The sequence below is a fragment of the Vagococcus zengguangii genome (genome assembly GCF_005145005.1).
Classification (GTDB): Bacteria; Bacillota; Bacilli; order Lactobacillales; family Vagococcaceae; genus Vagococcus_A; species Vagococcus_A zengguangii.
Window position 1 is genome coordinate 2,012,672 of the sequence record NZ_CP039712.1, and the last position, 115,343, is coordinate 2,128,014.

At 37.0% G+C, this 115,343-nt stretch carries 103 protein-coding genes, 1 tRNA gene, 4 pseudogenes, 1 CRISPR repeat array, 1 riboswitch and 1 other annotated feature (2 of these 111 running past the window's edge); of the genes and pseudogenes, 18 read left to right on the forward strand and 90 right to left on the reverse strand.

The features are described 5' to 3' along the window. The 7 genes from adhE to FA707_RS09575 form a co-directional block, all read right to left on the reverse strand. Positions 1–554: the 5' end (the start) of a bifunctional acetaldehyde-CoA/alcohol dehydrogenase gene (adhE, locus tag FA707_RS09545; RefSeq protein WP_136953980.1), read on the reverse strand. Its footprint begins 2,044 nt before the window's first position; the window shows 554 of its 2,598 coding nt (coding positions 1–554); the start codon lies at positions 552–554; its stop codon lies off the left edge, out of view. 264 nt (positions 555–818) lie between these two features. After that, complete coding sequence (yajC, locus tag FA707_RS09550; RefSeq protein WP_154299904.1) at positions 819–1,211, reverse strand: preprotein translocase subunit YajC; 393 nt, start codon at positions 1,209–1,211, stop codon at positions 819–821. 79 nt (positions 1,212–1,290) lie between these two features. Continuing rightward, positions 1,291–2,436 (reverse strand): tRNA guanosine(34) transglycosylase Tgt, encoded by a 1,146-nt coding sequence (gene tgt / locus FA707_RS09555; protein ID WP_136953982.1) that lies wholly within the window; start codon positions 2,434–2,436, stop codon positions 1,291–1,293. 562 nt (positions 2,437–2,998) lie between these two features. Continuing rightward, positions 2,999–4,033 (reverse strand): tRNA preQ1(34) S-adenosylmethionine ribosyltransferase-isomerase QueA, encoded by a 1,035-nt coding sequence (gene queA / locus FA707_RS09560; RefSeq protein ID WP_136953983.1) that lies wholly within the window; start codon positions 4,031–4,033, stop codon positions 2,999–3,001. 71 nt (positions 4,034–4,104) lie between these two features. Further along, positions 4,105–5,109: a Holliday junction branch migration DNA helicase RuvB gene (gene ruvB / locus FA707_RS09565; RefSeq protein WP_136953984.1), complete on the reverse strand. Its 1,005-nt coding sequence runs from the start codon at positions 5,107–5,109 to the stop codon at positions 4,105–4,107. 12 nt (positions 5,110–5,121) lie between these two features. Next, positions 5,122–5,739: a Holliday junction branch migration protein RuvA gene (gene ruvA, locus FA707_RS09570; RefSeq protein WP_136953985.1), complete on the reverse strand. Its 618-nt coding sequence runs from the start codon at positions 5,737–5,739 to the stop codon at positions 5,122–5,124. Between the two features lie 169 nt (positions 5,740–5,908). After that, entirely contained in the window at positions 5,909–7,261 is a 1,353-nt protein-coding gene (locus FA707_RS09575) for a glycoside hydrolase family 18 protein (RefSeq protein ID WP_168177394.1), read from the reverse strand. 193 nt (positions 7,262–7,454) lie between these two features. Here FA707_RS09575 and FA707_RS09580 point away from each other — a divergent pair, with 193 nt between their 5' ends. Together FA707_RS09580 and FA707_RS09585 are read left to right on the forward strand one after the other, a co-directional pair. Then, positions 7,455–8,279, forward strand: a complete 825-nt coding sequence (locus tag FA707_RS09580) for a DUF368 domain-containing protein (protein ID WP_136953987.1) — start codon at positions 7,455–7,457, stop codon at positions 8,277–8,279. Positions 8,280–8,419: 140 nt separating this feature from the next. Then, positions 8,420–9,592: a hypothetical protein gene (locus FA707_RS09585; protein ID WP_136953988.1), complete on the forward strand. Its 1,173-nt coding sequence runs from the start codon at positions 8,420–8,422 to the stop codon at positions 9,590–9,592. A gap of 20 nt (positions 9,593–9,612) precedes the next feature. Here the strand turns inward: FA707_RS09585 and pcp are convergent, their stop codons facing one another. From pcp to FA707_RS09600, 3 genes are read right to left on the reverse strand one after another with little or no spacing between them, the layout of a single operon-like run. Continuing rightward, complete coding sequence (gene pcp, locus FA707_RS09590) at positions 9,613–10,257, reverse strand: pyroglutamyl-peptidase I (RefSeq protein ID WP_136953989.1); 645 nt, start codon at positions 10,255–10,257, stop codon at positions 9,613–9,615. A 14-nt stretch (positions 10,258–10,271) separates the two neighbouring features. After that, the gene (locus tag FA707_RS09595) at positions 10,272–11,216 is read right to left on the reverse strand and encodes a DUF979 domain-containing protein (protein ID WP_136953990.1); all 945 of its coding nucleotides are present in this window, start codon (positions 11,214–11,216) and stop codon (positions 10,272–10,274) included. Beyond that, on the reverse strand, positions 11,217–11,912 hold the full coding sequence (locus tag FA707_RS09600) for a DUF969 domain-containing protein (protein WP_168177395.1): 696 nt from the start codon (positions 11,910–11,912) through the stop codon (positions 11,217–11,219). A gap of 502 nt (positions 11,913–12,414) precedes the next feature. On the opposite strand from FA707_RS09600, the pseudogene FA707_RS09605 reads away from it, so the two are divergent. Further along, positions 12,415–13,218, forward strand: a pseudogene (locus FA707_RS09605) (transposase); the annotation flags it as partial. Positions 13,219–13,325: 107 nt separating this feature from the next. On the opposite strand, the gene FA707_RS09610 reads toward FA707_RS09605, so the two are convergent. Further along, entirely contained in the window at positions 13,326–14,303 is a 978-nt protein-coding gene (locus FA707_RS09610) for an NAD-dependent epimerase/dehydratase family protein (protein WP_136953992.1), read from the reverse strand. 111 nt (positions 14,304–14,414) lie between these two features. Between FA707_RS09610 and FA707_RS09615 the strand changes: the two genes are divergently transcribed. The 4 genes and pseudogenes from FA707_RS09615 to FA707_RS10635 form a co-directional block, all read left to right on the forward strand. Beyond that, on the forward strand, positions 14,415–15,599 hold the full coding sequence (locus FA707_RS09615) for a helix-turn-helix transcriptional regulator (protein ID WP_136953993.1): 1,185 nt from the start codon (positions 14,415–14,417) through the stop codon (positions 15,597–15,599). 199 nt (positions 15,600–15,798) lie between these two features. Then, positions 15,799–16,135, forward strand: a pseudogene (locus FA707_RS09620) (transposase); the annotation flags it as partial. A gap of 121 nt (positions 16,136–16,256) precedes the next feature. Further along, complete coding sequence (locus tag FA707_RS09625) at positions 16,257–16,655, forward strand: hypothetical protein (RefSeq protein ID WP_154299905.1); 399 nt, start codon at positions 16,257–16,259, stop codon at positions 16,653–16,655. Then, positions 16,638–16,832: pseudogene (locus tag FA707_RS10635) on the forward strand (transposase); the annotation flags it as partial. The gene FA707_RS09625 and the pseudogene FA707_RS10635, both read left to right, overlap by 18 nt. A gap of 98 nt (positions 16,833–16,930) precedes the next feature. Here FA707_RS10635 and deoC read toward each other — a convergent pair. Both deoC and FA707_RS09635 read right to left on the reverse strand, forming a co-directional pair. Beyond that, the gene (gene deoC / locus FA707_RS09630; RefSeq protein WP_136953995.1) at positions 16,931–17,599 is read right to left on the reverse strand and encodes a deoxyribose-phosphate aldolase; all 669 of its coding nucleotides are present in this window, start codon (positions 17,597–17,599) and stop codon (positions 16,931–16,933) included. An 81-nt stretch (positions 17,600–17,680) separates the two neighbouring features. Further along, positions 17,681–18,001: a putative heavy metal-binding protein gene (locus FA707_RS09635; RefSeq protein WP_136953996.1), complete on the reverse strand. Its 321-nt coding sequence runs from the start codon at positions 17,999–18,001 to the stop codon at positions 17,681–17,683. A 236-nt stretch (positions 18,002–18,237) separates the two neighbouring features. Between FA707_RS09635 and FA707_RS09640 the strand changes: the two genes are divergently transcribed. Then, entirely contained in the window at positions 18,238–19,419 is a 1,182-nt protein-coding gene (locus FA707_RS09640) for a cation:proton antiporter (RefSeq protein WP_136953997.1), read from the forward strand. Positions 19,420–19,514: 95 nt separating this feature from the next. Here FA707_RS09640 and FA707_RS09645 read toward each other — a convergent pair whose 3' ends face one another. From FA707_RS09645 to FA707_RS09655, 3 genes are all read right to left on the reverse strand, one after another. Then, positions 19,515–20,702 carry an acetate/propionate family kinase gene (locus FA707_RS09645; RefSeq protein ID WP_136953998.1) on the reverse strand — a complete coding sequence of 396 codons (1,188 nt, stop codon included), beginning with the start codon at positions 20,700–20,702 and terminating at the stop codon, positions 19,515–19,517. A gap of 22 nt (positions 20,703–20,724) precedes the next feature. Beyond that, positions 20,725–21,741: a class I SAM-dependent methyltransferase gene (locus tag FA707_RS09650; RefSeq protein ID WP_154299906.1), complete on the reverse strand. Its 1,017-nt coding sequence runs from the start codon at positions 21,739–21,741 to the stop codon at positions 20,725–20,727. 113 nt (positions 21,742–21,854) lie between these two features. Beyond that, positions 21,855–22,364, reverse strand: coding sequence for a folate family ECF transporter S component (locus tag FA707_RS09655; RefSeq protein WP_168177396.1), 510 nt, complete (start codon positions 22,362–22,364; stop codon positions 21,855–21,857). Between the two features lie 44 nt (positions 22,365–22,408). Next, positions 22,409–22,504: riboswitch (THF riboswitch) on the reverse strand. Positions 22,505–22,711: 207 nt separating this feature from the next. Between FA707_RS09655 and FA707_RS09660 the strand changes: the two genes are divergently transcribed. Further along, the gene (locus FA707_RS09660; protein WP_136954001.1) at positions 22,712–24,175 is read left to right on the forward strand and encodes a peptide MFS transporter; all 1,464 of its coding nucleotides are present in this window, start codon (positions 22,712–22,714) and stop codon (positions 24,173–24,175) included. Positions 24,176–24,240: 65 nt separating this feature from the next. On the opposite strand, the gene FA707_RS10490 is transcribed toward FA707_RS09660, so the two are convergent. The 8 genes from FA707_RS10490 to FA707_RS09700 form a co-directional block, all read right to left on the reverse strand. Further along, positions 24,241–25,725, reverse strand: a complete 1,485-nt coding sequence (locus FA707_RS10490; protein WP_168177397.1) for a TPM domain-containing protein — start codon at positions 25,723–25,725, stop codon at positions 24,241–24,243. A 31-nt stretch (positions 25,726–25,756) separates the two neighbouring features. Beyond that, entirely contained in the window at positions 25,757–26,326 is a 570-nt protein-coding gene (locus FA707_RS09670) for a LemA family protein (RefSeq protein WP_136954002.1), read from the reverse strand. A 130-nt stretch (positions 26,327–26,456) separates the two neighbouring features. Further along, positions 26,457–27,710, reverse strand: coding sequence for an ABC transporter permease (locus FA707_RS09675; RefSeq protein WP_136954003.1), 1,254 nt, complete (start codon positions 27,708–27,710; stop codon positions 26,457–26,459). Continuing rightward, positions 27,703–28,602, reverse strand: coding sequence for an ABC transporter ATP-binding protein (locus tag FA707_RS09680; RefSeq protein WP_136954004.1), 900 nt, complete (start codon positions 28,600–28,602; stop codon positions 27,703–27,705). The genes FA707_RS09675 and FA707_RS09680 overlap by 8 nt, the downstream gene beginning before the upstream one ends. 192 nt (positions 28,603–28,794) lie before the next feature. Beyond that, positions 28,795–30,261 (reverse strand): glycoside hydrolase family 1 protein, encoded by a 1,467-nt coding sequence (locus tag FA707_RS09685; protein ID WP_136954005.1) that lies wholly within the window; start codon positions 30,259–30,261, stop codon positions 28,795–28,797. Positions 30,262–30,295: 34 nt separating this feature from the next. Beyond that, entirely contained in the window at positions 30,296–32,164 is a 1,869-nt protein-coding gene (locus FA707_RS09690; protein WP_136954006.1) for a beta-glucoside-specific PTS transporter subunit IIABC, read from the reverse strand. A 130-nt stretch (positions 32,165–32,294) separates the two neighbouring features. After that, positions 32,295–33,134, reverse strand: a complete 840-nt coding sequence (gene licT / locus FA707_RS09695) for a BglG family transcription antiterminator LicT (RefSeq protein ID WP_136954007.1) — start codon at positions 33,132–33,134, stop codon at positions 32,295–32,297. Positions 33,135–33,361: 227 nt separating this feature from the next. Beyond that, complete coding sequence (locus tag FA707_RS09700) at positions 33,362–33,634, reverse strand: hypothetical protein (RefSeq protein WP_136954008.1); 273 nt, start codon at positions 33,632–33,634, stop codon at positions 33,362–33,364. A 181-nt stretch (positions 33,635–33,815) separates the two neighbouring features. Between FA707_RS09700 and FA707_RS09705 the strand changes: the two genes are divergently transcribed. After that, positions 33,816–34,592 carry a Cof-type HAD-IIB family hydrolase gene (locus FA707_RS09705; protein WP_136954009.1) on the forward strand — a complete coding sequence of 259 codons (777 nt, stop codon included), beginning with the start codon at positions 33,816–33,818 and terminating at the stop codon, positions 34,590–34,592. 43 nt (positions 34,593–34,635) lie between these two features. On the opposite strand, the gene FA707_RS09710 is transcribed toward FA707_RS09705, so the two are convergent. Continuing rightward, the gene (locus FA707_RS09710) at positions 34,636–35,376 is read right to left on the reverse strand and encodes a hypothetical protein (RefSeq protein WP_136954010.1); all 741 of its coding nucleotides are present in this window, start codon (positions 35,374–35,376) and stop codon (positions 34,636–34,638) included. Positions 35,377–35,537: 161 nt separating this feature from the next. Between FA707_RS09710 and FA707_RS09715 the strand changes: the two genes are divergently transcribed. After that, positions 35,538–36,512, forward strand: a complete 975-nt coding sequence (locus FA707_RS09715; protein ID WP_246032320.1) for a dipeptidase — start codon at positions 35,538–35,540, stop codon at positions 36,510–36,512. 40 nt (positions 36,513–36,552) lie between these two features. Here FA707_RS09715 and FA707_RS09720 read toward each other — a convergent pair whose 3' ends face one another. The 6 genes and pseudogenes from FA707_RS09720 to FA707_RS09745 all read right to left on the reverse strand — a co-directional run bounded on the left by FA707_RS09720 (position 36,553) and on the right by FA707_RS09745 (position 40,872). Then, on the reverse strand, positions 36,553–37,947 hold the full coding sequence (locus tag FA707_RS09720) for an MDR family MFS transporter (protein WP_425471321.1): 1,395 nt from the start codon (positions 37,945–37,947) through the stop codon (positions 36,553–36,555). Then, positions 37,937–38,377: a MarR family winged helix-turn-helix transcriptional regulator gene (locus FA707_RS09725; RefSeq protein ID WP_136954012.1), complete on the reverse strand. Its 441-nt coding sequence runs from the start codon at positions 38,375–38,377 to the stop codon at positions 37,937–37,939. The genes FA707_RS09720 and FA707_RS09725 overlap by 11 nt, the downstream gene beginning before the upstream one ends. A 150-nt stretch (positions 38,378–38,527) precedes the next feature. Next, positions 38,528–38,999 (reverse strand): annotated as a pseudogene (locus tag FA707_RS09730) (QueT transporter family protein). Positions 39,000–39,161: 162 nt separating this feature from the next. Further along, complete coding sequence (locus FA707_RS09735) at positions 39,162–39,869, reverse strand: 3-oxoacyl-ACP reductase (RefSeq protein WP_136954013.1); 708 nt, start codon at positions 39,867–39,869, stop codon at positions 39,162–39,164. After that, positions 39,870–40,079: a DUF2829 domain-containing protein gene (locus tag FA707_RS09740; protein ID WP_136954014.1), complete on the reverse strand. Its 210-nt coding sequence runs from the start codon at positions 40,077–40,079 to the stop codon at positions 39,870–39,872. 103 nt (positions 40,080–40,182) lie between these two features. Further along, positions 40,183–40,872 carry a TerC family protein gene (locus tag FA707_RS09745; RefSeq protein ID WP_136954015.1) on the reverse strand — a complete coding sequence of 230 codons (690 nt, stop codon included), beginning with the start codon at positions 40,870–40,872 and terminating at the stop codon, positions 40,183–40,185. 319 nt (positions 40,873–41,191) lie between these two features. On the opposite strand from FA707_RS09745, the gene FA707_RS09750 reads away from it, so the two are divergent. Next, a complete protein-coding gene (locus FA707_RS09750) occupies positions 41,192–41,683 on the forward strand; it encodes a DUF2798 domain-containing protein (protein WP_136954016.1) in 492 nt (163 codons plus the stop codon). Between the two features lie 16 nt (positions 41,684–41,699). Here FA707_RS09750 and FA707_RS09755 read toward each other — a convergent pair whose 3' ends face one another. The 18 genes from FA707_RS09755 to FA707_RS09840 all read right to left on the reverse strand — a co-directional run bounded on the left by FA707_RS09755 (position 41,700) and on the right by FA707_RS09840 (position 68,276). Then, positions 41,700–42,515: a DUF1129 family protein gene (locus tag FA707_RS09755; protein WP_136954017.1), complete on the reverse strand. Its 816-nt coding sequence runs from the start codon at positions 42,513–42,515 to the stop codon at positions 41,700–41,702. Next, entirely contained in the window at positions 42,508–42,840 is a 333-nt protein-coding gene (locus FA707_RS09760; protein WP_136954018.1) for a PadR family transcriptional regulator, read from the reverse strand. The genes FA707_RS09755 and FA707_RS09760 overlap by 8 nt, the downstream gene beginning before the upstream one ends. A 138-nt stretch (positions 42,841–42,978) precedes the next feature. Continuing rightward, positions 42,979–43,356 carry a hypothetical protein gene (locus FA707_RS09765; protein ID WP_210409619.1) on the reverse strand — a complete coding sequence of 126 codons (378 nt, stop codon included), beginning with the start codon at positions 43,354–43,356 and terminating at the stop codon, positions 42,979–42,981. Between the two features lie 164 nt (positions 43,357–43,520). After that, positions 43,521–44,837 (reverse strand): NCS2 family permease, encoded by a 1,317-nt coding sequence (locus FA707_RS09770; RefSeq protein ID WP_136954019.1) that lies wholly within the window; start codon positions 44,835–44,837, stop codon positions 43,521–43,523. A gap of 230 nt (positions 44,838–45,067) precedes the next feature. Continuing rightward, positions 45,068–45,388, reverse strand: coding sequence for a YcxB family protein (locus FA707_RS09775; RefSeq protein ID WP_168177398.1), 321 nt, complete (start codon positions 45,386–45,388; stop codon positions 45,068–45,070). Positions 45,389–45,623: 235 nt separating this feature from the next. After that, positions 45,624–46,847: a CRISPR direct-repeat array (repeat unit 36 nt; unit sequence GTTTTGGAAACATTCAAAACAACACAGCTCTAAAAC). A gap of 85 nt (positions 46,848–46,932) precedes the next feature. Continuing rightward, positions 46,933–47,586 carry a type II-A CRISPR-associated protein Csn2 gene (csn2, locus tag FA707_RS09780; protein ID WP_136954021.1) on the reverse strand — a complete coding sequence of 218 codons (654 nt, stop codon included), beginning with the start codon at positions 47,584–47,586 and terminating at the stop codon, positions 46,933–46,935. Further along, positions 47,576–47,917 carry a CRISPR-associated endonuclease Cas2 gene (gene cas2 / locus FA707_RS09785; protein WP_136954022.1) on the reverse strand — a complete coding sequence of 114 codons (342 nt, stop codon included), beginning with the start codon at positions 47,915–47,917 and terminating at the stop codon, positions 47,576–47,578. Before cas2 ends, csn2 begins: the two co-directional genes overlap by 11 nt. Beyond that, positions 47,914–48,780, reverse strand: a complete 867-nt coding sequence (gene cas1 / locus FA707_RS09790; protein WP_136954023.1) for a type II CRISPR-associated endonuclease Cas1 — start codon at positions 48,778–48,780, stop codon at positions 47,914–47,916. Before cas1 ends, cas2 begins: the two co-directional genes overlap by 4 nt. A gap of 2 nt (positions 48,781–48,782) precedes the next feature. Next, positions 48,783–52,784, reverse strand: coding sequence for a type II CRISPR RNA-guided endonuclease Cas9 (cas9, locus tag FA707_RS09795; RefSeq protein ID WP_136954024.1), 4,002 nt, complete (start codon positions 52,782–52,784; stop codon positions 48,783–48,785). Positions 52,785–53,031: 247 nt separating this feature from the next. Further along, positions 53,032–54,705 carry a ribonuclease J gene (locus FA707_RS09800; protein ID WP_136954025.1) on the reverse strand — a complete coding sequence of 558 codons (1,674 nt, stop codon included), beginning with the start codon at positions 54,703–54,705 and terminating at the stop codon, positions 53,032–53,034. Positions 54,706–55,270: 565 nt separating this feature from the next. Then, on the reverse strand, positions 55,271–56,563 hold the full coding sequence (locus FA707_RS09805; RefSeq protein WP_136954026.1) for a glycosyltransferase family 2 protein: 1,293 nt from the start codon (positions 56,561–56,563) through the stop codon (positions 55,271–55,273). A gap of 5 nt (positions 56,564–56,568) precedes the next feature. Next, on the reverse strand, positions 56,569–57,156 hold the full coding sequence (locus FA707_RS09810; RefSeq protein ID WP_136954027.1) for a hypothetical protein: 588 nt from the start codon (positions 57,154–57,156) through the stop codon (positions 56,569–56,571). 120 nt (positions 57,157–57,276) lie between these two features. Beyond that, the gene (locus FA707_RS09815; protein WP_136954028.1) at positions 57,277–57,642 is read right to left on the reverse strand and encodes a hypothetical protein; all 366 of its coding nucleotides are present in this window, start codon (positions 57,640–57,642) and stop codon (positions 57,277–57,279) included. 126 nt (positions 57,643–57,768) lie between these two features. Further along, positions 57,769–59,481, reverse strand: coding sequence for an ABC transporter ATP-binding protein (locus tag FA707_RS09820; protein WP_136954029.1), 1,713 nt, complete (start codon positions 59,479–59,481; stop codon positions 57,769–57,771). Positions 59,482–59,609: 128 nt separating this feature from the next. After that, a complete protein-coding gene (gene wecB / locus FA707_RS09825) occupies positions 59,610–60,710 on the reverse strand; it encodes a non-hydrolyzing UDP-N-acetylglucosamine 2-epimerase (protein ID WP_136954030.1) in 1,101 nt (366 codons plus the stop codon). A gap of 102 nt (positions 60,711–60,812) precedes the next feature. Then, positions 60,813–63,971 carry a DEAD/DEAH box helicase gene (locus tag FA707_RS09830; protein ID WP_136954031.1) on the reverse strand — a complete coding sequence of 1,053 codons (3,159 nt, stop codon included), beginning with the start codon at positions 63,969–63,971 and terminating at the stop codon, positions 60,813–60,815. Between the two features lie 9 nt (positions 63,972–63,980). Then, positions 63,981–67,139: an AAA family ATPase gene (locus FA707_RS09835; RefSeq protein ID WP_136954032.1), complete on the reverse strand. Its 3,159-nt coding sequence runs from the start codon at positions 67,137–67,139 to the stop codon at positions 63,981–63,983. Next, positions 67,140–68,276, reverse strand: a complete 1,137-nt coding sequence (locus FA707_RS09840) for an exonuclease SbcCD subunit D (protein ID WP_136954033.1) — start codon at positions 68,274–68,276, stop codon at positions 67,140–67,142. It abuts the gene before it with no gap. 143 nt (positions 68,277–68,419) lie between these two features. On the opposite strand from FA707_RS09840, the gene FA707_RS09845 reads away from it, so the two are divergent. Continuing rightward, positions 68,420–68,698, forward strand: coding sequence for a GNAT family N-acetyltransferase (locus FA707_RS09845; protein WP_136954034.1), 279 nt, complete (start codon positions 68,420–68,422; stop codon positions 68,696–68,698). Positions 68,699–68,776: 78 nt separating this feature from the next. Here FA707_RS09845 and FA707_RS09850 read toward each other — a convergent pair whose 3' ends face one another. From FA707_RS09850 to opp3b, 7 genes are all read right to left on the reverse strand, one after another. Further along, positions 68,777–69,688, reverse strand: coding sequence for a Gfo/Idh/MocA family protein (locus tag FA707_RS09850; RefSeq protein ID WP_136954035.1), 912 nt, complete (start codon positions 69,686–69,688; stop codon positions 68,777–68,779). Between the two features lie 333 nt (positions 69,689–70,021). Further along, positions 70,022–70,094, reverse strand: a tRNA-Lys gene (locus FA707_RS09855). A 198-nt stretch (positions 70,095–70,292) separates the two neighbouring features. Then, positions 70,293–71,303 carry an AI-2E family transporter gene (locus FA707_RS09860; RefSeq protein WP_136954036.1) on the reverse strand — a complete coding sequence of 337 codons (1,011 nt, stop codon included), beginning with the start codon at positions 71,301–71,303 and terminating at the stop codon, positions 70,293–70,295. Positions 71,304–71,432: 129 nt separating this feature from the next. Beyond that, on the reverse strand, positions 71,433–72,383 hold the full coding sequence (locus tag FA707_RS09865) for an ABC transporter ATP-binding protein (protein ID WP_136954037.1): 951 nt from the start codon (positions 72,381–72,383) through the stop codon (positions 71,433–71,435). A 12-nt stretch (positions 72,384–72,395) separates the two neighbouring features. After that, on the reverse strand, positions 72,396–73,505 hold the full coding sequence (locus FA707_RS09870) for an ABC transporter ATP-binding protein (protein WP_136954038.1): 1,110 nt from the start codon (positions 73,503–73,505) through the stop codon (positions 72,396–72,398). A 5-nt stretch (positions 73,506–73,510) separates the two neighbouring features. After that, the gene (gene opp3C, locus FA707_RS09875) at positions 73,511–74,560 is read right to left on the reverse strand and encodes an oligopeptide ABC transporter permease (protein ID WP_136954039.1); all 1,050 of its coding nucleotides are present in this window, start codon (positions 74,558–74,560) and stop codon (positions 73,511–73,513) included. Beyond that, entirely contained in the window at positions 74,560–75,501 is a 942-nt protein-coding gene (gene opp3b, locus FA707_RS09880; RefSeq protein ID WP_136954040.1) for an oligopeptide ABC transporter permease, read from the reverse strand. Before opp3b ends, opp3C begins: the two co-directional genes overlap by 1 nt. A gap of 80 nt (positions 75,502–75,581) precedes the next feature. On the opposite strand from opp3b, the gene FA707_RS09885 reads away from it, so the two are divergent. Further along, complete coding sequence (locus FA707_RS09885) at positions 75,582–75,923, forward strand: DUF3899 domain-containing protein (RefSeq protein ID WP_136954041.1); 342 nt, start codon at positions 75,582–75,584, stop codon at positions 75,921–75,923. Positions 75,924–76,023: 100 nt separating this feature from the next. Here the strand turns inward: FA707_RS09885 and FA707_RS09890 are convergent, their stop codons facing one another. The 5 genes from FA707_RS09890 to FA707_RS09910 form a co-directional block, all read right to left on the reverse strand. Next, positions 76,024–77,691, reverse strand: a complete 1,668-nt coding sequence (locus tag FA707_RS09890; protein WP_136954042.1) for a peptide ABC transporter substrate-binding protein — start codon at positions 77,689–77,691, stop codon at positions 76,024–76,026. A 337-nt stretch (positions 77,692–78,028) separates the two neighbouring features. Beyond that, complete coding sequence (locus FA707_RS09895) at positions 78,029–79,372, reverse strand: uracil-xanthine permease family protein (RefSeq protein WP_246032322.1); 1,344 nt, start codon at positions 79,370–79,372, stop codon at positions 78,029–78,031. A gap of 14 nt (positions 79,373–79,386) precedes the next feature. Continuing rightward, positions 79,387–80,742: a guanine deaminase gene (guaD, locus tag FA707_RS09900; protein ID WP_136954044.1), complete on the reverse strand. Its 1,356-nt coding sequence runs from the start codon at positions 80,740–80,742 to the stop codon at positions 79,387–79,389. A 206-nt stretch (positions 80,743–80,948) separates the two neighbouring features. Continuing rightward, positions 80,949–81,350 carry a hypothetical protein gene (locus FA707_RS09905; protein ID WP_136954045.1) on the reverse strand — a complete coding sequence of 134 codons (402 nt, stop codon included), beginning with the start codon at positions 81,348–81,350 and terminating at the stop codon, positions 80,949–80,951. Between the two features lie 121 nt (positions 81,351–81,471). Then, positions 81,472–82,122: a redox-sensing transcriptional repressor Rex gene (locus FA707_RS09910; RefSeq protein ID WP_136954046.1), complete on the reverse strand. Its 651-nt coding sequence runs from the start codon at positions 82,120–82,122 to the stop codon at positions 81,472–81,474. 319 nt (positions 82,123–82,441) lie between these two features. Here FA707_RS09910 and FA707_RS09915 point away from each other — a divergent pair, with 319 nt between their 5' ends. Next, the gene (locus FA707_RS09915; RefSeq protein ID WP_136954047.1) at positions 82,442–84,388 is read left to right on the forward strand and encodes an ABC-F family ATP-binding cassette domain-containing protein; all 1,947 of its coding nucleotides are present in this window, start codon (positions 82,442–82,444) and stop codon (positions 84,386–84,388) included. Positions 84,389–84,451: 63 nt separating this feature from the next. On the opposite strand, the gene FA707_RS09920 is transcribed toward FA707_RS09915, so the two are convergent. The 7 genes from FA707_RS09920 to rlmH form a co-directional block, all read right to left on the reverse strand. After that, complete coding sequence (locus FA707_RS09920; RefSeq protein WP_136954048.1) at positions 84,452–85,120, reverse strand: helix-turn-helix transcriptional regulator; 669 nt, start codon at positions 85,118–85,120, stop codon at positions 84,452–84,454. Between the two features lie 465 nt (positions 85,121–85,585). Beyond that, positions 85,586–86,524 carry a DHH family phosphoesterase gene (locus tag FA707_RS09925; RefSeq protein WP_136954049.1) on the reverse strand — a complete coding sequence of 313 codons (939 nt, stop codon included), beginning with the start codon at positions 86,522–86,524 and terminating at the stop codon, positions 85,586–85,588. Between the two features lie 12 nt (positions 86,525–86,536). Further along, entirely contained in the window at positions 86,537–87,853 is a 1,317-nt protein-coding gene (locus FA707_RS09930) for a DRTGG domain-containing protein (protein ID WP_136954050.1), read from the reverse strand. Between the two features lie 155 nt (positions 87,854–88,008). Then, complete coding sequence (gene sdaAA / locus FA707_RS09935; protein WP_136954051.1) at positions 88,009–88,884, reverse strand: L-serine ammonia-lyase, iron-sulfur-dependent, subunit alpha; 876 nt, start codon at positions 88,882–88,884, stop codon at positions 88,009–88,011. A 13-nt stretch (positions 88,885–88,897) separates the two neighbouring features. After that, a complete protein-coding gene (gene sdaAB, locus FA707_RS09940) occupies positions 88,898–89,605 on the reverse strand; it encodes an L-serine ammonia-lyase, iron-sulfur-dependent subunit beta (RefSeq protein ID WP_136954052.1) in 708 nt (235 codons plus the stop codon). Positions 89,606–89,850: 245 nt separating this feature from the next. Next, positions 89,851–90,735, reverse strand: a complete 885-nt coding sequence (locus FA707_RS09945; RefSeq protein WP_136954053.1) for an AbaSI family restriction endonuclease — start codon at positions 90,733–90,735, stop codon at positions 89,851–89,853. A gap of 24 nt (positions 90,736–90,759) precedes the next feature. Then, the gene (gene rlmH / locus FA707_RS09950; protein WP_136954054.1) at positions 90,760–91,239 is read right to left on the reverse strand and encodes a 23S rRNA (pseudouridine(1915)-N(3))-methyltransferase RlmH; all 480 of its coding nucleotides are present in this window, start codon (positions 91,237–91,239) and stop codon (positions 90,760–90,762) included. Between the two features lie 540 nt (positions 91,240–91,779). Between rlmH and FA707_RS09955 the strand changes: the two genes are divergently transcribed. Then, entirely contained in the window at positions 91,780–93,039 is a 1,260-nt protein-coding gene (locus tag FA707_RS09955; RefSeq protein WP_136954055.1) for a S1C family serine protease, read from the forward strand. Positions 93,040–93,086: 47 nt separating this feature from the next. On the opposite strand, the gene FA707_RS09960 is transcribed toward FA707_RS09955, so the two are convergent. The 3 genes from FA707_RS09960 to FA707_RS09970 all read right to left on the reverse strand — a co-directional run bounded on the left by FA707_RS09960 (position 93,087) and on the right by FA707_RS09970 (position 96,307). Continuing rightward, positions 93,087–94,253, reverse strand: coding sequence for a cation:proton antiporter (locus tag FA707_RS09960; protein WP_136954056.1), 1,167 nt, complete (start codon positions 94,251–94,253; stop codon positions 93,087–93,089). A 52-nt stretch (positions 94,254–94,305) separates the two neighbouring features. Continuing rightward, positions 94,306–94,352 (reverse strand) — a sequence feature (sodium ion sensor (DUF1646 type); this cis-regulatory element may regulate processes involved in with the transportation of sodium ions). 74 nt (positions 94,353–94,426) lie between these two features. Continuing rightward, positions 94,427–95,644 carry a GNAT family N-acetyltransferase gene (locus tag FA707_RS09965; protein WP_136954057.1) on the reverse strand — a complete coding sequence of 406 codons (1,218 nt, stop codon included), beginning with the start codon at positions 95,642–95,644 and terminating at the stop codon, positions 94,427–94,429. Positions 95,645–95,677: 33 nt separating this feature from the next. Continuing rightward, positions 95,678–96,307, reverse strand: coding sequence for a lysophospholipid acyltransferase family protein (locus FA707_RS09970; RefSeq protein ID WP_136954058.1), 630 nt, complete (start codon positions 96,305–96,307; stop codon positions 95,678–95,680). 142 nt (positions 96,308–96,449) lie between these two features. Here FA707_RS09970 and FA707_RS09975 point away from each other — a divergent pair, with 142 nt between their 5' ends. Next, positions 96,450–97,184, forward strand: coding sequence for a tRNA1(Val) (adenine(37)-N6)-methyltransferase (locus tag FA707_RS09975; RefSeq protein WP_136954234.1), 735 nt, complete (start codon positions 96,450–96,452; stop codon positions 97,182–97,184). Then, on the forward strand, positions 97,174–97,479 hold the full coding sequence (locus FA707_RS09980) for a GIY-YIG nuclease family protein (protein ID WP_136954059.1): 306 nt from the start codon (positions 97,174–97,176) through the stop codon (positions 97,477–97,479). The genes FA707_RS09975 and FA707_RS09980 overlap by 11 nt, the downstream gene beginning before the upstream one ends. Positions 97,480–97,504: 25 nt before the next feature. Here FA707_RS09980 and FA707_RS09985 read toward each other — a convergent pair whose 3' ends face one another. The 19 genes from FA707_RS09985 to FA707_RS10075 form a co-directional block, all read right to left on the reverse strand. Then, on the reverse strand, positions 97,505–98,407 hold the full coding sequence (locus FA707_RS09985; RefSeq protein ID WP_136954060.1) for a dihydrodipicolinate synthase family protein: 903 nt from the start codon (positions 98,405–98,407) through the stop codon (positions 97,505–97,507). A gap of 12 nt (positions 98,408–98,419) precedes the next feature. After that, positions 98,420–99,226, reverse strand: a complete 807-nt coding sequence (locus FA707_RS09990; RefSeq protein WP_136954061.1) for a MurR/RpiR family transcriptional regulator — start codon at positions 99,224–99,226, stop codon at positions 98,420–98,422. A 15-nt stretch (positions 99,227–99,241) separates the two neighbouring features. Then, positions 99,242–100,117, reverse strand: coding sequence for an ROK family protein (locus FA707_RS09995; RefSeq protein ID WP_136954062.1), 876 nt, complete (start codon positions 100,115–100,117; stop codon positions 99,242–99,244). A gap of 10 nt (positions 100,118–100,127) precedes the next feature. Continuing rightward, complete coding sequence (locus FA707_RS10000) at positions 100,128–100,574, reverse strand: YhcH/YjgK/YiaL family protein (protein WP_168177399.1); 447 nt, start codon at positions 100,572–100,574, stop codon at positions 100,128–100,130. Between the two features lie 77 nt (positions 100,575–100,651). Further along, on the reverse strand, positions 100,652–102,013 hold the full coding sequence (locus tag FA707_RS10005) for an ABC transporter substrate-binding protein (RefSeq protein WP_136954064.1): 1,362 nt from the start codon (positions 102,011–102,013) through the stop codon (positions 100,652–100,654). 16 nt (positions 102,014–102,029) lie between these two features. Beyond that, positions 102,030–102,872: a carbohydrate ABC transporter permease gene (locus FA707_RS10010; protein WP_246032323.1), complete on the reverse strand. Its 843-nt coding sequence runs from the start codon at positions 102,870–102,872 to the stop codon at positions 102,030–102,032. Positions 102,873–102,884: 12 nt separating this feature from the next. After that, the gene (locus FA707_RS10015; RefSeq protein ID WP_136954065.1) at positions 102,885–103,793 is read right to left on the reverse strand and encodes a carbohydrate ABC transporter permease; all 909 of its coding nucleotides are present in this window, start codon (positions 103,791–103,793) and stop codon (positions 102,885–102,887) included. Positions 103,794–103,810: 17 nt separating this feature from the next. Then, positions 103,811–104,503 (reverse strand): N-acetylmannosamine-6-phosphate 2-epimerase, encoded by a 693-nt coding sequence (locus tag FA707_RS10020; RefSeq protein WP_136954066.1) that lies wholly within the window; start codon positions 104,501–104,503, stop codon positions 103,811–103,813. An 11-nt stretch (positions 104,504–104,514) separates the two neighbouring features. After that, complete coding sequence (locus FA707_RS10025) at positions 104,515–105,465, reverse strand: acetylxylan esterase (RefSeq protein ID WP_281277684.1); 951 nt, start codon at positions 105,463–105,465, stop codon at positions 104,515–104,517. A gap of 158 nt (positions 105,466–105,623) precedes the next feature. Next, on the reverse strand, positions 105,624–106,214 hold the full coding sequence (gene apf / locus FA707_RS10030) for an aggregation-promoting factor (protein WP_136954067.1): 591 nt from the start codon (positions 106,212–106,214) through the stop codon (positions 105,624–105,626). A gap of 542 nt (positions 106,215–106,756) precedes the next feature. Continuing rightward, positions 106,757–107,404, reverse strand: coding sequence for a helix-turn-helix domain-containing protein (locus FA707_RS10035; protein WP_168177401.1), 648 nt, complete (start codon positions 107,402–107,404; stop codon positions 106,757–106,759). 227 nt (positions 107,405–107,631) lie between these two features. Next, a complete protein-coding gene (gene udk / locus FA707_RS10040; RefSeq protein ID WP_136954069.1) occupies positions 107,632–108,270 on the reverse strand; it encodes a uridine kinase in 639 nt (212 codons plus the stop codon). Positions 108,271–108,350: 80 nt separating this feature from the next. Next, a complete protein-coding gene (queG, locus tag FA707_RS10045; RefSeq protein ID WP_136954070.1) occupies positions 108,351–109,499 on the reverse strand; it encodes a tRNA epoxyqueuosine(34) reductase QueG in 1,149 nt (382 codons plus the stop codon). 95 nt (positions 109,500–109,594) lie between these two features. Beyond that, complete coding sequence (locus FA707_RS10050; RefSeq protein ID WP_136954071.1) at positions 109,595–109,798, reverse strand: hypothetical protein; 204 nt, start codon at positions 109,796–109,798, stop codon at positions 109,595–109,597. Between the two features lie 63 nt (positions 109,799–109,861). Continuing rightward, positions 109,862–110,362, reverse strand: coding sequence for a methylated-DNA--[protein]-cysteine S-methyltransferase (locus FA707_RS10055; RefSeq protein ID WP_136954072.1), 501 nt, complete (start codon positions 110,360–110,362; stop codon positions 109,862–109,864). 204 nt (positions 110,363–110,566) lie between these two features. Then, positions 110,567–111,004: a hypothetical protein gene (locus FA707_RS10060; protein WP_136954073.1), complete on the reverse strand. Its 438-nt coding sequence runs from the start codon at positions 111,002–111,004 to the stop codon at positions 110,567–110,569. Between the two features lie 98 nt (positions 111,005–111,102). Further along, the gene (locus FA707_RS10065; RefSeq protein ID WP_136954074.1) at positions 111,103–113,835 is read right to left on the reverse strand and encodes a cation-translocating P-type ATPase; all 2,733 of its coding nucleotides are present in this window, start codon (positions 113,833–113,835) and stop codon (positions 111,103–111,105) included. 240 nt (positions 113,836–114,075) lie between these two features. Continuing rightward, entirely contained in the window at positions 114,076–114,873 is a 798-nt protein-coding gene (locus tag FA707_RS10515; protein ID WP_210409620.1) for a hypothetical protein, read from the reverse strand. 13 nt (positions 114,874–114,886) lie between these two features. After that, positions 114,887–115,343, reverse strand: partial view of an NYN domain-containing protein gene (locus FA707_RS10075; protein WP_136954075.1) — the 3' portion only. Its footprint extends 68 nt past the window's final position; only the last 457 of its 525 coding nucleotides appear in the window; the start codon falls outside the window, past its right edge — the gene reads right to left on this strand; its stop codon occupies positions 114,887–114,889.

The window sequence follows — 115,343 nt, forward strand, 5'->3', positions numbered from 1 at the left end:
AGTGATGGATGCTCAATCCATTGAACACAGTTTTCTGGCGCGCCTGCTAAGACAGCTGCATCTCTAACAATACGTGCTGCTTCTTTTGAACACTCTTGCGCGCTTGGATGGAATGCAAAAATAATTGGGTTTCTAGTCTTAATAGAAATTAACGCTTTGAAAATTGTTGTAGAAGTTGGGTTAGTCGTTGGCGTTACCCCACAAACCACGCCGACTGGTGAGGCAATTTCAATTAAGTTATGCTGTGGGTCTTCGTTAATAACGCCACATGTTTTATCGTTTTTAATGTTGTTCCAAATGTATTCTGAAGCATACATATTTTTAATAGCTTTATCTTCATATACGCCACGGCCCGTTTCTTCAACTGCCATTTTAGCTAACGGCATATGTGCGTTTAAAGCAGCAATCGCCATCTTGTGAACAATTCCATCAACTTGTTCTTGTTCGAAATTTTCCATTGCTTTTAAAGCAACATTCCCTTTTTCCACTAAATCATTAATCATCTCATCAACATTGATCTTCTCAACTTTTTCAACCACTTTTTTATCTACCATGATGTAACCTCCGTTGTTTGTTAATCTTTTCACAATGTAATCATACACTTATTTTTTAAAAAAGTAAATACTTATTTGTGAATTAATTAACAAACAAACAAAAAATAACTGAATACAATCCAAACACACACCATGACAACGTTCTCTAAATCATTAAAAAACTAACATTGATAACGTTTACAAAACTAAACAAGACTAAGTATATGAAAAACAAAAAAAGATGGGAAACTTTTTAAGTTTACCCATCAAACATTTCTATTATTTTTACGCTTTTGTTTCGTCTTGAGACGCTTCAATCACGTTTTCTACTTCTGTAACTACTTCCTCAGTAGGCGTCTCGATAATTTCCGAAACTTCTGTCACTTCAGCTTCAACTGGTGATTCTTCGGTTGTTAAACCTGCACCTGGTACGATTGTTTTAATTGCTGAACGTTCAAACTCTAAGAAAATACCTTCGCAATCTAATAAAACAGTTTTACCTGTTTCTGATGTTTTTGCATCAGCCACTACACCATGTAATCCACCAATTGTGACAACTTTGTCACCTGGTTGAATGCTATTTAATTTTTCTTGATGCTCTTTAACTTGTTTCTTTTGTTTACTCGTCATGAAGTACATCACGCCCCCAAAAACGATTAACATTAATATTCCGCCCATTATACCGCACCTCTTTTTCTATTTGTTAATTATACTTTATCAAAAATAAAACATCGGTTCTACTAATAATTACTATTTTTTAGAATTTCTTAGCGTTTTCTTTGTTGAAACCGTACTCTTCAAAGAAGGCTTGGCGGAATTCTAATAAGTTATCATCCATAATCGCTTGGCGAACTTGTTTCATCACATCTAATAAGAAATACAAATTGTGATAAGACGTTAAACGTAAGCCAAATGTTTCATCACTCTTAATTAAGTGACGAACGTAAGCGCGTGAATAGTTACGACAAGTGTAGCAACCACATTTTTCATCAATCGGTCGGAAATCGCGCGCGTATTGAGCATTTTTAACCACCAAACGACCTTTGCTTGTCATACATGTGCCATTACGAGCAATTCGTGTTGGTAATACGCAGTCGAACATATCGACACCGCGGATGACACCATCAATTAATGAGTCCGCTGTTCCGACCCCCATTAAGTAACGTGGTTTATTTTCTGGTAAAACAGGATTCAACACATCCAAGATATTATTCATTTCATCTTTCGTTTCGCCTACTGATAGACCACCAATTGAGTAACCTGGGAAATCTAAACTCATTAAGTCTTTGGCACTTTGCAAACGTAAATCTTTGTAACCTGCTCCTTGTACGATACCAAATAACCCTTGGCGATCTGGATTAGCGTGAGCTTTCAAGCCACGTTCAGCCCAACGTGTCGTACGTTCGATTGATTTTTTCACATAGTCGTGACTTTCTTCAAACGGCGGACACTCATCGAAACTCATCATAATATCTGGACCTAGTTTATTTTGAATTTGGATCGCTTTTTCAGGTGAAAGGAACATTTTAGAGCCATTTAAATGATTCCTGAAATGAACACCTTCTTCTTCAATTTTTCGCATATCTGATAGTGACCAAACTTGGAAACCTCCTGAATCAGTTAAAATTCCTTGATCCCAATTCATAAATTTGTGAAGACCGCCCGCTTCTTCTACAATGTCTTCTCCTGGTCGCAACCATAAATGGTAAGTGTTACTTAAAATAATACCGGCACCCATGTCTTTTAATTCTTCAGGCGCCATTGTTTTAACTGTCGCTAATGTACCGACCGGCATAAACATTGGAGTCGGGAACGTTCCATGTGGTGTGATAATTTCACCTAAACGTGCTCCTGTATGCTTTTCCTTTTTAATCAATCGGTAACGAATGGCTGGTTCTGTCATCTCGTCTCCCTACTTTCATTTAATTCTACATTTAATAGCATCTAAATTATCATACTCTGTGGGGCAAGTTTGTGCAAGTTTTTACCGAAGAGATTTTTTCATAGCTTATTGAGCATATCTTTTGAAAGCGCACACAAAATATGGTTTAATATAGTTAGAAGGAAGGATGCAATCTTAGAAAATCAAGTTCTCGAAAATTACAACTGAATAGGTAATACAAAGAAACAACGAAGTGTTCTAGAAGTACACATTTCACCAATCATTAAGAAGACATGTAACGTTTAACGCTTCAAGATAACGTGAACAGTTTAAAAGATTAATGCATTGCAAAAAGAATTGACAAAGAAGTATTGAAAGACAAATCTTGTTTTGCAAGAGAATTTAGAAGAATAGAAAAAGAAAAATGTAAAGAATATACTCATCCATAAACTTACATGACTTCTTATCTAGTAAATCTTTCTAAGTCCTTCCGAAGAACCAGAAAAGCCAAGCGATCGAGACGCTTGGCTTTTTTTCGTGGTCATATAAATTATAAGCAAGTTCTAATACTTATTCGATCACTTTATTTTACAAACATGGCGTCACCGAAACTGAAGAAGCGGTAACGTTCTTGAACGGCATGATTATAAGCATTTAAGACGTTGTCGCGTCCGGCAAATGCGCTGACTAACATCACCAACGTTGATTTTGGTAAGTGGAAATTAGTTGAAAAAGCATCCACTACTTTAAAGTCAAAACCTGGTGTAATAAAAATATCAGTCCAGCCACTATCAGCTTTAATCTCACCGTCAAATTTTTGACCAATTGTTTCTAGCGTACGAATGGATGTTGTCCCAACGGCTACAATACGGCCACCTTGTGCTTTGACTTCATTTAACGCTTGCGCTGCTTCTTCAGTCAGACGATAAAACTCGCTATGCATTTTGTGTTCGGCAATATTATCTACACTTACTGGGCGGAAGGTTCCCAAACCAACATGTAAGGTTAAATAAACTAGACGAATCCCTTTTGCTTCGATTTTCTCTAATAATTCTTTGGTAAAATGTAGCCCTGCTGTTGGTGCAGCCGCTGAACCATTTTCTTTCGCATAAACCGTTTGATAACGGTCTGGATCTTCTAAACGTTCTTTAATATAGGGTGGTAAAGGCATCTCACCTAGAGACTCTAATATTTCTAAAAAGACTCCCTCATAATTAAATTCAATCACACGGCCACCATGTTCTAACTCTTCTACTACAGTTGCTTGTAATTTTCCTTCACCAAAATCAATCACTGTACCGACTTTGGCACGTTTAGCTGGCTTAATTAACGTTTCCCAACGATCACCCGTTGTGTTGTTTAATAACAAAATTTCTAATTGACCACCTGTATCAGGTTTCACCCCGTAAATTCTAGCTGGTAAAACACGTGTATCGTTCATCACTAAGGCATCGCCAGCATTTAATTCGTCAATAATATCCGTGAAATGCTTGTCTTCCATCTCACCTGTTTCTTTATTTAAAATCAACAAACGTGATGTTGCACGATTTTCTAATGGCGTTTGGGCAATTAATTCTTCTGGTAATGCAAAATCAAAATCTTCTGTTGTATATGTCATGATTATCCCTCTTCTTCAATTTAAATCTCTTCCATTCTAGCACGATGAAATTCAGATGCAACTGTCCCGCTTTATTTTTGAGGGTAATAATAGCCTAAATGTTCATAAGCTTGTGGTGTCGCTACCCTACCACGAGGTGTGCGTTGAATAAAGCCTTTCTGAATTAAATACGGCTCATACATGTCCTCTACCGTTTCAGTTTCTTCGCTAATATTTACTGATAACGTACTTAATCCTACTGGTCCACCACCATATAATTCAATCATCGTACGTAGGATTTTTTGATCGACATAGTCTAATCCTTCATGGTCAACTTGTAAAATTGCCAAGGCACGGTCAGCTGTTTTTGAATCAACAATTCCGTCATTTTCAACTTGTGCCACGTCACGCACGCGTCGTAACAAACGATTGGCAATTCGTGGGGTTCCACGCGAACGGCGCGCAATTTCTAACGCACCATCTTCTAAAATATCTGTTCTAAAAATATCAGCCGAACGCAATACAATTTCTTGTAGATCTTGCACTTCATAATATTCCATATGCAAAACAATACCGAATCGATCACGAAGTGGCGCAGATAACATCCCGGCACGAGTCGTCGCGCCGATTAAGGTAAATGGTGGTAACTCAAAATGAACGGGATGCGCAGTCGGACCTTGACCAACCATGATATCGACGTAAAAATCTTCCATCGCTGAATATAGCATCTCTTCTACAACGCGTGGTAAGCGGTGAATTTCATCAATAAATAATACATCGCCTGGTTCTAGCTCATTCAACAATGCTACTAGATCACCTGGCCGTTCAATTGCCGGTCCACTCGTTGTTCTAATCTGAACCCCCATCTCATTTGCAATCACCATCGCCATTGTTGTTTTCCCTAATCCCGGTGGTCCAAATAACAAGACATGATCAAGAGCTTCTTGACGATTCAACGCTGCTTTAATATAAATCGACAATTCTTCTTTGACTTTATGTTGCCCGATATATTGAGCTAATCGTGTTGGGCGCAGTTGCTTCTCTTCTGATTCAAAAGGCAGATTTTCAGGAGAAAGCATGCGGTCGTTTTCTACCATAAGAAAACCTCCTTATTTTTTCATTAATAGGCTTAAACCTTGGCGTAAGTATGCATCAGTTGAATCTAAATTCAAACTCTTCAACTCTTTTTCAATGCGCGCCAATTCTTTTTGTGAGTAACCTAATGCTAACAACGCTTCGATAGCTTCCTCTAAATAACGATTGTTTGAACCATCTAAATCGATATCTAATAGCGAAATTTGCTCGTCTCCTTTTAGTTCTGAAATAACTAAATCATCTAGTTTTCCTTTCAAATCAAGAATCATTTGTTGTGCTGTTTTTTTACCTACACCAGGAAACTTCGTTAAATACTTAAAGTCATCTGACTCAATCGCTTTAACTAACCCAACATGGTCTTCTCCCGCCATAATGGCTAAGGCGCTTTTCGGACCAATTCCTGAGACACTAATTAATTTCATAAATAATTGTTTTTCTTCATATTGATTAAAACCAAACAAGTTAATAGCATCTTCACGCACCGCTTGATAAATATAAATCAACGTTTCTTTGGTTTCTGTATTGTAACGAAACGGATTCGCCACAGCTAATTGATATCCAATCCCGCCAACTTCTAACACAATGTAATATGGGCTAACAAATGTTACTTGCCCTTTCATATATTCGTACATACTAATTCTCCTTATCCAAAACATGCGTTCGCCTCTAAATTGTACCATATTTCTTGGTGAATTCGAAAGATTTCTCATTCTTTCATGACTCACTGACATAACTATCACGTCTATGTCTGGCTCACACAAAAAAGAGCCACGACTAATCGTCATGGCTCTTAATAAATCGTTATTTTTTCAGTAATTTAACAAATAATGCTATTAATGCTAAAACATACAACAATGGCATCCACCAAGGAGTTAGACCCATTAAGACGAATAAAACACCTAAAATAATTGCAGTTATCCCTATTAATTTAGCAAAGGCTTTTTTATTTAACTTCTTACCTTTTAAACTATTAGGTAAATATTTTTGCCAGTAACCTAGGAGCAACGGAATACCCAAGCTTAGTAACAATAGCCCTAGTAAGACGCTTAATACATCTAACCAGTTAATTTTTTTAACGACAATACTTGGTGTCACTTCTTCAGCTAGTGAATTGGCACGATTTAATGATACCTTTTCTTTTTCAACCGTATCATATAACACTTTCATCAAGTTAGTCGAACTTGATTTTTCAGTGTCCATCGTAGGAGCCCAAATCATGATGCCTCCTGATTCGGTTTCTATTGAAGCCAGTGTCTTATCACGAATGGTTTGCTTATTATTAATAAAATACGTCACACCGTTAATCATTACTTCATCATCCAACGGTACTTCTGGGGCTTCGTTAATAATATTACGGTAAGTCATCACTGACCCATCAGCTGCTTTCCCATAAAAAGGAATACCCGACACTAACTTATTCATGTGATTACCACCTAATATTTTATTCCAGTAATCTAAATTAGCTTGGTGTAATTCAGTCGTCGAATGATTAGGATAGCCTTCAATTTGCGCATCATATGACATGATGTTAATCCAATCAGCCGTTTTTAATGCAGTCGGTGTGAAATGAACCTCCCAATGTCCACTTGGCTGACCATTTGCGGCCACCCCGGACGGAACCGTAATCGAAACATAGGTCTGTGGGTCTAAAGATTTCTTCAACGTTTGGATAAACGTTTCAAATCGTTGTGCTTCATTGGCTTCTGGATATTCCCAATCAATATCAACAGTATCTAGTTTATACTCGTCGACAAAAGCTTTAATACTATTAATAAATGTTCTTAATGTGTCTTGATGTGTCGCTGCTGAAAAGTTATCGCTTAAATTCCAACCACCTATACTAACACCCACACGAACATTATGAATGTGCGCTTTCTCAACCAAGGCTTTTAGCTGATCCGGACTACCACTATCGGTAAATTTCAATTTCCCATCACCTGTTGGTACAACTGAGAAATAATTAACATCGGTAAACTGCGCTAAATCTACCGTACTATCTAAATGTTGTGTGTCATAATCTGGTAAATAACCAATTATTTTAAAATTTTCATTTGCTGCTTCAACTTGTTGTGTCCCAACCCCTAAAAGAGAAAACATCATCATCCAGATGATATTTAACAAAATCGTCTTCTTTTTATTCCTCAAAACATTCATTTTAGTCTTTACCCCTTTTTTCGCTCTCGCATCTCTCAATATTATAGCAAACATCAACCACTATTGTATATTTTTAGAAATTAATAGTTTTAGCCAGATATTAAGAAATCCCTAAATTATAATCTTTTGTTTTCAAATTCTACTATTTTAGGTATGATAAAAACATAATAATTTTTTTAGGAGATATTTTTATATGACAAATAATATGAAAGACTGGCTTTTACGTTTTGTAAAAGGTATGTTCATTGGTTCGGGCTTTATTCTTCCTGGTGTGAGCGGTGGCGCTTTAGCAGCAATTTTTGGTATTTATGAACGAATTATTTCATTTCTAGCTCACATCACTAAAAACTTCAAAGAGAATGTGTTGTACTTCATCCCTATTGGTTTAGGTGGGATTTTCGGAGTATTTTTACTTTCGTTTGGTGTAAGTTTCTTACTAGGAAATTACGAAACGATTATTTTGTGGTTCTTTGTAGGATGTATCATCGGAACAGTTCCTGCTTTATGGAGAGAAGCCGGTAAAGAAGGACGCAACAATGTTGATCTAACTCTTTTAGTCATTACCTTTATTTTAGGTGGTTTGTTCCTATTCTTTGGCCAAGGCTTATTCGGAACAGTGGAGCAAAACTTCTTCACTTGGATGATTGCGGGAGCGTTAATTGGTTTAGGGATGATCGTACCCGGTCTTAGCCCTTCAAACTTTTTAGTCTACATGGGCATGTATAAAGCGATGTCTGACGGCATCAAAAACATGGACTTAGCCGTATTAATTCCAATTGCTATCGGTGGTCTTGTCTGTGTTTTAGGTTTATCAAAAATCATGGATGCGATTTTCCGAAGACATTTTTCAAAACTATTTCACTTTATTTTAGGGATTGTCTTTGCTTCCACAATTATGATTATTCCTACTAACTACGCGAATTTCGGTTTCTTACAATATTTACTATGCTTCATCATGTGTCTTTTAGGCGCTTGGTTAGGGAAGTGGATGAGTGATCTAGAAGAAAAATATAAATAAATAAGCACACAAACACACAATCTTGAACAGTTGTGTGTTTTTTCGCGCTTATAACCGCTTATTTTCAAACATTTTAGTAACCTGTGTTATGATTATAGTAATTTTATTGAGCTTTTTTATCAATACCTGGAGGTTTATCTATGAAAAAAATACTATTCAAGGGATTATTAGTTGTCAGCTCATTAGTTGGGATGACGTTAACGACGAATGCTGAAGAGACAACTGATACAGCAACTAGTACGACGAAGCCCTCAATTCAATTGGCCAATCGTCCTGGTATTAACCTATTTCCTAGTTTAAATAATACATTACCGGCAACAACAAGTACTACGAGCGAGGCGACTGATGATAACTCTTCAATCGAGCAGACAACTAATACACAACAATATATGCCGAAGCAACCCGCAACTAATACGACAACTGGCACTAAAACGGGTGCTGCCGTTCATGTCACTTTAAACCATGAAAGCCTAGGTGAATTCGGGTATACGATGAGTTTCTATGGAGAACCTTATTCAACCTTAATCATCCCGATTGATGCTTCGATGGGGAAAATAACAAGCGTCTCAGGTGGGAATTTCATCATCAACCAAGATGGCGGCTTAACAGGAACTTATCCAAGCCCAGATGAAGCAAAAAATGTTTCTATTGATATAACGCCAGTCGGTAAGACACCAGTCCAAGTCACCTTGAACTTTTTAGACGAAGATTATGAACCTATTCCTGATGTCCCTTACATCACTTATTACGGAAAAGCAGATGAGCAAACCAATATTGCATTATTAGACATCGATGGCTATACGTTCAAAGAAGCAGAAAGTTTTAGCTTTGCACGAAACAATTCATCTGCCATCTTGCTCTATACCTTTGGAGAGACTAATGAAATCCTTAATTTGATTTATGTCTCTAATCAAGTAGACGATATTGATGAAGAAGAATACGAAGGTAGCTCAACTGACAACTTACAGCAAACTGACACTAGCGAACATGCGACTGATTCGACAATTACCTCAATCGATGAAACATTTTCTAATCAAGCAAGTTCAGATAATGCGACCAATGAATCCTTTACGAAAGATTTCGCTAAAGCAGCCTTGGCGAGCACTTCATCAAATAGCCCAACAACACGTACATCTCAAGCTACAGAAAGCAAGATAACACTTACTAGCTCAAACGAAGCAACAACCACTCAAGCAAATGAATTACCTAAAACCTCTTCCGTAAATCCTGTATTCCTTGGTTTATTGGGTCTACTGCTAGTGACTATTAGCGGAATTCCCTTAAAAAACGTAGTTAAAAAGCGCACTTCATAAGAAGTGCGCTTTTTTCATCATTAGTGAGTCGTGCCAGAATTCAATTGAATATCTTCTTTGTTCGTCACAATCGCAGCTAAAGCATATTCAAGCGATAATGCAATATCTTGTAAGCTCATTGCCGCAGTATCAACCGGACGTTCAATCGTTTGTGCTGGAATAAATGGCACATGAACGAAACCACCTTTAATTTCTTTAAACTCTGTCGCAATCATGTACATCAATTCATACATGATGTAGTTACAAACATAGGTCCCAGCAGTGTATGAAATATAAGCTGGCAAACCATTATCATGGATATTTTTAACCATCGCTTTAATCGGTAAGTTGGTGAAATAAGCAGTGTCACCTGTAGCTTGAACCGGCGTATCGAATGGTTGATTGCCTTTATTATCCGGAATACGTGCTTCAATTTTATTAATTGCTACTTGTTCGATTGAAACCGACGCACGACCACCTGCTTGACCAACACATAGCACCACATCTGGCTTAACTTCCGCAATTTTAGCTTTCATCACATCAGCTGAATCATAAAAAACCGTTGGGATTTCTAACTTAATAATCTCTGCCCCTTCGATAACATCCGGTAATAGTTTTACCGCCTCATACGCTGGATTAATTTTGTCGCCACCAAATGGATCAAAACCTGTTACTAATATTTTCATACTAAACACGCTCCTTATCTAAATAAAATCATATACACAATTTGAAAGACTAACATAAATAATGCGATAAAAACTTGGTTCTTGATAACACCGTATTTATTTTTCATCTCTAGCATTGCAACTGGAACGATATTAAAGTTAGCTGCCATTGGTGTTAACAGTGTACCACAATAACCGCATGTTAAAGCTAACATCCCGACTAATGCCGGATTCGCACCATAAGCTAAGACGAATGGCCCACCAATTCCGACCGTCATCACGGTAATCGCCGCAAAAGCATTCCCCATAATCATCGTAAACAAGACCATCCCGATTGCATAGACAATAATTCCTAAGACCACATTACCTTCAGGAATCACTTGTTTCACGCCAGACGAAATTACTTCGCCCACGCCGGCGCTTGTAAAGACAGCCCCTAATGAAGCTAATAACATCGGTAACATACTTAACGGGCCGACTGTTCCTAACATATCAGCCGCATCGTTTAAGAAGGTTACAGGTTTATTGTCACTTGATAGCACCATCAAGCTTATAATCGCAACCAACACTCCCATACCAACACCAACTAAAGCACCTAAGTTAGTAAATAAAGCAAACACAATCGCAAAAATTCCGATAGCAAAAGCTGGAATAAAGACTTTTAATCCTAATTTTTCAGACATATTTTGCATGTATTCTTTTGAAGGTAAACGACTTTCACCTTTACCAACACGTTTAGCGATAGCAGGAATCGTCATTAATAAGACTAGTAAACCATTAACTTGCGCTGGAATCCAACGGCCAAAGGCTAAAATAACTCCTAGAATAATCCAAAAGACTGCTGTTCCAATACGTTTTTGATTCGTTTGATCGGTTAAATTTTTAACACCCGTATACATCACAATTAACCCCATCACAATATATAAAACTTCTAATAATTTATCTGCTAATAAAATAGTTGAATCTGTAAAGAAAGCCATCTATTTCGCCTCCTTCTTTGTGTTACCATAAATTTTTTTCATCAATTGTTTATCTTTCCAGAAGAAGTAAACACACGCTACAATTAAGGCCGTAATGGCAACGGGAATTTCATACATCGCTAAGGTTGCTAAACTAACATCATAGCCTAAACCTTTTAAGGTCGATTGCACTAACAAACCACCTGGCCCACCGATAAATAAGACTTGTCCAAAGAACCAACAAATATTTTCCATTGCTGAAGACATCCCTTTTAATTCTTCTTCATATTCTGGCGTTGGTTCTAGTCCTTTAGATTCTAACGTTCCTAATGTCATCGGATAAATAATTGGACGAACAAAACCGGCCACCCCACCAAAACTGACATTAAATGCCGCCATAATCATACGGAACACTCCATAAATTGCGACAATCACACTAGCTGAAACATTTTTGAAGCGTTGAATAAACGTGGCTGCTGATTCCTTTAGACCATTACGCTCTAATGTGCCTGTTGCTAACATAATTAAAATAAAAATCGTCATTCCACGATTGTTAACAAAACTTGTCCCTAACACTTCTAACATCCCATCAATTCCTAACCCACCTACTAAGGCGGTCACGATTAAGGAAATTGTAATAATTAGAATAGCATCTAATTTAAGGGCGAACCCTACGATAACGATAACCACACCTAACAGTGTCAACAAATCATTCACTACACATACCTTCTTTCTGTTATTTAAATAACACATTTATCTTATAAGAATAACATAATCACGTATTTTATCTATATTTTTTAATTTATCACTAGTGTTTTTTATTAAAAAATTTAAACACAATAATGATTGTTGATGAAAAACTTACCCGTTCTACTATACTTTTCCCTTACTTCCAATTTACCATAAGGCCTATAAAAAAGAAGCTGTGACATAAGTCTTTAAAAAATCCCTGATAAATTTGGCAATAAAGTCAAATTTATCAGGGATTTTGGTATAATAAAATAAAAAAGAAGCACGGTTGCCCCCATGCTTCAAAGAATCCTATAAAGGACCCAAAAATGTATTCTAATTATAACATGAATCAGTTAAGTTTGGATATCACAACTTCATATCCCCCAGAAAAAAATAATACGGCTTGGTTTATTAACGAGCTAGTTGAACACTAGAAATCAAAGAATCTTATTTATTCGGAAGACCACGTCAATATGACTTATCAGCTATGTTGAAATTGGTCTTATTTGCGTACACTCGAAGTGTTTTTAGTAGTCATAAAATTGCTCAATTGGCTGAAGAGAGCCTACCGGCTCGTTGGTTAACACAAGAAATGATGCCTTCCTATCGAACGATTGCACGCTTTAGAATCTCTAATGAATTAGAAGGTCTTATTAATCAAGGCTTGGAGCAGCTAACCGCTTATTTACGTCAACAAAACATGATTGATGATGCCATTTTTATTGATGGAACTAAAATTTTAGCTGATGCCAATAAATTTAGTTTTGTTTGGAAGAAAAATACGATTCGTTTCGATGCGATGAATCGAGAAGCAACCGTCTCTTTAATGAATGAATTAAAAGAGGCTTATTCGTCGTCTCATATACCAGATGGTTCTAATCTGTCTTTAGATATGGTTGATGAAGTTCTAACTAGTTTAGAATTCAGATTAGAAGAATTAGAAAAACAAATTAAAACAACACCTAAGCTTTCTCCCAACCCTGCTAAACAAGAACGACGTTCTTTAAAATCAACTAAAAGAAAATTAGCTGCACGTCGAGCTAAAATGATAGAACATCAAAAGCAATTTAAGACTTTTGGGAAACGAAACAGCTATTAAAAAACTGATCACGATGCCACTTTCATGAGAGTAAAAGAAGAAGATCACATGAAAAATGGTCAGCTTAAGCCAGCTTATAATCTGAAAATTGCTACGAGCAAGTAATTTATCGTAGGCTATGATGTTTACCAAAATCCAACAGATACTAAAACGTTAATCCCTTTCTTAGAAAAAATCCGAAACAAACGAAAAATAACACTTTTCGTCCGTTTCGGATTTATTATTTTAGACTAATAACACGAACTTTTTTTAATCAGAATACACGTTTTATAGCAAGAATGATTAGCTAAATCAAGCAGCTATTCTGCTACACATTTTTCTAGCGTTTCTTTAATAGAGGCAATGACGTCATGGTCTTTAATTCCCAATTCTTCCCATGTATCAGCCGGGTCTACAAATAAATCTTCTTCTTGAACTTGACCGGACAAGGAATAGAGAATCCCATGTTCGACTCCATTTTCTTCAGCGTGACGATCAATTGCCTCGTAAGAACCTTTCAGCTGTTCAAATGGCAACACTGGAACTGTAGTTGTTTCTGTTTGACCAAGCGCATCTACCATCATTTGGTAAAATTCTTGGAATTTCATATTAACTGCGGAAATAGCATATGTTTTGCGATGCTTTCCATTCTCCATTGCACCAACTGCTGCTTCTGCCACCTGTTCGACAGTTACCATTGCCGTTCCACCTTTAAGGGCAGGAAAGACAGGGCGATCTTTAATCCGGTCCGTAAACATTTTCCATAGTGGTAAACGCTCTGGCATCGTTCCGAAAATGTAAGGAAGACGCAAACTTGTTACCGTCATAGAGCCTTCACCTTCAGCAAACGCAACTTGTTCTTGCAGTAAACGCGTATTGGGATAAGGTTGGCTTTTTAGGTCGTATTTGTCTACTAATCGTTCAGCAAACTCTGCGAAATAAGAGCCAAAAATAACAAATTTCTTTATACCAGCTTGTTTAGCCAAGCGTGCGAAACGTTGCGTCGGTAATACATTTGCTTCGTAAAAGAATTTCAAGGCTGGTTTTGCCGGAACGACGCGCTCATCGGCTCCCGCTGCATACATAAATCCCTCACAGTCGCTTAAAAGTTCAATAATTTCTTGGTCGGTCAATGCGTTCATATCGCCTAATGTAATCTCAACTTCTGATGGCAACAAATTTTCTTCTGGCATCGGAGGTAATGCGATTGTCTTAACTTGGTAGCCACGAGCTAACAGTTCCATCGTTGTGTAATACCCTAGAAAACCTGTTCCACCTAAAACAAATATTTTTGACATAGTCTATTCTCCTTTGATAGCTTGTTATTTTGTTCACATATAAAGTATAATGGATACGAAACCAAAAAAATCATCGTTTTTCCGTTAACTTTTCACTTTAAGGAGAATATTATGGTAAAAAATTACCCGTTTGTCGGCAGTCACTATTTTTCAGAAAACTTCAAACCACAAGATTTGTCACTCACCTATCAGCATATTCAAGCTACACAAACGCCGCATTTTTATAATGAGGTAGAATTTATTTTTATCGTTGGTGGCAAAGGTGAAATTGCCATCAACGGGCAGTTATTTGCGATTAAGGAGGGCGATTTAATTCACTTATTACCGTATCATGTTCATCAGTTGATACTCGCAGATAATCAGTCTGTGGAGTGTTTTCGCATCCGTTTTTCGATTGGTCTCTTATTGTTGTCTTCGGTAAATGAAGATAATTATCTATCAGCTTTGACACATATGGATTATACGGTTCCGATTATTTCATTGAATGCTCGTAAACAAAGAAAGTTGCGTTTCTTTTGCGATGAAGTCATTTATGAAAAAAATCAAAATAATAAGCATTTTGAAACATTGCATATTTCGTTAACGTCTTACATTTCTTACTTATTTCAAACGATTAAAATGAATCCATATCACAAAACTGAACCGGCAAACGGTTGGCGGAGTCTGGAATATTTACAGCTTTATCATCAAGATGAACTGACAGTGGAGCGGGTCGCACATGCTCTGGCACTGACTACAGAGGAAGTTCGTACTTCATTAAATCAACTAACCGGAATGAATTTCATTCAATTGTTGAATCAAGTGAGAATTCGAAATGCGACTGCCTTGTTACAGTTCCCCGATCTTACTGTTCAAAAAATCGCCTCTATCTGTGGCTATTCTTCCAATGCCAATTTCTATAAACAGTTTAAAAAAGTTCACGGATTGACACCAACCCAGTATCGGCAAAGCTTGAAAGTAAACAAGCAGATGATCGGATTTAATGATAGTTGGGACGTTATTATCTACATTTTAGAGAATTGTTGTACCCAATTGGACCTTGAAAGCGTAATGAGGCACACGAATTTTTCAAGTGATAAAATCAATAAGCTCTTACAAGATAAGTTGAATATGGGGTTTAAAGAACTACTGAATCGTTTCCGCGTGCAGGTAGCGCGAATGTTGGTTCAGAATGATGATTTTAATCTGAGCGAACTAGCCCTCAAAGTAGGTTTCTCTGATGTTAATACCCTAATCCGTAACTACAAAAAGTATTTAGATACTACACCGCATCAAGACAAAAAAAAGAGCAAATGACAACTATCATAGGCCCCACCTAGAATAGACACTTGAAAAAGTACAGTAAAGAATTAAAATTAAAAGTTGTGCAAGAAGACCTGGCTGCCCCGTTGGATATAAAATCTTTCAAATAATTCGGTTTGGAAGGCCTAAAGATTAAACGAAAGAGTCTATTTACCCTTCTCAACTCAAGGACGATGTCAATATGACAAAATAATTTACGGAGAAAGTCACGTCGTTTCAGAGGTGGACACTTCATGACCGTTATGCCGCTATATTTATATGGACGCAACCTATATCCCTTTAAAACGGAAAACCGTCGCCAAGGAAGCCATTCATATCGCAGCTGGCATTCGAGTTGAACTAGCTATACGTTTGTACCGACTGAATCCATCACGATTTGGGAGGAGATTTTGATGAATCTCCAGGAATATAGTATAAAAACCATCCGCCTTTTCATCACGGATGGTTTAAAGAGGATGGCAGAGGCCGTTCAGCGGTTATATACCAAAGTCCGATTTCAACATTGCTCTGTTCATTTTTTTCGTGGCTTGGGAACTTTTTAAAATTGCAGAGGACAAACTACGAACCAAGCTAAAGGGACAGGTCCAGCGAAGCCGATTCAGAAAATTCGTTTGGGAAAGTGGAGTAACGCACACAGTACGTCAACAAAACATGATTGATGATGCCATTTTTATTGATGAAACTAAAATTTTAGCTGATGCTAATAAATTTAGTTTTGTTTGGAAGAAAAATACGATTCGTTTCGATGCGATGAATCGAGAAGCAACTGTCTCTTTAATGAATGAATTAAAAGAGGCTTATTCGTCGTCTCATATACCAGATGGCTCTAATCTATCTTTAGATATGGTTGATGAAGTTCTGACTCGTTTAGAATTAAGATTAGAAGAATTAGAAAAACAAATCGAAGCAGAACCAAAACTTTCACCTAACCCTGCAAAACAAGAACGTCGTTCTTTAAAAGCAACTAAAAGAAAATTAGCTGCACGTCGAGCTAAAAGGCTAGAACATCAAAAGCAATTTAAGACTTTCGGGAAACGAAACAGCTATTAAAAAACCGATCACGATGCCACTTTCATGAGAGTAAAAGAAGATCAGATGAAAAATGGTCAGCTTAAGCCAGCTTATAATTTGCAAATTGCTACGAGCAAGTAATTTATCGTAGGCTATGATGTTTACCAAAATCCAACAGATACTAAAACGTTAATCCCTTTCTTAGAAAAAATCCGAAACAAACGAAAAATAACACTTTTCGTCCGTTTCGGATTTATTATTTTAGACTAATAACACTAACTTTTGTCACAGCCTCTTACTATTATTTACTATTTTTAGTATCCTGATTGCTCGCTTTGAACACCTGAAACAATTGCAATACCAGCACTTGCACCGATACGTGTTGCGCCTGCTTCAACCATAGCTTCAACATCAGCTAATGAGTGGATGCCACCTGAAGCTTTGACTTGAGCGTTATCACCGACAGTGTCTTTCATTAATTTAACATCAGCAGCTGTTGCCCCACCAGTTGAAAAACCAGTTGATGTTTTAACAAAATCAGCACCTGCTTCAACCGCTAATTCAGAAACTTTGACTTTTTCTTCGTCTGTTAATAATGCTGTTTCGATGATAACTTTAACTAGCGCTTTTCCAGCCGCCGCATCAACTACCGCTTTAATGTCATTTAATACAACATCGTATTGACCTGATTTTAAAGCACCCACATTGATAACCATGTCAACTTCATCAGCACCATCAGCAATGGCCTGTGTTGTTTCGAATGCTTTAACAGCTGAAGCATTTGCCCCTAATGGGAAACCAATTACCGTACAAACTTTAACGTCGCTATCTTTTAATTCTTCTGCTGCTAACTTGATCCAAGTTGGATTAATACATACTGAAAAGAAACCATATTCTTTAGCTTCAGCGATTAATTTTTTAATATCCGCCTCAGTAGTATTCGCTTTTAATGCTGTGTGATCAATTAATTTTGCTACGTTCATTTTTCTATCCCCTATCACTTTAATTTACTATCTAAGTATAAGGGAATTCCAACTAAATGTAAAACGCTACACTTGTTTAGATTACGCCAATTTAACCGCTGTTCCACTACATGTTACCATCAACATACCATTATCCGTTCCCAATACTTCATAATCCATCTTCATCCCGATAATCGCATCTGCTCCACGGCTGCTTGCGCGTTGACTCATTTCAGCTAAGGCTTCTTCACGCGCACTCATCAACTCATCTTCATATCCTTGTGAACGACCACCAAACACATTTCGTAAGCTCGCCCCAAAATCTTTAAAAATGTTAATCCCGGTAATTACTTCACCGAATACAATCCCTTCATAGCTTGCAATTTCTTTTCCTGAGACTTCATTAGTTGTTGTAATAATCATGTCACGTCACTCCTTATATAATTTATTAACAATATTGTACGATTATCTGGCAATAAAACCATCATGCTAAGGTCTGAGTTTTTCAAAAAAATCACTATAAGCATAAACATTGTGTTTTATTTTTATACCGATTACATTTAATATATAGCGTTAAAATAACGGGTGTAAAAGGAGAGTTTTTTCTCATTTTACTTACCGCTTATTTTAAGCTGAAAAATAGATTAAGGAAGTGAATTATGAATATTTTATTAACCCTCGCACTGATTATTTTGCTGACGAAAGTAGCGGATACCTTTGCCATAAAGCTCGGTTTACCCTCGGTTGTCGGCAGCTTATTAGTCGGAATACTGGTTGGACCCTCTGTTTTAAATGTCATTCAAAATGATCACTCGATTGAGTTGTTCTCGCATATCGGGGTCGTGTTATTGATGTTTTTAGCAGGAGTGGAAAGTGATTTAAAAATCTTAAGAAAACACTTCAAGCCGTCGCTTGTTACTGGATTACTTGGTGTTGTCGTACCTTTTTTAAGTTTCTTTCTGGTTTCGAGAATTTTTAACTTCTCAGATGAAACCTCATTATTTATCGGCTTAATTTTTGGTGCCACCTCATTAAGTATCACCATCCAAGTGTTAAAAGAACTTCATTTTATCAAAACCAAAGAAGGCTCAATTATTATCGGAGCCGCTGTCTTGGACGATGTGATTGTCGTCATTTTCCTAAACTTCATCTTGAATATGGTCAATCCCGATACGACATTGATTGATATCGTTCCGTTATTATTGAAGAATATTCTATTCTTCGCGATTGTCCTGGCAATTGATCGCTTTATTATGCCAATCTGTTTGAAATTATTGAAACAAACAAAAGTACCTGAAAAAAATGTGGCCTTTTCACTAATGTTGGCGTTCTTATTGAGTTTCTTAGCTGAATACATCGGCATGTCAGACATTATCGGCGCCTTCTTTGCTGGTATCTTGATTTCACGCACTAAATTTGCTCATCTTGTCGAAATGAAAATCACCAGTACCACCTTGTCACTGTTCGCTCCAATTTTCTTTGTCAGTATTGGTCTGAATTTATCGCTAACGAACATTTCCAAAAATCTGTGGTTGATTATCGTGTTCAGCATCCTAGCTGTTATCACGAAATTCGTTGGGGGATATCTGGGAGGAAAATACGAGAAATTCGATCATTTAAGCAGTTCGATTGTAGGGGCTAGCCTTGTATCCCGTGGCGAAATGGCCTTAATTTTAATTAGTTTAGGACTTGAAAAAGCCTTTATTAATGATGAAATTTATGCAAGTTTGGTTCTAGTTATCATCATTACCACGATCTTAGCACCAATTATTTTAAAATATTTCATTACGAAGTTCCGTGAAAACGAAGCGACGAATGAACAAGCAACTATCACTGACTAAACAACTCATAGTCGCATCCTTTTTCTGATAAGGATGCGTCTTTTTTGTATACAAAAACACTCTGCTGATTGAACAGCAGAGTGTCAAAATGTTAATTATTTATTTTTTAATGCTTCAACGTCGCGCGCGATCATTACTTCTTCATCTGTTGGGATTAAGAATACTTTCACTGTTGAATCGTCTGTAGAAATTTCACGTTCAACACCGCGGATGTTGTTTTTCTCTTCGTCTAATGTGCAACCAAACCAAGTTAAACCTGACATGATGTCACGACGACGAGTGATTGAGTTCTCACCGATACCAGCAGTGAAGACAATCGCATCAACACCGTTCATTAACGCAATGTAGCTACCAATGTATTTTTGGATACGAGTATTAAACACACGAATCGCCATTTCTGAATCTTCAGTACGTGCTTCTTCCACTTCACGCATATCGCTTGATACGCCTGAAAGACCTAATAAACCAGATTTTTTGTTTAAGATGTCAACCATTTCTTTGATATCAGTGATGCCTTCTTTTTCCATAATATATGGTAAAACAGATGCATCGATGTCACCTGAACGAGTTCCCATTGTAATACCAGCAAGTGGTGTGAAGCCCATTGACGTATCGATTGATTTACCACCTTCAACGGCTGTAATTGAACCACCATTACCTAAGTGACATGTGATGATTTTAGTTTCTTCGATTGGTTTACCTAATAAAGCAGCAGCGCGTTCTGAAACGTAACGGTGGCTAGTTCCGTGAGCACCATATTTACGAGCTTTATGTTTGTTGTAGTACTCCATTGGAATGCTGTATAAGTAATTTTCTTTAGGCATTGTTGTATGGAATGATGTATCGAATACCGCAACGTTTACAGCGTTTGGTAAAATATTTTGGAATACGCGGATAACTTTTGCTTCTGCCGGATTATGTAATGGCGCAAATTCTGCTAAGTCTTCGATTAATTTTAATGCTTCATCATCGATTAATGCTGATTCTTTGAAGTGTTCTCCACCAGCAACGACACGGTGACCAGCACCTTCGATTTCATCAAATGATGCGATGATGTTTAATTCAATCATTTTTTCTAATAATAAGTTAACGGCTTCGTCATGGTTAGCTAAATCTAAAATTTGTTCAAATTTTTGATCTTCTCCGTATGAAATAGCGAAGATTGAATCATTTAAACCGATTCTTTCTACTAAACCTTTAGCGATAACTGTTTCTTCTGGCATTTCGAATAATTGCCATTTTAAACTTGAACTTCCAGCATTGATTGCAATTGTTTTTGACATGGTAACTCTCCCTTATAGTTGGTTATAAATTATTTTTTTGCCACTTAGCAAATTCTGTAAAGAACCCTTGGATAGCTTGCGGATCTTTCAACGATGGAATTCTCGCAATTAATACTTCCTTAGGTGGTGTAACTTGCTCTCCTCGGTTTTGGACGATAATAATCGACTTACGTGAGCTTGCTGATTGGAACAAGGTTTCTGGCAAGCCAACAACGGCTGACAGATGGACTTTTTCTTGCAACCATTTTTTTAGCTCAGGCGCTTGATCAGCGACTAAGAAATCTTCTGGAACTAAGAAAATACCAAAACCGTCTGGTGTCGCGTAATTCATGCTTTGTTCCATTAATAAGTGATGAGCGTAGGTATGACCTTCCGCAGCTTTCACTGTGAACCCTTCTACTCGTTCGTCATGCGGATAATAACCGATTGGCAAATCACTAATAACTAAATCTGCAGGTGATACTAGTAAATTTTGGATACTATCTTGATGGAAAAACGTCACATCTTCTTTTAACAATGCACTATTTAATGAGGCAATCGTTAAGAGTGTATCATCAACATCAATTCCCGTTGCACTCACTTGATAACCTGCTTCCTTTAAATAAAGCAAAACCGTATACAACAAATTGCCCGTTCCGACTGTTAAATCCAATAATTGGACAGGTTGCGACTTTTTAGTCTGTAAAAGTTGCTCCCCTAAATAACTAAATAAAAATCCTAACGCATCCGGCGTTAATTGGTGGTTAGGTTGGACAGGTTCATGTTGTAAGCCATTAAGTAGCACAAGTTGTAAAGCATTTCTCTGTTCTGATTGCGTTAATTCTAATGAACTGAACTGTTGATACAGTTCTTCTAGTTCTTTAACAACTTCCGCAGTAGGTGCACCATCAACCACTCTTACTCGCTGATTATCTAAGATATTCTCAACCGTTTCGATATAACTTTCAAAAAAAGATGTCTCTAACGCTTGTTGCATCTTACTAATGCTCGCATTCAATAGTTGAAAGGCTTGCTCCATTGTTTCTGAAGACACATTCATCAGTCCCTTTCAATTTGAAAATTTGACTTTCACTTCCTAATCTTAACGAAAAAGGCTTGAATTATCAAGCCTTTTGATCACATTATCACGATGATAAACGCGTCTTTAGTCCATTATTTTGTGACTAAACGCGTTAGCATTTTTCTTTTGGCGATTAGTTCTACGACCAAGATTTTAACGACTAACAAAACTAACGCAGTCAAAAGTCGACCTGGTAAGTAAGCAATCGTTGACTCTTTGCCCATTGTCATCCATAACCACACCGTATTCAAACTTGTTGAGGCGATTGAACCGACCAAATTACCGATGATATTGCGCGTTAGCGTCATCTTTTTGTTGTAGAAAAACAAGCCATAAATTAAACCTTCCACAACTGCTGTTAACGTATAGCCTGGGAAAAACATGCCGACTGGTCGTAACACAAAGCCGAATAAATCAGCTAGACCATTCCCCACTGCAGCAAATAGCGGGCCGAATAACCACCCCATTAAAATAACTGCGATAAAACTAAAGCTAATACGAAAGAACTCAGTTTGGACCACAAATTGACGAGTTAAAATAATTTGCATAGCAATTAATAACCCCATCAAAGCGATTTCTTTGGCACCAATTTTTCTTTTCATATCTTGCCACTCCTTTCTAGAGCAGCCGCATAAATATACAACTATGCAGCGAATGCGAAAACAAAATCGCGGGTCTCCCCTTCGTCCCGGAGGCAACATCCCATCCTCCAAGCACTTAACGCTCTGTCTTCTACTCTGTTTTAATACGCGTTTATTTTAACACAAATCGTATAAAGTAAACAGAATTATTTCTTAATGACAATAGCATAATTATTTGATAATCGTATGAAGCGGTTTCCACATCATTTTCTAATGAAACCGACTTTTTTATTTTCATTTTTTCATTTATGGAGTATTATATCTTTTGTATTTATAAATTTTTTGATTGAAAGTAGGTTTTTTATTCAATGGCTTCAAAAGAAAAAACATTTTTAGGTCAACCACTTGGTTTGGCTACGTTGTTCTTTACCGAAATGTGGGAAAGATTTAGTTACTATGGTATGCGTGCAATTTTACTTTATTATATGTACGATACAGTCGCTAACGGCGGTTTAGGATTAGAAAAATCAACTGCTTTAGCAATTATGTCAATTTATGGTTCTTTAGTTTTCATGTCAAGTATTGTCGGTGGTTGGATATCTGACCGTTTACTAGGATCGAAAAAAGCCGTGTTCTTAGGTGGCGTTGCGATTATGATTGGTCATATCGTGTTATCATTGCCATTTGGTGTCAGCACATTGTTCTTATCAATGTTATTCATCGTTATCGGTACTGGAATGTTAAAAGCCAATGTATCAAACATGGTTGGGCTTCTATATTCTAAAGAAGATGTCCGTCGTGACGCTGGTTTCTCAATTTTCTATATGGGAATTAACATCGGTGCTTTATTAGCGCCAATTATCGTCGGAACATTAGGTCAAGAGTATAATTATCATTTAGGTTTCTCAATCGCGGCCATTGGGATGTTCTTCGGATTATTAATGTATCACTTCCAAGGTAAGAAAACATTAGGTACGTCAGGAGATAAAGCAACCAACCCTATTACTGCTGAAGAAAAATCTAAATTAATTAAAACATTTGGTTTAGTTGGTTTAGCTGTCATCGCTATTTTTGTAGTTGCTTTCTTCGCAAATGCTTTAACGATTGATTTCTTCGTTAACTTTATTAGTATTTTAGGTATTTGTTTACCAATTATTTACTTCACACGTATGTTACGTTCAAAAGATGTAACAAGTGAAGAACGCAAACGTTTATTAGCTTATATTCCATTATTTATTTCAGGTATTATTTTCTGGTCATTACAAGAACAAGGGTCATCTATTTTAGCTTTATTCGCAGATGAGCGTACGAAATCAACGCTAGGTGGCTTTAATGTCCCAGCTAGTTGGTATCAAACCTTAAACCCAATTTTCGTTGTAGGTTTAACTCCTGTTTTCGTTGGTCTATGGACTAAATTAGGAAAACGTCAACCATCAACAGTGGTTAAATTCTCATTTGGTTTGCTATTTGCCGGTTTATCATTTATTTTATTAATGTTCCCAGGTATGTTATTTGGAACAGATACACGCGTTAGTCCAATGTGGTTACTATTAAGTTTCTTCATTATGGTACTAGGTGAATTATGTCTATCACCCGTTGGATTATCTGTTACTACTAAATTAGCGCCAAAAGCGTTCGAAGCACAAACATTAGCGATTTGGTTATTAGCAGATGCGTCATCTCAAGCAATCAACGCACAAATCGCTCGTTTCTACACACCAGCAACTGAGTCAGCTTACTTCGGTATTATTGGGGCAGTGGCAGTTGTTGCTGCGATCATTCTTTACTCAGTACGTAAACCTATCAAACAAATGATGGGGAACATTCATTAATCACTTATAAAATGCAAAAAAGCTAGGACAAACGGTCCTAGCTTTTTTTATCTAATACTATTTTTTTACCATCCGCCAGAGAATCCGCCTCCGCCTGATGCACCACCACCAAATGAGCCACCTCCGCCAAAGCCACCACTGGATGACGATGAACTTGCATAGTTAGACCAAATGAGTGATTGTAAATAATAATCCCCTAACGTCATATGCGATAAATCATCTAACGCCGTGCGACGTTTATCTTTAGCAATTTTTTTACGCTTTTGTTCAGCATAACGGCTAGCACCTGCTAGACTTTGTTCACTTAAATCAAGTTGGGCAACTAGTTGCTCGTCCGCTAAATTATGACCTTCTAATAAACGATAAACCATTAACGCAATTAATAAGTCATTATCTAATGCACTTCCGTTCAGCAAGCCCGTATGTGCAGCATAACGTTCACTAACCGTTTCAACGGTCTGCTTATTCAAATCAGAAATGGCCATTAAACGCGCATGCTCAACTGTCCGCTGTTCGACATAATCCGCGACATATTGCCCATACTCACCGAACACATACGGATTAGCCGTTAACGGACGTGCAAAGCGTGAAAACTCTTCGACTAACGTCGCTTTTAAATTGATAAACGACTCACCTTCTAAATAAATAGCCACCTCGTAATGATTATTATCACGATGTGTTTGTTGGTACTGAATGACCGCATCTTCAACTAAATCCTCCGCTAAAACTGGCGCTAAACTATCTAACGAACGATGCTCACGCAGACTTTTTTTAGCGTATTGCTCTGCAAAGTTAACGGATTGTTGGCTATTAGACACTGTCAGACTAGCAAATTGTCTAACCGGCTTAAATTGATAACCGCGAACCTTTTGATCAATTAATTGTTGGCTAATTTTTTTGGTTAACCGCCATAACTTCAATTTATATAATACTCCGCCCAGAGTTGTTAATGAAAGGAGTCCAGCTGCGAACCAACCTAAACCTCGATACATCGCAGCTTGCTGTTCTTTTTCAGCAATTACTGCCTGTTTTGACGCTTCATAATTGCCGTAACGCTCCACGACCACCTTCTCAACGTTTTTTGAAATCCGCATGACAGCCTCGCCGTATTGTTCATCTTGTAGTAGTTCTGTTGCCTGACCATCCACAATTTCATCCTTCATACTATCGGTTATGACATCTTCCACTCCATACCCAACTTCTAAACGATACTCATGGTCCTCAATTGCAATCACGAATAAAAAACCATTATCTAAATCACGCTGTCCAACACCTAACTGCTCAAACTTATGAACAGCATAGTCTTCAATAGAATCTGCATCATCTAAGTTAGGTAACGTCACAACCGCGTATTGTGGTGTCCCTTCCAGTTGCTTAAACGTCACCTCGTTCATTTCTTTAATACTAGCTTTTTGTTCAGCATTCAAAATACTAGCATTATCTTCGACGAAAATATTGTCACTATCAGCTAACGTTGTCAATGGCATCAGCCATAACAACCATCCGAGAGCTAACCACAATAAACGAGATTTTTTCATCTTCGTTAGCACATGACTCACCTCCCCCTATAAACCATAGGCATTACTCATCAAAATTAACGGACGGTACTTCAGCAGCTGCTTTATCTGCTTCAAAGTAAGCTTCCTGTTCAAGACCCATCATTTTAGCAATCATTGATTTAGGAAATTGTTTCAATGCCACATTGTAGCCTTTTACTGCTTCGTTGTAGCGATCACGTTCTACCGAAATTCGGTTTTCTGTCCCTTCTAATTGGGTCATCAAGTTTTTAACATTGTCACTTGATTTTAGTTCAGGGTAATTTTCCATCACAACTAACAAACGAGACAATGCACCTTCTAACTCAGCACTTGCTTCAGAAACTTCTGCTGCACCATTAGCACCTGCCATATTTTCACGCGCTTCGGTAATACTATTAAATACTTCTTTTTCTTGAGTCATACTAGCTTTTACAGAATTTACTAGATTAGGAATTAAATCATAGCGACGTTGTAATTTTGATTCAACATTAGCCCACTGATTGTCAACTTTAGCTTCTCTTGAAATGAAACCATTGTATGTTACAACACCATACACTGCAATTAATGCCATAACAATTAACGCAATCAACCCTGATTTTTTCGAATTATTCATTTGAAATTACCTCCATTATTTAATAATTAAATTATACGTTATCCCCAATAAAAACACATCAGCCTAAAGATGTATCCCTTTATTACTTTAAAAAGGTGTGGCACTTGCGTCCACACCTTTTTAATCCTCATTATTCTTCACTTTTCATTAAAGAAATTGATTTTTTAAGCGACTGCCACATACCAGTATCACTATATACAAGAGCTGTTGAACGGTAAATTTTGGCTGCAACTCTCAATAAAATGATCGTTGTCACCAATAAAACTACTAGTGAAATAAAAATTTCAGGTGTACTGACCGTTTGGCTAGCAATACGTGATGGCATCGTAAACGATGATAAAAATGGAATAAATGACGTTATTTTCATCAAGATATGTTGTGGGTCATTCATGCCTAAGAACATCGTTAAGAAAAAGCCAATCATCGTTAAGTACGTAACGGGCGCAACAGCTTTCCCAGCATCTTCAGATTTTGAAACAAGCGAACCACATAGTGCCGCTAATACCGTATAAATGACGACGCCTAGTAATAAATAAAGCAAATTGTAGCCAATTAAGCCACCTAACATTTCTTTAATTGACACTTCAGCTAACATGTCTTGTACAAAATCAGTCTTTTTAGCAAATAAATAGCCTCCAACACCTAAGCCAAAATAAATCACCACTTGCGTTAAAATCACTAAGAAAATCCCCAAAATCTTGCCGTAAAAATGTTTAGCAGCGGATGTACTCGATAGAATTATTTCCATAATACGTGTCCCTTTTTCCGAAGCAACTTCTGTCGCAACCACCTGTGCATACATTAAAATAATAATATACATCGCTAAAGCAATGAACATTGATCCGAAAATTTGAGCAACTTTATTGTCTTGTTTATCTGTCATATTACCATCATCAAACTCAACAGTCTTCACAGCTAGTGTCGCTAGTTGATTTAATTTTTGGACATCTGCTGTTGATAAACCAAGTGATTGTGAAACTCTTCCTAGCTGCATCATACTCAAGACTTGCTGCACCTCTTGTTGATCCGATTGACTTAAAGAAGATTCACCGAAGTATTCCCCCGAAAGTTCAGGCTCCTGTTCGCTGCTACGAATCACCAAAAAGCCGTCGATTTCTTCATTTTCTAAGGCTTTTTTTGCTTTTTCTTCCGTATCAACTGAATCATCCACCTCTAACGAAATTTGATCAGAGAAACCGGCACGTAGTGTAGTATCTTCTGCAATAACTGCAATTTTCGATGTTTCCTCGAATTTACTGCCAATCACACCACCTAATAAGCTAATCCCTATCATCAGAAACGGTGCCAAAATCATCACGAAAAAAGTCGGAGTTTTAATATTACGTTTATAGGTTTCAAGCGCAATAATCCATAATTTATTCATGCGTCTCACCTACTTTCATTTTAAAAATATCCTCTAAGGTTGGTGGGTATTGGTTAAACACTGGCATATAGCCATACGCCGCTGCTTGTTTAAAAATCTCTTGACCAACTTCTTCATCGCGCAACGCAGCTTCAATTGTCCCATCTACTTGCTGATGCGTCGATAACACACCGTCAATCGCTTGTAATTGTTCAAGTGGTAATGGTGAGTTAATTAATAATTTAGTCCGACCAAAACTTTGACGAATCTCGTGCACTTCGCCATTAAGTACGGTTTGACCATTACGAAGCATAATCAAATGGTCACAAATTTTTTCGACGTTCTCCATATTATGACTTGAGAAAATCACACACGCCCCTTTATCTTTTAATTCGATAATCCCATTTTTCAACAGTTCAGCATTTACTGGATCTAACCCACTGAATGGTTCATCTAAAATAATTAATTTAGGTTCATGAATTAAGGTCGCAATTAATTGGACTTTTTGCTGATTACCTTTCGATAGCGTCTTCACTTTATCCGTACGCTTACCTTTAACTTGAAACTTTTCCATCCATTCATCAATCTTAGGTTCAATTTCTTTTTTAGTTTTGCCACGTAAACGAGCAAAATAAATCAATTGTTCCTCGATGCTAATTTTGGGATATAATCCTCGTTCTTCAGGCAAATAACCGATAATATTATAATCATTCTCAGTTAATGGCTGACCATCCCATAAAACTTGTCCTTCATTGGCTTTTAAAAAATTCAAAATTAAACGAAAGGTCGTTGTTTTCCCTGCACCATTTTGACCAATCAATCCTAAAATTTTACCTTTCGGGATTGTAAAACTTAAATGGTCTACCGCCGTCATCGCGCCAAATGTTTTAACGAGTTGTTTCACCTCTAACATATGTATCCCCCTTTGATTGTTACTTTTTTCATTATCCCCTATTCTAATCAAAAATGTTCATAAAAGATAGTGAAAACCTTTACTATCTTTTAAAAAAACAATTTAAAGAATTAAAAAACCATGTCTTCATATAAGACATGGTTTTAAAAAATCCGTTTATCTGTATTTTTTTATAAAATAAACATCATACTTTTAGATTTCTTCTGCGTTAGTCGCAATTAATGTTTGATACCAATAGAAACTATCTTTGCGGTAACGTTGGCGTGTTCCATTACCCTCATCATCTAAATCAACATAGATAAAGCCATAACGTTTCGACATTTGACCCGTTCCGGCTGAGATCAAATCAATACAGCCCCAAGAAGTATAAGCAATCAGATCAACGCCATCACCAATCGCATCGCTCATCGCTTCTACGTGACCTTTCATATAGTCAATTCGGTACGGATCATGGACACTACCGTCTTCTTCTAAGACATCGTCTTGTCCTAAACCATTTTCAACGACCATTAATGGAAGTTCATAACGACCATAAAGCTCATTTAAAATATAGCGTAAGCCGGATGGATCAATTCCCCATCCCCAGTTACTGTACTCAATATACGGATTTAATGCCCCAAACGAGAAGTTCCCTTGTCCTGTTTTGGCTTCTTTATCTGTTGTTAAGCACATTGACATGTAGTAAGAAAATGAGAAAATATCCACTTTTCCGTCTAATAAAATCTCATCATCACCAGGTTCAGTCACTAATGTCACACCATACTTCGCCCATAAGCGTTTCGCAAAACTTGGATATTTACCGCGAACTTGTACGTCGCCACAATAATAAATCCCTTGTTTTAACGCATCTTGTGCCATCAATACATCTTCCGGGCGTGATGTTAACGGATAAGGTGTTACACCATTAATCATACACGCGATTTTATTCTCGGGATTAATCTCACGTGCTAATTTAACGACTTTAGCACTTGCTAAAAATTGATGGTGTAACTCTTGAATGCTGACTTGCGCTGCTTGTTGACGTTGCGATTCCGGCAACATTTCTAAGAAGAACAAACGATTATTAATCTCGTTAAACGTAATCCAATACTTGACTAACTCTTGATACTCCGTCATCACAGTTTGAGCATAACGGACAAAGTGATCAATCGTTTCGCGACTCATCCAACCACCTATTTCCGTTTCTAAATGTAACGGTGTATCAAAGTGCCACAAGGTTACTAACGGTTCAATATTGTATTTTTTTAATTCTAAAAAGACATTTCGATAAAATTCTAAGCCCGCTTGATTTGGTTCTTCTTCGATACCATTTGGGAAAATACGCGTCCAGGAAATAGACATGCGATACATTTTGAATCCCATTTCTGCAAACAACGCAATATCTTCTTTGTAGTGATGATAAAAATCAATCGCTTCATGGTTAGGATAATATCTTGTTGGGTCAACGTAAGGAACTGCTCCTTCAGGCTTCACGCCAAACATTGGTACTTCAACGACTTGACCATCGGGTAATTGATACGTTAACACGCGGTGCTTATCCACCCCACCTGAAGCTGAAATATCTGTTTCAATCATTCCTTTACCATCAACGTTCCAAGCCCCTTCGACTTGGTTGGCAGCTGTTGCGCCACCCCAGAAAAAACCTTTTGGAAAATTCATTTGCTAACCTCCGCTATTATTTATGTGTTTTCGACTAAACTTGTAAACTTAATAAATCGGTTCCGACTTCAATATCACCGTCTGTAGAAACTGGTGAAATCGCACCATAGTCACGTGTGTTTGTCACAATAATCGGCGTTACCATTGAATATCCAGCTGCTTTAATTGCTTCTAAATCAAACGACACTAATAAATCACCTTTTGAAACTTTTTGACCACTCTCAACATGTGTTTCGAAATATTGACCATTTAATTGCACCGTATCCATTCCTAAGTGGATTAAAATCTCACTGCCCTCATCAGAAATCAAGCCAATCGCATGTTTGGTTGGAAAAACAGTCATCACTGTCCCATCACACGGTGAGTATACTTTACCTTCTTCGGGTTCAATTGCGATCCCTTTCCCCATAATTTCTTGAGCAAACGCGTCATCTTTAACGTCTTTAAGCTGGACAATTTCACCTTTAATTGGGTTAACTAAAATTTCAGTATTACCTTTTGGTGTCACGATTGTTTCTGATACTACTGCGGATTCAATTCCATCAGTGGTTACTTCTTCCTTGTCATCTTTAAACAATACGTAACCACCTACTAAACCTAAAACAGTTGTCACAGCCATGATTCCTGCAGCTATTAATAAATTGTTTAAATTACCTGAACTTGGATCAATCATCCCTGGTAATGAGAAAATACCAAGACCTGCCATAGTGTATGCTTTAACATCCATTAAGCCTAATAAACCACCACTAATTGCACCCACGATACAAGAGTAAATAAACATTTTACGACGTGGTAAAGTAACTCCGTAAATTGCTGGTTCGGTTACGCCGAAGATAGCTGAAATCCATGCTGGTAGCGCAATATTTTTTAATTTTTTGTTTTTTGTCTTCATCCAAATAGCTAAAACAATTCCTAGTTGTGCGAATGATACTAATGAAATCATCGCCATCATTGAATCAGGAGTCCCTTGCATTAAGCCCATAATTGACGGCATGATAATCATCATGTGTACCCCAAACATTACGAATAATTGCCACATTCCACCTAATAAAATACCGGCTGCTACTGGACTAACCGCAATCACCGCATTGATACCTTTACCTAAATACAAACCAACTAAGTTAGCTAACGGACCTAATAATGCAAAACCGATTGGTAAACAAATCAACATCACAAACATTGGGGTCATGAACGTCTTAACCGCACTCGGTAACACCTTATTAAAGAAACGTTCGAAAGGTGCTGCTAAAGCCACTAATAAAATAACTGGTAGAACAGTCGACGTATAGGTAGCGTTTACATTATAACCAAAGAAACTAAGATCGACACCATTAATCGCTGGGTAACATAAAATGGCTCCTAACGTTAAACCTAAATACGGGTTCATTTTCAATTTGCGCGCCGTGTTGTAACCTAGAATAACAGGGAAGAAGTAGAACATTGCATCGCCAATCGCGTTAATTAAGATGTAATAAGAACTCTCCATTGAATACACACCGGCTACTGATAAAATCGTATTCAACCCTTTAATAATCCCTGAAGCTGATAAGATACCTAACGACGGCATCATCACACCAGAAAGAAAATCGAAGAACTTGGCGAATAAACTCATGTCTTTTTTGTCATCATCTAATGCGGCTAAACGGTCATCTGATAAACCGGCTTGTTGACTCACTACTTTGAATACATCCGGCACATGGTTCCCAATCACGACCTGATATTGCCCCGCTGATTTTAAGACAGTAACAATTTCATCATGATTTTTTAAGAACTCATCATTGGCTAAGCTTTCATCTTTTAATTTAAAACGTAAGCGTGTCACACAGTGCGTCAAACCTAAGATATTGTCTTTTCCACCAACATTTTCGATAATTTCTGATGCTAATTTTTGATATTTCTCCATAATAATTTCCTCCGCTTAATTAATTATTGTTGTTAATTACTAGCGGTGTGGCCAACTTAATGTCACCATCCTATTGTGTTGCTGGGTGAACCTTACCATCCTCCTTGTTGCTATTTTTATATGAAACAAATTACTTTGTTTTATAAATCAATCGGTCTAAATGAATCGTTAAATAACTTAACTCTTCTTCAGATAAATTTAGGTGGTATTTTTTATTTAAAAAGTCATTCACCTTCATCGAACAATCGAAAGATGCAGGATAAGCTGTTTTAATCGTTTGAAACAACGGATCCTCCCCACCATCTTGATGCGTACTACCATTTAATAACCGTTGTGCTAAAAATTTTAAATGTGTTACAAAGCGGTAATAATAAACCGAGTCTTCATCTAGAGTGACATTAAAATGATACTTCACAATATTTAGCACTTCTGTCATGACTTTGGTAATCTGGTAAGTATTCTCAACCTCTTCATCTAATTCGGCATTAACAATATGAAACGCAATAAAGCCCGCCTCATCTTCAGGCAGTCGAATCGCTAGTTCGTCCACTATTAATGCTAATGATTCTTGACCTAGTTTGAATTCAGTCGGATAGAAACGTTTAATATCCCATAACATCGTATTAGTCAACGACACCCCTTCTTGATAACGTTGAACTGCCGCGAAAATATGATCTGTAAGTGAAATATATAAGTTATCGTTTAAACGCTTGCCTAATTTCACTTTGATATTATCAATAATTTTATCTGCTAACGTCACATAGTCATCAGGTATCGCTGAAATGATTTGTTGGTACTTCCCAACAAAATCAGCATTATCAGGTAAAAATTTCTTATCAATCAATGCTTCTTCAATCGTTTCACCAACTTTACGTTGGAACGCAATGCCTTTACCAAAACAAATAATCTCTTGATGATCTTCTGTTTGACAGACTGCCGCATTGTTATTTAAAATCTTGATAATTTTCACGTTCATTCCTCCATTTGAATTAAAAAAAGACCTAATCATAAATTCATAAAACCGCACACTAAACAATATTAGTGGGTTTTACTAATTTATCATTAGGTCTAGCTCCTAAGATTACTATCCATCTATGACAATTTATTTTATTGTACCATTATAATAGCAAAACGCTTACAATAAGTCAACTACTTTATTAAGCACACCGTAAGCGTTTATTTGTTGATTAATTATCGTTACGATTTCTCCTCTGCTAAATAGCTCGTGCTCTGTTCCATGATAACGTGATAAGGAATATGAAGATCATTTAACCTAATCGAACCGTCCTCTAATATTTCGATTTCGTTACCAATCCACGTATAAGCCAACGGTTGAATGAACAACTCGACAGTCGAAAATTTTGACAAATAGCGCACCTCGCCGTTATTAAATGTTATCCGTAATCTTAAATTAGGTAACATCTCGGCTGCAATCGGTTTTACGTGTTCATTTGATTCTCTCTCGCTCATAACACTCACCCTTTCTTACACTAATGATAGTTACTCTCTATTAAATTGTAACATAATTCATCGTTCGTTTCATTTATAACCCTTTTAAAAAAACAACTTCCAACAAATTACCCACCAATTATCAAAACTATGATACACTGTAGTGGATATTGACTTTTAGAAAGTGAGTGACACAAATTTTATGACACGTAAATTAATTGCCTTCGATATTGACGGCACCATTTTAGACAGCAACAAACGCCCATTGGACAGCACATTAGCGGCTCTAAAAGAATTGCGCGCAAAAGGACATATGTTAACGATTGCGACTGGACGTAGTTATTTATTCGCCAAAGAAGTCATCGACGAATTAGGCTTTGACCACTATATTTTATGTAACGGTGCGGGTGCCTTTGTTGAGAACCAACAAGTCTACAAAAACATCTTAAATCCGTCCGAATTAAAGCGTTTTATCGATTTGACTAAAGATATGAACATTGACACGGCGGCCTTAAATTTAAATAAAATCAAACGCAACACTAACTTTAAACCTGATATTATGGATGAGGCAATGCAGTCGTTTGGGCAACAGATTCCTGAATACGATGAAGATTTCTATCATAAAAACGACATTTATCAAGTCTTAGCCTATTTTGATCACTCACTAGATGGTCATTTTGAAGCGGACTTCCCAGAATTCCGTTTTGTACGCTGGCACCCAAATAGTGTCGATGTAATTCCTCATAACGGTTCAAAAGCTGCGACCATTATGCACGTTGCTGAACAATTTGGTTTCAAAAAGGAAGACACGATTGCCTTTGGTGACGGCTTAAACGATCTCGAAATGCTACAAACTGTCGGTACAGGTGTCGCAATGGGTAATGCTGAGGACAGCATCAAAGAAATTGCTGCTCTGGTAACAGATACCAATGATAACGATGGTATCGCCAAAGCATTGAAACAATTAGGATTAATTTAAAGAATATAAGCGTTAAACACCTTCAAGGGCGTTTAACGCTTTTTTAGTAACTAAAAAACGATGACAACCATGGTAAACGGTCCAATTCATAATAATCGCCCCACGAACTGACGATAAAACGTTGTGTTTCTTCATTAAATCCGACCAACATCACCGTATGGAAATTAATTTTCTTATCTTGATAAACAGCATCTCGCGGTGAAATCAACCGCATATGCGTCAAATAACTCGTCATGGTCACAATCTTCCCTTGATTTAGCGCCTGGCGGATTTGATAAGAACTTGACCACCATAACCATTTACCTTTAATCGGTTCACCATGCTCCTTAGTATAACGGTAGACATTCATCCGTATGTCCCCTGCTTTAATTCCTGGATGACGTAACTTAAAACGCAGAGACGTATGTGGCAAATGATGCCAATTATTTTGTGTAAAGTAAAAATCCAATAATAACGATATAAAATCAACGCGTTGCCCGTTTTTGAAGTAAGGAAAACCATAAGCAACTTCATAAAGAGCCGGATTTTGTTCATATTTTTGCATAATAATTGTCGTTGCAGCGGCAAAACCACATCCTTCTTGATGAACTTCGGTTAAGAAACGCTGAATATCTTCTGATGTTAGTTCTTGTCGAAATAAGGCTTCCAACTGCTGCTCGATACAAGCTTTCAACTGACCGTTCTGACCTTTCCAGATTGCCAACGGACGGCCTTGATCAGCTCCAAACTGTCCACGACGGTCACTAAACACCACTTGAAAATCTTCTGGCATTTGTTTACGCATCACGCCACCTCCTATCTCATTCTATTCTTAAAATAATCATAACATAACCTACCCAAAAGCTAATATTCAAACATTTCCAAATAACTATTTCTATTAGGTGAACAGTTATCTTTAGACAACCACTATCAAAAAGCGTATTATAAAAGGAAAACTTAAAAGGAATGATGTTCATGAAGGCGATTGATTTACATTGTGATACAATAACACGCATTGATGGCTCCGATGGTAATAACCTACGTCACAATACCTTACAAATTGATTTAGAAAAAATGCAAGCAAGTGGGACCACTCTCCAAAACTTTGCCATTTACTTAGATAAAGCAGATACACCCAATCCTTATCAAGCCTGTCATCACTTTATTGATTTGTACGAAAGCGAACTAGCTAAAAATAACGATTTAATAAGACCGGTTCTCACTTATAAAGATTATTTAGACAATCAATCAGCTGGCAAGATGAGCAGTCTGTTGACAATGGAAGAAGGTGCGCCACTACAGGGACGTCTTGACTATTTAGAAGAATTTTACCAACGCGGCGTACGGATGTTGACCTTAACGTGGAACTACCAAAATGAATTAGGTTATCCAAACAGCGACTTCGTAGATGCTAAAACTGGACTCATCTCACCAAGACAACAAGGTTTAACCTCGACCGGGATTGACATTGTACAACGTATGAATGAACTCGGTATGATAATTGATGTGTCACACGGTTCCGACCAGTTAGTCCAAGATATTTTGACCCATACGAACTTACCGTTTGTTGCGAGCCACTCGAATGCACGCGCGATTACCTACCATTCACGCAACTTACCTAATGATTTAATTAAAGCCATCAGTGAACGTGGAGGCGTGATTGGCATTAATTATTATGAAAATTTCTTGCGTAACCCTGGTGAAACCCACTCGCTTTGCGAAGCAATTGCGCGTCATGCGACACATTTAAAACAAGTCGGGGGTATTGACTGTATTGCGCTTGGTTCTGACTTTGACGGGATTACCATAAACGAAGAACTAGCAGACATTCGTTCCATTCATAAAATTGCTGATAGTCTATCACAAGCTGATTTTACGACCGCTGAAATCGAGAAAATTTTCTATCAAAATGTCGAACGAGTGTATCAAGAAATATTATAAAAAAGCGTGCGAAAATTCCGCACGCTTTTTTATAATATTTTTAACGACTCTCTTTTTTAATACTCAAACCGATAACTAATAATAATACTGAAATACCGCTCATAATTAAGAATGTCATGTTCAATCCGTGCATCTCATTAGCAAGTGTTGAACCCACTTGCGAATGGCTAGCAATATTATGCATTAAACTAACAAATATTGCGGTACCAATCGCTCCTGCAATCGTTCTTAATGACGTCAATAACGCTGTCCCATGAGCCATTAAATGTTGCGGTACTTTACTTGAGCCCCATGTTACGAACGGCATCATCAAGCAACCAATCGCCGCACAACGTAACGCGTTAAGTAATCCTGCTACTATCACGCTAGTTTGTTCATTAATAAAGAACATCCCTAAATTGCTGAACGTTAAAAATAGTGCACCCACAATGGTTAATAATTTCATCCCCAATTTATCATACATCTTACCAGCAATCGGACTAATAAATGCCATCACTAATGAACCAGGTAAAGCGACTAAACCAGAAAGGGTGGCTGACTTACCTAATATGGTCTGAATATATAAAGGTAAAATCATCGTTGAGCCCATCATCACAAGATAAAGTAACATGCTCCCCACGACACTCATGGTGTATTCCTTATTTTTAAATACTCGTAAATCTAAAAACGGTTGACTTAATTTAAATTGACGCAACGCAAATATAATTAATGCAACTAATCCAATACATAACATACCGCCTGAATTGAAACTCATGAATGAATAGGTTCCTATATTGCCGATACCTAACGTCAAACCACTAAAACCAATAGCACTTAAAACGAAAGACACCACATCAAATTTCTTAACTGAAACATCTAACACATTATCAAACACTTTCAATGCCCATATTAATGAAATAACTACGATCACCATGACCACATAAAAAATCATACGCCAATTCGACAAATCAACAATAATTCCGGCGATTGTCGGTGCGACAACTGGCGCCGCACTCAATGATAAACCGTACCATCCCATAATGCTCCCACGTTTTTCTGGCGGATAAATCGTCAATAGAATAACCTGTGCCATCGACGTTAGTATCCCATTACCTGTTGCTTGCAACACTCGAGCAAACATCATCATTGGAAAATTAGTAGCTGTTGCACATAGCACCAATCCTACTAGTGCTAGTAATAACCCACTCACATATAATTTTTTTGTAGGAAAGCGCGTAATTAAGAATGCCGTTAATGGCATCACAATCCCCATCGCTAAAGAATAACCACTTGTCAACCATTGCCCTGTCGTCATATCAATAGATAAGTCTGAAGCAATCGCCGGCAAAGCCGTAGATAGCGCTGTCGCCAACATCGTCAACGCGATACACGTTATCACGATATTGATAAAAATCATCGTCCTTCTTTTGTCACTCAATGTTATACTACTCAATATTTTCTTCCTCCATCTCAAGATAGTACTGTTCTATTTTAGATAAAATATGATAGAACTGTTTTTTTTCTTTTATATCAAGAATATCAACCATTTCTTTATGTGCCTCTACTCTTTTTTGTAAAACTAGTTTTGCTTCGTGACGTCCTTGCTCTGTTAATTCAATCACACTGACACGCTTATCTTGTGGTGAAGTGGTTTTTGAAACATAGCCTTTTTGTTCTAACTTTGCAATCAGCTCTCCTGCTGACGTTGAACGAATTTGTAATACTTCTGCTAGTTCTTTTTGACTCATGCTTCCACGATTATCTAGTGCTAACAAGCAGCGATATTGCCCTCTCATCGGTGTTAAATTACCGTATTTTCTTTCAGCAAAACGACGATTCAAACGATTAACCTCAAAAAACAACTCTACAACTTTTTCATTCTCCATCTTTCAATCGCTCCTTCCTCAAGTTTACTCTCAGTAGTATACATAGGTACCTAACAATTGTCAACGCAAAAAAAAGAACACCGCTCATGCGCAGTATTATTAATCATTTTCCCATTTATTTCAACAATCTATTGTTATTTTCTATTTTAATTATTTCGTAAAATCAATTCTTTTCGATAGCCAGTGAATTAACACGCCACGACGCTCATCAAAAACAGCTCGCCTAAACCAATCGCTAACCAGTTAATGAAAAACGGTGCTTGGTACATAATCTTTAGTTGTCCTGCGACCGTAAACATTGAAATCGCAAAAACAACTGCTGTTACCACTAATTTCACTTTCATCGATTTCATAAGGTACAAACACTCCCAACCACTACATCAATCACCCCAAGTGGCGAAAACATATTGGCGATTGCCACACCTAGCGTGACCGCCAACACATATTTTTTGTTGTATAACGATAAAAAATTAAACATTTCAGAGAGCCTTAATTGGAGCACTCCGAAACTAATCACCGATAGAAAGAGGGTCAGTACAATGTATAACCCTGTCACTAGTCCGATTTTTGCAATTGATTTGGTGTCGAATTGACGACGTACCTGTTCTCTTTGATAAGCCATATTAAATTTGTTCTCCTTTACAAGTTAAACTTGGTAATAACTACAACCAAAGGATGGGAAAATTTCCGACTGAAGTGTTGTAGTGTGAATCTTATTCGCTAATTAATAGCATACACCTTTTTATTAAATAAACAATCTTATTTAAAACATTTTTTGCTATTTTTATTTTAATAACCAGCCACCATCAATCGGCACAATCGCGCCTTGTAAGTAGCTCGCTTGCGGTGTTATCAAGAATAAAGTTAATTCAGTGACTTCTTCTGGGTTCGCCCAACGTTTGACAGGCGTTTCATCTGCCACCCACTCCGCCATTTGGCCATCACCTTCGAAATCAGCTTGCGTCATCGCTGTCTTAATGGCACCTGGCGCAATCCCTTTAAAACTCACGCCTTGCGCTGCATAATCAAGTGCCAACTGCTTCGTGAAACCCGCAACCGCATGTTTAGACATTGTATAAGCCACGCCTCCACCACCAGCAATCATTCCGGCAATTGAGGGCATATTAATCACTGTGCCACGCTTATTTTTCAACATTGACGGTAACACTAATTTGGTCAAACGATACGTGCTTTTAACATTTGTTTCATAAATGTTATCCCACAGTGTTTCATCGGTCTTATGTAGCGGCAAATAATCATCTAAGATCCCGGCTGTATTGAGTAAAATCGTAATCGTTCCGAAACGATTCTTGCACGCCACAACAGCTTGTTCTAAGATCTCATGCTGATGAATATCACCTAGCTGACAATCCACAGTAAACACAAACGCCTCTTGTTCCAAAAACACGCGTGCCTGTGCTAGACCAATTCCTGAAGCGCCACCCGTTACCAACACCACTTGATTAGCTAAATCGTAGTAGCTATTTCTCATTCAACAATCATCCGCTGAAATATCACAGACTGTTGGCTCGAAACTTGAGAAACCTTCGTCACTTGTTTTAATTAAAAAATACGGTGTTACGGGTGAACCATCAAACACTTCACCTTCAACTAGTGTGACATACAGCTCGAAACCACTCCAACCTTTACGAATAATCTTGGCACCCTTCTTTAATTGCGGTAATACTTCTTCAAATGTCATCGTTAATCCTCATTTCTATTAATTTTTTCTCTTTTAATTATACACGTTAACGCGCACAAAAAAGTCGCTCACAGTCATCGTGAACGACTTTTTAATGATTTAATTATGAATTAACAGTTTTGTTTGATCCTTGTAGACGGTTAACCAATAATTTACCTAACACTAAAATCGCACCGAAAATTAATGGTACGGCTGGTGTATGGCTAATATTTGGTACTAAACCATCAACAAATTTTGCAATCGCATGATCTTCAACAAACATTTTTCCTGCTGTATAAGCAATCATCGCTGCCCCAATCCAAATTAAAATCGGATACTTATCCATCAACTTAATGATAACTTGACTACCAAAAATAATAATTGGGATACTCACAGCTAAACCAATGACTGCTAAACCAAAGTGCCCGTCAGCTGTCCCAGCAATTGCTAGTACGTTATCTAAACTCATAACTAAGTCAGCCATTAAGATCGTACGAATCGCTGAAAAATAAGAGCCACCTGATTCTTTAATATGGGCATCTTCATCCGTGTCCGTTTTTAGTAAATCGTAAGCAATATATAATAGTAATAAACTACCAACAATTTTCACATACGGTAACATTAATAATTGAACAGCAATTAACATTAGGATAACTCGTAAAATAATTGCGCCTGCTGTTCCGATCATAATCGCATTTTTACGTTTACTTTCTTCCAAACCACGTGTTGCTAAAGCAATAACGACAGCATTGTCTCCACTTAAGACAATATCAAACAAAATAATTGACGCTAGTTTCGTTGCAAATTCTAACACATTAAAACATCCTTCTTTATCTAGTTTAAAAATACCACAACTAAACACGAAACTTATCGGCTCATGAACACTTGTGAAATTTCCCTTACAAATTATAACGGAGGAGCAAGAAAAATCAAAGTGTTATACATCAAATTTCACAAGAAATTAGAAATTTTTCATGAAAACAATGCAAATCATTAGTTTTGATTTTTTATTTATGTTAATCTACAAAAGGTTAAAAATATAATAGCGTATAATGGTTCAGCAAAAAACAGCTACACGTTTCGACGTGTAGGTATTCTTTGCTGAACTTTTTTATGCTTACAGGAGGACAAACATGGATTTTCATATGAAGTTACCACGTAATGCTAAAGAAGGGATTTTATTCACACTGATTATTGCCTTTTTATCAGTTAATTTGATTGCGCCTATCATCTCAATGTTAGAAGCCGGCTTTACAATGGACACTTATACTACTATCTTGAAAAAAATACCCTTTATCTTCATAACGGTTTTAGTTGTCGTGTCATTGTTACACCCGTTAGGCTCAAAATTAGCACAAAAAATCGTGGGGGAAAACGATAGTTTCAATTCAAAAATCATTATTGACACACTATGCACTGTTTTCTTCATGTCAATGGTGATGACCGTTATTGGTAGTTGGTTCGGAATGGGGGAAATATCACTAGCACCATTCAAAACATATTTCCAAAAATGGCCACGTAATTTTGGTGTGGCCTTTGCCATTGAATTGTTAGTGGCACAACCTATCGCACGTGCCGTGATGAATGCCATGCATAAAAAACAAGACGCTAAATTAGCAAAGTAACGAAAAAAAAGAAGCCTTAACGGGCTTCTTTTTTTTCCAAATATTTTACAACACCTACAACGATTACACCCATTAAAACCAGTCCAATGAATGTAATTTTTTCTTCAGACCAAGTTGTGAAATAATATAAAGCTTGTTGTACCAATCCGCAGCACCCAACTAGCGCTCCTATTCGATACAACCAACGCCATCCCTCACCAAATCGAGAGCTGATATCACAAATCAACATAATCACGATAAACAAGCCAATTATCAACACATTATATGGAAAACTAATCGTGAAATTCCAAGTATTTGGTAAAAAAGTTGCTATATAACCACTAATCCCCAAAAATATCATTGGAAGCATTCCATACTTGAACATATCGAGATATTTATTTTTCACCTTTTGGTACACCGATTTTTTAGTCATCTGTATAAATAGTCCCACATATATCGGGACAATAATAATGGACATAGCGTAAAACAATGGATTAATGGTCGCAACTTTCGATCCACCAAAATCCGTTATCATAAAGGCTAACCAAAAAATCGCTACAATAAATGTTACTAACTTAAAACGAGATTTCCAACTAGAAGGCGGGGTATTTTTTAATAATTCATCAGCGATTGCCTGAGAATCTTGACCAAAGAATTCTTCTGCTCTTTCACCATGCGACTGTGCTTCTACTAAGTCAACGGCAATTTGATAGATCTGTTCATTCAATTTCTCCTCATCCAAAAAAATACTGGATAAACCTAAGTACTGTTGAATTTTACCGAAAAACACTTTATTTTTGGGCGTTAACTGTTCTGCCAATTGATTGGCTTGTTCACGATAGTTTTTAGACATGTTTGTCCGCTCCTTCCATTAACCGATCCACTTTTCCGACTAATTCTTGCCATTGATTTTTAAAACCAGACAAATACGCTTGCCCTTCTGCCGTAATCGTAAAATACTTACGGTCAGGTCCTTCCGGTGATTTTTTCATTTCGCCATCAATGAAGCCATTTTTTTCTAATTTCTGTAGTAACGGATAAATCGTACCACCGATAATCGTTTGAAATCCCGCAGCCTTTAAGCGTTGCACTAATTCATAACCGTATATCTCCTCTTCAGCAATAATCGCTAATACACAACCATCGAGTACGCCTTTTAATAATTGTGTTTCTTTCATTGGCCTCTCCTACTCCCTAGCTATTATGTTTTACATACTAGTTACAACTATAGAATAGCACACCCTCACTAGTATGTAAAGCAAACTAGTAGGAAACAAAAAAACGCTACTCAATTTGAGTAACGTTACTTGTTCTTATTAAGCCTCTTGTTTTTTTGATTTCATCGTCCAAACAGTTAAGCTGACAACGCCCATCACCATCATCGCAATGCTACGTGGCATAATTTTTGGATCCATCGCGAACATGACATTCGTACGGAACCAGCTTTGGAATGGTAGCCCTATCCCTAGTAATACCGCAAAGAATAAAATCTTTGTCATTAAAGATTTACCCTTCATTTTTTTAATATTATGGTTAACAAATAAGCGTAATAAACCTAATCCTAAACCAACCGTAAAGAAAATTGGTAAAAATAGACGAGCAGCTGAACCAGCGTATAATGCTTGGATTAATAAGGTAAGGCTACCTGTAAGTGCGACACCTAAAACAATATTTTTAATCATTTCTTTATTCATCTCATGACTCCTTTAAGTTTCAATTCAATTCATTTCATCTTCAACGAAGATTATCGTATCATAGGGAATATTTTTTTGTCAACGAAATTGACATATTTCGACATTTATTTAACAAAAAAGCCTAGTGATTTTTCAATCACTAGACTTCATATCATCTTTATGTATTACTTATGTGCATTTAATATCCACATAAACCCAACAAATACAAAGAATAAAGCGTACATAATTGGTGAGACTTCTTTACCACGTTTGGCTGCGATCATTGTAATTGGATAGAAAATAAAGCCTAACGCAATCCCATCAGAAATGCTGTAAGTTAACGGCATACCGATTAAAATTAAAAAGGCTGGTATCGCAATTTCAAGTGCGCCCCAATCAATATCGCGTAATTCTTGCGCCATTAACACTCCAACAATAATTAAAGCTGGTGCCGTTACTTGTGACGTTACCACTGATAAAAGTGGTGAGAAGAATAACCCAAAAATAAAGAAAATACCAGTTGAAATAGCTGTTAAACCTGAACGTCCACCAACTGCAATTCCTGAAGAAGACTCAACATACGCCCCTACTGGAGATGTTCCTAATAATGAACCTGCCATCATCGCTGCTGAATCAGCTGCTAACGCTTTACCCACACGTGGCATTTTGTTGTCTTTCATAAAACCAGCTTGGTTCGCTAAACCAACTAACGTACCAGCCGTATCAAAGAACGTCACTAATAAAAACGTTAAAACAACTACAACTAATTGAATCGAATTAATATCTTTCACATGACTCAACGCTACCATGAAGGTTGGTTTCAAACTTGGTGCAGCTGAAACGATTTTTTCCGGAGCCGCAATTAAACCCGTTCCTAATCCTAATAACGTTGTCGCTGCCATCCCGATAAAAATCGCACCGGGCACTTTGCGAATCATTAAAATAGCTGTCGCTACCAAGCCAAAGATTGTTAACCAAGTCGCCCCGTTAGTCAACGGTCCTAAACCAACTAAAGTTGATTCATTCGCGACAATAATACCCCCTTCATTCAATCCTAAGAAGGCAATAAATAACCCGATACCGCCACCGATTGCATGTTTCAAATCAGATGGAATCGCGTCAATAATCATTTCACGCAATTTAAAAACGGTAATTAGAATAAAAATTAATGAAGCGACAAAAACGCCTGCTAACGCTGTTTCCCAAGGTACTCCCATCCCAATACAAACTGTATAAGAGAAGAAGGCATTAATTCCTAGCGCTGGAGCAGTCGCAATTGGATAACGAGCTAATAACCCCATTAAAATACAGCCAAAAGCACTCGCCAATGCCGTCGCGGTGAAAACAGCCCCTTCATCCATTCCTGAAGCTCCTAAAACAGATGGATTCACGAATAGAATATACGCCATCGAAATAAACGTTGTAAAACCAGCTAAAATTTCACGACGGACTGTCGTATTTAGCTTCTCAATCTCGAAATAAGAAAGAATTTTGTCTTTCATACTATTTCCTCCTAAAACCGAACATTAAAATCAAATATTCTTATTTTTTTATTTTTTTAACACAACGCTATTTATCTTATACTAAAAAAGTTAGGAAGTAAACTAAAAAGCTAAAAGTAACCCTTTACATTTGATAATGATTAAAATCACCTAACTTCTTATCCAAAAAGCATTTATTATACAAAAAAAGCCACTATTACTCTTTAAATGAATAATAGCGACCTATAAGCTTAAATGTCAAACTTTTTAACATTCTTTGAAAAATTGCGCTTAATAATATCTAATAATTCCTCTTGTTCAGCCTGTGTTAAGACACGTTTGGGAAGCGTGCTAATTTGATGTTCCGTAAATTCAAATAAGAAAAATTTCTTAGTCTCGTAAACATTGCCCACTGATTGCCAACTAATTCGCGAAAATTCATGTCGCGCATTATTCACAATAAATCCTTGATCATCAATCGTCACTGTCACCTTTTCAAACGCCACTTGATTATTAGGCTTTTTAACCCAACGCTTAGCCGTTAACACACCTGAATAGTAGCCGGCTAACATGATTAAAACACCGATTAATATTTCTCCTACAAAAAAACAAACTATACAAAACATTAGACATAGATGTCAAAAATTCCCAAACACTGATGATATTATAAAAACCATGCAGAACTACTAAAAAACCAACTAGAAAATAAAACCAGACTAACCCTTTACTAATTTTATTGATTTTCCGAGCGTAAAGAGCATTCATACGAATAAATTCATCTTTTGTTTCAATCGTTATTTTCTTATCCGATTGGAAACATTCAAAACAACACAGCTCTAAAACCAATATCCAATCTTAATCTTTTTGACAATCGTTTTGGAAACATTCAAAACAACACAGCTCTAAAACTAGCTTGCAATACACCATCATATTCTTTCAGTTTTGGAAACATTCAAAACAACACAGCTCTAAAACTATATGCCTATCATGAAGAGCACCCACGCCGTTTTGGAAACATTCAAAACAACACAGCTCTAAAACACGTTCTTCTTCGCTAGGCTCTGGTCCTTGGTTTTGGAAACATTCAAAACAACACAGCTCTAAAACAACAACGAGCGAACAGCGAGGCGTAGTTCAGTTTTGGAAACATTCAAAACAACACAGCTCTAAAACTCGAATTGGGAGCTGGGTGGATGAAAGGAAGTTTTGGAAACATTCAAAACAACACAGCTCTAAAACGCTCGTAAGCTTCAGCGAATTCTAGTAACGGTTTTGGAAACATTCAAAACAACACAGCTCTAAAACAGAATTGCTTTAGTAACTTCATCTATTTGAGTTTTGGAAACATTCAAAACAACACAGCTCTAAAACTTTCAGATAAAAGCATATCAGAATCTTTAGGTTTTGGAAACATTCAAAACAACACAGCTCTAAAACACTTATCAGAATTGGTGGAGTTAGCAGAGTGTTTTGGAAACATTCAAAACAACACAGCTCTAAAACTTGGGCAAGCTAAACTTTCGATAATTTGTAGTTTTGGAAACATTCAAAACAACACAGCTCTAAAACAGGTTAAACAGTAAGCTTTTTGGAGCTGAAGTTTTGGAAACATTCAAAACAACACAGCTCTAAAACGTGATTACGTGACATTTATCCATGAAGAATGTTTTGGAAACATTCAAAACAACACAGCTCTAAAACAACCAATCAATTTATCAATCGAAACTGCCAGTTTTGGAAACATTCAAAACAACACAGCTCTAAAACAAGGTATCAGTCGTGTAATGACTTCTGAAAGTTTTGGAAACATTCAAAACAACACAGCTCTAAAACTTCCGAAAGCTACGTTTGCATCTGTTGAGTGTTTTGGAAACATTCAAAACAACACAGCTCTAAAACTCGAAGATTAAATATAAGGTAAAGGCTAAAGTTTTGGAAACATTCAAAACAACACAGCTCTAAAACATTGGAATTACTTTTTCGTTGACCCAGCGTGTTTTGGAAACATTCAAAACAACACAGCTCTAAAACCTCGCAGAAAAATCTTTCTACGGAATTTCGTAATCGCACTGCTCATCCTAGCAAGATTTTAGTCTTGAACATTTCCATCTCTTTACTAATTCGTTAAATAAAAATCATTATCTAAAACAATTTGTTCTACACCTTCTATTCTACGTGGTTCAATCATTAAGACTGGACTATTTTGCAAAGAAATGTAAGATATTAATTCCTGTAATTCTTCTTGACTATAGTAGGAACAACTATTAATTAAAACTAACAGTTTTTTCTTTTTCAACTTCTTATACAAATCTATTATTTCTAGTGTAGTTTCAAAAATTGAGGATTGCATCGAATTGACTTTCAATTTAAAAAACTTGTAAACATCTTGTATTTCTGGTTCCTCCATAATCAAATCTAAATCATATTCTATTGAATCATTTATTAGGCAATCGTGTATATGATTCAAATAATATTCTATATTGGATTTTTTCTCAGGATCATCATTCAAATGTTCGGCTAACTCTTGATAAATCAACTTTAATATACTTGAACTATTCATATCAAAAGATAAGATATCCGTTATGACCATCAATTCTGAAACTAATAATGATCGCTGTGTTTTTTCGAAAATTTTCAACTGATTACTTGTTTCACCATACTGATAAAAATCTTTTATCAAATTAGAAAACACCTTAGTATCTTCTACAACAAATATGGTAGGTCTTTCAATTTCAATTGCCGTTTCTAATAAAGGAAAATTAATCTTCATCTTCAAATTCTCCTAAGATAATCAATCGACTATCCGTATTTCTTATTGACGTGTCTCGTTCTCCATTCAAGTACACCATTCTAGAAAATTGTTTTTCTGTAACCGTCAACAAAGTAATCATGCCACTTTTAGGGTTATTTTGTTTCAATCTTGTAATCATCGCTTGATTTGCACTACCATTTAACAATATTTTACTATAAACAGAGTATTGATGCATTATAAAACCTTCATTTATTAAAAATTTACGAAACTTTCGATATGCTTTTCGTTCATCTGAAGTGTCTACTGGCATATCAAACATTAGTATCATTCTCATATATCGATAACTCATCTTTCAAATTTGGGTACTCCTTCACTTTCGGAATTTAGTACTTTAACAGTTTTCTTGACGTAATCTTTCACTATATTTGATAGATACATTTCTTTTTCACGATAAATATAAGTATTCTGAAACAGTTGAAACAAGGCACGTTTAATAGTTGGAAACTTAGACTGTCGGTGTTCATAGACAATCTCATCAACTAGCGGGCGAAAAGGCTCCATTAAATCGCTAGCTAAATTAAAATCATTGAACTGATTAGCATGTTTCAAACCAAATTGTGTCATACATCCAGCAACTACTATTTCTCGAGCAAATAAACTCATCAACAGTGTGTAGCCATAATCTAGTCCCGCATTAATGTCATTATTTTGTGCCCTAGAAAACTTTGTTCCAAATAATGTATTAAAATAGGTTCTCGCTGCGTGTCCCTCTCGATTAGTTGGATCATAAACTTCTAATGTTTCGTACAACATCATAATGGCTTCAGCCTTTTCTTGGAATTCTACTTTCCTTAAAAATCGTGATTGATTAATGATTTTTTGAGAAATAATCTCCGTCCAAACTAACGCTTTAAGATTTTCATCCCATTCAATTTGCTTGCCTAATTGCAAGCTACTATCATGTCGTGCATAATACGGCATGATAGTGGCTTTGGGTAATCGTTTATCGTCACAAAATATTACTAGAACGTTCTCATCAACAAGTCGTTTCATTAACATTGTCGTGATTAAAATATCTGTTGTTTCTAGTAACAAAATATCTATTTCTGATAGATGAATCATTTCTTGTAGCGTGGCTGATTTAAAAATCAAATGGTTATTCTTATAAGATAGCTTTGAGTGAGTATTAACTACTACCGTACGCCATCCCATAACTATTCACCTAATTTATAACGTGTTTCATACAATCCTGTGATTGATTGGAAAATCATAACCGAATTAATAACATTATTTAACTGTCTTCTGTATCTTTTTTGTGGTATTTTCACACCTAAAAATTCGATATTTGCAGATGTCCCCATCCTAGTTATAGTTAGTAAATTTATGACATCTTTGGATAATTGTTCTAAACTATTTTTTTGATTTTTGTATGCTTCTCTTAGCAAAACACCTACTGATTTATCCCCGGGCTTAACATATGTTTCATAAAATTCAATTACTCTTTCTATCAGTTCATGTACTATATCTAGTGATTCTATGAATACCTCTCTTTCTTCTTTACTCAAATTTTCATATCGCTTAGCTAGATATAAAAATTTAAGTATTGAATTAGATACTATAAATTGATTTCCTTTTTGTAATTCATCTGCTCCGGTAATTAAACGTCTAACCCCATTAGATTCTTCAAACAAAGTATTAATCGGCAATATCTTTATTAACTTAGGATTTACATAGCCTTTATTTTCTAAAAACTTTGTACTATTCAGTTCAAATAACCCCTTATCCATTCGATTAATACTTATAACTTCTGTTTTTCTCTTTATATTTTTCCCATGTGTAATAACTGCAAAGTACAACGATTGAGATTTTTTATATCCGCCATATTTCTTAGTATTTAATCCTCGTTTAACAGGGATTAACTTATCTGATTCATCTTTTTTATAAATTGTACTATCATAAAATTCTCCTGAGCCTATTTCCACTTTTTTCACAATATTCATTTGTCGAGAATTCATCACTTTTTTTACACGAGTAATATCTTCTTGATTCCATTTATCGCCATACTGATAATCTTCTTTGTTTACTTCACCAAAGAATTTCATTAAATTACTGTAACGTATTTTCTCTTGTGTCGCTTTATTATCACCTTTAAGTTTAACTTTACGGTATTGGCCATATACTAGATCACTGGTCAAATTAGGGTACACTTTTAAAAGCGTATTCGCTACAACGCACGCTAAATAGGCATCGTGAGCGTGGTGATAATCATTGACTTCACGTACTTTATAAAACTCATACGTCTTTCTGAACTGACTGGTTAACGCAGATTTAATTGTGACCACCTCAACATCTGACTGCTCGGCATGGTTATATCGATGGTGTAATAATTGCGCCACATTTTTTGTAATTTGACGAGTTTCAACTAGCTGACGATTAATAAAGCGAGCTTTGTCACCTTCGTTTAGACCGCCACGTTCAGCTTTGGTTAAGTTATCAAATTTTCGTTCCCCAAGTAACCCAACTTTTAAAAGACGTTGCCAATTCGCTTTTTGACTAGTAACAACTTCTCTACTAGGTACATCATCTGATTTCCCACGGTTTCCTTTTTGTGTTACTAATACACGATTCTCAATCGAATTATCCGTCACATAACTTTGAGGAATAATATGATCAATATCGTATTCATTTAGGCGACCAATATCTAAAGATTCACCAGTATACATGTCCTTACCATTTTGAAGATAGTACAAGAACAATTTATCCTTATTTAAAGCTTCATTACTAACAGGATACTCACTTAGTAATTGACTTCCCAATTCTTTTAATCCTGTTTCAATTTTTTTCTTACGACGCGCAGATTTCTTTTTCCCTTCACTTGTGATTTGATTCTCACGGGCCATTTCAATAATGATTCTCTGTGGTGGATATCCCATAATACTAATTAATTCATCTACCACTTTAATACTTTGCGTAATCCCTCTTTTAATCGCTGGGCTTCCTGCTAAATCTTGTACTAAATCCTCAATGACCTTATCATCTGCAATTTCTTGACAACTTTCAATTTCTTCTTTAAATGATAATCTACTATCATTGATTAGTTGCATCAAATTGCGATTAGGATGACGCGGAGAACCATCATCTTCCATTAAAAAATCCATTATAGTTTTATGTGTATTTCTATCACGAATGCCTGTAAGCAATTTTTGAGAAAATCTCGCCCAGCCCGTATAGTGACGGCGAGCTAATTTCTTCATCGTTTCTTTTGAAAAAGGTAAGTTTAACTTGTCTAACTGTTCTTTAGCCATTTCACGATTTTTAAATAATGTTAAAACTTTAATGATATCTTCTAAAACTTCTTCGTTCTCTTCATCATCTAAAAAAGTAGCAGTTATTCCCGTCTTTATCAAATCATGATACGTGCCGAAACTAGCATTGAATTGTTTATCTATACCACTCTTAATTTGAGCCGTTTCAACTTGCAGTTCTTGTTGTAAATAGGCTTCTAACTTATTTTTAGTAACTCGACGTTCCTTTTTAAATAACTCTTCAAATATTCTCTCTTTATCTTCCCCAGAAAAATTCAATTCGCGCCCGCGATCATCAATATACGTTACTTTCGTTAATTCATTTAGCACCATATATTTCTCATAGATTAAACTATGCTTAGGCAGCACTTTTTCTTTTGGTAAATACGTATCAAAATTAGTCATTTTTTCGATAAAGTTAACGGCTGACTCGCTTTTATTTACCTTATCGTAAAAATTATATGGAGTAATACTGCCTGATTCTTTTCTTACTAACCATGAGAAATCACTACCACCATTAGCTAATGGCCCTACAAAGTATGGGATTCTAAATGTTAACAGTGTTTCTAATTTTTCTTGATTGTCCAATAAAAACGCATAATATTGTCCTTGATTGGCAATAATTGCTCTCAATTCTGATAAATGAATTTGATGTGGAATAATCCCGTTGTGAAACGAACGTTGTTTAAGTAAAAATACTTCTCGCTCAATCTTATCTAGAAATTCTTCAGAACCTTCAATTTTCGCGATTTTCCCTTTAATATATTTGTAAAATGCCTCTTGATTTACTTTTGATGAATTATTAATATAACCTGCATAGCCTGCTTGTGTCTCATCTGAAAAAATCGCATAATATTCTTTCTCAAGCTTTTGTTTACAAAACTGTTTAAATCTCGCTAAGTCTTCTTGATGATTTTCATATTTTTCAATCATACTACTAGATAGTTTGGCACCTGTTTTTGTGTCTGATGTACTAATTATTCTGCTTAGTTCAATCGCTTTGTAAACATTCCTTGCCTTATCAAATAGCTCGGCGTATTCATCTCCAACAAGACTTAAAAGTTCTTCTAAATCTTCATCGAAGTCTTCTTTAGAAAACTGTAACTTATAACTTTCTTCTAAATCCTCAAAAATATTTTTTGCATCACCTTGTAAGCCTACTATTAATTTTAAAAATTGCATTAATTTTCCATTTCTTTTTTCAGATGGGTATAAGGTAAGCGACTGCTCTGTTTTTTTAGTTTTCGATAATGTTGAAGTTAAAATATCCTCAATATGATTAGAAAACTTCAAGTAGTTAACATACGTTTTATCCGCTTGTTGTTGGAACAAATCATTGTACTCTTCTAAGAACAACTTAAATGTTTCTAATACCGAGCTATTTTCAGCTTCTAAATCACCTTCTATAAGAAAATGACCACGATATTTAAGAATATGGGCAATTGCTAAATAAACTAGTCGTAAATCATACTTTGTATTATCATCAGCCAACGCTTTTCTTAAATGATAAATAGTAGGGAATTTCTTATGGTAATCGACTTCCTCCTCAAGAGTAGCAAATATGGGATACTTACTATATTCTTTTTCCTCTATCACTTTAAAACTTTCATCTAATCGATAAAAGAAATTTTGGTCAATACCTTGCATCTCTTCTTGAAAAATAGCTTGTAAATAACGTAAACGATTATTCCTTCTAGTGTAACGTCTTCTAGTCGTTCTTTTTAAACGCGTATCTTGTGCAGTCTTTCCTTCCTCGAATAACCTAACACCCCAAAAATTCTTCTTAACAGATGAATGATGTGTGTTCCCTTGTACGTTCATTCTTCTTTTGATTACTCGATGATTATCATCTACAACCGCCCACCCTACTGAATTCGTACCGATATCTAAACCAATTGAATATTTTTTCATACTTCCTCCTTTTTACGTTGATTATTTGAACCGAAGATGCTATACTATCTTTGGAAACATTCAAAACAACATAGCGAGTTAAAATAAGGCTTTGTCCGTTCCCAACTTTTGTGACGCTGTTCTCGGCGTTTTTTTATTACACAAAAAGAATACCATATAAAACGCTTACACAAAATATAAATTAACAAAATTATTAAAAAAGTAGTAGCCCAATTCCAACATTAGGCTACTACTTTTTCTATATCCATTATTTCCGTCTTTGACTTGATTCCATAATCACCGGTAATATCACTGGGCGACGTTTGGTTTGGTCAAATAGGTAGCGACTTAATTGGTCGCGAATTTCTTGTTTTAGTTTGCTCCACTCAAAATCGTTATCGACTAACTGTTCTTCAACAATTTTTTCAACGATTTTAGCACTTTCTTCCACTAACTCACGGTTATCCTTCACATAGACAAAGCCACGTGTTGAGATTTGTGGTTTCGCCACAATTTTACGTGTTTTACGGTTAATCGTCGTAACAGCGATGAAGACGCCATCTTCTGATAAAATACGACGATCGCGTAAGACGATGTTCCCAATATCACCAACACCGATACCATCAACCATAATATTTTGAGCTTCGACACTGCCTGCCATATGCATACGTTTACCATCATACTCAATAACATCACCACGACCTGTAATGAAGATGTTGCGGTAATCAATCCCAACATCATGTGCTAAATCAGCATGCGCCGCTAAGACACGGTACTCACCTTGAATTGGCACAAAGTAACGTGGTTTCATCAAGTTAATCATCAACTGTAAATCAGCTGGGCTACCGTGGCCTGATACTTTAATATTATCAGAAATCGTACGCACAGTTGCGCCTGAACGATAGACCATATTTTCAGTTTTCGCCATTTCAGTTTCCATGGCCGTTGAAGGGGTCGTTGTAATATAAACTAAATCGCCCTCACCTAATTGAATACCGCGACCACGTTGATTCGCCATACGTTGTAATGATTTAATCGGTTCGCCGTGACGACCTGTTTCTAAAATCAACAACTCTTCTGGTTGATAATTCTTCATATCTTGATATTTAATAATCAAATCGTCACTAGGTAACGTTAATTTATTTAAACGAATCGCTACTTCAATGACTTCATTCACATTGCGACCTGTCAATACGACTTTACGCATTGCGCGATGTGCTGCGTTAAAGATTTGTTGTAGACGTTGAATGTTATTAGCAACAGCCGCTACAATAATACGGCCATTCCAGTACTTCACCGTATCTTCCACTTCTTCAGCAATTTGTTTTTCAGAGACTAATTGTGCAGGATTTTCAGCGTTAGATGAATCACTTAATAACGCAAAAACGCCTTTTTGTCCGATTTCAGCTAAACGTCCAAAATCTGTCTTATACATATCAATCGCACTGTGATCAAACTTAAAGTCACCAGTATAAACAATGCTGCCTTCTGTTGAACCTAGTACAATCCCTAATGAATCAGGAATGGTATGCGTGGTTTTGAAGAAACTTACCGTACTTGTCGGGAAGTCGATTTCTGTCAGCTCATTTACCACATGGAAATCTTTGAATTTTTTTGAACCAGGATAACCGGTTGTCGCTAGCTTCGCTAATTCAATCGTTAATTCTGAACCAAAAACTGGCATTTCAACCGCCGCTAATAAATAAGGTAGCGCACCAATTGCATCCGCATGACCATGTGTTAAGAACACACCGACGATACGGTCTTTATTTTCTACTAAATAAGAAAAATCAGGAATAACAGAATCAATTCCTAATAAATCATTTTCTGGATATTGTAATCCACAATCTAAAATATAGATATCCTCTTCTATTTCAGCTACGTACATGTTTTTACCATTCTCACGTACGCCACCAAAAGGGATGATTTTTATTGAACTCACAAACTTCACCTCTTTATTTTATTAATAAACCTTTCATTAAGGACTGTTGAGGCTGAACGAAAGAAAAGCTATTTGCCTCATCCTTTTTTCAAATGTTGAAAGTTGAAAAAGGTTACACAAACAGCTTTTTTCTTTTTCGTCGGCCTTCTCAAGTCTTAATTGTCTATTTTCTATGTCAGTTCTATTACTTCTTGACTATATTCTATCATATTCTCATTAAAATAGCTTGCGTTAATGCTATCCTACTTTTGAGATTTAATAAAAAAAGAACCTCTTTCATTTACTCATAGTTTTATAACTTGAATAAATAAAAGATGTTCTTTATAATTAATAATCATAAACAAAATAACGGTTTGATATGCATAAAAAACGCACATATGTATAATTATCACGTTTTCCGTTGTATATCCTTTATATTCTTACCAACAGATTCTCGTGTATTCGGCACTAAAAGGAGAGATTACTATGTTATACGCGATCGTATTAATCATTTTACTATTAAAAATCTCTATCATTGTAAGATGCATAAATATTGAATGCTCTCAAAAAAAAAACAACGAAATGACTAATCATTATTAGTAGAAATCATTTGAACGCGTTCTGGACTTTTCCAAGTACCTGAACCAAATCCTAAAATGGTTTTAACCGCTGGAATAAACGTAGTCGTAATCGTAATAGCATTCATTTGCCAATATAAAATCATATAAAAAGGTGCAAAAATCAAATATTTAAACTTACGACCTTTGTTATCTAAAATTAACGACGCGATCAGTTGGATAATTCCAGAGAACATCTCCATCGTAATAAAGATAAACGCCATCGCAAACATATGCTGGATTCTTTCCGTATTACCCGTTGCTAAATAGTACATTAACGTGAAAGAAAAAATAAACATCGACACCACATAAAACAAACTCCACACAATACTCAATGTTTGATCTATAAACAAGACAACTTTTGGTAAATTTTTAATTGGATTACTGAAAACGCGCTTAAAGTTCGTCAACCACACTTCTGTTCCACCTTTTGCCCAGCGTTTACGTTGTAAATACAACATTTCTAATGAGCTTGGCACATTCATGAAGAACATAATTTCTGGTGCAAACACTGCACGCCATCCAAAGAACTGATGATCCCAACAAATACTAATATCTTCTGTTGCACGGTCTTGTCTAAACAAGCCGACATCGATTAAGGCAGCTTTACGATACATCGTATTAGCGCCACTGTATGAATACATCGAACCTAACATGCCCATTTGTGCTCGTTTAATCGTTCCAACAATACTTGAAAACTCTACAGTTTGAGACTTTTCAATTAAACGGTCACGATTTTGGACGTCCATATTCGCTGTGACAGCGGCAATGTTACGACCTTCTTCAGAAAGAAAATAGTTCATGTATTTATTTAAAGCGTCAACTTCTGGCACCGTATCAGCATCATTACTTAAAATGTACTCTCCTTTAGCAAACGATAACCCTAAATTAAAGGCATGAGCTTTCCCTTTATTCGCTTCAACACGTACAACACGTAATTTTTCATACTGTGCAGATAAACGTGCCAAAATAGCTGGTGTTTGGTCAGTTGAACCATCATCCATCACTAAAATTTCATAGTTTTGATATAGTAATTCATTCATTAAATAATGAATCGTTTGTTCAATCATGACTTCTTCATTATGTGCTGGAATCATAATCGTTACCATTGGCTGTTCTTCAGGCGCGATACGTTGAAACTCTTGAATTTCGTGTTGATACAAAAATTTATAACATAAAACCCCTACTACTAAAAACATCGCACCCAAAATAGGGTATAGCGACAAAACTGTAAATAAAAATTCTCCTACCTCTTTAAACATGTCTCTTAAAATCCTCCATCTTGGTACAAATCACTGACAAAACTAGCGTCGAAATTCTTCTCTTCACTAATCGAATAATACTTAACGGCTTGTCTTTCTTGCACTGAACCAAAACGCTCGGTATAAACTTCTTCCAATAATGCAGCTTTCCCTGCTACTCTTTTTTCATCGTATGTTACTTGTTTCTTATAATAATTTTTAATCATGTAGTTGTTTCTAAGCGTTAATAATAACCCCACTACTAAAAATACAACCAACGCGACTAATAAAAAGTCAACGACTGTATGGTACATTTTAAACCCTTCACGATACTTCCATTGAATGAACGTTAAAGGTTTTACTTTAAAGTAAATCGAGTTCAACGTAATGACGACTGGCGCGACCACTAAAAACCACATACTTAACGACAACAAACTTTGATAAATTTTTAATTTATAATGCTTTTTACCAAAAAAACGATCCGTAACAAAATCTGACATTACTAATTCCCCCAAATAGTTAATAATACAAACCGCTAAATATGCTACCTTAACAACTTTAATCCCTTGTTTAATTAGTTCATTAATGGCGTATAACTTTACCGATTTTTCCATTATATCACTACCGTTATTGATAAGTATATTAATATATTCATTATATTTTTTCCGATTGATACGCAAAAAAAGAACAGACAACTAACTTATTTTACGTTAGCTATCTGTTCCTTCTATATATTATTTATTTTTTGTCTTTTTTTGAATCATAATATGAAACTGATCTTTCTTCTGCCAATATTTATAGGCTAAATGAAACAGTCCCCAACCAAATAAAAAGACTGCATAAATGGGTTTTTCACGCCAAAAAGTCATCGCTAACAAGATAGAAAAAACTAACATAATAAATAAATAATTAGCCATTGACCTTAAAAACACTTTACGTTGTGTTAAATTTTCAAAATAAGCTTCTAGCTTCTCCGGCTGGTTGCTTAATTTGGTGCTGACTTGCTTCATCTGAATCACCCACAATCCTAATGATAAAAAAATGGCACTATAAGTGGTGATTAAAAAGATTAACACAATTTCCACTACTTCAATTAACATTAAACTCTCCTCTATCGCTACCACGCTTTTTTAATCTTAAAAAAGTTTAGCAGTCTTTTGGCATCAAGTCAAATAGCGACTGATTGCTTAATGACTGCTAAACTTTTTATACGTGGTTAAGATATATTATGCAAATTGAGCGTCATATAATTTTTTATAGGCACCATTTAATGCTAATAATTCATCATGCGTCCCACTTTCGACAATCCCTTGCTCATTAATGACAACAATACGCGTAGCGTACTTAATGGTCGCTAAACGATGTGCAATAATTAACGTTGTACGTCCTTCTGCTAACGAAAACAGCGATTCTTGAATGACTTGTTCGGTTTCGGTATCAAGCGCTGATGTGGCTTCATCTAAAATTAGAATGGGCGGATTTTTCAAGAACATGCGAGCGATTGCCACACGTTGTTTTTGACCACCTGACAATTTCACGCCACGCTCACCAATGACCGTTTCTAACCCCTCTGGCATTTGGTCAATCACTTTTTCTAAATGAGCTAACTTAACAGCTTGCAGGATTTCAGCATCCGTTGCGTCCAACTTACCGTAGGCGATATTTTCACGAATCGTTCCTGGGAATAAGAAGACCTCCTGTTGCACAATCCCGATTTGACTACGTAGTGATGACAGCGTCACGTCACGAACATCATAACCATCAATTTGTAACGAACCCCCACTAATCTCATAAAAACGTGGCACCAAATTGGTCAACGTGGTTTTCCCCGCACCACTTGGCCCCACAAAAGCAATCGTTTCGCCAGGCTTAATCGTTAAATTAATATCATTCAAGACTTCCGTACCATCACTATACGCAAACGAAACATGTTGATACTGAATATTCCCTTGTACTTTCGGCAAAGTCACTGCCTCAGCATGATCTTTAATTAGCGGTTCTTTATCAATTTCTTCCGTAAAACGCTTGAAGCCTGCAATCCCTTTCGGATAACTTTCAATCATCGTATTCACTTTTTCAATTGGCTTCACAAAAATATTCGATAATAAAATAAAGCCAACAAACTGACCGGTCGTAATTTCACCTTTAATGACATAGTATGAACCAAAAATCAGCGCGAATAAATTGATTAAACGAATCATAAAATAGTTATAGGAAGAACTGGTCCCCATTAAACGATAAAACGCTAATTTAGCTCTGCGATACCCTTGGTTAAAACTAGCGAAACGTTCTTCTTCAAATCGTTCATTAGCAAAAGCTTGCACGACACGAATCCCACTCACACTTGCCTCAATTCCAGCATTAAACTCACCTAAACTGTTGTAAATCTCCGTGTTCACCTTGGTCATCTTCTTATTAAAGAAGACTAAGGCAATCGTTAAAAATGGAATCAAAATAAAGGTCGCAATCGCTAATCCCGCATGAATTCTAAACATTAAAATAAACGAACCAATCAAGGTCATAATCGTAATAAACACATCTTCAGGACCGTGATGGGCGACTTCTGATATTTCAAATAAGTCAGTCGTTAAACGACTCATCAATTTACCCGTTTTACTATTATCAAAGTATTCAAACGGTTGTTTTTGCAGGTGAGCGAATAATTGCTTACGCATATCAGTTTCGATATTAACCCCGAGCATATGTCCGAAATAGACAACAATATATTGTAAAACAGTATTAATGATATAGAAGACTAATAACGCCAAACAGACTAACATGATCAAACGCCAATTACCTTTTGGCAAAACATTATCAATCACATTGTTAACGACTACGGGGAACGCCAACTCCAATGCGGCCGCAATCACCGCACAAGTAAAATCTAGTATAAATAATTTCTTATAAGGTTTGTAATAACCAAAAAATCTTTTCAACACAGCTTTCACTTCCTTTCATTCCTTTAATTTAAGCAAAATAAACGAGGGTTGTAAAGCAAAGCCCTTTGTTCAACTTTCCAAAATAAAAAGTAGCAACGACTCCTCTCATCGTTACTACTTTTGATAAATTAACTTAACTTTTCTAACAAAATATCAACAATTTGGCGGCTGGCAGTACCATCACCATACGGGTTAGCTGCTACAGACATTGTTTGATACGTCGCGTCATCATCTAACAATAACTTGAAGTTTTCATAAATCGTTGTTTCTTCTGTTCCAACTAATTTCAAGGTACCTGCTGCTATCCCTTCTGGTCGTTCGGTCGTGTCGCGCATCACCAACACTGGTTTACCTAACGATGGGGCTTCTTCTTGAATGCCACCGCTATCAGTTAGGATTAAGTAACTATTTGCCAATAAATTATGAAACTCTACCACTTCAAGCGGTGGGATAATTTTCATCTGATCAGAATCACCAAAAAATTCATCTGCTAGTTCACGAATTTTGGGGTTCATGTGGATAGGATAGACCACTTTAATATCCGGGTATTCATCGACCACACGACGAATTGCTTTAAACATATGGCGCATTGGTTCACCTAAGTTTTCACGACGGTGCGCGGTAATCGTAATTAAACGCGCATCATCTACCCAATCCAGCACTTCATGACGATAATCACCGTTGACTGTTGTCGCCAGGGCATCAATCGCGGTATTTCCCGTAACAAAGATGCTCGCTTCGTCTTTGCCTTCCTTCAACAAATTCGCTTTTGCTTGCTCGGTTGGAGCGAAATTAAAGGCTGACACTAGCCCAACTGCTTGACGATTGAATTCTTCTGGATAAGGAGAATATATATTATGGGTTCTAAGTCCCGCTTCAACATGTCCGACTGGAATTCTTAGATAAAAACACGCTAAGGCCGTCGCAAATGTCGTTGATGTATCACCATGTACTAACACGACATCAGGCTGTTCTGCGACTAATATCGGTTTAATACGATCTAAAATAGCCATCGTCACATCGAATAAATCTTGATTATGCTTCATAATTTCTAAATCGTAGTCTGGTGCAATGTCAAACACACTCAATACTTGATGCAACATTTCTTTATGCTGACCCGTGACACACACGATCGTTTCAATGTTATCACGGCTTTCTAGTTCCTTCACTAAGGGGCTCATTTTTATTGCTTCCGGGCGCGTCCCGAAAACCGTCATTATTTTTTTCACGTTGATCTGCCTCCTTCACTCATTAGTTTCATCATATCAAAAAATCGGACGTTCGGGTACTAGTATCGTTTCAAAGAAACATTCCAGTAGCTGCCAGCATCATTATTCCAATAACAACTGTCTTATATCTTCTTCTGTCAATTGCGTCGCACTTGAACCTAAAATATCTGTGAAGAGACTTTTCTTTTGTGCTTGCAAACTAACAATTTTTTCTTCAATTGTGCCCTCTGCCACTAAACGCCAAACTTCGACTTCTTTTTCTTGTCCCATACGATGCGCGCGTCCGGTCGCTTGCTCTTCGACAGCCGGATTCCACCATAGATCATATAAAATAACCGTATCAGCTCCCGTTAAATTCAGACCGGTGCCGCCTGCTTTTAGCGAAATCAGGAAAATCGAATGCTGACCATCATTAAAGGCATCGACCATTTCCTGACGCTTAGCACTTGAAGTACTGCCTCGTAAATAAAAGACTTCTTGTCCCATTTTCGCTAAACGCGCCTCAATAATCGACAACATACTTGTAAACTGGGAGAAGATTAACATGCGACGACCACTTGCTAAAGCCGATTCAACTAAAGCCTCAAGTTGTTTTAACTTACCTGATTCACCGTGATAATCCGGCATAAATAACGCTGGACTACAACAAATTTGGCGTAAACGGGTAATCCCTGATAAAATACTAAAACGATTCTCACGAAATTGTTCAGTATTCATACCACTCATCTGTTCTTGAATTTCTTTTAATTGCGCTAAGTAAACGACTTTTTGTTCTGGTGTTAACTCGCTATAAATCGTTGTTTCAACTTTATCGGGCAATTCCGTCAAAACTTCTTGCTTCGTTCTACGTAAAATAAACGGACGAATCAAATGACGAATTTCTTCGGTCGACAGTGATTGAAATTGTTTGAATGATGGTAATAACCCCGGCATCAATAAGTAGAATAATGCCCAAATCTCATCCACACGATTTTCAATCGGAGTGCCACTAAGGGCAAAACGTTGCTGAGCTTTCACACGTTTGATTGCTTGGAACGTTTTAGTGTTGGTATTTTTGACCATTTGTGCCTCGTCTAAAAACAATGTATGACACTGATGCCTTCGGTACTTATCCTCATCTTGACGATAAGTGCCATAAGAAGTCAAAAGCACATCAAAATCAGACCACTGTTCTAACAGTGCCTGACGACTAGCGACATCCCCGTTAATAACCGCCACCTTCATGCTAGGAGCAAAACGTTCAAATTCTTTTTTCCAATTATAAACAAGACTTGCTGGTGCGATAATTAAAATCGGTTCTGACGGTGTTTCTTTGATATGTAGGCAATAACTAATCGTTTGTATGGTTTTCCCTAATCCCATATCGTCGGCTAAAATTCCACCAAAACCATAATCTTGTAACATCGCCATCCAACGATAACCTGTTAATTGATACGGTCGTAATTCCCCGTTAAACTGAGACGGCACAGCTAACTCGCTTGTTTCAAATTCACGTAAATCATGAATCATCTGCTCAAATGCTGGCTGTAACGTCACATTATTGGTATCAGCTAGTTGTTGAGCCAATACAATACTTTGATACTTAGGCAGTTGTAGATGACCTAGCTTAAAGTCAGGACGACTCGCCAATTTTTTCAGATGATCGGCTAAACGTTGATATGGCTCATTTTCTAAAGTAATCATTTGGCCGTTAGCTAAGGTATGGAAATTTTTCCCTTTTAATAAGCTCGTCAAAATGCCATCCACTTCTTGTTCGGAAATACCCGAAATATCAAATTTAATATCTAACCACGAACTCTCCACATCAATCGTAATATCCGGTTGGTACTTCATTCCTTCTAAGAACAGTTCTTGTAAATCATCCGCCACTAGTACCTCGTCGAAGTGGTCACGATATACTGGCAATTCACTCGTAAAAAATTCATACAAGGCTTCCTTTTTCGGGAAAACGCGTTGTAAAGAGTCCCTTTTAACTTTGAAACCATAGTTTTCTAACTGTTGAACTAAACGTTTTTCTTGCAAGCTATCACGTTGCACGATCACTTGATAATCGCCCGTCCCGTTCTCAGGATAGTTAAATACATAGTCAGCATAATTAAAACGAACATCTGCCACCAATTGCTTCCCACTAATCTGCAAAGTAAGCACAGATTTCAATGGTTCATCGACCCATTCCAACGCCAATTGATCATCAAAGTGGGTATCACTAATCTGTTTCAATTGCGGATAAATCACATCAAAAAAAGCTTGGCGTTGTTCGTTGGTAAACACTAGTTTAAATGCTGGAACTTTTTTCAATGTATGCTGGAACTCAGTAAAAATCCTTAGTTGTTGCGGATTCAGTTCGCTAAATAGTCCCCCACGACAAAAGTAACCTTCTTCTGGAAAAAAAGCATCAAATGTCGGTAACATCTCGACGGTCAACGTCTCGTTTTCATCTTCTGAAATCACGGTAGCATAAGGATTGATTTGCCCCCACTGACTTGAAATTCCTAATGCACCTGCCACGCGACACTCAATTAAATCACGGACATCATCCTCCGCTCTTAGCCACTGTTTCAACATAAACTTTGGCAACAATAAACTTTTTGCTGGTACCGAATACCCTCGATGATTATCGAGTAATTTTTCTTGATGTCTCACTAAGCTACATAAATCAGCTAATACTTTCTGACTAGCACGATCAAACGCATGCTCACCCAGATAGTACGTTGCTTGCTTTGTTTCATAAAAGTCAGCTTGATAATACTTAAGTAGAAATAACGAGATATTACGTACCATGTACATTTTTCCATCACGATAACCCGCACGTAAGCTGACCATTAACGTCTGATTGTCGGGACTATCAAACATACCACCATTACTTTCCAATAACACTTCAATCTGCATAGGTGGAACATCTTGCGATACTTTGGTCAACTGGTCGTTTAGCTCACTAATCAATTTTTCGGACACATTTGGTGATTTTTCTAATGCTTGCAAGGAATGATTTTGACTCATCACACGATTGTATCCTTGATCACGCAAATACAATTCAACCGCCACCGTGTGTTTACAGTAACCGCGCGACTCCCACGCTGGACAGTTACAACAGTCCTGTTCCTTCACCGTGCCATCCAAAATGACTTGATAGCGCTTAGTACCGATAACCTCCGCATACCATTCTTCTAATTGACGATCATAACTTAATTTGGTGACACGCCCCTCATCAACATAAGCGCGCCCTCTTTGGATAAAACGTTCTGGTATTGACCATCTCATGAATTATCGCTATCCTTCCTGTATTTGATAATGAACGCGACTTTCACCGGCCGCTCCGGCTTCCACTTGCAATTGCTGCGGAATGCGTTCTTTAAGTTCCTTCACGTGACTAATAATACCAATCATACGTCCTTTGCTTTCGACTAGCTCCAACGCTTCAATCGCCATCTCTAATGACTCTTCATCAAGCGAGCCAAAACCTTCATCAATAAATAAGGCATCCACGCGAATACCACCTGCCTGTGCTTGCATCACTTCACCCAATGCTAATGACAACGATAACGCCGCCACAAAACTTTCGCCTCCTGATAATGTATTGACGCTACGAGTTGCTCCGACATTATCATCATAGACGTTTAGCTCCAGGCCAGTGTTTTTCCCGTAAGTTCCAAACTTGTCTTCTAATTCAAAGCTATAACGATTATTCGTTAATTTTTGCAGTTTTTGGTTGGCGATTTTTAACGTTTCTAAGAAATAAATCTGCAACACGTAACGCTCAAAACTTAATTTATACTTCCCATCACCGTTAGCGACATCAGCTAACATCGTCAATTCGGCCAATTGCTCCCATTCGGTTTGTAGCTGTTGATGTTGGGCCGCAATTTGGCGATAAATCGTTTGATTATGTTGAATCGCTTGTTGGGCAACACTGACTAGATTTTGTTTAAGCGCTAAGGCTTCTTGATTCGCTTGCTGCTGTGCTTTAATAAGCGACATATCTGGATAGGTTTGGTCTGCTAATTGACGCGTGACTTGTTCCAGTAAAACTTCTTGTTTTTGTTTTGTTTGTTCATGCTGATTAATTAGCGCTTGCGTTGATGCTAGTTGGGCAATCAACGGCTCATCTGCACGCATCTCGGCAATAGTTTTATCAAACGGGCTAGCTACTAGCGCTGTCTCTAATTCTTGACTTAATTCCGCTAATCGCTGCGTTGCTTTCAGTAGCTGCTCGGTCTGATGTACTAATTTTTCTTCTGCTAATAAGTGCTGTTCTTTCAAGGTTTGTTGCGCCTGTTTAGCTGCTTGTTCAGCTTGTTGCCACGCCTCATATTCAGCTTGTAACTGGGCTTGTCGCGCCTGGTAGTCGACTGTTTGCCAATCACTAGGGACTTCTTTAGCTAATTGGACCATCTGACCTTGCAGGGTGGTCACTTGTTGGGAAAGTGGCTGTTGTCGACTTATTATCTCATCTTGTTGTTCGGCCACGGTTGCCAACTCATCTTGTAACTTAGTTTGCATCATTTTGACTTGCGCCAATCCGGCTAAGGTCTGCTCAAGCTGTTCCGCTTGTGTTTGAGACGCTATTTGTTGTTCTGATAAGTCCGCTAACGCTTGCGCCGTCACTTGTGACAACTCAGCTAATGTCCGCTCTATTTGTCCATCAGGTTGTAATGTTTGCCATTTCGTTATTAATTCAGCTTGCTTAATTTCCGCTTGACTGGCTAATTGTTGTGCTAGTTCTGTACCACTCGCTAATTGTTTTTCTTGCGCTAAATAAGTTGCTTCAGCTTGTTCAACTGCTAATTCAGCTGCCGTGATTGCTTCAACTGACCATTCCGTCGCTTGATGAGGATTTGGGTGATCTAGGCTTCCGCAAACTGGACAAGCTTCACCCGGCATTAAATCTAAGCTCAAACGAGCAATCTGTAAACTCGCTGCGTGTGATTTTTTTTGTTGATAAAAAGCTTTCGCTTCGTTTGCTTGTTGAGCATCACTCGCTAGTTTGTCTGCTTGCTTAGTGATATCAGCTTGTAAGACTTGATACTGTTGATAATCATCCGCAAGTTGTTGCCACATTTGGACTTGTTGTGTTAATGCTGTTAAACTCGCTTGAACGGATGCTAACTCTTTTACTAAGTCCGTTTCTTGCGCTAGTTGGGCTTGATGTTCTTCGATTTTCGTCGTGATAGTTTGTTGTTGCTCACTCAAGTCTTGCGCCGTTTGTTCAATGGTTAATAGTTCTTGCTCGGCTTGTTTGACAGTCGTTTGCAATGTTGCCAATTCATCAATTTTAGGTAATAAACGGGCTAGCTCATCCGCTTGTCTTTGGCGCTTTGCCATCTCATCGGCTTGGCTTGTTAGTTCTTCTAAACGTACTTGAGCTGTCTTTAAATCCACCGCTAAAGTAGCTACATCCTCTTCTGCCATTTGTTTAGCTGTTTGACTTTGCACTACAAATTGTTCTTCTTTCGTTAGTTGTCGCAAACTAGCTTGATGTTTTTCTAACCATTCCCAATATTGGACTTGTTGTTGTAAACCTAAAATTTCAGGCTCTTCTTCTGCTAAACGTGTTAGTGATGCCTGCAAATCGCCTTGTTGTTCAAACATCGCTACAAGTTGTTCGGCTTGATTCAAGCTTTGTTCAATTTTTTTGCGCTCACTTTCTAACACACTGACTTGCACCGACAGATTATCAGCTTGCTGTTGGAACAACTGGTTTTGCTGATCGACCAGTGCTAAGCGCTCGTTGACCACTTCTGTTTCATCAAAGCGTGCTTGAAATGCTTCATCAAAATTAATTTGCCCAAATAACCAGTCAATTTTTTGTTCATCTTCAGCCAGTCGTTTCGTTTCATTTTTCTTTGTTTGCTTGAGTTTTTCAGCCACTTGATTATAAAAATTCGTGCTAAATAAACGACGCAGCACGCGTTCTTTCTCATCACTGCTCGCATTTAAGAAACGACGAAACTCCCCTTGTGGTAGCAAGATGATTTGCGTAAACTGACTCGCAGTCAAATGAAGTAACTCATCGATTGCTTGATTGACCTCGTTAGCTTTTGTCAGTTGATTTAACGGCTCACCCGCCTGACTTAATTGTGAAAACGTGACTTTAGCTGGTTTTTCGGTCGTGCCTTCACCTTTTTTCTTCGCCAAAATCTGCTTGGGTTCGCGTGTCACTTCATAATACGTTCCTTGATGTTCAAACACAAATTCGACACGCGTTGGAGCGGTTGGATCTGCAAAATTCGAGCGCATATCTTGCGCCGCACGCACACCACCTGTTGTTTCACCGTATAAGGCATAACACATACCATCAAAAATCGTCGTTTTTCCCGAACCCGTCTTACCACTAATTAAAAATAACGGCGCTTCAGCAAACTGTTCAAAATCAATCATCTGCTCACGATACGGGCCAAAATTTTGCATGACTAAACGAACTGGTTTCATCTACTCGCCCTCCTTATTAGTCAACTGGATTGTTTCAGTTAAAACGGTTTGTTGAAACTCACTTAAAGGACTCTCGGTCATTTCTTTAAAAAAATCTCCAAACAACGTCAACGGATCTTGTTTTTGCAAATCTGACTGGCTCATACTACTGATACTTTGACGATCGCGCCCATTAACGCGGTCAAGTTGGATAATTTTAGGATAAACTTTCGTTAACTGATTCATCACATTCGGAATCACTTCACGGTCAGTCAGACGCACTCCCAAGTAATTATCACGATTTACTTTTTCATAAAACTCTGGTGACAATAACTCACTAAAGGAGCCTTCAATGACCTCAACATCACGTAATGGCTTAATCGGTTCAAACTCTAACGTCACTTTCCCATCTTCCAACGTCACAATCCAAACCCCTTTTTTTTGGTTGACTTCTGACAGTGAATATTTTAATAACGTGCCGCTGTATTTAACTGTTTCGTTATGTAAAGCATGGCGATTATGCAAGTGACCCAGAGCGACATAATCAAAATGCTCTTCTAACAGACTAACCGACACATTATCCAAACCACCCACTGTCACAGCTGTTTCTGAATCAGATCGTTCACTACCTGCCGCAAAAAAGTGCGCTACTAACACGTGCTGATAATTAGGATCAAATTGTGCTGTCATCTCCTCAACAACGCGTTCCATTGCTGTTTGAATTGTTTTTAGTGACTCATCTTCAAAATATTGACGCGCCTCAAATGGCTCAAAATAGGGTAATAAGAAAAATTGCGTATTACCTAAAACAATCGGTTTGAACGCTTGCGCCAAGCGCGTATTTAGATGGAATTGTGTCGCTTCATACCACGGACCACCTGCTTCTAAACGAATCGCACTGTCGTGATTTCCTGAAATAGCTAGTAGCGGCCATCTTTTTTCCAAATTAATTGTTTGTACCATCTGATTAAACAATTCAATCGCTTCAACCGATGGCACACTGCGGTCATATAAGTCCCCGGCGATTACTACCGCCTCAACTTGATGCTTGTCAGCAATATGCAACACTTGCTCGTATGCCTCTAATTGTTCTTCTAATAATGAATAGCCTTTTATTTTTTTACCAATATGCCAATCCGCTGTATGTAAAAACTTCATGTGAAAACCTCCTTTTGACCGAATATCATCCTTTCATTATACCAAATGATTCAAAAGGTTGAAAAAGAAATCAGACACTTTACAAGACAAAAAACCTAATCGTCACGTAAACTATTCTTAACAACTAAATTAGGAGGCTAGCTATGGAAATCAAACAAGTCGATCAAACCTTTGTTTTATATGATAATCACCAAGAAATTGGAAAATTAACTTTTGTCCCTCACAATGAACAAGTGATTGATGCTAATCATACATTCATCATCCCTGAGTACCGCGGTCAAGATTTAGGATTACGCTTAGTTGAGGCTCTAACAGATTATGCTCGCCATGAACACCTGCAAGTGTTGCCTTCATGTCCTTACGTTGCCAAAGTTTTTAGTGCCGAAGAACACTATCATGACATTTGGTATCAAGGAGAATAAATGTCTAGCAAAAAGAGGTCTGATGGTAACCATCAGACCTCTTCTTCTATATTAACTAGACGAAACTTGCCCATTCATCTATGCATTAAGTTGTGCTAAAATCTCCTCGACTAAACGATGCGTCGCTAATGTAGCGACTTGATTACTTGATAAGATATGATTCTCTAATGACCTTAAAAAGTCATGAATCATCGGTTCAAAGCCACGTTTGTATAAAGTTGTATCCCAGTCAGTAAACGTTTGTATTTGCTGTCCGTCACTCGTATATCGTGTTTCTTTTTCTAGGTTCTCGATGACAATCGTTTGACTTGGTGTCCCAACATCGAGAACTTCACGATTAGCACCCGATACTAAATTCATAGCGACTGTCGCATGATGTATGCCATCAGTTAATTGGACGGAAATGTAATGAAGTTCCTCCTCAATGAGATGTGCATCAACTGAGACCACTTCAACTTTTTCGGCATTCATCAAGAATAGACACGTATCTAATGGATGGATAAATAAATCATACAACGCGAACTTTACCGGTTGTGGTTGATTGATGCGATGTTTAAAACTGGTCACATGAAAGTCCGTTAGTAACTCTTGCTTTAATTGATTCACTTTTGGTGCATAGCGACGGTTAAAGCCAATAAATAACAAGCATCCTCGTTCATTAGCTAGCTCAAACAACTCTTGTGTCTCGCTAAATTCTTCCGAAACAGGTTTATCAACAAAAACTGAAATCCCGGCTAATAATAACTCTTTAATAATTGGATAGTGCGTAGGTGTCGGACTTTGAACAAAACACGCATCCAAATTACTAGCAATAAGTTCTGAAATTGACGTATAACCTTCACTTATTTGATAACGATGTCTTAAATCGTTTAACCTCGCTTCATCTCTGGAATACAGGACCCATTCATAATCTACTAATGTTTGAATAATCGGCATATAAGCTTTTTGAGAAATGTTGCCCACACCAATTAGACCGATTCTTTTTTTCATAGAGAACCTCCTATTATAATAAAATAACGATAAAACTTTTTTATTTCTTTATTTTTTCATTGTTTTCAATCTTTTTATTCATACTTTCTTCACATTTCGGGGTTATATTATATACATACCAATAAACAACCCTAACAAAACTTTTTTCATTATTTACTCCTCCAAAGTAAATAAAAAATCTCCTTACCTCTTAGTCTAACTGAGAGGTATTTTTTTGTATATAAAAATAACTAACATCATTAAATGTTTATATAAAAAAATGAGACAGCGCAAAGCCTTTTCGAAATGCATTACGCACCAAGGCTTTACCTGTCTCGTGGGTTTGGCACCCAATGGGTTGTGTGGGGTTCGAACCCGCGACCCACGGATTAAGAGTCCGTTGCTCTACCAACTGAGCTAACAACCCAAACCGTATCAATAGATTTATTCTATACCTCTAGGAGACATTCGTCAAACGATTTTTTATTATTGCCAAGTATTATTCTAATGAAATGATAACATCTATCCCCAGCTATCTAATCATTTTGATCAATATTAAAATATCTCAAAAAAAGACTACCTAAACAATTCTTCATTTAGCTAGTCTTTTAACACTTCACTTTGATTAGCTACTTCTTGAAACATTTATGATATCTAAGAAGAAGACAAAAATTGGAATTCCGACAATCAAGCCCCAAATCCCGAAAACTTGCTCACTGATAACTAACACCACAAAAGTATAAAACGTTGGTAAATGCGTGCGGTTCGACATAAATTTAGGATTCAAGAAATAGGATTCAAATAGATGAATAAAAACAATCATCAAAATCATATAAAATACATAGTCAAAGCCTCCTTGATAATAGGCTATAAAACTCAATGGAATCGTCGAAATAATAGCACCCGCAACAGGAATTAAACTCATTAGAAAAATCATGACGACTAAACTTGGAATTTGTACGTATCCTAAAATCATCATCGGAATAATCATTAGCGTCGTATTACATATCGCTATAAATAATTGTGCTTCAATCACAACCCCAAAGGTTCCAATAAATTTTTTCGAGAAAAATAAAATATCAGAAAAAAGCCAACTCAGATCACTTGTTAAAAATTTTTGAGAAAAAGATTTCATTCGGTCTTCTTCAATACAATAGAAAAAACTTAACACAAAAGACATAACGAATTTAAACGTAAAGTGACCGACACTTGTTAAATAATCTAAAAGGAAAAAGGTACTTTTTTGTAATTGTTCAAAAATATTGTGTTCTCTTAAATAATTCATGATCCAAGCTGAAATATTATTGCGTCTAATACTTTCATCGTTAGCGTAAAAATCAGTAATCGTCTCTATCAAATGAACCGACTGATTAATAATGATAGGAACATATTTAGTCAGTCCAATATAAAGTAACATCACCACTAAACTATATAAAATCGAAATCAAGAGTTTTGGTGGAAGCGGAACATGTTTACTAATCAAATTTTTGATAGATAAAAACAAATAAGTAAAAATAAACGTAAATAAAATATAACTAATAAACGACTTTGTAAGATATAGTAACAAAATAATACTAAATAGCACGACAAAACGCCTCAATTTAATATTTTCTATAAATCTTTGATAAATTGACATAGAATCCTCCTTCTAAATATTCAAATGATATCATTATTTGAACATCAGAGCAATACATCTTATTAAGTTGCAAAACTTACCATAAAAAAGCGTTGAGATCAAAAATCTCAACGCTTTTTACTTCTATTATTAACTAGCTAATGTTTGGCGCTTTTTTTGTTCTAATTTAGAACGGTAAAGAATCGCTTCTTCTTCCGTACAGTAGATAAAATGCCCTTCACCAATTTCATGCATCTCACGCACTTTGCCATCTTCTGGCTCTGGTGTGTAGTGCAGACGTTTACGTGAACGTTCATACTCTGGATCCGGTAGCGGAATCGCTGATAATAAGCTTTCCGTATACGGATGAACACCGTAATTATAGATTTCATCACTTGTGCCAACTTCTAGCAACTTACCGTGGTGCATGACCCCGATACGATCGCTAATATGTTTTACCATCGATAAATCATGGGCGATAAACAAGTACGTTAGTTTTTGCTCTTCCTGCAAATCTTGCAGCAAGTTCACGACTTGCGCTTGAATCGACACATCTAGTGCTGAAATTGGCTCATCACAGATGATAAATTTAGGTTGTACAGCTAACGCACGTGCAATCCCGATACGTTGACGTTGACCGCCTGAGAACTCATGCGGATAACGCGTCCCGTGACTTGGATTCAAGCCAACTGTTTTTAATAAGTCATCGACCATCATGTTACGTTCTTCTTCACTAGCCGCCAATTTATTAACATCAATTCCTTCGGCGATAATATCACGGACTTTCATACGTGGATTAAGTGACGCGTACGGATCTTGGAAAATCATCTGCACCTCACGTCGAAAGTCTTTTTTGCCTTGTTTACTTTTAATTTTCGTCACATCTTGACCGTCAAATTCAATTGTGCCATCTGTTGGTATGTTTAACCCAATAATTGAGCGTCCTGTTGTAGATTTACCACTTCCTGACTCACCTACAAGCCCAAAGGTCTCACCTTCGAAAATTTGGAAACTAATATCATCAATAGCTTTCACGACGTTGCGGCCTACTGAAAAATACTGTTTCAGATTTTTAATATCTAATAAAACTTTTTCTGTCATAAGTACTTCCTCCTAAGCCATTTTTTGTCGAGCTGTTGCGATATCAACCACAGTCGGCTCTTCTTTTTCGGTTGCTGCTACTTTGGCAGCTTGTTGATCGTTACGAAATTTGTCCCAACGTCTTTGAATTTCAGCTGGTGGCGTTACTTTTGGCGCTTGTGGCGCTAGTAACCAAGTCGCTGCTTTATGTGTCGGTGACACTTCAAAGAATGGCGGCTGTAATTCTTTATCAATCTTTAACGCAAAATCATTACGTGGATAAAACGCGTCGCCTTTTGGTGGATTTAATAAATCCGGTGGTGAACCAGGAATCGCATATAAACGTTCCTCGCCTCCTTCAAGCGTTGGCATTGAACCAAGTAGCCCCCAAGTGTAAGGATGTTGGGGGTTATAGAAGATTTCTTCTGATGTCCCCACTTCGATAATTTTCCCCCCATACATTACGGCTACGCGATCAGCGATATTGGCTACCACACCTAAATCATGGGTAATAAAAATAATCGAGCTCTTAATTTTTAACTGAATGTCTTTTAATAATTCTAAAATTTGCGCTTGAATGGTTACATCAAGGGCCGTTGTTGGTTCATCTGCAATAATAATTTGTGGATTACAAATTAAAGCAATCGCAATGACGATACGTTGTCGTTGACCACCTGAAAACTGGTGTGGATAGTGATTCAAACGCTCTTCAGCATTGGGAATCCCAACCATTTCAAGTAAGCGTAAAGCCGAGGCCATTGCTTCTTTTTTCGTTAACTCGGTATGAATTAACAAAGATTCTGCCACTTGTTTTCCAATCGGCATCGTTGGATCAAGCGATGTCATTGGATCTTGGAAAATCATCGCAATTTCTTTCCCACGAATTTTTTGCATTTCTTTTTCTGTTTTATTCACTAAATCTTCGCCATTAAATAGAATTTGACCGTTCTCAATATTGGCATTACTAGATAACAACTTCATAATACTGCGGGTTGTAACTGATTTACCACTCCCTGACTCCCCTACAATCGCCAGAGTTTCACCTTCATTTAAATCAAAACTTACATTGCGGATGGCTTGAACCTTTCCGGCGTAAGTATCAAATGAAATTTGTAAGTCCTTTACTTCAAGAATTTTTTTCATTATTGTCACTCCTTCATTTTTGGATCAAACGCATCACGTAAGCCGTCAGCTAGTAAGTTAAAACCAATCATAATAACTGATAACGTCACAGCTGGAATCCATAGCAAGTATGGTAAGTATTGGAACGTTTTGTACCCATCGCTCAACATCATTCCTAGTGACGCACTTGGTGGGGTTAACCCTAAACCGATGAAACTTAAGAATGCTTCGAAGAAAATTGCGGTTGGAATACTAAACATCATTTGTACAATAATTACACTCAAAATATTCGGCAAAATATGTTTAAAGGCAATTTTTAATTTGCTTTCACCTAACGTTTGCGCTGCTAGTACATACTCTTGATCTTTTAATTTCAACGTTTGAGCACGAACAATACGCGCCATTGGAATCCAGTTCGTAATCGCCATTGCTGCGATAATTGACGTAATCCCCGGTTTTAATAACACTAACATCAAAATCATGACAACTAAGTTAGGAATACCTGATAAGATTTCTAAGAAACGTTGCATCAAGTTATCCACGCGACCACCTTTTAGCCCAGAAATTAAGCCATACGTCACGCCGATAATAATATCAAACATTGCCGCGATTAAGGCAATCAGTAGTGAGATACGTGTTCCCATGAATAAGCGTGATAACACGTCACGTCCTAAACCATCTGTCCCGAAGAAAAAATTCACATTATCCGGTACTTTAGCTTGTGCGTATTTATCAACTAACTCACCTGCAACCATCGCTTTTCCGTTAAACCCGTTAATATCAATACCCGGAATACGTGGAGGTAAGTTAATATAGTTAACATTTTGCTTCGTTGGATCATGAGGTGAAACAAACATGGTCACAATTGACGTTAATACAATCAATCCTAAGACAATAATCGAAATCACTGCCGCTTTATTTTTTTTCAAACGACGCCATGAATCTTGGAAAAACGTTAAAGACGGCGCGGTAATCATTTCTCTTTCTTCAACGGCAACATCACCCAACATTTCAAAATCGGACGCGGGCAGTGCCGCAATATCTTTATAATTAATGCTATCTGCTTTAATTTCCATTAACTAGCACTCCCTTCTGTCACACGAATACGTGGATCCACAATACCGTAAAGTAAATCAACTAATAAAATGACGAAAATCAACATACCTGAATACAAAATCGTTACTGCCATAATCGTTGGATAGTCATTGGTTGTAATAGATTTAACAAATTGCTCCCCGATACCAGGAATCGCAAATATATTTTCAACAACTAATGAACCGGTCATCAAGCCAACCGCTAATGGTCCTAATAACGTTAATAATGGAATCAAGCTGTTACGCAAGCCATGTTTTAATGCAATTTGCCAACGGCTCAAGCCTTTAGATCGTGCCAATTCTACATAATCACTATGTAAAACTTCCACCATCTCCGTTCTAATAAAACGCGCCGAATCTGCCAATGGTGACATCGCTAAAGCAATCGTCGGTAAAATGGTATAAGCAAATCCTTGCCATTTCGCAATGGGTAAAACTTGTAATTTTACAGCGAAGATATATTGTAATAACACCGCAAATACGAAGTTAGGAATTGAACGACCTAAAATCGCTATCAACGTTGAACCTGTATCAGCCCAAGAGTTTTGTCTCATTGCAGCAATCATGCCTAAAATCGTCCCAACAAATGTTCCGACAATAATTGCTTGTAATCCTAATTGTAGTGATGGCCCAATTCTGCCTGCTAACAATTTAGCTACCGGTTGATTTTTAAATTGGAATGAAATCCCAAAATCACCTTGCAACAAATTCTTTAAATAAATACCATATTGAACGATAGTTGGTTTGTCTAAACCGACCTGTTTATTTAACATGGCAATGGTTTCCGGTGATAAACGCTCCGCATTGGTATAAGGTGTTCCCGGTAACAATTTCATCAGGAAAAATGTCACGGTTGCAATCAACCATAAAGTAATTAATCCGAAGAAGACACGTTGTAAAAAATACTTAATAAAACTATTCACTTTCTGTTCCCCCTATTCTTTTGACAACTTCGCTTTTTTTCGATACATTTAGTAAAAAACTTGTTAGGAGTTTACGTGGTATGAAAACAAAGCACACTTCTTATATTTTCTCTTTATTTCTTTTTTTATTAACACTCATTGTGTTACTGGTTAGAAACAACTTGACCGTCATCAACCTATCTAACACGCTATTCATGGTCGCACTACCTTTTATCATCATCGGGGCGCTACTATGGGTTTTTGCTTCTGGCTTTTTCGATAACTTTCAACGCTCCATTCGCGAAAGTACAAAACGAAAAGATAAAAAGCAAACTCCGTACATGGCGTTGTCTGAAGTCGGCATGGGTGCCTATTCATTTTGGTTTAAAATCGGTCTACCTTTATTAATTTTGTCACTGCTTTTATTGATTCCTTCTTTTTAAACTAAACTTTTTAATACAACAAAGGGTGTGACTTGAGTCTGTCACACCCTTTTTGTTTTGTTATAACCAACTTCCAACTTTTTCCACTATGATTAAGGGCTTATTCTTCAACGTATGTCCACTTGTAATCCCATGAAGCGCCGGCAGCGTGGTGAACGATACCTTTCACGCTAGGATTAATTAAGTGACCTTCTGCTCTTTGGTAAACTGGGACTACACCCATGTCATCCGCTAAGATTTGTGACGCTTCTAGCATATCTTGCCAACGAGCTGCTGGATCAGCTGCATTCGTTGTAGATGAAGCTTTCACTGCTTTGTCATACGCTTCATTGCTCCAACCACCACGGTTATAAGAGTTCCCTGTTACGAATAAATCAGTGAAACTACTTGGATCTGAGTAATCAGCTCCCCAACCACCTAATACCACATCAAAGTCACCTGATGATGAACGATCTAGACGAACTGAGAACGGTACTGGTGTAGGTGTTACTTTCACACCATCTAATGTTTCTTGGACAACGTTTTGAATATATTCAATTACTTTCTTAGTTGAATCGTCATCAGAAGCCATCAATTCAAACTCTAATTTATCAATCCCTAACTCGCTCTTAGCTTTTTCCCAATACTCTTTAGCTTTTGCTTCGTCATAAGAAACTTGTGCGCCGGCTTCTTTTGCGAAGTCTTCGTTAGTATCTGGATTAGAAGCCATATCAGCTGGGATGATACCCGTTGAAGCAACTGAGCCATCACCTAATACGTTATTAACTAAGGCATCACGGTCGATAGCGTAAGAGATTGCTTTACGTAAGTTCACGTTGTTAAACGGTGAATCTTTCTCACGTTGGTTAAATTCTAAGTAGCTTGTACGCGCTTCGCTCATTGATTGGTAAGCTTCGTCGTTAGCGTTTTGTTGTGCTAACTCACCACTTAAGATAACGTCATCTGCTTGACCATCTTTAAATAAGTTAAGTGAAGTAGAAGATTCTTTTACTACGCTGACTTTGATTTCGTCCAGTTTAACTGTATCAGCATCCCAGTACTCAGGATTTTTTTCGTATTCCCACTCAGTATCAGTTCCTGGTCCATCGAATTCAGCTAACGTAAATGGTCCGTTGTAAACAGCTGAATCGCTATTAGACGCGTATTTGTCGCCATATTCTTCAACCACTTTTTGATTTTGTGGGAAGAATGAAGGGAATGCTAATAAGAAATCGAAGTAAGGTGTTGCTTTTGTTAATGTGATTTCTAATTCGTAATCACCATTGGCTTTAATTCCTAATTCTGAAGGATCTTTGTCGCCGGCTGTGATTTCAGCTGCGTTTTTAATTGGCTCATATAAGTAAGCATATTCTGAAGCTGTTTCAGGTTTAACTGTACGTTGCCATGCAAACACATAATCTGCAGCAGTTACAGGGTCACCATTTGACCATTTAGCATCTTCTCTTAATTTAATCTTGTATGTTAAACCATCTTCACTAACTTCAGCCATTTCCGCTGCGCCAGCTGGTTGTGGTTTACTATTTTCGTCTAAACGATAAAGTCCTTCATAAATATTGTTTAATGCCGTGAAACTGATAGTGTCAGTTGCTACTGATAAGTCAGCAGATGGCATTTCTTGAGGTACGACTAAATTAAAGACTTGCGCAGCATCTCCACTTGCTGAGCCAGATGTTGCCGTACTATCGTCTGCTTTATCTTCTCCTCCATAACAACCTGTTAAAACCAAACCACAAAGGGCTAATGTACCGTACAATGTTCGTTTTTTCATATAAAATTCCCCCTAACATCTCGTAAAAAATGTGTTTTTATTAAGTTAAAGATAATATTAATACCTTTTTAATCTAAAAGCAACACTTTTTTAATCTTTTTTTAATCTTTTAATCAAATTACAGAAAATTTTCATCCGTTAAACAAGAAGGGAAACCTTATGAATACAATACATATTCGGTTATTCCGTTAATTATTTCTAATAAAAAATTTTTCAGACAGATTATAAAATTAAATTAAAATGAGAACATTTTTAATTTTTAATCATCTAGCAAAAGCCGAACAAAAAAAGAGCACCTATAAAAAGGCACTCTTATCTAACTTATTAAACAAGCTCTTTAACTTCTCACAATTTTTTCTTTAGGAATCAATTTATTCATCACTACTGCCACAATCGCGCTTAAGGCAATCGGTGAATCTAATAAATATTGAATAAATTGTGGCGCACTTTGTTTTACTTCAGCTGGCATGAATAACAAGCCAATTGCCACGATTAACGGCACCCCAATAATATATAATTCACGCTCAGTAAATTCTTCATTCTTAATCACGCGGAAACCACTTAACATAATGATCACACAGACTACCGCAAACACACCACCGATGACTGAAGAGGGAATCGCATGGATTAAAGCGGATAACTTACCGACGAATGAGAATAGAATGAACCATACTGACGCCATTACGAAGACTTTTTTACTCGCCACTCCGGTAATCGAAATAATACCAGCGTTGGTTGAGTAACCCGTCACAGGGGTTGTTCCTACTAAAGCAGCTAACAAGCAGCCTATTCCTTCACCGATAACCCCATTGTTAATTTGTTCGTCACTCACGTCTTCACCCGTCACCGCGCTCACTGCGTACCACGTACCCGTTGTTTCAGCCAATAGGACCATATAAATAATTAACATCGTCAAAATCGCCGACACATCAAACGTTAAACCGTAATCAAAGAAAGCTAATTTCGGCATACTTAACCATGACGCTTCCGCAACCGGAGAAAAATCTAATCCTCCCATGAATGATGCCGCTAATGATCCGATAGCCAAGGCAATAATGACCGAACTAATACGAAAAACTTTACCCAAATTAGTAAAATACTCACCCAACATTGAAAATAAAATCAGCGTAGCCGCCGTAATGGTTGCTAATAAAATATTTTGATTAATTGATAATGCCTCACTTGCGACATAAATATTACTATTGAAAGCTGATGGTAACAAGGTCAATCCAACTATCATGATAATCGTCCCACTTACTATAGTAGGAATATAATGGCGGACAATATGTTTATAAATACCGGTGAATCCTAATAAGGTAATCGCTAAGGCACCCGCAATACTTGAACCTAAGACCGACGCCATCCCACCAGAACCTAAATAAATCCCGACAATTGCCCCAATCGGCACAAACGATGGGCCCTGACAGACTGGCAACTTCAAGAAGAATAGCACTTGAATTAAAGAAGCAATCCCTGCCCCTAAGAAGGTTGATTGAATTAAACTAGCCGCATCCGGTGATGACATACCAATTGCTGTTGCAATGATAAATGGTGGCACGTAAACATCCATTGCCAATACATGCTGTAATCCTAAAATTAATGATTGACCAAATGAAATATCATCATTAACACCGACTGTTAAACCTTTTTTAGCTACTTGCTGCTCTAATTGTGCTTCCACGTTGATAATTCCTCCTATGATTGATGGTGTACAAGTTGTCCTTGCACCCATACTTGTTTAATGTTTTCAGGTGTTGCCAAATATAATAACTTTTGTAATTGCGCTTCTGGTTCATTAAAAACACCATAACCGGTAATTTGATTCGCTTGTGCGTTCATATCTAAAACTTGTGCATCAAAAATATAACCTGGCGCTAAAACACCAATTGGTAAACTTAGCGCTTCACCACCACCTTGTGTTGCTAACGAGAACGCCTCTACTACTGAAATACGCGAAGAAGCCACTCCACGAATCGGTTGTGGTAACGTTACATCCACACCGTCTTCTAACATGCGCGAAGAAATCACCGCCTGTTTAATGTTGTCCCATAAACTTGGTGAGAAGCCGCCAGAAATATCCGTTCCCAGTCCCATTTCAACACCTTGTGCTTTCAAACGTTTGACCGGTAAGGCCCCATTCGCAAAATAAGCATTAGAAATCGGACAATGAGCCACTGCGGTTCCTGTTTCGATAAAAATATCGCCGTCGTGCTCATCAATAAAGTTGCAATGGGCCATCACTGACTTATCGGTCAACAAGCCAAAATCTCTTAAAACTTCCGTATCACGCTTACCAAAGCGCTCAATCACGTGATCATGCGCCCATTGGCCTTCACTACAATGTGATTGAACATGAACATCATATTGACGCGCTAGTTCACCAAGTCCTGCTAAACTTTCATCAGTACAGCTCGGTACAAAACGTGGGGTAATAACTGGATAAACACCTTGAGGCACATGCTCTGCCATCTTTTGTACTTCACGAATAAAGGTCTCCGTATCAGCTAAGGCGCTTGCCGCTGAATCATCACGATAGTAACTAGGTGTCATCTCGGGATGATCCATCACGACTTTCCCCACTAAACCGCGCTGACCTTTTTCGCCACATATCTTAGCTAATGCTAAACTTGCTTCTAAATGTGCCGTCGCAAAATATAAAACCGTTGTGGTCCCTCGTGCTAATAAATGATCAACCAAATCTTGATAGACTGTTTCAGCAAATGTCACATCACCATATTTCGCTTCTAGCGGAAACGTACATTCATCTAACCAATGATTCAACGGCTCATCTAAGGCAACGCCTGCCTGTGGCCATTGCGGTGCATGAACATGTAAGTCAACAAAACCTGGTAAGAAATATTGACCTTTTCCTAAACATAAAAAGTTATCACTCTCTTGCGCCTCAGCTAAAGTTGCTTGATACTCAGCATCGGTCGGTTGATAAACCGCTTGAATTTCACCTGTTTCATTCACGACGATTAATGCGTCTTCAATATAAACTAATTCACCATGAGTTGGTGTATGAAAAATTGATCCCTTAAAGTATTTCACGTGGCTACCCCCTTCATCTTATCTTCATTATATTTATAATTTGTCTATAAAACAACTAAAAATCGAATTTTAATAAATATTTTTATTTTAATGTTCGGATTACAACTCTAAAAAACAGATATAGACATAATAAAACTAAGTAAAATACTATATAAGCGAACAAAAACACTAAATCTACATGATTCAGTGTTTTTGTTCGCTTATGATTATGGCCCTAGAATATTCCCATCAGAATCTTCTAGGCGATTATTTTCTATTTTTTTAAAAGAGAGAGTTTCTTCTTTATTTCCGTTTTTACCGGTAATTGTCAGTTCTTCGTCTGTATTTTTAATTTTGACATTTGTTAAAGTTGTTTTTTTATCAGTGATAGTATAACCAGCGGCAGTTTTTTCATTTTTCTCTTGATATTGACTTATCCAATACACTTCGTCTCGATCCAAATCAATGATGAGTTGGGCGGTATTTAGCGTCATGTATTGGCGTTCTTTCAACGAGTAGGCTAGATTTAGTTCTTTTTTCAAGTCAGCTTTACTCGTAGCATCTTGGGAACAGGCGGACAACAACATTACTAAGGTAAATATCGCTAGGAACTTAACTCTTTTTTTCATCACATCACGTCCTTTATCGTGTTTTATCCATTATAATATATATCCATTAAAAAAACAGTTTTTACTCGAAACAAAAATGCCCCTACCTGTTAAATGACTAAACAGATAGGGACATTATCAATTATTCTACTGATTCACCGTTGTCATTGTAATGATTCAAGAAGTAAATCAAGGTTTGTAATTCATTAGTTAGGTCAATACTTTGAACGTGCACATTTTCTGGTGCATTCAAACGTACTGGTGTGAAGTTCATGATACCGCGAATTCCTGCTTCAAATAACTCATTCGCCACATCTTGAGCTTTATCAGAAGGAATCGTTAAAATCGCCACTTCAATTTGTTGTTGTTGAATTTGTTCTTTCATATCAGACATTGGGTAAACTGGGATACCATCAACGATACGACCCACAATATCTTCTTTGACATCAAAAGCAGCACTAATACGAATGTTGTTATTTTGGTGGAAGCCATATTTTAATAAGGCACTCCCTAAATTACCAACCCCGATTAAGGCCACACTTGTTAAACGGTCTTCGGTTAACATGCGACCAAAAAATTCTAATAAACTTTCAACATCGTAGCCGTAACCACGTTTTCCTAATTCTCCAAAGTATGAAAAGTCACGACGAATAGTGGCACTATCTACTTTCACTGCTTCACTTAACTCAGTCGATGATACTTTTGTTTTCCCCGAATCTAACAATACTTTTAAGTATCGGTAGTAAAGCGGTAAACGTTTCGCCGTCGCTCGAGGGATTAATTGATTCTTCATATATTTTTTGTTCCTTTCTTATCTAAACAAGCCTTATTGCTCTCTTAATCACATAATTATAATACCAACATTTACTATAATAAGCCACTAATTGAGACTGAGATTGTTCATTTTTTAAGTGATTTTTCACATTAAAAGCTTTAATACTTATCATTTCTTCACAAACTAACTAACAAACCCTCTTTATTTGTGAAGTTTTTATAATAAACACTCTATTAATAATGAACATTAATGTGTTCCTTCTCTTCTAAATTATTTTACTCTAATTCGCTTTGATTTTGTGATACACTGAGACTAACAGACTTAAAGGAGACACGTGATGATTCTATTACAAGCAAACAATGTCGCACGCTATTTTGGTGCCGACGTGCTATTTGAACATATCCAACTGACCGTCCAAGACACGAGTAAAATCGCGCTAGTTGGACGCAATGGTGCCGGAAAATCAACCTTATTAAAAATAATCGCAGGAATTGACCAAACTGATGCCGGCCAAGTGACAAAAGCCAAAGGTCTATCTATCGGCTATTTAGCCCAAAACACCGGCTTCACTTCTGAGAAAACGATTTGGGACGCGATGCTTGAAACCTTCGCTAAGTTAATTGCCTTAGAAGAACGTATTCGCTCATTAGAAGTAGCTATGGGGGAACCTAATTTATCTAGTGATGACTCTCAACGTTTAATGAAGGAATACGACAGCTTACAACATCAATTCCAAGAACAAAACGGCTATACTTATCAAGCTGAGATTAAGGCCATTTTAAACGGCTTCCGTTTTGACGAAAGCTACTATGACCGCCCAGTGAATAGTCTTTCTGGAGGACAAAAAACCCGTCTAGCCTTAGCGAAGCTGTTGCTAGAACAACCAAATTTACTCATTCTCGATGAGCCAACGAATCACTTAGACATCGACACGTTATCGTGGTTAGAAAACTACTTGCAAAACTACCGTGGCGCGCTATTAATCGTTTCGCATGACCGTTATTTCTTAGATAAAGTGGTAAATGAAGTCTATGAAATTAGCCGTCGCAAAATGACGCATTATAAAGGCAACTACACGAAATATTTAGATTTAAAAGCGGCGCAACTAGAACAAGATTGGAAAGCTTTTGAAAAACAACAAGATGAAATCAACAAGCTAGAAGATTTTGTTGCCCGTAACTTAGCCCGCGCTAGTACCACTAAACGTGCGCAAAGTCGTCGTAAACAACTAGAAAAAATGGAACGCTTAGACAAACCGATGGGCGACGAAAAATCAGCGCGCATTCAATTTAATGTTGAAAAATCATCTGGGAACGTTGTACTGCAGTTAGAACAAGCTGCGATTGGCTACGACCAAGAAATTTTATCCGAACCGATAAACTTAGACGTGCGTAAACAAGAAGCGATTGCTTTAGTCGGACCAAACGGAATTGGGAAATCAACGTTACTGAAGTCACTAATTGGGAAACACACGCTTATTAAAGGACAACCACATTTTGGAACGAACGTGGCGATTGGTTACTACGATCAAGAACAAAGTGACTTGCGTTCAAACAAAACCGTCCTGCACGAACTGTGGGATGAACACCCCACTACGCCGGAAAAAGATATTCGCTCTATTTTAGGGAGCTTTTTATTTTCAGGCGACGATGTCACGAAAGCTGTACCAAGTCTAAGTGGTGGTGAAAAAGCGCGTTTGGCGCTAGCAAAATTATCAATGGATCAACAAAACTTCTTAATTCTCGACGAGCCGACCAACCACTTGGATATTGATAGTAAAGAAGTCTTAGAGGACGCCTTAATTGAGTTTGAAGGCACCCTATTATTCGTTTCGCATGACCGTTACTTCATTAATCGTATCGCTACCAAAGTGATTGAACTTGGTGAAAACGGCACAACCGAATACTTAGGTGATTACGATTATTATGTTGCCAAAAAAGCGGAGTTAGCGGAAATTGAACGTTTGAAAGCTGAACAACAGCAACAAGCCACTAATTCAACGGTAAGTGCGCCAACTTCTCAAAACGCTTTTTATCAATCAAAAGAAGTGCAACGAGAAACCCGTAAACTACAACGTAAAATTGACGAAATCGAAGCGCGTTTAGAAGCAATTGAAGTCGAAGTCGAACAACGTCATCTTGATATGACGAGTCCTGATATTTTATCAAATCATACGGAATTAGGCCGTTTACAAGCCGAAGTCGAAGCACTTGAAGAAGAACAAATGAACTTGATGGACGAATGGGAAACGATTAGTACGGAATTGGAAAGTTATCAAAATTAGACGCAAAAACACGAGTTCTAGGTAGGCCCTAGTACTCGTGTTTTCTCTTTTTTCAGTGTCTAACTATTCATTAACATTCACTACCCGAACTGCAATAGTTCCCTTACTATCACCTTTAACTTTCAAGCTTATCTCATCATTTCGAACCTCTTGATTAATAAACACCGACTGAATTCCCTCGACTGTTTTATTACTATCAAAAATATTAAATAAATTAAACGTATATGTCGTATCTGCTATTAAATTTCCTTCCTCTTCAAAAACAATGAGTTCATCCACTTTTGGTTTTAAGAACGGGTTTTTGGAAGCCATTTTTAAGTGCACCATCGTGTTCCAATCTCTATCAGGATTCTGACCATTATAATAATGATCACGGGTTAATTGAACCTGACTTATTTTTAAATTTTGAGGCGTTGCGGTAATAGCTAAAGTACTCATAAATCCATTTAGTAACAGTATTCCAACTATAACCAATAAGGCAATCAATAATCTTTTTTGTTTAATGCCAAAATTTAATTTTTTAACCATCTTTTCGTCCTCCCTCAACAAGGAATCTAGCGATAGATTAAAACAATCGCAAATCTCGATTACCATTTCTAAATCAGGAAAACTTCTTCCTGTTTCCCAACTCGAAATGGTTGATCTTGAGACGTTTAATTTTTTCGCTAATTGCGCTTGTGTTAATTTATTTTCTGCTCTTAACTTTTTTATATTTCCAGATAATTCCATCATTTTCTCCTTCCTGAAATTAGCATAATTCAATGACACCCCAATAGCTAGCTAAGCTCTTACACTTGCGCTTTTTCCAGTGACAAGATTCTTGTCATCCTTGATGTAACTGGATTTCTGATGAATTAAGCTAACAATAAAAAATAAACTATCTACGACAAAATCTTCATTGTAATAGATAGTTTATAAAAATATACGCATTATATAGAGTTGTTAAAACTCGCAATCACTTTATCTAATCCGGATTTTGAGTGCAGTCCTTCGGAAATAGTTCGTAACAGTTTAAAAATTTAAGAAACAATTTTTAAATGTTACCTCACTATTTCTCAGGCCTTAACGCACTCGCAATCACTTTATCTAATTCGGAGTTCAGGCACAACTTTTTCGACAATATGATGTGCTTCTCAAAAATTGCTAGCAATTTTCGTCAGCCCACACATATTGCTCAAAAGCTAATCGCACCTTCAATCACTTTAACACTTCCTGCATCTCTGCAAAGATTTGATCAATTTCTGCTTGGTCAGCCGCAAAGGCACCGCTGGCTAGTGGGTGGCCACCACCGCGATGGCGTTTGGCGATTTCGTTAATGACTGGTCCTTTTGAACGCATGCGCACGCGATACACGCCACTTGGTTGTTGGACAAATAATGCCCAGACTTGAATGGTTGAGATTTTTCCAGCCACGGGAATTAAACCTGATGTTTCAGAATCATCAATCCCATATTCTTCCAAAATGCTATAAGGAATCACGACTTTGGCCGTTCCTTCACCATCTGAATCGATATTGGCTAACACATAGCCCATTAGTTTCGCGACTTTTTCATCCATTTCATCCATGTGACGATGAATGGCAATTGCATCGAAATCGTATTGGCGTAATTTTGACGCAACTTCTAACGTATGGGCGGTTGACGCTGGATACATGAAACGACCAGTATCACCGACAATTCCTGCATATAATAAACGCGCGCCTTCATCGGTCAACGTTAATTCATCCGCAAACTGCGCATAGAAATCATAAATAATTTCACTACAGCTACTTGCGCCAGTGTTCACCCAAACTAAATCACCATAAGGTTCATCATTTGGATGGTGGTCAATTTTGATTAATTTATCTCCTAGTACGTAACGTTTATCATCAATACGCGGACTATTGGCGGTGTCTGTCACGATGACTAACGCTCCCTGATAAACCTCATCGGTGACCCCATCCATTTTATTTAAATAAAGTAAATTCGCCACATCTTCCCCGACTAAATAAACTTTTTTCTCAGGAAAAGAGGCTTTAATAATTTCTGCTAAACCACCTTGTGAGCCTAACGCATCTGGATCTGGACGTTCATGACGGTGAATCACTATGGTTTCATATTGTTTAATCGCTTCTAAAATTTCTTGTTGTATCATCAAAAAACCTGCTTTCTATGATTTACCCATTAACTGACAATCGAGAATTGCTTTAGCCACAATGGTTTTATCTAAATAGACTTCGATATCAATTTTGGCCGTACGACGACCCACTTCTAAAATACGCGGTCTAATTTCAATTTGACTCTCAATTTGAATCATGCGGAAATAGTATAGTGACATTTGCTCGACAATTAAGTTGCGCTTATGTTGAACTTGCAACATTCTTCTGGCAACACTGACAATCATCTCACTTAAGACACCATAAGACAACGCCCCGACATTATCCACCATTTGAGGTGAGACATTGACACCAAAAATCATTTCATCATCATCTTGGGTAATATCCGTAATCCCCTCAACAATTTGATCGGCAATCGTGTTAGCGACTTGCGGTTGGCGCTGTGCCATCTGCATAGCTTTCATAATATCACGGCGCGAAATAATTCCAACTAGGCGCAAATCATCTTCGACCACGGGCATCATTTCAATCCCGTCCCAAATCATTAAATGACCAATACTAGCGACACTCATATGTAATTTAGCGTTGTTGATTTCACGCGTCATCACTTTTTCAATTAGTTGATTGGGTGCTTTCCCGATGACATCTTTAGCCGTCACGACTCCTAAAACACGCATGCTTTTATTAACAACTGGGAAACGTGAGTGACCGGTTTCTTGTGATTTTTTCTCATAGTCTTCGACTGTATCCGTATGAAATAAAAAGTTCGTTAGAGAAAGTTTGGTATAAATATCGCCGACTGATAATATTTCTTTACGAATCATTTGGTCACTAATCACGCGGTTAATCATTGTCGCAACGGTAAAGGTATCATACGTGGTGCTTAAAACTGGCATTGCCACTTCATCAGCTAAAGCTAAAATATCATCCGAAATATCAAAGCCCCCAGTTACTAAAACCGCTGCACCTTTTCTCAATGCTAATTCTTGTACTTCTTTACGGTTCCCGACAATCATTAATGAATCTGGTGTGACATAGCGGTCCATCGAATCTGGTTTCATCGCACCAATAACAAATTTAACTAGTGTTTTATCTAAACCATCTTTTCCACCCAAAACACTACCTTCAATGACTTTCGCTAGTTCTTTAAAGGTTAATTTCTCAATATTCCCTTGGTTTTTTTGTTCAATACGAATGGTCCCAACGCGCTCAATAGTGGAGACAATCCCCTGATTTTCGGCGGCTTTAATCGCGCGGTAAGCCGTTCCTTCACTCACTTCTAGGTTCTTAGCAATTCCTCTTACAGAAATTCTTTCCCCAACAGGAAGATTTTCCACATATGCCAATATTTGATCGTGTTTACTTGTCATCTCTAACCTCCTGTTTTATCACTTATATACAAACTAACATCTTCACTATAACAGTTTTCTTCATTGTACCATAACACCAAAACGAAACCTAATAATAGAGCAATAAGAAAAAAGACGGATTCACAATGAATCACGTCTTCAAGACCAACTTATTTCTATTCACCAAAAATTTCTTTTTTCATCCGTTTACCTGTTTCCGAACCCGCTAATCCGCCTATCCCCGTTTCACGTAATTCACGTGGCATGCTCACGCCTATTTGACGCATCGCTTCAACCACTTCATCAGCTGGAATTTTGTTTTCAATGCCGGCTAAAGCCATATCAGCGGCAATTAAAGCATTACCTGCTCCAATCGCATTACGTTTCACGCACGGAATTTCGACTAATCCAGCTACTGGATCACACACTAACCCCAACAAGTTACCTAACGCTGTTCCAAAGGCATCGGCTGATTGACGGGGCGTTCCACCTGCCACTTCAACTGCTGCCGCGGCTGCCATAGCTGAGGCACTCCCAACTTCGGCCTGACAACCACCTACAGCACCGGCTATCATCGCATTATTAGCCACAACTAATCCAAATAGTCCGGCTGTAAATAAAAAGCGAATCATCTCTTCACGTGATAAGTCTAGACTGTCTTTAATCGAAAACAGCACACCCGGTAATGTGCCACTAGCACCGGCTGTTGGCGTTGCACAAATCACGCCCATTGCTGCATTAACCTCATTTGTCCCCAGCGCACTTTGGACCCCTTGTAACATACGGTCTCCTGATAATGTTTTGCCGCCTTCGCGATATTTCTTCAATTTAATCGCATCGCCACCCGTCAATCCGGTTGGTGAAAAGACCCCTTCACCTTCAGTCGCTGCCTTAACTGCGGCTTCCATTGTTTCTAAATTCAGCTCCATTAGTTGCCAAATTTCCTCGTAACTCATTTGGCTCTGTACCATTTCTTGTTCTATCATCAAATCAGACAAACGTTTGCCAGTTTTTTCAGCTTCTTGAATAAATGCTTCAATTGATAAATACATAATAACCTCCCGACTACAACACAATTAAGCGTGACGGATCACCCATTGCAACAATCTCTGCGCGTAATTCATCCGATAAGGGCGAATCCAAATCATACACAAACAAATAACGATTTTCTTCATTTTGATAACGTGTAATCGTCGTAATTTTAATATGATGGCCAATTAAAAAATCTTCCATATACGATTTCACATGGCTATTTCCCGTTAATACAAGTAGCATTGGCAACTGTCCCTGAGGCTCAATCGCAAACCCTTCAATTTCAATGTACTTAATTTCGATGGTTCCACCACCGATTGAAATCCCGGTAATATGTACTTCATGCTCATCATCTTGTAACGTAATGCACGCGGTATTTGCATGATAGACAGGACTATCTCCAGGTATCTCAATAAATTCAATCGCAATGCCTTCTTCTTTGGCAATTTTTAACGCATGCGGTACGCGTTCATCCGCAGCCGAAAAACCTAAAATACCACTAGCAATCGCATAATCAGTACCATGACCTTTATGCGTCTGCGCAAATGATTCATAATATTTTACAATCGCACGTTTAGGCTTTCCCTGAAATAATAAATTCGCCACGCGACCTATCATAATAGCACCGGCTGTATGTGAACTTGATGGACCAATCATTATCGGACCAATGACATCAAAACAACTTTTGTAGTTAATAACCTTGGTTTCTTTCTTCCCAATTCGTGACACTTCTTCTGCCATCTTGCTGCTCCTTCCACTTCACAACTTTTAATAGTTGCTCGCTCGAACGTCGTCTTTTATTATCATTCTAATTAAAACACAAAATCCCCTAATTAAACACCTTAGATTGCGATTAAGCAAGGATTCTTAATGACCTTTTAATCAAAAAAAGATGTGACGTTAATTCGTCACATCCTATATATATCTTAACTATATATTTCATATCATATAATCGTCATTAGTAAATTTCAAAAAACTGCTATTCTTTATAAGAATATTTCTTTCTTATCATAATTAATGTACAAATTATCACTTACTTTTTTATAAATACGTAATTTGTTATCCTCTGAAATTTCAACTAACTTAAAATTTCCTATATAACGATAGCTAAAAAGCCCAAAATTATTTTTAATTTTTGCAAACACTATTCTGATTTCCCCTAAACTGTGGTCCATTACTTTTTCATCTTTGCGGATATTATTTTCAGTAATAATACTCCAATCTTCATTTAAATAGTTTAACCATTCACTATGTTCTTTTTTATCCTTTGTAGAAATAGTAGGGAACCAAACTTTTGCTAACTGATTACTAGTTTTAACAGAAAATGAGGCTTTTTGATACCCCTTATAATCCTTAAAAAACAACTGATTAGCAACATCTTTAATACGCTTGAAACGATAAAAATCATCAATAGAAAGATAACCTTTTGCTTTTATCTGGTCTTGAATGGATATATCCGTATCCCATTGCATTATCTCTTTCTCAGCTATTTTTTGTTTAATCTCCTTAGCAATAAATTCAATTCTATTAGTTAATTCTTCTAAAGGTAAAGTCGCATCTATTCTTAGCAATTGAAAACGATTTTCATCTCTAATTGAAGACAATTTTTCTTCAATAGTTAATTCTCTTTTAATATCTTTTTCACGATTATTTTTATGAAAAGCTTCGTCCACTTCTACACCTAAATTTATTTGAGGAAAATATAAATCAATAAGATAATATGAATGATCATCACCTTTTACATACTGTTGAGTGACAGGTCTGATATTTAAATAATCTATTTTATGCCATAATGCATTAAGAACATAATTTTCATAATCCTTCCGCTTTGTGCGCGAGAAAGTTTTAGCTAAATATTCAACTTTATTCATTTTAATTATCTCCCTTAACTAAATTTACTTATGATACGCATGCCCATTCATAATTCTAAAGCCACGATACACTTGTTCACTCAACACTAAACGCATTAATTGATGAGGTAAGGTGATGCGACCAAATGAAATCTGTTCATTACTACGTTTAACTACTTCATCCGATAAACCAAGGGAGCCACCAATGACAAAGACTAAATGACTTTTTCCTTGTATAGTTGCATTTTCCATCGTTTTTGCTAAATTTTCAGATGAAATTAACTTGCCTTGAATGACTAAGGCATATACATAATCCGTGTCTTTTATTTTACTTAAAATACGTTCGCCTTCTTTTTGCTTCACTTGTAGCATTTCGGCTTCACTTAAATTTTCAGGGGCTTGTTCATCAGGAACTTCAATAATCTCAAACTTGGTGTATTTACCCAAGCGTTTCGCATATTCAGCAATTCCCTGCTTTAAATACTTCTCTTTTAATTTCCCCACACCGATAATGGTTACTTTCATGTTTATTCCTCACTTACTTGTTTATTCACTCACCTAGTATAGCACATTTTGTTTTTCCACACTTATCCACATAGTTATGCACAGATTAAAGAGTCACGATTGTTTAAATACTTGGTTTTATCTTTTTACGAACAGCAAGTTATGCACAATCCACAAAACAAATGTTCTGTGGATATTTTTTGTGGATAATAAATATATTTTCAAAAAAATATGATAAAAAATTTAAAACTTCTTTATGCACAAACTTATCCACAAAAATAAAATTGGTACTTGTTTAAATTCCTATTATAGCTTTTTTATGAACAAATAGTTATACACATTCCACAAAACATGCGTTCCTGTTGATAACTTCTGTGGATTTGTGGATAAGTGTACATTTCTTGCCCACAGATTAAATTTTGGGGTAAAAATAAAGCATTGTGGATACCCATTTTTTAAAATTAAGAGTAAAATTATAAGTAAGGAATCTATTTAAGCTCCGTTTAAGTTACTAGAGTATAATAGACGTATAAATTAAAATGTTTTGGGGGTTAGATAATTATGGAACAAGAACATCAAGAATTTAATAATCAGAAAAAATCTAGTTTGTTAAAACGATTCGGCGTAAGTTTAGCCGGTGGTATTTTAGGTGGTGGTCTAGTTTTTGGTGGAGCGCAATTAGTCACTAACGATTCCACTAACTCTGTTGTTGAAAACAAAGGCAACACGCAAGTAAGTACAATCAACTATGATGTTAAAAGCGATACAACAAAAGCCGTCTCTAAAGTACAAGATGCAGTTGTTTCAGTGATTAATTTACAAAAGCAACAAACTAGCAACGATCCATTTGGGGGTCTATTCGGTGGCGGTAGCACACAATCTTCAGATAATGACAAAGATGATTTACAAACGACTAGTGAAGGTAGCGGCGTTATTTACCGCAAAGATGGGGATAATGCCTATATCGTCACCAATAACCACGTGGTTTCAGGTTCGGATGCATTAGAGATTTTATTTAGCGATGGTACGACTGTCAAAGGTGAACTAGTTGGACGCGACTCTTACACTGACTTAGCTGTCATCAAAATCAATAGTAAAAACGTAAAAACAGTTGCTGAATTTGGTGACTCTGATGCGATTAAAGTCGGTGAACCTGCGATTGCGATTGGCTCTCCACTAGGTACTGAGTATGCAAGTTCCGTTACCCAAGGAATTATTTCTGCTAAAAACCGCAGTATTCAAAACACCAATGACGACAATGAGCCTGTTAACATTAACGCAATTCAAACAGATGCTGCTATCAACCCAGGTAACTCAGGTGGGGCTTTAGTTAATGCTGCTGGCCAAGTTATCGGTATTAATTCTGTTAAAATTGCCTCATCAAATTCCGGTGTTTCCGCAGAAGGAATGGGCTTTGCTATTCCAAGTAACGATGTGGTGAATATCATTAACCAATTAGAAAAAGACGGAAAAGTAACACGTCCTGCACTTGGTGTAACCATGTACGATTTAGCGAATATTAGCTCACAACAACGTAGCCAAATCTTGAATTTAACTGATGAGGTAACTGCTGGTGTGGCGGTTATTACGGTTCAAAATGCAACACCTGCTGAAAAAGCTGGTTTACAGCAATACGATGTGATTGTCGATATCGACGGTGAAGCCATTGAATCAGCTAGTGACTTACAATCTATTCTTTACAACAAAAAAGTTGGTGATAAGATTAAGGTGACTTACTACCGTGGCAAAGATAAGAAAACAACTACTGTTGAATTAAGCATCGATCAATCAGCGCTACAACAAAATAATAGCGATCAATAGATAGAAAAAAGGAGTGCGACGATAAAAGTCACACTCCTTTTGATTTTTTATAAACGTTCTTTTGCCATGCTCTTTTGTTTTGTTACAACTGCTTGTTTTAATAGAATTGGTGCTGCAACAGTACTAATAATGACGACTAAGACAATTAATGCGTACAAACTTTCTGAAATAATCGCTTGTTTCAAGCCTAATGAGACTAGAATAAGAGCCATCTCACCACGTGAAATCATACTAGCACCAATAATTGCGGCACTCTTACGGTCAAAGCCATCAAACTTAGCACCAAAGAAACCACCGATATATTTAGATAACACAGCTAAAATACTAAAGATAATAATTAAATACCAATATTTTCCTAAACCATGGAAAGATAAATCTAAACCAATACTTACAAAGAAAACAGGCGCAAATAACGCCGTATTGATTTGCTCAATTTTCCCTTCAATTTCATGTCCGACTTCTGTTTGCGATAACATGATACCTGCAAAGAATGCCCCAATAATATCTGACATGCCTAAGGTTTCAGCGATGAAGCTAAATAAGAATGCTAGTGCCAAACCGAAAGCTAAATTTTTCTCAGGAACGCTAACTTTGTCATAAATTTTCAAGATAATTGGTAATAAGAAGCGTTGGAATAAGAACACCCCTACAAAGAATAAAACAGTTGCTAATAACAATTGGCCGACTTGAGCTAAGCCAACACCAGGTGTTAATAAACTCATGACAATATTTAATAAAATCACGACCATAATATCGTCTAGTAACGCCGCTCCCACAACAACTGAGCCTTCTCTTGTTTGAACGTAATTCAATTCTTTTAACACTTGAATGGTAATACTTAATGAAGTAGCACTAAAAATTAAACTTATAAATAATCCTTCTTTACTACCAAAGCCAAATAATAATGATGTCAGATAAAACATCACCATCGGCATAATAATACCAAGTATTGCTACCGCCACTGACGGTTTCAAATATTTTTTCAAACGATTAAAATCACTTTCAATCCCAGCTAAAAACATTAATAAAATGACCCCTATATGCGACAGTAAACTAATCCCTTCGCTCTCTTGTACAATACCTAGCACAGCTGGTCCCAACAAGATTCCGACCATTAAACTTCCAACCACTGATGGCAACGATAGTTTCACTGCTAGATGTTCCATAACTTTTGTTATAATTAAAATCAAACTTATCACTAATAAAAATGACATACTTTCACCCTTTCTATACTTTCACAAACAAAAAAGGGTAGACGACTTCCTCCTTTTCTCGCCCTAGAAAAGAAATCCTTGAAAGTAATCTACCCAACCTTGTTTTATTTAAATATTTGTTTGTTTCAACTAAATTATTATACCATATTTCATAAAAAAATGGTATTTAACGCTTAGAAGTAATCGCTAAAATAGGCGGGCATATCAGGAATAATACGTTCTAAACTCCGTACGGTTTCTTTATCCGTATCAATGCGTTCAATACGGTGTAAATAAGCAGGACGACGATAATTCATAAATAAACAGGTCAATGTTTGAATATCAATTTTAACTGCTGCGCCGATTGGTTCATCACCGATTTGCACTTGATCGTCTTCATCCCAGCTTAAAGAAAAAATCCCGTTATTCCATTTAGCAACTGGATCAGTAATCTCAAAATGAAATGGTTTCGCCGTCCCTGCATACGGAAATTCTCTTAAAAATTCCGCTACATCAACAATTCGGGCCATATAATACGGCTCAATCGTCTCTTTAATTTGACTATCATCCAGTAAAAACGCTAGTGGTTCATTTTTGTAAATGTCACCTTCTACACGGTCTACCATTGAAAAATGCGCATTGATAAAATGCCACAGACCTTGGCGTGCTTCTTCGTTCAAGGTAAACATCTCTTTAACGTGAAAAACATCTTCGGCAATCCAATAGAATAACACGCCTAGTGGCTGCTGGTTAGCACCGTAATAAATCGCAGCGGTCCGCTCATCTTGATTTTCATAACGCCAATATTCTTCCCAGTTAAAATCACTGCGCAACATTGCCCCGTGATGCTGACGCGCGAACGCTTCATATACTTCATACACATCAGGATGCGCTACCTCTTGTCGTTCCACATAGCCTGGAGGAGCTGTTGTTTTTGGCAACTGAGTATCTTTAATATCAAAACTTAATTTGTCCGACATAATTTCCCAACCCTTACGGCGATAGTAAGGAATATTATAAGGATACAAATACGAAATCCACTGACCATCTTCACGCATTTTCTCAAGCGCCAACATGATTAAACGTTGCATTAAGCCGTGACTAGCATACTCAGGATAAGTGCCCACACCAGTCACACCCCCCATTTGATAAATCGTGCCGTGAATATTGACCTCACACGGATAAATGGCAATTTGCGAGACTAATTCATCGTCATCAAACCAACCAAAAACTTTGGACAACTCTAAAATCGGCTGTTTAGACTTAATGAATTCTCGCTTATTCGCAAAGCCACTCTCTTCGATATCAGCATCCGTAATTTGAAAAACGTACGCCAATAATTCATTAAACTGTTGAATATGTTCTTCATCCAACTGTCGTAATACTAATTGTTCTCTGAGATTTTCCTCCATGTTTATCACCTTAACCTCTAAATTTTATTTAGATTATTCGTTGTCTTTTTTCTTAGGAATATATTTAAAAGCTGGATTAATTTCTTGGTCCAACTGCGCAAATGCGGTACTCATGCGACGTTCAACTTCTGAAATACCTGCTTGATCTAGCTTTTTAATGTCTGACACATCAATCGGCTCACCAAAACGTAAAATCACTTTCTTACGTTTGAATAAACCACCTAGCGTCACTGGCCCTTGATAAACTACTGGTACAATCGGCACCTTCGCCATTTTTGCAATCAGCGCAGCGCCACCTTTTAATTCTTCAGAATGACGTGTGCCACTTGGAAACATAATCAAACTTAAATCCGTACTCTTTAATAATTTCACTGGTTTTTTGATAACGCTTGGTCCGGGATTATCGCGATTCACCGGAAAGGCGTTAGCCTTCACTAAAATCCATTTTAAAATGGGATTTTTAAATAACTCTTCTTTAGCCATGAAAGAAAATTCTTTTGGTGCTGCTCCTATCGCAAAATAGACAGGATCCCACCATGTACGGTGTGGGCCAACCAGCACGTAGTTACCTTCTGGCAATTTATCCGTTTGTTGATAATCCGCGCGTCCGTTAATAATAAACAATGCGCCTTTAGCGATTGCACGTACCACTTTAAAAAACATATTCATTCCTCACTTTTTAATTTCATTACGTTTATTTTACCATAACTTTAGATACGCGACATTTTATTCTATTCAGGTCCGTCACCATCAAATTCATGATATAATACTACTTATTATACAATGGAGAGATTTTATGGAACCAATTATTTATGACAATGAGCGCATTGACCAATTATCGGCGCAAAATATTCAAATTATTCAAAGTTCAGACGTGTTTTCTTTTTCATTAGATGCCGTGTTATTAGCTCATTTTGCCCGTATTCCTAAACGTGGATTGATTGTCGACTTATGTTCTGGCAACGGGGCGGTGGGCCTGTTCATTAGTCGCAAGACGCAGGCACAAATTATTGGTGTTGAATTGCAAGAACGCTTAGCTGATATGGCACGTCGAAGTATTCAACTGAATAATTTAGAAGAACAACTGTCAGTTTTAAACATCGATTTGAAAGAAACCAATCAACTCGTCCGTAAAGATACAGTAGATTGTGTTGTGTGTAATCCACCTTATTTCAAAGAATTACCAACTAACGTAAAAAACCCTAATCCGCATTTAGCCATTGCTAGACATGAACTACATACCAACTTAGAAGAAGTCATTAAAATGTCAGCCGGTCTTTTAAAAATGAACGGACGTTTTTCGATGGTTCATCGTCCAGAACGTTTAACTGAAATTTTAGCGGTTATGCAGCATTATCACTTAGAACCTAAACGCATGCAGTTGGTCTATCCAAAAGTCGGACGTGAAGCGAATACCTTATTAATCGAAGGTATCCACCACGGCAAACCTGGGGGCTTAAAAATTTTACCGCCACTTTATGTTTATGGTGACGATAATCAGTATTTACCTGAAATCGAGGCGATTTTGCATGGCGAGTAGCGAACACTACTTTTATGTCCTGGAATGTGCCGATCAAACCTTTTACGCTGGTTATACAACCGATCCAGTTAGACGCTTGCAACAACACAACAACGGGACCGGTGCGAAATATACCCGTCTAGCTAAACGCCAGCCGATGCGGATGATTCACTTGGAGAAATTTTCCGAAAAGTCACCAGCCATGCAGGCGGAATATGCGTTTAAACAATTGACGAGGTCTCAGAAGCGTGGTTATTTGGCTAATCATAAGAGCGAAGTATTCCCAAATAATAAAAGGCCAGAGAATCATTCATAATTCTCTGGCCTTTTAACTATTTTTATTAATCTTCTAATTCAATAATTGTTTGATATACAGATTCAATTAACGCTTGGTCACTAGCTGATGCTGGTAGAAATGGTTGTCTTACTTCTCCGATATCAATTCCTCTTAGACGCAACACTCCTTTAATGATAGCATACATGTGGCCTTCACCAGATTGTAACGCAAAAATAATTTCATTAATTTTATTTTGTAAATTATACGCTTCTTCTAATTTACCTTCTTCAAACAAATGATTTAACTGTAAGAATAATTTAGGCATCGCACCGTATGTACCACCGATTCCAGCTTGCGCACCCATTGCACGTCCTCCAATAAATTGTTCGTCTGGACCATTGAAAACGATGATATCTTTGACTTGATTATTTCTGAAAACATTGATGTCCATGACTGGCATTGAAGAATTTTTAACACCAATGACTTGATCTAATTTCAACATTTTTTCTAACAAGTTTAAGCTTAAAGCATAACCTGTCGTTTGAGGAATATTATAGATGATAAAATCTAAATCTGTAGCCGTCGCAATTTTTGTCCAATATTGTTCAATCGCTGCTTCATTTAAACCATAGTATAAAGGAGGAATCGCCGCTAAAGCATCTACTCCTAAAGTAGCCGCATGTTTGGCTAATTCAACACTTTGATCAGTTGAAGGTGCTGCTACATGAGCGATAATTGTCATTTTTCCTCCTACAGCTTCCATAACATGCTCTAATACTTCTTTACGTTCTTCTACATTTTGATAAATGCATTCCCCTGAACTACCGCCAACATAAAGACCTTTAACACCTACTTCAAGATAGTAGTTAGCTAGCTTTTCAACAGCACCACCGTCAATCTTACCTTCTTTATCGTAACATGCATAAAATGCTGGAATAACACCTTGGTATTTGTCTAAAGTTCTCATTTTTGAATCCTCCTATTTAGTAACAACTTCAATTGTTTTATTCATTTTTTCTCTATATTCTGGAATATCCAATAGTAATGTCGTAATAATATCTACCACATAAATAGTCGCGAATTGGGAATTAACAAAACGCTCATTGTTAATAAAACGACTATAATATGACAGTAATACTATGTCACTAATATCAGCTAAGGTACTCTTTGAAAAACTCGTTAATGAAATAATTTTACTTTTACTACTATTAGTATTAGTTAACGCTTTGATGATTTCAGGGGTTTCTCCCGAAGACGAAATAACAATAATAACATCTGTTGACTCAATTATGGCATCATTCATTAGCATAATATGAGGATCTACGATTTCCTTAGCACTCAGACCCATCCTCATCAATCGGTAACTGAATTCTTGGGCAGTTAGACCGGAATTCCCTAGACCATATATATATACATTACGTGCTCCTCTAATTAAATTAACCGCTTCTTCCAATTTTTTATAGTCCACTCTAGCTTTAGTTTCTTCAATTACTTTGGTGTAATATTTCAATATTTCATTAGCGATTTCCGTTTCATTGATAGTTTCCGCATTGCTATCTTCAACCTTATGGGAATTCAACAACATTTTTAATTCAACAAAACTATCGACTCCTACTTTTTTTGAAAAACGTGTTATTGTGGCAGGCGAAGAACCTGTTTCTTTCGCTAAAACTGATATATTGATGTTTTTAACCTCTTCTGCATTCTGTAGTAAATAATCCGCAATTTTCTTCTCTTTAATTGAAAAATCTAAATACTTATTTTCTATTATCTGTAAAATATTCATCCTAATCACACTACCTTATCTTTGATGAATGTAATGGTGAAATGCTCCTATCAATCCCGCACTATTTTTATTTTCTGCAAATTTAATCTCGGTTTTATTAAACATTTCGGAAATTAATTTATTCTGAATTGCTTCTTCGATAAGAGGCTGTAACAATTCTTTTTGCTCCATAATACCTCCACCTAATGCAATAACCTCAGGATTAATCAGATACATAATATTCACTAAACCTACACTCAAATTATTGATTAATGTTAGTATAGCATCCTCACAGTGAATATCACCGTTTTTATATCCTTCAAAAATTTCCATGCCATTTTGATAATGTGTTTCGTCTTGGATTTGATTAATGTATTCCACCAAAAAAGTCGTCGATGAGACATCTTGGAAATAACGATCACCAATTAACATATAACCAATCTCACCAGCCGTATTGCCTTTACCATGAACTAGATGCCCATCAATCATTAAAGCACCACCGACACCTGTTCCGATTGTTAAGCAAACTACACTTTGAGCATTACGAGCAGCTCCTGCATAGTATTCCGCTAAACAAGCCGCATTCACGTCATTTTCAATTTCACAATCCAATGCATACTGTTCCTTGAAAAATTGTTTAAAATTAGTTCCCATATAATTAGGAATAGTGTAACCAGAATAGATTACTTCACCTTTTTCAGAATCAATAACCCCTGCACTAGAAATTGCTACTCCCGAAAGTGAATATTCAGCGACAACCTCATCCGTCAATTCTTTGATAGTTTCAATAATTAAACGCTCTTTGGCATTGGTATCCTTAGCAGGAAATTTTCTCACTTCTTGTCCTTGATCGTTATATATTGCATACTTAATAGATGTCCCACCTATGTCGATGCATAATATATTTTCCATTAACTTTCACCTACACCTTTAATTTAAATACTACTTTTTTTATTGCTTGTTTTTCTTCCAGCATGATGCCTGTTTTATGAGCAATTTCGGTATCGATTACCAAGATATCACCAATAACACACGAGATTTTTTCGTCACTTACTTCTTGGAAGGTAGCCGAGTCCGTTGATAAATCATAAACAACTTCAGCATAATTACCCGGCATTAACAACTGAACTTGTTCCATCCCAGCTAACACTACATGAATGTCTATATTTTCTTGATGGACTTCAAACAACCTTTCCTCTTGATTATTTGTTTCATAACCAAATATATTCATCGTTAATCCTTCAGACAACTCATGCGATCCATTTGAATAATGACCTACTTTAATTTCTTCAATAAGTTCGACAATCTTTGGCCAAAAGTGTGCCAACTTTTCTAAAGTATGATGGTCTTTTACAAAGTATCTATCCATTAACATCCCTCTTTTTTAAAAGAAACGCGATGAAAGAACAACTTCAAAGGATTGGCGTTTTCCTTCATCGCTTAACTTTATTTATTTACAATTACTGATTTTTTCTGATTTTCTTCAATAATACGATTACCATTTGTTTCAAATGATTCTAACGCTTGTTCAACTGTTTTATCGCCAGTGAATAAGGCTTGTAATTCTGGGAATAATGCATTTCTAATTTCAGCATAACCTGGTGTATTATTTGAGAAATTAATTAAGTATTCAGAATTTTCGTTATAAGCTGCTAAGTAAGGCATTTCAGCTGTTAATTGAGAAATCACAGATTCTCTAACCGGTAATGTATTTTTAGAAGCCATTACTAATTCTTCATCTGAAGAGAAGAATTTAACAAAATCCTTAGCTGCTTTAGTACGAGCATCATCACCTGTGTTGAAGACAACCGAACTTGTCACATAAGTGAAGGAAATTGGGTTAGTTTCACCTGGAATATTTGCTAGACGAGCATCAAACTTTTGAACTTTTCCATTTTCCATGTCAGCCAAGACACCGTTTAATAAAACACTATTAGTAAAGCTGATTGCCACTTGCTGATTTTGGAACATCGCATTGACATCGTTACTTGTTAACGTTTCAGCACCTGCTGTTGTTAACCCATCTTTTCTTAATTGGTCGATGTAATTTAACGCTTTAACCCCTGATGCATCGTTTAATACAATCTTACCGTCTTCACCGAAGAACTCATTACCAAACATACGTAAGTATGACATGTTCCAAGTATCTCCTTGGTTATTTTTAGCAAACAAGCCCATTGGTGCAATATCTGGATTTGCTTCTTTTAATTTTTTAGTAATGACTTGTAAATCTTCAGGAGTCCAATTAGCAATGGCATGCTCATCACCAATATACTGATCCAGTCCTGCTGCCTTGAACATATCAGCATTATAGACTAATGTACCTGGGTTATGCCCAAATGGATAGAAGTACACATCATCACCAATCGTCACATTATCCCAAATCGCATCAGAAATATCGCTCTTCGTCTGATCATCAATAATATCAGTTAAAGGTTCTAAAACACCCATATGAGCGTATTCGCTCAAAGCAAAACTTGAATCGAAGAAAATATCTGGTAATTGTTTCGTTTGAATCGCAACACTTAATTTATCTGAGCGTTGTTCACCTGGAATAACTTGTACACTAATATCAACATTAGGGTTTTCTTTTTCATATTTTTCAGCAGCTGCTTTGAAGAAGCTATCATAATCTGCTCCATCTTCATCAGCGCTGTAAACCCCTTTCCATTGTGGTGTTAACCAAACCTCTACCGCTACTTTTTCATCATCTCCTTTGTCAGATGAACCTGATTTCCCACATCCTGCTGCGACCAATAAACTACTAGATAATAATGCTCCTACCAAAATTTTTTTGCTTAACTTCATGTTTAGTTCCCTCCTATTATTCTTTCACAGCACCCGCTGTAATTCCTTTAGTAAAGTATTTTTGGAACAGTACAAAAATAACAATCATTGGCATTGCTGCAATAGCCGCACCAGCAACTTTTAATCCCATGTTAGGACTGATTTCTTGCATTAAACCAGCGACACCAACCGTAAGCGTATTCATTCCTTTGCTACGTGCCATTAGTAATTGCCACATATAATCATTCCAGAATGTAACGAAATTTAGAATGAATAACGCCCCAATACCTGGCTTAGCAATCGGTAACATCAGTTTGAAGAAAATAGTAAACTCATTAGCCCCATCTAATTTAGCTGACTCACGAATTGAATCAGGTATCGTTTCGAAGAAAGATTTAAGCATGAACACCCCGAAACAGGTTGCTAAGTTAGGCACAATTAGAGCTTGATAGGTATCTACCCAATCAAACGCGACAATAATTTTAAACAGTGGCACAATAAATGTTTCTTTAGGAATCATTAAAGAAGCAATAAATATCGCAAAGATAATGTTTTTTCCTTTAAATTTCAACTTAGCAAACGCATAAGCTGCTGCTGCAGATAAAATAACACTTAATCCCGTCGTTACAAAAGAAACTAAAAAGCTATTAAAAGTCCAACGTAAGGCAGGTTGATTACTAAATAACTCCTTATAGTTATCTAAGTAAAGTGATTTAGGTAATATATCTGGCGGCATTTTATAGATTTCTGCAGAAGGTTTAAAAGAATTAGTAACTAGCCAAAATAATGGTAGCAAACTACAAATAGCTAAAATTGTTACGATAATATTAACAATTAAGTCGGATTTTTCCATTCGTCCTAATTTCTTAAATAATTTCATTGTCCGCTCTCCTTATTTTTGTTTTCCAAACGTTTTAAATTGAGGTAATGATAATAGTAACGCCACGATAAACATTAAGACCCCAACCGCTGCTGCGATACCTGTGTTGTTGTAAACAAAGGCATTTTGGTATAAGTAATACATCATAGTGACAGATGAATTATTGGGTCCGCCACCTGTTAATAATTGAATAACAACGAAAATCTTTAATACCGCAATAATATTGATAACCGTTAAATATAAAGTTGTTGGTTTTACTAAAGGAATTAAAATCTTAGTGATTCGTTGCCATCTAGTTGCTCCATCAATTTCAGCTGCTTCAAAATAATCAGCTGGAATTCCAATCATTGATGCAATATACAAAATAATAGCCTGTCCGACATTTCCTACAAATGTCACAAAAATAATCACTGGCATAACCCAAAATTTATCACCTAATAAGTTAACGTTTTCAAAACCAAGGTTGCCTAATAAATAGGCAATTAAACCATTAGCTGGATTCAATAAAAAGTTCCATACCATACTCATTACAACCATTGAAACCATTACTGGTAAATAAAAACTACCACGAATAAATGAGACATACTTTGCGCTTTTATCAAAAACCGCTGTTGCCACAAATAAACCAAAGGCAATGGTTAATGCAACTATCGCAACCACAAAGAAAATCGTATTAGCAATGGACTTTAAGAATACAGGATCTTTAAAAAGATAAATGTAATTATCTAAACCAACAAATGTTTCACTCACATAATTCGATTGAAATAAACTCATTCTAAATCCTTCAATTACTGGATAAAGAATGAACAATAAAAATAAAATAAGTTGTGGTGCAATAAATAAATAACCCGACCAAGGATTTTCTATTCCTCTATACTTCTTTTTAGTCTTTTCTTTTTTTAAGTCTATACTATTTTCCATTAGGATACCCCCAATTATTAATTATTTATAGCATCTACAAATTTTTTAGCGATTTCTTGTGGTCGCGTAATAGCCCCACCAGTCACGACACTCCAACAACCTAATTCCAACACTCGTTTTGCCTTTTCAGGTGTATCAATTTTCCCTTCAGCAATAACTGGGCGATCAACCATCTCTAAAACGTCTTTTAAGTGTTTAAAGTCATCATCACTAATATCACACCCTTGCGTATCCTCAGTATAGCCGTACAACGTTGTGCCGATAATATCAAAACCTAGTGACAAAGCATATTCAACGTCCTCTAACGTTGCACAATCAGCCATTAGTAACGTTGTTGGGTATTCTTCACGAATTACCTTGATGATTTCTGGTAATTGTTCCCCGTTTGGTCGAGATCTAGTAGTTGCATCCATTGCAACAATTTCCGCTCCCGTTGCACAGATTCTTCTAACCTCTTTTAGTGTTGGGGTGATAAAAATACTGCATCCTTCATAAACATTTTTCAATATTCCAATCACCGGTACTGAAACCGTATCTTTAATTGCTTGAATATCTACAACTGAATTTGCTCTAATTCCAATAGCCCCCGACATAACCGCTGCTTTCGCCATACGTGACATAATAAAAGAACTATGCAACGGTTCTTCCTTTAACGCCTGGCAAGAAACAATTAAACCACCTTTAATTTTTTTCAACACATCACTTTCCATTTTTTCCACTCCTAATCCATTTTTATATTCGCTGCCCATTCAAATACTTTATCCGGGTACTTTACATTGATTGCTTCATGACCATACTCGGGAAAAACCAACATTTCTTTATCCGATGTTGTTAAACGATTATATATTGCATACTGTGTTTCAGGTAAACAAATCTCATCTTTTAACCCACATAACATGGTAACTTGGCCCTTAATTAGGTGAGCAAAGTTTTTAACATCAATGTATCCTAACGTTGATATTACTTCGTTGTAACTGTCATACATTGGGTCATGAAACTTGAAATATCTAAATAATTCATCATAAGGTTCGGTTTGATTAGCGACTTTAATAACTTGACCAAAGTCTGATAAAAACGGATAGACACTAAATGTTTTTTTTACTTTATCAGATAAGGCAGCAGCGATTAAGGCTAATGCGCCACCTTGTGATTCTCCCCAGGTATAGACGTGTTCCATATCTACCCATGATAATTGAGATACTACATTAACGAGCAAATAAACGTCTTTGTATATATCTACATAGGCTAATGAATTAGCCCCTTCTTTCATCCCTCTTACTATTTGACCTTTAACAGTATTATATTTATGGATGCCATTATCGTGAGAATAACCAGACTGTCCCCTAACATCCATCATTACCACACCTATACCTGCTGCCGTAAACTTGAATGCTTCTGACCAATCAGATGACTGACCTTGATAGCCATGAAACTTAATGACTAACGGACACTTCTCTAATCCTGTTGGAACAACTAACTTAGAATAAATTAACGAATCGTCGTGTGACTTAAAAACCAACTCATAACACGCAACAAATGGTAACTTTTCATTTTTAATTGTTAATGTATATTCAGGTAACACTTCATCCAACTGCTGACATATTTCTTTCCAAAATAGATCAAAATCCTCAGGCGGTTGATGCATCCCTAAATAATTTTCATAATTAATCACTATACTCCCTCCACATCTATTAGAAGCGCTTACAAACAAAGTATAATACATGAAAACTATTTTTTCAACAATTATTATTAAAAATAATTTTCATTCAAACATCAAAAAAACTGATTCCTTTACAGAAATCAGTTTCTATACTATTTACTTTCCCTATCTTAGTACCAACCGTTAGCTAACCAGAAGTTTTTAGCTGCTTGCCATGAACCATAACGAGATGATACATAGTTATCAGCAACACGTTCTTGGTTTTCTGGTGAGTAGTCACCGTTTAAATAGCTATCAGTTAATTGATATTTACCAACATATTGACCGTTACGAGCATTGTAGTTGTTTGTTGACTCTTTAAAAGCAATCCAAGACTTCGCTTCTGCTTCAGAACCTGAAGCGTTTGAAGTGTAGCTTGATGCTGCTGGTTGCGTTTCTTGTACTGGAGCTGTTTGAACAGGTTGTGATTCTACAACTGTTTGAATTGCTTCAACTTGTGCAACTGGAGCTGCTTGAACAAAACCAGCTTCAGTATCAAATACTAATGTTTCACCTACAAAAATCATGTTAGCATCAGCGATATTATTTGCCGCTGCAATTGTATTATAGTAAGAAGCATCACCAAAGTACTCTTGCGCAATAGTTGATAATGTTTCACCTGATTTGATTGTATGTGAAACTTCTGCTGCGTCAACACTATTCATCCCTAATCCAAAAGTAACTAATCCTGCCATACCTAAAACTAATTTAGAAAATTTCATAATAATATTTCTCCTTCGATTTTGACAATCATGATTGACTGTCTCTTCTATTCGGGCATTTGATTTACGTCTCATAATGTTGCTCGACGTTTGCCACGAGAACTATTAAAACATTTTTATGTTACAAAACATCAATAGATTAATAACAAAAAGCGAAGAAATATGACAAAATGTAATATTTCCTGTCATTTAAGGATCTATCTACTAAAAATAACCTCATTAAAAACCACGAATCAACCGCTATCTATCAACGTTTCCGATGTTTTTTGAAATCGTTCATTTATAAACCCTTTTAACATCGCGTATATTTCAAAAAAAAAGTGATTTATTTTTATTTTTTTGCTTGATTCGACAAAAAAAAGATGAAAAATAAGATTTTTAGCGAAATATTACAAGTTTGTGTCTTTCTTTATTACAGAATTACTTTGTATCATAATCAGAAGTTACGTTACCTCGTTGTAATATTAGAGTACTTAATTGCCACTAAACATCAAAAAACAAGCACTATTAACGAGTTCATCAATAGTGCTTGTTAGGATTAACTAATAAATATTGAGCCAATAATCACCTTCAGTGGCAGATATCACAACTTTATAACGTGTATTCTTTTCTAACTCCGCTAGTTTTTGTTCCTGACCAGCTTCTAATAGAAACTGTTTTATCATTTGATTGTGCTGATCATAAATCGCCACGTTCATTGATCCACTACTACTCGCATCATTCACTAAAGTTTGTTGCCAACGTCGATTAGTAAACTCTAAATACGATTTGCCTTCAAAAACAGCGATTGTTTCTTCGTTCGAGGTTGAATTGATTGCTATTCTCGTAGACATAATTGGCGAAATGTACTGATGAACACTGCCTACTTCTTGATACCATAACCATCCTGTCAAACCTACAAACACTGCTAATAAAATTGAAACCATTCGTAGTCGCCATTTTCTTTGCTTGTTCTTTCTCTGTTCCTGACTCACTTCTTTAACCATCACTTGGTCCTCCCTTAACAAATCATCTAAGGAGACTGCCAGTACGTCGCTTAGTAAAATTACCACATCCAAATCTGGATAATTTCGACCGATTTCCCAGTTTGAAATAGCTGATCTTGAAACATGTAATTTTTCAGCTAATGCTTGTTGCGTTAATTCTTTTTCTTGTCTAAATTTTTTTATTCTTTCACCAATTGCGACCATCCTTGCCCTCCTGTATTTAACCATAATGTCCTTTGGTAATTTATGCTTGCGCGCCTTTGTGACGTTACTTTATTTTAACGTATTTTCAGTTGCGTGTTTGATTGATTGCATAAAAACAGCCTGCCACAATCTGTGACATCTTGATAGAGCAAGCTTTTAATAGTATCTAACACTATATTAAAAAAACTCCAACACTTTTCAAGATAAGTGCTAGAGTTTTTATTGCATTATTTTTTATCAATAATCGTGGCGATTTTAGTTGTTAGTAAGTCAACCGCTACTTGATTTTCGCCACCTTGTGGGATGATAATATCCGCATATTTCTTGGTTGGTTCGATAAATTGGTGATGCATTGGTTTTACAACTGATAAATATTGATTGATGACTGAATCTAATGTACGTCCGCGTTCTTCCATGTCGCGTTTAATACGACGGATGATACGAATGTCATCTTCAGTATCCACGTAGACTTTAATATCCATTAAGTCACGTAAACGTTCATCTTCAAGAATTAAAATTCCTTCAATAATAATCACTTCTTTAGGTTCTTGATGCACAACCTTTTCACTACGTGTGTGACGATCGTAATCGTAAATCGGTTTATCAATCGCTTCGTAATTCAACAATTTATTTAAGTGCTCAATTAATAAATCAGTGTCGAACGCTAATGGATGATCATAGTTTGTTTCTAAACGTTCTTCAAACGTTAAATGGCTTTGATCTTTGTAGTAAGAATCTTGTTCAAACAACACAATTGAGTGTTCTTCTGTAAATGCTTCTAACAATTTACGACTAACACTTGTTTTTCCACTACCTGATCCACCAGTTACACCTATTAATACGGGTCTTTTTTTATTGTCTCCCATCAAGATTTTACCTCTTTCATCTCAATATATTCTTATTAATATTAGACTATCTATCCACAAGAATCAATCTTTTTATCGCATTACTGCCACTTTTTGATCACTTTTGTCAATTCTTCTATCATTTCTGGTGCCTCCTCATCGGCTAATAAATCTTCAAAAAAGGCGTAAAGCTCAGGATTAGGCTGAGTTCCGACAATTTTTCCGACCGACCACACAGCCGTTGCGCGAATATCCGGACGAGGATCGACTTCAATCACTTGTAGTAAATCTGGTAAAGCTGATTTTTGACGTGCATTGCCTAGCGCAATGATGGCATTGCGTTGAATAGGCTTTTTGCCACGCCATGAACCCGCTAAATAACCAAACTTTGTTTTAAATTCTTTGTTAGAAATGGTCAGTAATGGTTTTAATAACGGCGTCACCACTTCCGGATCTGGTTCCATTTCCTCATGAAAATGAGCATCTTTGCCTTTATTAAACGGACACACTTGCTGGCAAATATCGCAACCGTAAATGACTGTGCGAATTTTTGAACGAAATTCTTCCGGCATCATACCGCGCGTTTGCGTTTGATAGGACAAACATAACTGGGCATTCATCCGACCGTCCCCTAATAAAGCGCCCGTTGGACAAGCATCGATACATTTGGTACATTCGCCACATTGATTCTCAATCGGTGTATCAGGTTCAAACGGGATATTCGTAATGATTTCCCCTAGATAAACGTACGAGCCAAATTCTTCCGTAATAAGTAAACCATTTTTGCCGATAAATCCCAGCCCTGCTCGTTGCGCTACTGCAACATCAATCAATTCACCGGTATCAACCATTGGCTTAAACGTTAACTCCGTATCATCTTCTGCAACTTCTTTAATAAAAGTAATTAACTTATTCATACGATCGCGCAAAATATTGTGGTAGTCAATGCCCCACGAGGCGCGCGCAAAGCTTCCTCGACGTTCTCCACGCGTAATGCCAGGTTTCTCCTTAATCTTCGTTGGATAGGCTAAAGCAATTGAAATAATCGACTGTGGTTGTTCAAAAATCTTATCAGGATAGAGTCTTTCTTCTATTATAGGGTGTTCAAATCCGGTGGTGTGTCCGGCAGCCTTTTGCTCTTCCAGACTAGTTTTTAAATGTGCGAATGATGAGGCGTCAGTAAAACCGATTTTATCAATACCTAGTTGTTTACTTTCAGCGATAATTCGTTCTTTCAATGCTTGATTCATGACCGTCCCTCCTAATTACCTTCTATTATACAAAAAAAACACTAGAAACCCTACCCCTATGGTAAGCTTCTAGTGCCAAAGATACTATATTTAGTTTAAAACCAATTAAACGGAATCAATGCTTCTAAAAACAAATCAAAGAACACGGACTTAAATTTCGCCCACCATGTTTTGAAAAAAGGCTGTCCGTGCTTAATCTTGGCATATAGCGCCATTACGCACCCACAAATTACAGCTAACACTAATAATACCACGATTACTATGACAATCGCTGCCATAATATTAATAAGCCACTGCACGAATTTCCCCTCCTTTAGTTGGTCAACTAACTATCAATTGCTTCACAAAAATATCACCTTATTCTAACATCTAACACCTTCAAGCGCTAGCAATGTCCTTTTCATCTCAATACCACCGTTATACCCACCCATGCCTCCATCTGAACGTAACACCCTATGACAAGGAATTACAATTCTTAAAGGGTTATGTCCAATAGCTGTGCCCACAGCACGAACTGCATTAGGACGTCTAATCATTTGAGCAATCTGACTGTAAGAAGTTGTGTGACCATAAGGAATTCCTTGAAGGGCTTGCCATACTTCAAGTTGAAAGGCTGTCCCTTCTCCTAATAAGTCAATCGGAAGTGAAAACATTTGACGAGATCCTTCAAAATACTCAGCTAGTTCACGCTGATAAGGCGCTAGGATTTGTTTAGATAAGCGACAATCATATGCTGCATACCGGGACAAAAAGGCATCTTTTGGTTCGTCAAACGCACTAATAGCGACCCAACCTCGTGAGCTAACTAATAAATAAACCTGATAATTTTTAACTTTTAAGTCATCATAATACAAAACGTTCATCTTCTCATCTCCTTATCTTTAAATACTATTCAACAAAAAAAACCACTACGATAATTTTCGTAGTGGAAAAAAGGAGTTATTTTACTCTGGAGGAGTAAAATGAAAAATAAAAAGGTTGTTGTTGGTTATGTATTTATAATACTAAACTTTCATCTCGATGTCTATTATTTAGCATCGATAACCTAATTTTTTCATAAACGGCCTTTATTTTAATAACAGGTTACTTAATCGTTGCACGCAAAAGGCTAATGTTTCAGTCACTTCATCTTGTTGTGCTTCCGATTGATTGAATTTTTCGACATCTAAATCAGCTGGAGTTGCACCTAGGGAATCAATCATAGCTTGGCATGATACGATATAATCTTCGTAAGTTTTTTCAAACTTTTTATGAATACCGATAACTTTGATCGGAGCTTTTTGATCTTTTAGCAAGCCTGCTAATTTTTTATAGTTTTCTAAACCCGTGCCAAAGGCTTCTTTAATCCCTTTATATTGTTCTTCCGTAATATCCGCTACTGTCCCGTTATCGATTGCGTGACGAACGATTTCAAAGAAAGGATTCATTGCCTCGCCTGTTTGTTCTGTTACTTCCACTACATTATTTATTTTTTGTGCATAAAAACCAACATTTGTCTGTTTCATTATTAATTCTCCTTGTCATTTTATTGATAGTCTTATTTTACCTTTTTATCTACAATAAAAAAAGAAGTAGGTAACATTTCCTACTTCTTTTTAAGAAATTATTTATTTAATGCTTTACGTTGGAAGAACTTCACAATTTCAACAATTGGGATAATTGAGATTGACGCACATAGCACAATCACCCATTGATAGGTATCTAAGTGAGTTACTTGGAATAAATCATTAAATCCTGGAATCACAATCGTTGCTGCTAATAAAACAAATGACAAGATAACCGCGTAGTTAAATGTTTTGTTTCTAAACGCACCGACTTTGAATAATGAACCATGGACTGACTTCACGTTGAAGGCATGGAACAATTGGATTAAGGCTAAAGTAGCGTAAGCCATTGTTAACGCATCACCGTGTTGTAAGTTGTAAATCGCTTGTTCCATTGAAAGACCATCAGCAGCTGCAGCCGCTTTTTGAGCAGCATCTAATGCTGTGTGGGCTGGCCATTTAAGAGCTGACCAATAAACGCCTAATGTGATACCCGCTTCTAAAATACCTTGGTAGATAATACTGCTTAAGACACCACCAGAGAAGAAGTTAGAGTTACGTCCACGAGGTTTTTGTTTCATCACATCTTTTTCAGCTGGCTCTAAACCTAAAGCAATTGCTGGGAACGTATCAGTTACGACGTTGATCCATAATAAATGAACCGGTAATAATGTATCCCATTTTAACAATGTTGCGATAAATAAGGTTAACACTTCCCCTAAGTTAGCGGCAAGTAAGTATTGAATCGTTTTTTGGATATTTGAGAAAACTTTACGTCCTTCTTCAACTGCTACAACAATCGTTGAGAAGTTATCATCGGCAAGGACCATGTCACTTGCACCTTTAGATACTTCCGTACCTGTGATACCCATTCCGATACCGATATCCGCTGTTTTAAGAGCTGGTGCATCGTTAACACCGTCACCAGTCATCGCTACTACTTTACCTTCTGCTTGCCATGCTTTAACGATACGCACTTTATGTTCAGGAGATACACGCGCATAGACTGAGTAGTTAGGCACAACCTTAGCAAATGCTTCGTCTGATAACTCATTTAATTCTGCCCCTGTAATAACCGCTTCATGTTGACCTTCCGTAATAATACCTAAACGAGCCGCAATTGCTTCAGCTGTGTCTCGGTGGTCACCAGTAATCATAATTGGACGGATACCTGCTTCTTTTGCTACACGTACCGCTTCGGCTGCTTCTTTACGTTCTGGGTCAATCATTCCGACTAAACCGGCAAAAATCAAGTTATTTTCAACAACATCTGATTCTAATTCCGTTGGCACTTCATCAACAAACTTGTACGCCATCGCTAAAACGCGAAGCGCTTGTTTAGCTAAAGTAGTGTTTGTTGTTAAAATCAATGAACGTTCAGCCTCATCCATTGGCTTAATTTCACCATTCACATCATAAGAAACGGTACGTTTTAATAATTCATCTGGCGCCCCTTTAGTTGCTACTAAATAACGGCCATCTGCTAATTGGTGAATCGTTGACATTAATTTACGATCTGAATCAAATGGTACTTCGGCCACACGTGGTTCATTCGCAACAAATTCACGGACGTCAAAACCTTTGTTTAAACCATATTTTACTAAAGCTGTCTCAGTTGGGTCACCGATTAACGTTCCTTCAGCTGAGAATTTTGTATCATTACAGTAGTTCATCACTTTTAAGGTCATGTTATCAGCTGGCATTGCTTGATCAGCAGCTACTACTTGATTGTTAGTAAATAATTGTTCAACGGTCATTTGGTTAACGGTTAACGTACCTGTTTTATCTGAACAGATAATATCCGTACTACCTAATGTTTCAACGGCTGGCAATTTACGGACTAACGCGTTACGTTTGGCCATAATTTGCGTACCTAAAGCTAACACAATGGTTACAATCGCTGGTAAACCTTCTGGAATCGCTGCAACGGCAAGTGAAACTGATGTTAATAACATATCAACCCAGCTCTTGTTTCCGCCCATCATTCCGACAACAAACATGATGACACAGATAGCTAAAATTGCATACGTTAACCATTTACCTAATTGGTTTAAGTTTTCTTTTAACGGTGTGTTTGTTTCATCAGCTTGTGCTAACATGCTGGCGATTTTACCAACTTCCGTATTCATACCAGTCCCTGTTACCACTCCGATACCACGACCATAAGTAACGTTACTGTTCATATAACCCATATTCAAGCGGTCACCAATCCCAGTATCTGCATCAGATAAGACTTCGATATTTTTTTCAACTGGCACTGACTCACCCGTTAAAGCAGCCTCTTCAATTTTTAAAGAGTTCGCTTCTAATAAACGAATATCAGCGGGAATAACATCTCCAGCTTCTAGTAACACAATATCACCAGGCACGATTTCTGTACTCTTGATAACTTTCGCATTACCATTGCGCAACACGTTGGCATTCGGTGTTGACATATCTTTCAAGGCATCAATGGCTTGCTCCGCCTTCGCTTCTTGAACCACACCAAAAATGGCCATTAAGAACACTACAACAACAATCATAATTGCTTCGACATGGTCACCCATAATACCTGATACTACGGCTGCCACTAATAAAATAATAATCATTAAATCTTTAAATTGGTCTAAAAATTTAGAAAAAAGTGTTTTCTTTTTACCTTCATCCAATTGGTTTTCGCCATACTCAGCTAAACGTTTAGCCGCTTCCGCATCGCTCAACCCTTCACGATTAGAACCTAATTTACTTAAGACCGATTCTTCAGTTTCGGTGTAAAAAGGTTCAATCAGTTGTTGCTTTTTCTCTTCTGACATAATACTTCCTCCTCAAAAAAATTTTCCTACCATATAGTAATAAAAAAAGAGACTTATGTATGAGCAAGTAAGTTGTTCATACATAAGTCTCACTATTTAAGACAACACCAGAATCGCTTCTTGTTGTTGATGTTGTCACGATTCAAACAATCGCCAGTTACTCCCCTATGGATAGATTTCTTACTTATTATACCGTTAAGTGAGAAAACTTTCAAACAATACTAGCAAAAATACTGTTCCTTATTTAACAACGGTCCATTCATCAATCGTTTTTCCCGTTGTATCTTTTAACACTAACCAACCATTTGTCCCACCATAATATAAAAATAGCCCGACTTCATTTACACTTTTCAATACAATGTCTTCAATTGTCTGTCCGTCACGAATTTTATCCTGATGTTCTGATCGTAATTGTTGGCCCATCTTAGCACTTAAGCCTATACTGCCATCTTTGTTAAGCGGCATCTCTTGGCGTAACTTAGCACCTGCTTTAATTAGCATTTCGTTACGTTTTTGCCAGTAAACCGTTGCCTGCGCGTCAAATGAGTTCACGTAAAACGGTATCTCAGCAATATCTTTAGTAAAACGATGCTGCGCTTTAGCTGGTTTAGCTTTTTTCACCACTAACAACGGATAGCCTATACGTTGTAAGATTTCTAACAACGTCTCGACTACTTGCGCCGTTGTAGCGACTTGATTAGCCGGTAATTGCGGTGTTACTTCAACATCCTTAAACGCCTTTAGCTTGGCTGCTTGTGCTTGTTTAATCAAATAACTTTGCAGCGCACTTGGTTCAACTTCCCAACCTAGGCTTACTTCAATGATAGCCGCTTCATTTGCTAAAGTCCATTGTGACACCTCATCCGCCAGAGCTATTGCCACCAATTGTTGACCCGCTAATTTTAAATAAACCGCATGAGTTTGAGGGGATGGTACAGTATCTAGATAAATTGACACTTGTTTGATTGATTCTGGCGTTGCTGGTGTCAGTACGGTCATATTATCCGTTAACACTAGTTCAAACGTGGTTTTCTTCATACAGGCACCTCTTTTATTCAGATAATTGATCACGCAAGGCTTCTAGTCGCTCGATTTCAGCTAACGACCACGGCACATTGCGTGAATATTGCTGATAGCGTGTCGCTAAAATTTCTTTTTTGATTTCACGCTGTGATTCTTCGACATCGCGAAACAACTCAAACGCTGATTTACGTAGAGCGCCTCGTGAAAAAATCAGCCATTGTTCAGCTAAATCACTCGTTGCAACCGTCACTAACGTTTTAACATCGATTAGTTTCGCTGCTTCACGCTCAATATATGTATCAGCTGTTTCATCGGTTTTTGTGAAAACAACCGTGACATTGTATTCTTGATACTCTTGTTGAATACCTGGCACTAACTGCGCGTCGAAGACAACAATCACTTTAATATTCTTAAATTTGGCATAATTGGATAATTCGAATAATAAAGCATCGCGGGCATCCGCTAGTTTGTCTTGGTTTTTCAAA

Bases quoted from the DNA above. Each gene is read 5' to 3' on its own strand.
- yajC (WP_154299904.1), bottom strand. From the start codon at position 1,211: ATGGGCGGAATATTAATGTTAATCGTTTTTGGGGGCGTGATGTACTTC.
- tgt (WP_136953982.1), bottom strand. From the start codon at position 2,436: ATGACAGAACCAGCCATTCGTTACCGATTGATTAAAAAGGAAAAGCAT.
- queA (WP_136953983.1), bottom strand. From the start codon at position 4,033: ATGACATATACAACAGAAGATTTTGATTTTGCATTACCAGAAGAATTA.
- ruvB (WP_136953984.1), bottom strand. From the start codon at position 5,109: ATGGTAGAAAACGACCGCATGCTTTCTCCTGAAAATCTGCCTTTTGAA.
- ruvA (WP_136953985.1), bottom strand. From the start codon at position 5,739: ATGTACGAATATATGAAAGGGCAAGTAACATTTGTTAGCCCATATTAC.
- FA707_RS09575 (WP_168177394.1), bottom strand. From the start codon at position 7,261: ATGAATGTTTTGAGGAATAAAAAGAAGACGATTTTGTTAAATATCATC.
- FA707_RS09580 (WP_136953987.1), top strand. From the start codon at position 7,455: ATGACAAATAATATGAAAGACTGGCTTTTACGTTTTGTAAAAGGTATG.
- FA707_RS09585 (WP_136953988.1), top strand. From the start codon at position 8,420: ATGAAAAAAATACTATTCAAGGGATTATTAGTTGTCAGCTCATTAGTT.
- pcp (WP_136953989.1), bottom strand. From the start codon at position 10,257: ATGAAAATATTAGTAACAGGTTTTGATCCATTTGGTGGCGACAAAATT.
- FA707_RS09595 (WP_136953990.1), bottom strand. From the start codon at position 11,216: ATGGCTTTCTTTACAGATTCAACTATTTTATTAGCAGATAAATTATTA.
- FA707_RS09610 (WP_136953992.1), bottom strand. From the start codon at position 14,303: ATGTCAAAAATATTTGTTTTAGGTGGAACAGGTTTTCTAGGGTATTAC.
- FA707_RS09615 (WP_136953993.1), top strand. From the start codon at position 14,415: ATGGTAAAAAATTACCCGTTTGTCGGCAGTCACTATTTTTCAGAAAAC.
- FA707_RS09625 (WP_154299905.1), top strand. From the start codon at position 16,257: ATGATTGATGATGCCATTTTTATTGATGAAACTAAAATTTTAGCTGAT.
- deoC (WP_136953995.1), bottom strand. From the start codon at position 17,599: ATGAACGTAGCAAAATTAATTGATCACACAGCATTAAAAGCGAATACT.
- FA707_RS09635 (WP_136953996.1), bottom strand. From the start codon at position 18,001: ATGATTATTACAACAACTAATGAAGTCTCAGGAAAAGAAATTGCAAGC.
- FA707_RS09640 (WP_136953997.1), top strand. From the start codon at position 18,238: ATGAATATTTTATTAACCCTCGCACTGATTATTTTGCTGACGAAAGTA.
- FA707_RS09645 (WP_136953998.1), bottom strand. From the start codon at position 20,702: ATGTCAAAAACAATTGCAATCAATGCTGGAAGTTCAAGTTTAAAATGG.
- FA707_RS09650 (WP_154299906.1), bottom strand. From the start codon at position 21,741: ATGAATGTGTCTTCAGAAACAATGGAGCAAGCCTTTCAACTATTGAAT.
- FA707_RS09655 (WP_168177396.1), bottom strand. From the start codon at position 22,364: ATGAAAAGAAAAATTGGTGCCAAAGAAATCGCTTTGATGGGGTTATTA.
- FA707_RS09660 (WP_136954001.1), top strand. From the start codon at position 22,712: ATGGCTTCAAAAGAAAAAACATTTTTAGGTCAACCACTTGGTTTGGCT.
- FA707_RS09670 (WP_136954002.1), bottom strand. From the start codon at position 26,326: ATGAATAATTCGAAAAAATCAGGGTTGATTGCGTTAATTGTTATGGCA.
- FA707_RS09675 (WP_136954003.1), bottom strand. From the start codon at position 27,710: ATGAATAAATTATGGATTATTGCGCTTGAAACCTATAAACGTAATATT.
- FA707_RS09680 (WP_136954004.1), bottom strand. From the start codon at position 28,602: ATGTTAGAGGTGAAACAACTCGTTAAAACATTTGGCGCGATGACGGCG.
- FA707_RS09685 (WP_136954005.1), bottom strand. From the start codon at position 30,261: ATGAATTTTCCAAAAGGTTTTTTCTGGGGTGGCGCAACAGCTGCCAAC.
- FA707_RS09690 (WP_136954006.1), bottom strand. From the start codon at position 32,164: ATGGAGAAATATCAAAAATTAGCATCAGAAATTATCGAAAATGTTGGT.
- FA707_RS09700 (WP_136954008.1), bottom strand. From the start codon at position 33,634: ATGAGCGAGAGAGAATCAAATGAACACGTAAAACCGATTGCAGCCGAG.
- FA707_RS09705 (WP_136954009.1), top strand. From the start codon at position 33,816: ATGACACGTAAATTAATTGCCTTCGATATTGACGGCACCATTTTAGAC.
- FA707_RS09710 (WP_136954010.1), bottom strand. From the start codon at position 35,376: ATGCGTAAACAAATGCCAGAAGATTTTCAAGTGGTGTTTAGTGACCGT.
- FA707_RS09715 (WP_246032320.1), top strand. From the start codon at position 35,538: ATGATGTTCATGAAGGCGATTGATTTACATTGTGATACAATAACACGC.
- FA707_RS09725 (WP_136954012.1), bottom strand. From the start codon at position 38,377: ATGGAGAATGAAAAAGTTGTAGAGTTGTTTTTTGAGGTTAATCGTTTG.
- FA707_RS09735 (WP_136954013.1), bottom strand. From the start codon at position 39,869: ATGAGAAATAGCTACTACGATTTAGCTAATCAAGTGGTGTTGGTAACG.
- FA707_RS09740 (WP_136954014.1), bottom strand. From the start codon at position 40,079: ATGACATTTGAAGAAGTATTACCGCAATTAAAGAAGGGTGCCAAGATT.
- FA707_RS09750 (WP_136954016.1), top strand. From the start codon at position 41,192: ATGGATTTTCATATGAAGTTACCACGTAATGCTAAAGAAGGGATTTTA.
- FA707_RS09755 (WP_136954017.1), bottom strand. From the start codon at position 42,515: ATGTCTAAAAACTATCGTGAACAAGCCAATCAATTGGCAGAACAGTTA.
- FA707_RS09760 (WP_136954018.1), bottom strand. From the start codon at position 42,840: ATGAAAGAAACACAATTATTAAAAGGCGTACTCGATGGTTGTGTATTA.
- FA707_RS09765 (WP_210409619.1), bottom strand. From the start codon at position 43,356: ATGAATAAAGAAATGATTAAAAATATTGTTTTAGGTGTCGCACTTACA.
- FA707_RS09770 (WP_136954019.1), bottom strand. From the start codon at position 44,837: ATGAAAGACAAAATTCTTTCTTATTTCGAGATTGAGAAGCTAAATACG.
- FA707_RS09775 (WP_168177398.1), bottom strand. From the start codon at position 45,388: ATGTTAGCCGGCTACTATTCAGGTGTGTTAACGGCTAAGCGTTGGGTT.
- csn2 (WP_136954021.1), bottom strand. From the start codon at position 47,586: ATGAAGATTAATTTTCCTTTATTAGAAACGGCAATTGAAATTGAAAGA.
- cas2 (WP_136954022.1), bottom strand. From the start codon at position 47,917: ATGAGTTATCGATATATGAGAATGATACTAATGTTTGATATGCCAGTA.
- cas1 (WP_136954023.1), bottom strand. From the start codon at position 48,780: ATGGGATGGCGTACGGTAGTAGTTAATACTCACTCAAAGCTATCTTAT.
- cas9 (WP_136954024.1), bottom strand. From the start codon at position 52,784: ATGAAAAAATATTCAATTGGTTTAGATATCGGTACGAATTCAGTAGGG.
- FA707_RS09805 (WP_136954026.1), bottom strand. From the start codon at position 56,563: ATGTTTAAAGAGGTAGGAGAATTTTTATTTACAGTTTTGTCGCTATAC.
- FA707_RS09810 (WP_136954027.1), bottom strand. From the start codon at position 57,156: ATGGAAAAATCGGTAAAGTTATACGCCATTAATGAACTAATTAAACAA.
- FA707_RS09815 (WP_136954028.1), bottom strand. From the start codon at position 57,642: ATGTTAATTGAAGTAGTGGAAATTGTGTTAATCTTTTTAATCACCACT.
- FA707_RS09830 (WP_136954031.1), bottom strand. From the start codon at position 63,971: ATGAGATGGTCAATACCAGAACGTTTTATCCAAAGAGGGCGCGCTTAT.
- FA707_RS09835 (WP_136954032.1), bottom strand. From the start codon at position 67,139: ATGAAACCAGTTCGTTTAGTCATGCAAAATTTTGGCCCGTATCGTGAG.
- FA707_RS09840 (WP_136954033.1), bottom strand. From the start codon at position 68,276: ATGAAGTTTTTACATACAGCGGATTGGCATATTGGTAAAAAAATAAAA.
- FA707_RS09845 (WP_136954034.1), top strand. From the start codon at position 68,420: ATGGAAATCAAACAAGTCGATCAAACCTTTGTTTTATATGATAATCAC.
- FA707_RS09850 (WP_136954035.1), bottom strand. From the start codon at position 69,688: ATGAAAAAAAGAATCGGTCTAATTGGTGTGGGCAACATTTCTCAAAAA.
- FA707_RS09860 (WP_136954036.1), bottom strand. From the start codon at position 71,303: ATGTCAATTTATCAAAGATTTATAGAAAATATTAAATTGAGGCGTTTT.
- FA707_RS09865 (WP_136954037.1), bottom strand. From the start codon at position 72,383: ATGACAGAAAAAGTTTTATTAGATATTAAAAATCTGAAACAGTATTTT.
- FA707_RS09870 (WP_136954038.1), bottom strand. From the start codon at position 73,505: ATGAAAAAAATTCTTGAAGTAAAGGACTTACAAATTTCATTTGATACT.
- opp3C (WP_136954039.1), bottom strand. From the start codon at position 74,560: ATGGAAATTAAAGCAGATAGCATTAATTATAAAGATATTGCGGCACTG.
- FA707_RS09885 (WP_136954041.1), top strand. From the start codon at position 75,582: ATGAAAACAAAGCACACTTCTTATATTTTCTCTTTATTTCTTTTTTTA.
- FA707_RS09890 (WP_136954042.1), bottom strand. From the start codon at position 77,691: ATGAAAAAACGAACATTGTACGGTACATTAGCCCTTTGTGGTTTGGTT.
- FA707_RS09905 (WP_136954045.1), bottom strand. From the start codon at position 81,350: ATGAAAAAAAGAGTTAAGTTCCTAGCGATATTTACCTTAGTAATGTTG.
- FA707_RS09910 (WP_136954046.1), bottom strand. From the start codon at position 82,122: ATGAAGAATCAATTAATCCCTCGAGCGACGGCGAAACGTTTACCGCTT.
- FA707_RS09915 (WP_136954047.1), top strand. From the start codon at position 82,442: ATGATTCTATTACAAGCAAACAATGTCGCACGCTATTTTGGTGCCGAC.
- FA707_RS09920 (WP_136954048.1), bottom strand. From the start codon at position 85,120: ATGATGGAATTATCTGGAAATATAAAAAAGTTAAGAGCAGAAAATAAA.
- FA707_RS09930 (WP_136954050.1), bottom strand. From the start codon at position 87,853: ATGACAAGTAAACACGATCAAATATTGGCATATGTGGAAAATCTTCCT.
- sdaAA (WP_136954051.1), bottom strand. From the start codon at position 88,884: ATGTATTTATCAATTGAAGCATTTATTCAAGAAGCTGAAAAAACTGGC.
- sdaAB (WP_136954052.1), bottom strand. From the start codon at position 89,605: ATGGCAGAAGAAGTGTCACGAATTGGGAAGAAAGAAACCAAGGTTATT.
- FA707_RS09945 (WP_136954053.1), bottom strand. From the start codon at position 90,735: ATGAATAAAGTTGAATATTTAGCTAAAACTTTCTCGCGCACAAAGCGG.
- rlmH (WP_136954054.1), bottom strand. From the start codon at position 91,239: ATGAAAGTAACCATTATCGGTGTGGGGAAATTAAAAGAGAAGTATTTA.
- FA707_RS09955 (WP_136954055.1), top strand. From the start codon at position 91,780: ATGGAACAAGAACATCAAGAATTTAATAATCAGAAAAAATCTAGTTTG.
- FA707_RS09960 (WP_136954056.1), bottom strand. From the start codon at position 94,253: ATGTCATTTTTATTAGTGATAAGTTTGATTTTAATTATAACAAAAGTT.
- FA707_RS09965 (WP_136954057.1), bottom strand. From the start codon at position 95,644: ATGGAGGAAAATCTCAGAGAACAATTAGTATTACGACAGTTGGATGAA.
- FA707_RS09970 (WP_136954058.1), bottom strand. From the start codon at position 96,307: ATGTTTTTTAAAGTGGTACGTGCAATCGCTAAAGGCGCATTGTTTATT.
- FA707_RS09980 (WP_136954059.1), top strand. From the start codon at position 97,174: ATGGCGAGTAGCGAACACTACTTTTATGTCCTGGAATGTGCCGATCAA.
- FA707_RS09985 (WP_136954060.1), bottom strand. From the start codon at position 98,407: ATGAGAACTTTAGACAAATACCAAGGTGTTATTCCAGCATTTTATGCA.
- FA707_RS09990 (WP_136954061.1), bottom strand. From the start codon at position 99,226: ATGAATATTTTACAGATAATAGAAAATAAGTATTTAGATTTTTCAATT.
- FA707_RS09995 (WP_136954062.1), bottom strand. From the start codon at position 100,117: ATGGAAAATATATTATGCATCGACATAGGTGGGACATCTATTAAGTAT.
- FA707_RS10000 (WP_168177399.1), bottom strand. From the start codon at position 100,574: ATGGATAGATACTTTGTAAAAGACCATCATACTTTAGAAAAGTTGGCA.
- FA707_RS10005 (WP_136954064.1), bottom strand. From the start codon at position 102,013: ATGAAGTTAAGCAAAAAAATTTTGGTAGGAGCATTATTATCTAGTAGT.
- FA707_RS10010 (WP_246032323.1), bottom strand. From the start codon at position 102,872: ATGAAATTATTTAAGAAATTAGGACGAATGGAAAAATCCGACTTAATT.
- FA707_RS10015 (WP_136954065.1), bottom strand. From the start codon at position 103,793: ATGGAAAATAGTATAGACTTAAAAAAAGAAAAGACTAAAAAGAAGTAT.
- FA707_RS10020 (WP_136954066.1), bottom strand. From the start codon at position 104,503: ATGGAAAGTGATGTGTTGAAAAAAATTAAAGGTGGTTTAATTGTTTCT.
- apf (WP_136954067.1), bottom strand. From the start codon at position 106,214: ATGAAATTTTCTAAATTAGTTTTAGGTATGGCAGGATTAGTTACTTTT.
- FA707_RS10035 (WP_168177401.1), bottom strand. From the start codon at position 107,404: ATGGTCGCAATTGGTGAAAGAATAAAAAAATTTAGACAAGAAAAAGAA.
- udk (WP_136954069.1), bottom strand. From the start codon at position 108,270: ATGGGAGACAATAAAAAAAGACCCGTATTAATAGGTGTAACTGGTGGA.
- queG (WP_136954070.1), bottom strand. From the start codon at position 109,499: ATGAATCAAGCATTGAAAGAACGAATTATCGCTGAAAGTAAACAACTA.
- FA707_RS10055 (WP_136954072.1), bottom strand. From the start codon at position 110,362: ATGAACGTTTTGTATTATGATGACTTAAAAGTTAAAAATTATCAGGTT.
- FA707_RS10060 (WP_136954073.1), bottom strand. From the start codon at position 111,004: ATGAAACAGACAAATGTTGGTTTTTATGCACAAAAAATAAATAATGTA.
- FA707_RS10065 (WP_136954074.1), bottom strand. From the start codon at position 113,835: ATGTCAGAAGAGAAAAAGCAACAACTGATTGAACCTTTTTACACCGAA.
- FA707_RS10515 (WP_210409620.1), bottom strand. From the start codon at position 114,873: ATGAAGAAAACCACGTTTGAACTAGTGTTAACGGATAATATGACCGTA.